The following is a 109,759-nucleotide window of genomic DNA, read 5'->3' as shown; positions in this document are numbered from 1 at the left end:
TGTTCGGCCGCGGCGGCATCATGGGCGCGCTGGGGAGGGCTGGCCGTGGCTGAACCCTTGCTCCGCGTCGAAAAGCTGGTGCGCCGCTTCGGCGGCATCATCGCCACCGACCACGTCTCGCTCGACGTCGCATCCGGCGAGCTGCACGCCATCATCGGCCCGAACGGCGCCGGCAAGACCACGCTGATTAGCCAGCTCACCGGGCACCTCGAACCGCATTCCGGCAGCGTCTCGCTGGCGGGGCGCGACATCACCTATCTGCCGGCCTATCGCCGCTGCGCGTTGGGCCTGGCGCGTTCGTTCCAGATCACCTCGCTGCTGCTCGACTTCACCGCCGCGGACAATGTCGCGCTGGCGGCGCAGGCGCATGCCGGCACCTCGTTCCGATTCTTCGCCAATGCGCGCAACGAGAAGGGCTTGCGCGATGCCGCCCATGCCGTGCTCGACCGGGTCGGCCTGTTGCATCGTGCCGATGTCGTGGTGTCGAGGCTCAGCCATGGTGAGCGTCGCGAGCTCGAGCTCGCGGTCGCGCTCGCCAGCAAGCCGAAATTGTTGCTGCTGGACGAGCCGATGGCGGGTCTCGGCGTCACCGAATCCCAGCGCATGGTGAAGCTGCTCCAGGAGCTGCGCAAAGAGGTCTCGATCGTGCTGGTCGAGCACGACATGCCGGCGGTGTTCGCGCTGGCCGACCGCATCACGGTGCTGGTCTATGGCCGCGTCATCGCCTCCGGCGATCCGGCCGCGATCCGCGCCAACGAGGACGTCAAGCGCGCCTATCTCGGCGATCAGCATGTGGTGACGCATCATGGCTGACACGCTGCTCGAGGTCGACGGCATCGAGACCTGTTACGGCCTGTCCCAGGTGCTGTTCGGCCTGTCGCTGTCGATCAAGCCGGGCGAGATGGTCTCGCTGATGGGCCGCAACGGCATGGGCAAGACCACCACCATCCGCTCCATCATGGGCCTGACGCCGGCGCGCGCAGGCACCATTCGCTTCGCGGGCGCGGAGGTGCGGCAGCTTCCGTCCTACAGAATCGCCAAGCTCGGCGTCGGTCTCGTTCCGGAGGGACGCCAGATCTTCCCGAACCTCACCGTGCGCGAAAACCTGGTCGCGGCCGCGGCCGATCGCTTCAACAGCGATAATCCCTGGACGCTCGCCGCAATCTACGTGCTGTTCCCGCGCCTTGCCGAGCGTGCGTCCAACATGGGCAACCAGCTCTCCGGCGGCGAGCAGCAGATGCTCGCGATCGGCCGCGCCTTGATGACGAATCCAAAGCTCCTGATCCTGGACGAGGCGACCGAGGGCCTCGCGCCGCTGATCCGCGAGGAGATCTGGAATTGCCTGTCGCTGCTCAAGAGCCGCGGACAGTCGATCCTGGTCGTCGACAAGAACGTCGACCATCTCGCCCGCATTTGCGATCGCCATTACATCATCGAGCGCGGCAAGACGGTGTGGAGCGGCACCTCCGACGAGCTGATGGCCGCGCCAGACCTGCAGCACAAATATCTGGGAATTTGACGCGTTCGTCGCCTTCGCCGCGGCAATGCGAGCTGTCTTCGAGCAAATCCAATTTCGAAATCCTCCAAACAGCGCGCTGAGCTCTTGAGCGCGCCGCCGTCAGCCGTCAAAGAAGACGCGGCGTTGTGGATTCGATGCGGGACCTTTACGAGCAAATTGTCGGGTTGCCTGAGGACGACGTCGGTTCCGCACAGCGAGGGGCAGCCCAATGGCTGGATTATCCGGGCTGCGTGGTCGTCCAAGGTGAGTTCCGAGCCGACGCCGAGGGGCCTGCAATCGCAGCGCCGGGCCTGTTCATCTCGGTGGCGTTCGATGAAGTCGGTGCTGGCCCCGGCACTCTGACGCGCTCGATCGGCGAGAGGCGGATGGGCGTGATCGCGGTGCGCGAGTCCCTCGCCGTGAAACGCTCAACGCGGTGCGCCATCGGCCTTGCGTTGCCCGGAGCTTCCATCGATCAGCTCGGACTCGGCGCCGCGTTTCGGGCGCTGTTCAAGGACGAAGGATCCGGCGCGGTCGTCCTCTCGCTGGCCGCATCAGCGCGCGTGCGGGCCGTCGCGGCGGAAATGTTCTCGCCGCCGGTCGCCGGAAACGCGGCGCGATTGCTGATGTCGGCGCATGCCGCCGAGATCGTCGTCCATGCCTTGTTCGGCGAGTGCGGCCGGATCGCGGTCGATCCGGCAACAGACCTCCAGCGCATGCGGCTGCAATCGGTCAAGGAGCGGATGGACGCCGACCTTGCCTATCCCTGGAGCATGGACGAGCTGGCGCGGAACGCAGGCCTCAGCCGGCGATCTTTCAATCAGAAATTCCAGATCGCCTATGGCGAGAGCGCCATCGACTATCTGAGGGCGCGCCGGCTCGATACTGCACGAGCTCTTCTGATTCACCAGCGCTTGTCGGTCACCGAGGCGGCCTATCGGGTCGGCTATACCCATCCGGCGAACTTCGCGACGGCCTTTCGCAGGCGCTTCGGTCATTCGCCCAGTCGCTGCCAGTAACGGCAGCGCGCGATGCGCTGCCTCACGCCTCAGTCTTGAAAGCCTCCACGTGGACTCAAAGGCGATTTGCGCGGTCGCAAAGGCGCCGTGCGTCGCGATCTGGTTACTCCCGGGTTGGACCAAAGACGGAGCTTGGGGAAGACGATGAGGCGTGGCGACGGGCAAACGTTCGGTTGGGAACGGGTGATGAAGGCTGGTCTGGGTGCAGCCGGTCTGGGCGTGGTTTTGCAGGTGACACCGACCCTTGCACAGGTCTCCGGGACCAATTCGGGATCGACGGCCGCGACATTGCCGCCCGTCACCGTGGAGGCGCCGAACCAGGTGCGCCCGCGCGCCGTGTCTGCCCACCGCAATTCACCGTCGCAGCGCGGCCGTGTCGCGGCGCAACGCAATGCCGCCTCCAGGCAAGCCGCAAGCCAGCAGGATGGGCGCGAGGCAGGTAGCGGTCGCGCCGCGACGTCGAGCGAGAACAGCTACGTCGCCAACAGCAGCTCCGCGGCCACCAAGACGAGCACCCCCCTGCTGGAGACGCCGCAGTCGATCTCGGTCGTGACGCGCAAGGAGCTCAACGATCGCGCCGTGCAGACGCTGACGGAAGCCGTCGGCTATGAGCCGGGCGTGCGCATCGATGCTTCCGGCTACGATCCGCGCTTCGACGCCATCTCGATCCGCGGCTTCGACATCACCTATAACGGCATCTATCTCGACGGCCTGCGTCTCGTCGGCGCCGGTCTCGGCGTGTTCAAGACGGAGCCCTATGGGGTCGACAGCATCACCGTGGTCCGCGGCCCGAGCTCGGCGCTGTACGGCCTCGGCTCGCCAGGCGGACTGATCGATCTGCAAAGCAAGTTGCCGACCAGCCAGCCCTTCCACGAGGTGCAGACGCTGTTCGGCGACCGCGATCGCGTTCAGGGCAATTTCGATTTTTCGGGGCCGATCGATCCCAACGGCCAATTCTCCTATCGGCTGACCGGCGTGGTGCGAGACGCCGACGTGTTCGTGCCTGGCGGCAAGGACAACCGCACCTATGTCGCTCCCGCCGTCACCTGGAGACCGGACCAATCGACAACCCTCACGCTTCTCGGCGCCTATCAGAAATCGAAGACGCCGGGGTCGATGTTCACCTATTCGACGGGGGTCGGCACCACCACGGACATCTTCACGGGCAGCCCGTCCTACAATTCGCTCGATCAGGAGCAGGGGCGCGTCGGCTACCTGTTCGAGCACGCGTTCGACAACGCCGTGACCGTCCGCCAGAAGTTCCGCTATGTCGATCTCGACGCGGTCACGCGCTATGTCGGCTTTCTCGGTGCTCCCGTCGGCAACGTCGTGTCGCGCTATACCGGCTACGTCCACGACACGCTGCAATCTGCCATCATGGACAACCAGGTCGAGGCGAAGCTCGCCACCGGCCCGGTGCAGCACACGCTTCTGGTCGGCACCGACTACACGTCGTCGAAGTTCACCGACAAGCAGGGGTTCGGCTTCGGCGTGTCCGATCTCAATTTGGCTGCGCCGGTCTATGCGCCGGAATCCATTCCGGATCCCGCGATCTCCTCGTCCACGGCGCAGCGGCAGACCCAGTCCGGCGTCTACATTCAGGACCAGGCCAAACTCGACCACTGGATCCTGACGCTGAGCGGCCGCAGCGACTGGGTCCGCACCACCGGCGAGGACCGGTTCGCGCTGACAAGACAGACGCAATCCGATCAGGCCTATAGCGGGCGGGCAGGCCTGACCTATGTGTTCGATTCCGGTGTGGCGCCCTACGTCGCCTATTCGACGTCGTTCTTTCCCAATCTCGGCGTCGATCCCTCAGGCGCCTTCTTCAAGCCGACCACCGGCAAGCAGACCGAGATCGGCGTGAAGTATCAGCCGCCGGGGACGCGGAGCCTCATCACCGCTGCCGTGTTCGACCTGACGCAGGATGGCGGGCTGGTGACGACGGGCACGGGCGTGACGGTCCAGCGTGGCGAGATTCAAAGCCGCGGCTTCGAATTGCAGGGGCTTGCAAGCCTCGGCAATGGTTTCGACATCACCTCGTCCTACACCTATCTCGACATGGTCACCAAGCAGGCCGGCGACAGCGCGCTGGTCGGCAAGTTTCCGTCGGGCAATCCTCCGCACACCGTGACGCTGTGGGGCAATTACGCCCTGCCGCTGGCTGGCCCCTTCGCGGGCCTGAGCGTCGGTGCCGGCGCGCGCTACATGTCTTGGAGCTATGGCGATGACCTGAACACGTTCAAGAACAGCTCCGTGACCCTGGTCGACGCCGCGCTGAAATACGATTTCGGCCAGGCGGCGAAGGATCTGAAAGGACTCCAGTTCCAGGTCAACGCCAAGAACCTGTTCAATGTGCACTACACGACCTGTCAGGTCGGTTACTGCTACCGGGGCGCGCCGCTGACCGTCATCGCCACGCTCGGCTATCGCTGGTGAGCGCAGCCGCCGGGCGGACGGGGCCGGACAGTTACCAATAGATCCCGTGGCGGTGCAGCTCGCGGATGACGCGGGCTTCGACGGACGGCTGCCGGCGTTTGGGCTTTGGCGTTTCGGTCGTCTTTGCCGGCGTCGTGGTTGATTGCACCGGCGCTGCGGTTGTCGGTGTCGTTGCGGCGGGTGCGGTCGGCGTCTGGACGTTGGCCGGTGACGCTTGCGTCGCCTGCGGCGGCCCGGCGGCCGGCGCGGCCTGCTGCTCGGTGGCCGGTTGCTTCGAATCGGCCGCCGCCAGGCTGAGGCTCCGCGAGCCTCCGGCATGGGCCTGGCTTGCGAGCAGCGACATCGCGGCGATCAGGATCAGCTTGCGCATGGCAATCCCCGTCATCTGGTCAATCGATCTTACCCAATTCCCTTGGGCTTCATGGACCTAACGCGCGAGGCGGTGCGTGCCGATCTCGATCAGGGTGGTCCGGCAGGACAGGCGATAGATCAGGCTGAAAAGTTGACCCCACATGACCGAACTCCGTTGTTGATCAATGCAGAGAATCTAGACCGCCTGCCTTTCCGGCGTTTTTCGCCGGGTGAGGAAAATGGCTTCGTCCGGGGGCGGCGCGATGTCGTCGCAACAGTCCGGAAGAAGTCGCCTCACGCGGGCGTGAAGCAGCGCGCCGAGCGGGGCCGATCGGATTCCGATCAAGGCCGGTAGTTCTCCCGGGATGAAGCGCCCGCAGCGCGGCAGTAACGTGCGGGCGCCTCAGCCCCGGTTCTTGTATGAGTTCCGATCGCCAAGACGATCCGCCGATCCTCATCTGCTCAAAATGCAGGCGGCCAATGAAGTTCCTGGCGACACTACCTGGAATAGTCACGCTGCCTGCGGAGCACGTTTATCATTGCGTCCAGTGCCGTCGCGTCGACACGATTCGGCTGAAGTGACGCTCTGGTGGCCGGGGCGGGCCGCTTACAGCAGTTGTAGCTGCTCCCGCCGCCGCGAAACCGGTGCTATAATATCGTGAACAGACGAGAACAGGGAGGACACCATGAACCACACCATGGTTCCCAGTGATCGCGTGGAGCACGTCGCCGTCTACGGACGCGACGGCACGAAGCTCGGCACGATCGAGCGGTTGATGCTCGACAAGATGAGCGGAACGGTTGCCTATGCCGTGATCAAGACCGGCGGGCTGCTCGGTACGCGTCACCATTATCCGCTGCAGTGGAGCGCGCTGAAATACGATCCAGCACGGCAGGCGTTCCAGACCGAGCAGACGCTGGACGAACTCAGCAGCGGCCCGTGCGAGTTCGATGGCGACGCGTTCGACTGGGGCGACCGCTCGCGGCCCTACCCGCATCCGCATTACTGGTCGGTCTAGCGAGCAAGACGGTTCGGCCGCGGAGCAGTATTTGACGCGAGCGCCCGCTATCCCGCGAGCGGCTGCTCGCCGACCTTGGGCCAATAGGTGCCGAAGCTCCAGAGCCCGCCCTCCGGATCGCGTGCGGCGAAATCGCGGCTGCCATAATCGGTCGTGTAGGGCTCCATCTCGATCTGCGCCCCGGCGGCTTTCACCTTTTGAAAGAGCGCGTCGGGATCCTCCACGGCCAGATAGACGGCATCCGTCCGCCGGCCGCCGATGTCGCCAACCAATTTGCCGTAGGCGTCGTCGCGATGCGCGCCCAGCATGAGGATCGACGATCCGAACGCCAGCTCGGCGTGAACGACTGTGCCCTCCTTGCGGTACACCACCCGTTCGGTGAAGCCGAGAACGTTCTTCAGCCAGGCGATCATCGCCTCGGCATCCTTGCAGCGCATGGTGTGGTAGAGGCGCGGCGCTTCGTAGCCGTTCGGCTGGTTCATGACACTCTCCAGGTTCGGTGCAAGCTTGTTGCGAAGCCGACCCTAGTTCGGATCATGGCGGCCGGCTTGAACAAATGGGACCTGACCGTGCCTTGCGCCGTCTTGCCGCTGTTTTGGCGCTAGCCCCCGCCGTCCCGCATCAGGCGTGAATCGACGACATCGAGCCGCGCGGCCCATCCGGTCGGCGTCTCTCCGCTGAACATCCGGAAATCGCGAGCAAGATGTGCCTGGTCGGCATAGCCGGCGTCCGCGGCAATGGCCGCCCAGCCGCCTGCGCCATCCGTCCGGGCCAGGACGCAAGCGCGATGAAAGCGCAGCATCTGGGCCAGCGTCTTTGGCGGAGCGCCGATCTCGCGGTGGAAGCGGCGTGTGAGATGCTTGCGGCTCCACCCGATGTCGGAGGCAATGTCGGCGATCCTGACCGCGCCCGCGCCTCGCCACAGCGTCTCCAGCGCGAAGGCGACCTCAGGCGAGGGCTCGTGTACGGCGCGGCGAAGCACGAAGTCTTCGACGATCTCGAATCGTCGCTGCCAGCCGGCCGCCTCGGCCACCCTGGCGCGGAGCTCCCTGCCGTGCCGTCCCAGAATGTCGTCGAGCCCGACGATCCGCGCGGTCAGATCGGGCACGGCGCCTCCGAAGAAGCGATACGCCCCGAGCGGCGTGAAATCGACCTGAACGCATTCGGCGCGCCCGTCGGATTCGATCACGACCGGCCCAGGAAACAGACCCGCTGCGAAACTCGGCCGCGCATCGGCGGTGTCCGGTCGGTGTCCGAGCGCAATGCGGAAGGGCGTTCCCAAATTCACCAGCAGAGGCAGTGCAAGCGGCGCGGCGTGGCGGAAGGCGGCCAAGCCGATCCCGCGCTCGCGGTAGAAGGAAATGCTGGAGATCAGCCGCGCAAGACGCGGCGAGGGCGGTCGACGGATGACATCGGGAGGTGCGTCCATCACGCGCTAACGCTCCGTCACTTCGCGCTCCATGCGTATGGTGTCGCAGAGCATGTCGGTCATGCCTGGAGCTTAGCAGGCGATCGCAGCGGAACTCAAATGACCCGGTGCGTGGCCGTCGAATTGCGCCGAAGCGCTGCCGCCCCGTCACGGCCGGTTGCGCATCCAGTCGGCCAGGCCCGCTATCGCCTTGTCGAGATCCTGGCGCGCGGCGGCGTCGGTGATCGTCTCCTCCAGCGCGCCGCGCATGCAGAGCATCCAGGCGTCGCGCTCGGCGTCCCCAATGGCGAAGCCGAAATGGCGCTGGCGCAGCCGCGGATGACCTTTCTCGGGTGTATAGAGCCGCGGGCCACCGGTCCATTCGGTGAGATAGCGCTTCAGCACGTCCCTGATCAGGCCAAGGTCGTCCGCATGCATGGCGCGGATGATCTTCGCCTCCGGCAGCGTGTCCATGCGGTCGTAGAAGCGGTCGACGAGGGCGTCGATCGTGGCGCTGCCGCCGATCCGCTCGAACATGGAGGTGGCGACGTCGGTGGACGTCATCGCTACAGCGCCACGCTGCGCAGGCCGAAGCTGCGGGCTTCGTTCTGCAGCACCGGCCGCACCGCATCGATCAGGCGTGCGGCGGCGGCATCGACGGAGAGGCCGGCGGTATCCACCACCGCGGTCGCGCGCGAATACAACGGCTCGCGGCTGAGCAGGATGTTGCGCAGCTCCGTCATCGCCGAGCGATCATCAGCCATCGGGCGTAGATCGCCCTGGCGACGCACGCGCGCCATGTGCTCCTCGGGCTCGGCCTTCAGCCAGATCGTGTAGAACGAGGAGAGGACCTGATCGAAGGTCAGGGGCTCGGAGACGATGCCGCCGCCGGTTGCCAGCACCATCAGCTCGTTGCGCGCGAGCAGCTGTTGCAGTGCCGCCTGCTCCATGCGGCGAAAGCCTTCCTGGCCGTACAGCGCGATGATCTCGGCGACCGAGAGCCCGTTCTGCTGCTCGACCTCCTTGTTGAGCTCGACGAAACTCCAGCCGATCTTCTTCGCCAGCATCCGCCCAAGTGTGGACTTGCCGGCGCCGCGCAGGCCGATCAGCGCGATCCCGCAGAACGGCGCGCGGCGGGGCGCGCTTGCGCTGCCGCCGGAGAGCAGATCCTTGGCCTGAGCAATCTGCGCGGGCGTCGCCTTGCGCAGGAGGTCGCGAAACATCTGCCAGTCCGGCGTCGGATCGGCGCTGGGCAGCAAATCTTCGAGATGGGCGCCCATCGCGTCGGAGACGCGGCGCAGCAGCACGATCGAGACATTGCCCTTGCCGCTCTCGAGCTGCGCGATGTAGCGCTCCGAGATCCCCGACACCTTGGCGAGCACTTTGCGCGACATGCCGCGCAGCGCGCGCATGGTGCGCACACGCTGGCCGAGTTGTTCGAGGAAGCGGGATTCGGCGTCGGGACTTTCGGTCATGAGTCTTCTTTACAGGGGTCCTGCGGCGCGTTTTAATGAAACATAGTGCCTGCTGGCATTGACAGCAAGCCGCCGTGGTGTCTTTCTATGAATTATAATTCTAAATTCCGGGGAGATGTCCGTGAGCGAGGGATCCTATAACGCGGTGACCTGGCTGCTCGACCGTAACGTCGACGAAGGCAGGGGCAGCAAGCTCGCCTTCGACGACACCGTCTCGCGGCTCACCTATGGCGAGCTCCAGCAACAGACCCGGCGCGCCGCCAACATGCTGCGCCGGCTCGGCGTCCGCCGCGAGGAGCGCGTGGCGATGATCATGCTGGATACAATCGATTTCCCGATCGTGTTCCTGGGCGCGATCCGCGCCGGCATCGTGCCGGTGCCGCTCAACACGCTGCTGACCGCGGACCAATACGCCTACATCCTCGCCGACTGCCGCGCGCGCGTGCTGTTCGTGTCCGAAGCGCTCTATCCCGTCATCAAGGACGTTGTCGGCCGCATGCCGGATCTCGAGCATGTCGTGGTCTCCGGCGCCAAGCAGAACGGCCACAAGCAGCTTGCCGAAGAGCTCGCTGGCGAGAACGATCAGTTCACCACCGCCGTGACGCATCCGGACGAGCCGGCGTTCTGGCTGTACTCGTCGGGCTCGACGGGCATGCCGAAGGGCGTGCGCCATTTGCATTCCAATTTGCAGGCCACTGCCGACACCTATGCCAAGCAGGTGCTCGGCATCCGTGAGAGCGATGTGTGTCTCTCCGCGGCGAAATTGTTCTTCGCCTATGGCCTCGGCAATGCGCTGACCTTTCCAATGTCTGTCGGTGCCAGCGTGATCCTCAACAGCGAGCGTCCGACGCCGGCGCGGATGTTCGACCTGATGAACCGCTACAATCCCTCGATCTTCTATGGCGTGCCGACCTTGTTCGCCGCGATGCTCAACGACGAGACCATGAAGAGCGAGCGCGGCGGCAAGGCTTTGCGCATCTGCACCTCCGCCGGCGAGGCGCTGCCGGAATCCGTCGGCCACAGCTGGAAGGCACGGTTCGGTGTCGACATTCTCGACGGCGTCGGCTCGACCGAGCTGTTGCACATTTTTCTGTCGAACGCGCCCGGCGACATCAAATACGGCTCGTCCGGCAAGCCGGTGCCCGGCTATGCGGTGCGGCTCGTCAACGAGGCGGGCCAGGACGTCGCCGACGGCGAGGTCGGCGAGCTCCTGGTCGATGCGCCCTCCGCCGGCGAGGGCTACTGGAACCAGCGTCACAAGAGCCGCCGCACCTTCGAGGGGCCGTGGACCCGCACCGGCGACAAATACATTCGTGACGCCGAGGGCCGCTATACCTTCTGCGGCCGCGCCGACGACATGTTCAAGGTCTCCGGCATCTGGGTCTCGCCGTTCGAGGTCGAAAGCGCGCTGATCACGCATCCGGCCGTGCTGGAAGCTGCCGTCGTGCCCGAGGCCGATCCAGAAGGACTCCTAAAGCCGAAAGCCTTCGTCGTGCTGCGCCCCGGCGCCAAGACGACGGATTTGCAAGAGATGCTCAAGGAGCACGTCAAGCAGAAGATCGGCCCCTGGAAATATCCGCGCTGGATCGATGTGGTGGAGTCCTTGCCGAAGACGGCGACGGGCAAGATCCAGCGGTTCAAGTTGCGCGAGGGCGCGCATTGATGGTGCAGGCGGCGAACGCGCTCGCTTACCCTCCCCTGGAGGGGGAGGGTCGCTTCGCATGGAGCGAAGCGCAATGCGAAGCGGGATGGGGTGATCTCTCCACACGGGCACCGCATCCGCGGAGAGACTGTCACCCCACCCCGTCTCACATCTCGCTGCGCTCGATGTGAGCCGACCCTCCCCCTCCAGGGGAGGGTGCAGACAGAGCGAACAGGAATTCGACCATGACCAATCTCACCCCCACCGGCTTCCTCGACATTGGTACCGCCAGCCTCGAATACAGATGGCTCGCGCCGCTAGTCCCCGACGCGCCCACCATCGTGATGCTGCATGAGGGCCTCGGCTGCGTCGGCCTCTGGGGTGATTTCCCCGAGAAGCTGCAGCAGGCCACGGGCGCGGGCATCTTCGCCTATTCGCGCGCAGGCTACGGCCAGTCCAGCCCGGTCGCACTGCCGCGGCCGCTCGACTACATGCATCGCGAGGCGCTGGACGTGTTGCCGAAGCTGCTCGACATGATCGGCTTCAAGCGCGGCCTCCTGCTCGGCCATTCCGATGGTGCCTCGATCGCCACCATCTATGCCGGGGCCCATCAGGATCATCGCCTCAATGGGCTCGTGCTGATCGCGCCGCATTTTGTCGTCGAGGACATCTCGATCAAATCCATCGCCGCGATCAAGACGACGTTCGAGACCACGGACCTCAAGACAAAGCTCGCGCGCTGGCACAAGGACGTCGACAACGCCTTCTACGGCTGGAACGGCGCCTGGCTCGATCCGGATTTCCGCGATTGGGATATCTCCGAATACCTCGCCTACATCCGCGTGCCCGTGATGATCGTGCAGGGCGCAGACGACCAATATGGGACCCTGCGCCAGGCGGAGATCGCGCAGGAAGAATGTTACTGCCCGGTTGACCTGAAAATCATTGCCGGCGCGGCGCATTCCCCACATCGCGAGGCCCCGGGGCCGACCCTTGATGCCATCGTGCAGTTTGCGCAGGCCGCCTTGCGGGAAGATCCGGGGCTTCAGGCCGCATGAAACCCATGAGCGCCTAGATGAAGCAAAGTGCATGTGAATCCGCGATTCGGGCTAGACTAACCTAACAAGATGCACTATTGTGCATCTAACGCTCCAAATGCATAACCAAGCTTAAGGGTGGCTCATGGCCGGGGAAGATCGGCGCCTCGCAGGCGGCGCGACATTCATCGATTTCCAGACCGAACCGTCCCGCTACAAGCATTGGAAGCTCGCGGTCGATGGCGACGTCGCGACGTTGACGATGGACGTCGACGAGAATGGCGGCCTGTTCGAGGGCTACCAGCTCAAGCTCAATTCCTACGATCTCGGCGTTGACATCGAGCTGGCCGATGCGATCCAGCGCCTGCGCTTCGAGCATCCGCAAGTGAAGGTCGTGGTGCTGCGCTCGGCCAAGAACCGCGTGTTCTGCGCCGGCGCCAACATCCGCATGCTCGCGGGCTCGACCCATGCCCACAAGGTGAACTTCTGCAAGTTCACCAACGAGACCCGCAACGGCATGGAGGATTCGTCGGAGAATTCCGGCCAGCGCTTCATCACGGTCGTGAACGGCTCCGCTGCCGGCGGCGGCTATGAGCTGGCGCTCGCGACCGATCACATCATCCTCGCCGACGACGGTTCGTCCGCCGTCGCGCTGCCCGAAGTGCCGCTGCTCGCGGTGCTGCCGGGCACCGGCGGTCTCACGCGGGTGGTCGACAAGCGCAAGGTGCGGCGCGACCACGCCGATGTCTTCTGCACCATCGAGGAAGGCGTGAAGGGCAAGCGCGCCGTGCAATGGCGCCTCGTCGACGAGATCGCGCCGAACTCCAAGCTGGAAGCAAAGATCGCCGAGCGCGCCAAGGAATTCGCAGGCCAATCGAAGCGCAAGGGCAGCGGCAAGGGCATCGCGCTGACGCCGCTCCGGCGCCTGATCGACGAAAACAGCATCCGCTACGGCTTCGTCACCGTCGACATCGATCGCACCGCTCGCATCGCCACCATCTCGATCAAGGCGCCGGAGACCGCGCCGCCCGCCGACATCGACGGCATGATGGCGCAAGGCGCCTCGTTCTGGCCGCTGCAAGTGGCGCGCGAGCTCGATGACGCCATCCTGCACTTGCGCATCAACGAGCTCGAGATCGCGATGCTCGTGTTCAAGAGCCATGGCGACCGCGCCCATGTGCTCGCCAGCGATGCGTTCCTCGAAGCCAACAAGGCGCACTGGCTGGTCAACGAGATCAGGCATTACTGGAAGCGCGTGCTCAAGCGCGTCGACGTCACTTCGCGTACGCTGGTGACGCTGGTCGAGCCCGGCTCCTGCTTTGCCGGCACGCTCGCCGAGCTCGTCTTTGCCGCCGACCGCTCCTACATGCTGATCGGCGCCCGCCAGGGCGACAATCGTCCGCCGCCGTCGATCGAGCTGTCCGCCATGAATTTCGGCCCCTATCCGATGAGCCACGGCCTGACACGGCTGGAATCGCGCTTCCAGGCCGATCCGTCCGATCTGGAGCGCGCGGAAGCAACGCTCGGCACCAGCCTCGATGCGGAGCAGGCCGAAGAGCTCGGCCTCGTTACCTTCGCGCTCGACGACATCGACTGGGACGACGAGGTCCGGGTGTTCCTCGAGGAGCGCGCCAGCTTCTCGCCCGACAGCCTCACCGGCATGGAAGCGAGCCTGCGCTTCGTCGGCCCCGAGACGATGGAATCGAAGATCTTCGCGCGCCTCACGGCGTGGCAGAACTGGATCTTCCAGCGCCCGAACGCCGTCGGCGAAGAAGGCGCGCTGCGCCGCTACGGCAGCGGCCAGAAACCGAAATTCGATATGACGAGAGTCTAGCGAGTAGGGAGTGGCGAATGGCGAATAGGGAATGCCCATTCGCTACTCGCCATTCGCCATTCGCCCCTTCAAACGAGCTAGTCCCACACGGGAGGTCCCCATGAACATGAACATCATGAACGTCGACTACTCGACCAAGATTCCGAACAACGTCAACCTCGCCGAAGACCGCCAGGTGCTCAAGGCGCTGGAGGGCTGGCATCCCGGTTACATGGACTGGTGGAGCGATATGGGCCCCGAGGGCTTCCAGGAATCCCTGGTCTATTTGCGCACCGCTTACTCCGTCGATCCGCGCGGCTGGGCCAAGTTCGACTATGTCCGCATGCCCGAATATCGCTGGGGCATTCTGCTTGCGCCGCAGGAAGAGAACCGCGTCGTGCCGTTCGGCGAGCATTATGGCGAGCCGGCCTGGCAGGAAGTGCCGGGCGAGCATCGCGCCATGCTGCGCCGCCTGATCGTGATCCAGGGCGACACCGAGCCGGCCTCGGTCGAGCAGCAGCGCCATCTCGGCAAGACCGCGCCCTCGCTGTACGACATGCGCAACCTGTTCCAGGTCAATGTCGAGGAAGGCCGTCACCTCTGGGCGATGGTCTACCTGCTGCAGAAATATTTCGGCCGCGACGGCCGTGAAGAAGCCGATGATTTGCTGCGCCGCCGCTCCGGCGACGCCGACGCGCCGCGCATGCTCGGCGCCTTCAACGAGGCGACGCCGGACTGGCTGTCCTTCTTCATGTTCACCTATTTCACCGACCGCGACGGCAAGATGCAGCTGCACTCACTGGCGCAGTCCGGCTTCGATCCCTTGTCGCGCACCTGCCGCTTCATGCTGACGGAGGAAGCGCACCACATGTTCGTCGGCGAGACCGGCATCACCCGCGTCGTGCAGCGCACCTGCGATGCGATGCGCGCGGCCGGCATCACCGACCCCACCGACATCGCGAAGGTTCGCGCGCTCGGCGTGATCGATCTTCCGACCATCCAGAAGAAGCTGAACCTGCACTACACGCTGTCGCTCGATCTGTTCGGCTCGGAAGTGTCGACCAACGCGGCCAACGCCTTCAACGCCGGCATCAAGGGCCGCTATCACGAGACCCAGATCGAGGACGATCACCAGCTCAAGAACTCCACCTATCCGGTGCTCAAGCTGATCAACGGCGAGATCAAGCTGGTCGACGAACCGGCGCTGACCGCGCTCAACATGCGCCTGCGCGACGATTACAGCCAGGATTGCGTCAAGGGCATGCTGCGCTGGAACAAGGTGATCTCGACCGCCGGCTACGACTTCAAGCTGACGCTGCCCAACGTCGCCTTCCACCGCCACATCGGCGAGTTCAAGGACGTTCACGCGACGCCCGACGGCATCCTGATCGACGATGCCACCTGGGCCAAGCGCAAGGACGAATGGCTGCCGTCGGCCAGCGACGGCGACTTCATCACCTCCCTGATGCAGCCCGTCACCGAGATCGGCCAGTTCGCCTCCTGGATCTCGCCGCCCAAGGTCGGCATCGACAACAAGCCGGGCGATTTCGAGTACGTGAAGATCGAGTCGTGAGGGCGCTTGCGACGCACCACGACTGTTCCACACCCACAGCGTCATCGCCCGGCTTGACCGGGCGATCCAGTATTCCAGAGGCGGCTGTGATAGACGCGAGGCGCCGCGGCGTACTCACGCGCCAGCCTGCCCACCGCCTGCTTGCCCCAAGAACAAAGCTATTCGGGTAGTCCCGCCTTGATCATCGCTTCCAAGAGTTCCGCTCTAAGCTTGGGCGAATAGTGCGGGGCAGCCACAGTTGATCGTCGAGAGCCAGAAGATCGGCGGAGAATTTCTGCCATCAGCCTTTGAGCGTCGTCCAATCGTCCAGCGCCCACGTAGCAGAGGATGGCCTGAGCCATTCCTACATTAAACGCCGGGGGGAAGGCTCGAACGGCTTTGTCAGCCCACTCACCGGCTTCGGCATGTCTGCCGGCGTTGTGATGCGCTAGGGCAAGTCCCAGCATTGCGTTGTAGTTGAAAGGATCGCGCGGACTTAGGTGCAGAGCCAGCTCAAGGTCCGCAACGGCGGCATCGGATTCGCCTTGCCAACCTCGAATGAGGCCCCGCGCGTGAAGTGCGGGTCCATAGGTTGGATTGAAATGGATGGCGCGCTCGACCAATTCAACCCCGCCATTGAGGTCGAGCGCGAACCAGAACAGGAGAAAGCCCACAACGGTTAAGGCCATTGCGTCGTCTGCCCCGAGCTCCTTTAAACGTTCGGCAATCTGCAAGACCTGAGCGTTGTCTTCGACAAAGTCTCCAGGCCAATTGTTAGCCCTTCGCCACGCTATGCAAGTTGCAGCGCCGCCATACGCAGGCGCAAAACTGGGATCAAGAGCAATCGCTTGCTCGAAATGCCTAGAGGCAGCTTCATTATTCTGTGGAGTGGTCGGGAAACGAATATGAGGCAAACCGCGATAATACGCTGTCACCGCATCGATGTTACCGGTCCTTTTTCGACTGGCTCTGTCGATCTCGGCACGATCGACTTCTGGAGCGATGGCCCCGACCACGTGTAGCGCGACCTGGTCCTGTAAATCGAAAACGTTTCCCAAAGCACCTTCAAACCGATCGGCCCAAAGGTGCGCGCCAGTTGCAACATCGATCAATTGTGCATTGATTCTTAGCTGCGACCCTCCCTTGCGCACACTGCCTTCGAGCACGTATCGCACGCCAAGCTCCTGTCCGACGCGCTTGATGTCGACAGCCTTACCTTTGTAGGTGAACGAGGAGTTGCGAGCGATGACAGAGAGCGTCCTGAAGCGCGAGAGAGCAGTAATGATATCGTCAACCAACCCATCGGCGAAGTATTCTTGTTCTGGACGGGCCGGCATGGATTGGAACGGCAACACGGCAATCGCGGGTTTGTCGGACGGCGCGGGAGCTAGTGTCGAGGGTTGAAGTGCGTCATTTGGGACCGCAGCGTCATCCTGTCCGCCGATTTCCTGCACGCTGCCAATGAAGCGAAAACCCTTCCTCTGTAGCGTCTTAATGAGGCGCTGCTGATCGCCGGCATCATGGATTGCGGCGCGCGCTGCATTGAGGCGGGTCGCAAGCGCGGCATCCGAGATGGCGCGGCCGCCCCAAATGGCGGAAATCAGATCGTCCTTGCTAACCACACGCTGGCGGTTGCGGATCAAGTAGAGAAGCACGTCGAAGGCCTGCGGCGTCACCGAAACCGCATCGATCCCCCTGCGCAGCTCCCGCTTGTCGGCGTCGAGCGCAAAGTCTTCAAACAGATAGCGCATCAGCTCGTCCGTTCCTCCAGCAGCGCGAGCGTAGCACAGCCCAGCAAGCGGGGGAGCGCGCGAAATCAGCCGTCGGTAATGAAAATGTAAGCGGTCTGTAAAGTGTTGCCGTCGCGCTTCGCGCATTCTTGCCAGGCGAAACCCTCAAGACCGGAGTGATGGCGATGAACGCAGCCTCAACAATGCTGCAGGATAGGCACGGCCACATCGACTATGGCGAGGAGGGCACGGGACCCACCATCGTGTTCGTGCCGGGATCGTGGGCGACCGCGTCAAGCTGGCGGGGCGTGATCGAGGCGCTCGGCGGTCGTTTCCGGACGGTGACGACGAGCCTTCCGGGTTATGGCGGCACGAGGGACCGACGGACGGCTGCCGATACATCGATCGATCGGCAGGCGGAGATCATCGAAGCCGTGATCCGCCGGGCCGGCAGTCCCGTGCATCTCGTCGGACATTCCCTCGGCGCGCTCGCGTGTCTGGACGTCGCGCTGTGCGGGATGCTGCCGCTCATGAGCCTGACCCTGATAGAGCCGGTGGCTTTCGGCCTGCTGCGCCGGGAGAGCCAGCTTGCGCTGTATGAGCAGTTCACGGCGATGCGCGATGCATACTTCCAGGCGTTCGAAAACGGCGAGAGGGAAGCCGCGCTCCGGGTGATCGATTATCTCGGCGGTGAGGGCAGCTTCGATGCCCTGCCGTCCCGGATGCGACAATACATCGTTAGGACGACCGCGACCCAGGTTCTGGACATGCGTTCGGCATTCGATCCACCATTATCGGCTTTCGCCAACATCCTGCTCCCAACCCGCCTCATCTGCGGTGAGCGTAGCCCGCAAGCGTTGCAGCGAAGCGCGGAAATCCTGACCCGTGCGTTGGCGAACGCGTCGCTATGCACGATAGCGGGCGCAACCCACTTTATGCCGGGCACGCACGCTGCGGAAGTAGCCCAGCGCATTGGTGACCATGTGTCTACGACCGAAGCGCTTGCTTGGGACAGCCTGTCCATCGCCTCTCCGTTCAGTTCACGATCGCTCGGCCATGCGGTCTAGATCACCATCTGCTTCCGCAGCGCCCTCGCCGGCTGCCTCGGTCATCGCAGGCGCGGAGCCAGCGCCCCGCGGCGCAATTTCGCGGGCGAACTGGTTGAGTGAAAGCAAGGTGGAACGCGCATGAGAGACTTGATTGGACAGACCGCATTCGTGACTGGCGCTGCCTCGGGCATCGGACTGGGGATCGCGACCGTGCTGTCGCGGGCGGGCGTGAGGGTCATGCTCTGCGATATCGAGGAGGAGGCGCTGAAAAAAGTGGTCGCGGACCTGAAGACACGAACCAAAGCCGATGTCGATGGCGTGAAAGCGGACGTTTCGCTCAAGGGCGAACTTCAGGCGGCAGCGGACGCGACCGTCGCGCGGTACGGCAGAATCCACATATTGGTCAACAATGCGGGCGTGGGTGGCGGCGGCACCTTTGGTGAGTGGACTGATTCAGGCTGGAACTGGGTCCTCGGCGTCAATCTGATGTCGGTGATCTGGGGCTTCGAGATATTCGGTCCGCTGATCGAAGCGCACGGCGAAGGAGGGCAGGTTGTTTCCACGGCGTCCGTCTCCGGACTGATTACGGGACCAAGTCCGGCATACGATGTAAGCAAATATGGAGTGGTGGCGCTCTCCGAGGGGATGCGTAACGTGCTCGCGCCGAGGAAGATTGGGGTCTCCGTTCTGTGTCCGGGCTTTATCCGCACGCAGATCATGAACTCTCGGCGCAACGTGCCGCACCGATTTGCCGGGGCTGTCGGCAACCCTCCGCCGACAGAAGGACCACGCGCGGAGATCATCAAGGCATTGCATGAACGGATCAACAACGGCGTTGATCCGCTCTACGTAGGCGAGCTGGTTCGCGAGGCCATCGAAAACGACTGGCCCTACATTTTCACCGATACTGAGCACGAACCATTCATCGAGCAGCGCTTCGCAGCGATCAAGCAAGGATTCGACCGGATACGCGGACGAACGCCGCGACGCTAGCTCTCGCATCCATACATTTTGAGTACACGCGCCAGCTCGACGCGTGTTTTGCCCGACGTGTCAACTGCATGGCGGCTGCAAATGTTGTCTCCAGGCCGCTCGAAAGATCCCTTATCGATCAAGGGGCCCGCTACTGTGCATGGGGTTGTTTTCGACGTTTTGGTTTTGAGTCCCGATGCACGTGACGGGAGATCGCCGCATCAATCGCTGTCCCACCCGCTGCCCTTGATCCCCGGGTTCGCATAGACGATGCCGCCATCCACCGCGATGGTCGCTCCCACCACGTAATCGCCGGCGCGGGAGGCGAGGTAGATCGCAGCGCCCGCCATGTCCTCGTCGGTGCCGATGCGGCCCACGGGGACGCGCGTTGCGACCTCGTCGGCGTGGTCGCGCGCGGCGCGGTTCATGTCTGACTTGAACGGGCCCGGCGCGATTGCGGTGACCACGATGTGGTCCGGGATGAGCTTCACCGCCATGCGCCGCGTCAGATGAATCAGCCCGGCCTTGCTCGCGGCATAGGAATAGGTCTCGCCGGGATTGACGAAGATGCCGTCGATCGAGGCGATGTTGATCACCTTCGCCGGCCGTTCCGCGCTCGCTGACGTGCGCAGCGTCGGCGCCAACGCCTTGGTCAGGAAGAACGGCGCCTTGACGTTGAGGTTCATCACCTTGTCCCAGCCGTTCTCCGGAAATTCGTCGAACTCCGCGCCCCAGGCGGCGCCCGCATTGTTGACGAGGATGTCGAGCCGGGACTCGCGTTTCCCGAACTCGCTGGCCAGCAGCTCGGCGCCGGCAACGGTCGAGATGTCGATCGGCAGCGCGATGCATTCCCCGTCATATTGCGCGCTGAGCTCCTTCGCGGTGGCCTCGCACGGTCCGGCCTTGCGCGCGGTGATGTAGACCTTTGCCGCGCCGGCGCTGAGAAATCCCGCCGCGATCATCTTGCCGATGCCGCGCGAGCCGCCGGTTACCAGCGCGATGCGGCCCTTGAGCGAGAACAGATCGTTGAACATGCGTTCCTCCCTTGGTTGCCGCCGGTTGTGGGCGGAGCGGGGAGGGGTGTCAAGGAAGGCACGCTTGTCCTCGACCAGTGCAGATTGAGGCCTACGCCGCCGCGATGCGGCGGAAGCCGTTCCACATCGCGGTCGCGGCGCCCGAGGTCAGCACCGGCAGGATCCGCGCGTCCTGATAATTGCCATTGAGCGAGACGCGGGGCAGCGCGGTCATGTGGTCGGCGTTCTCGGCGAACAGCATGCCGGGCCGCGTCGTCACCGCGGTCTTGAAACCGGCGGATGCGGCAAGGGCGAATTCGCGCGCGCCCGCGGCGTCGCGGTCGCCATAGGGATAGGCGAGGTGCAGCACGGGGCGCTCCAGCGCCTGCTCGATCCGCGCGCGGCTCGCGGCCATCTCCTGGGCGGCGATGCCTTCCGTCTGCTTGGCAAGGTTGCAATGGCTGACGCTGTGCGCGCCGATCGTGACCAGCGGATCGGCGGCAAAGGACTTGAGCTCGGCCCAGGACAGGCAGAGGCCGCGGCACAGCGCTTCCATGTCGACGCCGTGAGTCCTGCACAGCGCCCCGATCTCGCGCGCAAGATCGTGCTCGCCCGGCAGCGCGCGCAGCCAGTCGTGCAGGCGGTCGAATGCCGCCTGCTTCGCCGCGACACTGGTCGCATCGAGCCGCAGGGCGGAATTGCCGATCTGAATGTCGATCTGCTCGGCCTTGGCGATCACGGCCTCCAGCGCCGTCCACCACAATCGCCCGGTGCCGTCGGCAAAATCGCTCGTGACATAGACTGCCAGCGGCGCGTCAAATTCGCGCAGCACCGGCAGCGCGTAATCCAGATTGTCGCGGTAACCGTCGTCGAGGGTGAAGGCGGCGAAGCGACGGTCGAACCGGCCCTGCACCAGCCGCTCATGCAGCTCGTCCATGCTGACGATGTCGATGTCGCGCGAGCGCAAATGGCACAGCGTGGCGCGCAGGAAGTCGGGGGTGACCTCGAGATGCCGGTTCGGCTGGAACGCGGCCTCGCGCGCCGGCCGCACATGGTGCAGCATGAAAATGGCGCCGACGCCCGACAAGAGCGGGCGCAACAGGTGGTGCGCCCCGCTGAGATAGAGTGCTCCCAGCCCGGCGCGGATGACGTTGTTACGCAGTTGTTTCATGACCGGGTGGGGGACTTTGGCATTCCGGCCTCAACTTACGGAAGAACCCTTGAAGAAAAAGTTATTCCGATTGTCCCACCCGGGCCTTGGGACCAGGGCCATTTCCGGTTTGACAGCCTGCCAAGGGTTTGTTTTGTCTCCGTTTCCAGAGGTCGGGTCGTCGAATGCAGAAGCTTTTCTCGTGGGCCAGCAAATGGTGGCCGGGGTTGATCCCCCTTGCCGTCATGTGGGGATTTGCGGCCTGGAATAATACCTTACGGGTCGAGGCTGATCTGTCGGCCCGCAGCTCGGCTGCGCTCAAGGACACCGTTCTGGACAAGACCCGGATCGCGGTCGACGGCCGCGACGTCAGCCTGGCCGCGGACGCCTTCTCCGAGGAGGGGCGCCGCGACGCAGTGATGGCGGTCGAAACCGTGCCCGGCGTGCGGCTGGTCGACGACCGGACCCGCCTCGTTCCCGAGGCCAAGCCCTTCGTGTGGAATGCCGAGCGCGACGTGGTGCGGGTGACGCTGTCGGGCTCCGCGCCGCTGCCATCGATGAGGGCCCGGCTGACCGAGGCGGCCCGCAAGGAAGTCGGCGGCGTCGAGGTCGCCGACCAGATGGGACTGGCGCGCGGGGCGCCGCCTCGGTTCGAAGCCGCCGCGATGCTGCTGCTGGATCAGATCGGCAAGCTGAAGGACGGCAAGATCACGATCACCGACACCAAGGTCAATCTGTCGGGCATGGCGCGCGAGCTCGGCGGCCGTGAGGCGATCGCCGCTGCGCTGAAGAACCTGCCCGAGGGTTTTTCTATTGCGGCCAACGAGATCAAGGCGCCGCCCTACATCTTCCAGGCCTACAAGGATCCGGTGGCTGCGACAGTGACGCTGACCGGCTATGTTCCGGACAACAACGTCCACGCCGCGATCGGCACCAGCGCCTCGCGAAAGTTCTTCACCGAAAAGGTCGTCGACAATCTCAAGGCCAGCATCGGCGCCCCCGGCTCCTTCAGCACGGCTGTTATCGCTGCGCTCGGCGCGCTGTCGCGGCTGTCGACCGGCACGCTGGTCGTCTCCGACCGCGAGGTGAAGCTCTCGGGCGATGCGCTCTACGAGGGCGCCGCCAACGAGATCCGCGCAGGCCTCGGCAAGGACTTCCCGAAGAACTGGCAGTACAAGCCGGAGATTACGGTGAAGCCCGCCGCAGGCCCGGTCGACGGCACCGTGTGCCAGCAATTGTTCTCGGAGCTTCTGACCAAGGGCAAGATCCGTTTCGCGAACAGGCGCGCGGACATCGATCCTGACTCGGCCGGCATTCTCGATCGCCTCATCGAGACCGCGCTGCGCTGCCCCACCACCAATATCGAGGTCGTCGGACATACCGACGCCGATGGCGAGGATGTCTTCAACCAGGCCCTTTCGGAAAAGCGCGCGCAGGCGGTGATCGACTATCTGGTCAAGGCGGGCCTTCCTGCCAGCCGCTTCACCGCGGTCGGCCATGGCAGCACGCAGCCCGTCGCCGGCAACGACACCGATGAAGGCAGGGCGCAGAACCGCCGCATTGAATTTCTGGTGAGGTGACGATGCCCTATCTCGTCTCGTTCCATCTGGGCTGGCTGATCGGCTCGCTGCTGCTGGGCTTCTGCATGGGCTGGATCTCGGTGGTCCAGCGCGGCAACGGCACCTCGAAGGTGATTGCGCGGTGGCTCGCAGTGCTTGCCGCCGCCCTGGTCGCGGCCTCTCTCACCCATGTGGTCCCCGGTCGCTTCGGCTACTGGCTCGACCTCGGCCTGATCATGTTCGCCTGCTATCTCGTCGGCGGCACGATCGGAGCGTGGCTGCGCGATCGGGTGGTCTCGCGTACCGCGCCGCCAGCCGCTGTGTGATGTTGCTATGCACCCTCACGCGCGGGGCGGGGTGTGCTCCGCCGCGGCCTTTCGGCGCATTGGAAAACCGGGACCTGGCCGCTCCAGTCACCCCTCTTTCAACAGGCAGGCCGGCTCCATAGATTGACGTTGGCTTAAGGCGTGACGGAACATTGTGCGGCCGAAATCATCAAAACTTCATGGCCCCTGCGCAGGATCGCCTGGAGATTCGCGCCAAGCCTTGCCGACGAAAGCGCCAAATTCTGCACTGGGAGCTGCGACCCTGCCTAAAATATTGAAGGCACGTGTTTTTGTTCGAATTGGCGAATTCCACTTCGGCCGAAAACGCGCTAGTGGAGGGGCAGGGGGCATGCGCGATTCCGGCGCCGGCGGCGAGGGTTCGTTGAATGCCTGCGCGTCCGCCTGTCCGCCGGCCACCCTGGCCGCTGAAGCGTTGTTCGAGGTCTAGATGCTGGAAGCCATACGCAGGGCGACGACGTTTCTGCGCCAGAAGCAAGTCCTGCATAAGCTTGGAGTCGTGATCAGCATCGCGGTCATCGGCATCGCTTGCTACGTGCTCTACCACATGCTGCGCGGCATCGATTTCAACGAGGTCCTCGAAGCGATCAAGAGCACCGAGCCGAGCCAGATTGCGATGGCGGCGCTATTCGTCACTGCGGGCTATTTCACGCTGACCTTCTACGACCTCTTCGCCACGCGCGCGATCGGCCATGCCCACGTGCCCTATCGCATCAACGCGCTCGCGGCCTTCACCAGCTATTCGATCGGCCACAATGTCGGCGCCTCCGTCTTCACCGGCGGGGCGGTGCGCTACCGCATCTATTCGGCCTATGGGCTCAACGCGATCGACGTCGCAAAAATCTGCTTTCTCGCCGGCCTGACCTTCTGGCTGGGCAATGCCGCGGTGCTCGGCCTCGGCATCGCCTACCATCCGGAGGCGGCAGCCTCGATCGACCAGCTGCCGGTCTGGCTGAACCGGACACTGGCGCTGATGATCATCGTGGCGCTGATCGGTTACGTGATCTGGGTCTGGAGCCAGCCGCGGGTGGTCGGCCGCGGCCCTTGGACGGTGGTGCTGCCGGGCGGCCCGCTGACGCTGCTCCAGATCGCGATCGGCATCGTCGATCTCGGTTTCTGCGCGCTGGCGATGTATGTGCTGGTCCCCGACGAGCCCAATCTCGGCTTCGTAATGGTCGCGGTGATCTTCGTCTCGGCGACCCTGCTCGGCTTCGCCAGCCATTCGCCTGGAGGCCTGGGGGTGTTCGATGCCGCCATGCTGGTCGGGCTCTGGCAGATGGACCGCGAGGAGCTGCTGGGCGGCATGCTCCTGTTCCGCGTCCTCTATTATCTGTCTCCGTTCGTCTTATCTGTAATCTTGCTGACGTTTCGAGAGGTTATAATCGGCGCCCGATCGAAGCGCTTGCAACAGGCGGCGCTCAAGCTGGACCCCGGCCCGGCGCCTGAAGCCGCCTATGTGAGAGAGCGCAGCGACAGCGGCGCCTGACCGGTGTCAGGTCCTTAAGGACAGTCCCAGGAGAAGTCCGCCCCGATGGCGATCGACGCCCCCTCTTCTCCCTCCGCCCAGCCCTGGTCCGATCGGCTGCGGCACTCGACCATCATCCTGATCGCCGCGGCGCTGGCGCTGTCCGTCGTGGTCTCGCTCGGCGAATTGTCGGCGCTGCACGCTGCAATCGTGTTCCTCTGCATCGCGGCGGCTGCCTTGATCCCGTGGCGGCTGCACGATCCCGCCACCTCCCGCGACGACGTCAGACGCATCAACCCGGTCGAGAGCGCGGCGGTGGCCGCGGTGGTCGCCGGCATGCCGGACCCGGCGGTGCTGCTCGACCGGGCCGGCCGCGTCATCCACCTCAACGCCGCCGCCGCCCAGCTCGCGCCGGCGCTGCGCAAGAACGAGCTCGCCCAGTTCGCGCTGCGCTCGCCGGAGATCATCACCGCGCTGCGCGAGGCCATCGCAACCACCGAGCCGCGGCGCGCGACCTATCTCGATCATGTTCCGGTCGATCGCTGGATGGAGCTGATCATCACGCCGGTGCCGGTGCCGACCAGCTTCGGCGGCGCCGACAAATGCATGCTGATGACCTTCCACGACCAGACGCCGCTGCGCCGGGTCGAGGAGATGCGCGCCGACTTCGTCGCCAATGCCAGCCACGAGCTGCGCACGCCGCTGGCGGCGCTGTCGGGCTTCATCGATACGCTACAGGGCCAGGCCAAGGACGATCCCAAGGCGCGCGAGCGCTTTCTCGGCATCATGCACAACCAGGCCACGCGCATGGCGCGCCTGATCGACGATCTCTTGTCGCTGTCGCGGGTCGAGCTGTCGGCCCATGTCCGGCCCGACACCCTGGTCGATCTCGTCCCGATCATCCGCCAGGTCGCCGACGGGCTCGAGCCGCTGGCGCGCGAGCGTCAGGTCGAGGTGGACATCCACCTGCCGGAGCCGCCGGTGATGATCGCGGGGGACCGCGAGGAGCTGCTCCGCCTGTTCGAGAACCTGATCGAGAACGCGCTCAAATACGGCGCCTCCGGCGGGCGCGTCATCGTGTCGCTGACCTCGAGCGCCGCCGCTGACGGAACTCAGGAAATGCGGGTCATGGTCCGCGATTTCGGCCCGGGCATCGCGCCGGAGCACCTGCCGCGGCTGACCGAGCGCTTCTATCGGGTCGACGTCGGCGACAGCCGCTCGCAAGGCGGCACCGGGCTCGGGTTATCGTTGGTGAAACATATCCTTAACCGTCATCGCGGCCGCCTTTTGATCGAAAGCGTGCCCAGGCAGGGCGCCACCTTCACCGCCTGTTTTCCCCAGATCAAGACTCCGGCTTGATCGGAAACGCAAGCAATTTCAATTGCTTGGTGTCGTCATCCAACTGTCACGAAACCTTCGTAAAAGCACAGCCGACCGCCCCTAAAGCGGCGGCGCGGGGAGCGCGATCGGGCGCGGATGGCGCTTCGCTCCCCTGTATGGAGACCAGCATGAATTTCCTCAAAACCATGGTCGCTGCCGGCTTGGTCGCCGCATCGACGACGGTAGCCTTTGCGGCCGACATCACCGGTGCCGGCGCGACGTTCCCGTTCCCGATCTATTCGAAGTGGGCTGACGCCTACAAAAAGGAGACCGGCAACGGTCTGAACTACCAGTCGATCGGCTCGGGTGGTGGCATCAAGCAGATCCAGGCCAAGACCGTGACCTTCGGCGCCACCGACGCGCCGCTCAAGGCCGAGCAGCTCGAGAAGGACGGCCTCGTCCAGTGGCCGATGGTGATGGGTGCCATCGTCCCCGTCGTCAATATCGAGGGCGTGAAGCCGGGCGAGCTGGTTTTCGACGGCGAGACCCTGGCCAACATCTATCTCGGCAAGATCACCAAGTGGGACGATGCCGCGATCAAGAAGCTCAATCCCAACGCGAAGCTGCCGTCAGAGGCCATCACCGTGGTCCGTCGTTCGGACGGCTCGGGCACCACCTTCAACTTCACCAACTATCTCTCCAAGGCCAGCGCGGACTGGAAGAGCAAGGTCGGCGAGGGCACCGCGGTCGAGTGGCCGGTCGGCGTCGGCGCCAAGGGCAACGAAGGCGTGTCGGGCAACATCAGCCAGACCAAGAACTCGATCGGCTATGTCGAATACGCCTATGCCAAGCAGAACAAGCTCACCCACACCGGTCTCGTCAACAAGGCCGGCAAGCCGGTGCAGCCGACCGTCGAGGCCTTCCAGGCGGCCGCCTCCAACGCCGATTGGTCCAAGGCTCCCGGCTATTACGTCATCCTGACCGAGCAGCCCGGCGAGAAGTCCTGGCCGATCACGGCGGCGACCTTCATCCTGATGCACAAGTCCGCCACCGACAAGGCGGCCGCGCAGGAAGCGATCAAGTTCTTCCGCTGGGCCTTCAAGAACGGCGGCAAGATGGCCGAGGAGCTCGACTACATTCCGATGCCGGACAGCGTCGTCCAGCAGATCGAGAAGACCTGGGCTGCCGAGATCAAGAGCTAAGGCGCTATATGTGTCCCGGACACGGTTCCGGGACGCTGCAAGATCTCCGCTCCGGATCGGCCTCCTGCCGCATCCGGAGCGCGCCACCAACAACAAGCGTACATAAAACGAGTATAGGGGATCGGCGTGGCTGAGATGGCTGTTGAGAGCAATGTGATTGATGCTGCCGGTCCATATGATCGCGCCAAGGCCTTGAGCGCGTTCAAGCTCGGCGACGTCACCTTCTACTGGATCACGCGGTTGTCCGCGATCTCGGTGCTGCTGATCCTCGGCGGCATCATCATCTCGCTGATCGTCGGCGCCTTCCCGGCGATCCAGGAGTTCGGCATCTCCTTCCTGTGGACGCAGCGCTGGGCGCCCTCGGCCGATCCGCCGGTGCTCGGCGCGCTCGGGCCGATCTACGGCACGCTCGTCACCTCCTTCATCGCGATGCTGATCGCCATTCCCGTCGGTCTCGGCATTGCGATCTTCCTCACCGAGCTCTGCCCGCAATGGCTGCGGCGCCCGATCGGCATGGCGGTTGAGCTGCTCGCCGGCATCCCCTCGATCATCTACGGCATGTGGGGCTTCTTCGTGCTCGGCCCGTTCCTGGCCAACACCTTCCAGCCTTTCATGATCAGGGTGTTCGACGGCGTCCCCGTGCTGGGCGCGATCTTCGCAGGGCCCCCGTCCTATCTCAGCCTGTTCAACGCCGCGCTGATCCTCGCCATCATGGTGCTGCCCTTCATCACCTCGATTTCGGTCGACGTGTTCAAGACGGTGCCGCCGGTGCTGAAGGAAGCCGCCTACGGCGTCGGCTGCACCACCTGGGAGGTCGTCCGCAGCGTGGTGATCCCCTACACCCGCGTCGGCATCATCGGCGGCGTCATGCTGGCGCTGGGCCGGGCGCTCGGCGAGACCATGGCGGTGACCTTCATCATCGGCAACTCGTTCCGGATCTCCTCGTCGATCTTCGCGCCGGGCACGACGATTTCGGCGGCGATCGCCTCCGAATTTGCCGAGAGCGACGGCCTGCACCAGTCCGGCCTGATCCTGCTCGGCCTCCTGCTGTTCGTGCTGACGTTCTTCGTGCTCGCTGCCGCCCGTTTGATGCTGCTGCGCCTCGAAACCAAGGCCGGGAAGTGAAGCCATGAACCCGATCTATTCGCGCCGCCGCCGCTGGGACATCGTCATTCGCGGCCTCTGCATCGCAGCCGCCGCCTTCGGCGTCACCTGGCTCGCGCTGATCCTGGTCACGCTGCTCTACAACGGCCTGGCCGGGCTCAACCTCCAGGTCTTCACAGCTGACACGCCGCCGCCCGGATCGACCGAGGGCGGCCTGCGCAACGCCATCGTCGGCTCGTTGATCATGACCGTGATCGGCGTCGGCATCGGCGCGCCGCTCGGCCTGTTCGCCGGCACCTATCTCGCCGAGTACGGCCGCAACGACAAGCTGACCTCGGTGATCCGGTTCATCAACGACATTCTCCTGTCGGCACCCTCGATCATCATCGGCCTCTTCATCTATGGCGCGGTGGTGGTGCCGATGCGCGGCTTCTCGGCGATTGCGGGCGCGCTGGCGCTTGCCGTCATCGTGATCCCGGTCGTCGTGCGCACCACCGAAGACATGCTACTGCTGGTGCCGAATCCGTTGCGCGAAGCTGCCAGCGCGCTCGGCCTGCCGCGCTCGCTGGTGATCAAGCGTATCGCCTATCGTGCCGCGCGCTCCGGCCTCATCACCGGCGTGCTGCTGGCGACCGCCCGCGTCGCCGGCGAGACCGCGCCGCTGTTGTTCACGGCACTATCGAACCAGTTCTTCAGCCTCGGCCTGAACAAGACGATGGCGAACCTGCCTGTCACCATCAACAACTTCGTGCAGAGCCCCTACGAGTATTGGAAGCAACTCGCCTGGAGCGGCGCGCTGTTGATCACCCTGACCGTGCTTGCCCTTAACATTGGCGCGCGCATCCTTGGCGCCGAGAGGACTGCAAAATGAGTGAAATGTCTGTTTCCGTCAGCGCACCGACCGTTCATCCCGGCTCGCAGCCCCTGCCCGAGGCGCCCGCCAAGGTCACGGCGCGCAACCTCAACTTCTACTACGGCGACCACCACGCGCTGAAGAACATCAACCTGGCGCTCGGCACCAACCGCGTCACGGCGTTCATCGGCCCGTCCGGCTGCGGCAAGTCCACCCTGCTGCGCATCTTCAACCGGATGTACGACCTCTATCCGGGCCAGCGCGCCGACGGTCAGCTGTTGCTCGACCATACCAACATCCTCGACCCCAAGCTCGACCTCAACCTGCTCCGCGCCCGGGTCGGCATGGTGTTCCAGAAGCCGACGCCGTTCCCGATGACGATCTACGAGAACATCGCCTTCGGCATTCGTCTCTATGAGAAGATCTCCAAGTCCGAGATGGACGACCGCGTCGAGAAGGCGCTGCGCGGTGGCGCGCTGTGGAACGAGGTCAAGGACAAGCTCAATGCCTCCGGCCTGTCGCTCTCCGGCGGCCAGCAGCAGCGCCTCTGCATCGCCCGCACCGTCGCGGTGCGGCCCGAGGTGATCCTGTTTGACGAGCCCTGCTCGGCGCTCGACCCGATCTCGACCGCCAAGGTCGAGGAGCTGATCCAGGAATTGTCCGAGAACTACACGATCGCGATCGTCACCCACAACATGCAGCAGGCGGCGCGCGTTTCCGACAAGACCGCCTTCATGTATCTCGGCGAGTTGATTGAGTTCGACGACACCAGCAAGATCTTCACGTCGCCGAGCGATCGGCGCACGCAGGATTACATCACCGGCCGGTTCGGCTGAGGAGACGGAACATGGGTTCTGAACATACCGTAAAGGCTTTCGACAGCGACCTTCAGGAGCTCACCCGCCTGGTCGCCGAGATGGGCGGCATCGCCGAGCGCATGATCGTCGATTCCGTCGACGCGCTGATCCGCCGCGACGTCGCGCTCGGCCAGCGCGTCGTCGCCACCGACGTCGAGCTCGACGCGCTGCAGAAGCGCATCGAGGAGCGCGCCGTGCTCACCATCGCCCGCCGCCAGCCGATGGCCGTCGACCTGCGCGAGATCGTCGGCGCGATGCGCGTTGCGACCGATCTCGAGCGCATCGGCGATCTCGCCAAGAACATGGGCAAGCGCGTCGCGGCGCTGGAGACGGATTTCCATCCGCTCAAGCTGTTCCGCGGCCTGGAGCACATGACCGACCTCGTGCAGCAGCAGGTCAAGTCGGTGCTGGACGCCTATGCCGCGCACGACCTGCCGGCGGCGATGGCGGTGTGGAAGGGCGACGAAGAAGTCGACGCCATCTGCACCTCGCTGTTCCGCGAGCTCCTCACCTACATGATGGAGGATCCGCGCAACATCTCGTTCTGCATCCACCTGATGTTCTGTGCCAAGAACATCGAGCGGATCGGCGACCACGCCACCAACATCGCCGAGACCGTGTTCTACATGATCGAGGGCCAGGCGATCACCGACAAGCGGCCGAAGGGCGACATGACGACCTTCGCCACGACGGTGCCGAACACCTGACGACTTAAGGAGCTACGACCACATGGGCGCACGCATTATGGTGGTTGAGGACGAGGAAGCTCTCACCGAGCTTCTTCGCTACAACCTCGAAGGCGACGGCTATGACGTCGAGACGGTGATGCGCGGCGATGACGCCGACACCCGCCTCAAGGAGCACATTCCCGATCTGATCGTGCTCGACTGGATGCTGCCGGGCCTGTCAGGCATCGAGCTGTGCCGGCGGCTTCGGACCCGCCCCGAGACCAAGCAGCTGCCGATCATCATGCTCACCGCGCGCGGCGAGGAGAGCGAACGGGTGCGCGGGCTCGCGACCGGCGCGGATGATTATATCGTCAAGCCGTTCTCGGTGCCGGAGCTGCTTGCGCGCGTGAAGGGCCTGCTCAGGCGTGCGAGTCCCGAGCGCCTCGCCACCGTGCTCGCCTATGGCGATATCGAGCTCGACCGCGACAAGCGCCGCGTGGCGCGCTCGGGCCGGCCGATCGATCTCGGTCCGACCGAATATCGCCTGCTGGAGTTCTTCCTGGAGCATCCCGGCCGCGTGTTCTCGCGCGAGCAGCTGCTCGACAGCGTCTGGGGCCGCGACATCTACATCGACGAGCGCACCGTCGACGTCCATATCGGCCGCCTGCGCAAGCTGCTCAATCTTGGCCGCGAGCAGGACCCGATCCGCACCGTCCGCGGCGCCGGCTACGCGCTGGACGATCGCTTCGCGAAGGCTGAGCAGACGTAAGGCGCCAGCGACAGCTGGTTTGGCGAACTGCGGCGCCGATCTCGGCCGTCATCCCGGGGCGCGCGCAGCGTGAGCCCGGGATCTCAGCGCGAGCGCTTGCGCTCTTCGCGATTAGCCACAGGACGTGGTTTGGCGAAGACTCGGAGTGACCATCTCGCGCAACGATTGCGCCCCGCGGTTATGGATCCCGCATTCGCGGGGATGACACCGAGCGATTGGGAGCCGTCATCGTGTGACGGCTGCAGTCTTGGCGATCAAGCTTGGCGATCAAGCTTGGCGATCAAAGCTTGGCGATCAGGGAATTCCGCAAGCTCACCGCGTGCCCGGTTTCGGTGCTGCGCGACGGCGATCCGCTGCGGGCTGATAGGCCACGCGCGAATGCTGGGCACAATAGGGCAGGCCGGAGAGCGCCTTGCCGCCGCAGAAGAAGAAATCCGGGCTCGAGGGATCGCCGACCGGCCAGTGGCAGGTCGCCTCGTTCAATTCCAGCAGCGACAGCCGCTGGCTCATCGGCACCACGTTGTCGTAGGTAACCGGCTCGGCTTCCAACTCGACCTCGAAGGCCTGCGCCAACGCGGTGTTGCCGCGCGCGACGGGGCGGGTCACCCGCATCATATGCTGCGCGGGCCGTGCCTTGCGCGGCCGCGGCGCTGCCGATGAAGGGCTCTTGGCGCGGCCGGACAGGCCGAGCCGGTGCACCTTGCCGATCACGGCATTGCGGGTCACATTGCCGAGCTCCGCCGCGATCTGGCTGGCCGAAAGTCCGGCCTCCCAGAGCTTCTTCAGCTGCTCGACGCGATCATCGGACCAGGTCAAAACCGTCATTGCACCCTTTCCCTCGCTGCGCGCCTGCCATCCTGGGGCCTTCGCAGCGAATGCTTTAGCCTTGAAAAACCCGTGCCGTCAGAATCCCTTAAGGCTCGCCGGGCGCGCTCAAGACGCCCGAACGTTTACGCCGGTACATGAGGACTTCTGGGATCAGAACTGCTGCACGAGATGTCGTATCTGACAGTCCAAACGCTACAATATGGCGTGACTCCCGCGCAAGAGTCCGCCGACTCGCTTCCACATGTTCCGTGGTGAAAAACCCGCAAAATCGGCACCGCAAGACTACGGAATCAGCGTTTCGCGAGGCTTTCCGGGCGGCATTGACACCCGTCTTGCCAGGCATAAGATAGTGCCACGTGCCGCCCTTAAAAGGCGGCACGTTTCGTTTTCCGGGGCCGGTCGATGGTGCGTCGCGCAATGCATGCCTCACACCGTCCGCAACATTCAAGTGACGTCATGACTAACAGCGCAGCGCCGCATTTGCTCCCCGTTTTCGCCAGGGCCGACCTCGGTTTCGAGCGCGGCGAAGGCTGCTGGCTGATCGCGACCAACGGCGATCGCTATCTCGATTTCACCTCGGGTGTCGCGGTGAATGCGCTCGGCCATGTCCATCCCGCGCTGGTCAAGGCGTTGCAGGAGCAGGCGACCAAGCTCTGGCACATGTCGAACCTGTTCCAGAGCCCTGACGGCGAGAAGCTCGCAAGCCGCCTCTGCAATGAGAGCTTTGCGGACTTCGTGTTCTTCTGCAATTCCGGCGCCGAGGCGCTGGAAGGCGTGATCAAGCTGGTGCGCCACCATCACTTCTCCAAGGGGCATCCGGAACGTTACCGCATGATCACCTTCGAGGGTGCCTTCCATGGCCGCACGCTGGCGACGCTCGCCGCCACCGGCTCTGCGAAATATCTCGAGGGCTTCGGTCCGCCGATGGACGGCTTCGATCAGGTGCCGCACGGCGATCTCGACGCCGTGAAGAAGGCGATCGGTCCGCACACCGCCGGCATTCTCATCGAGCCGATCCAGGGCGAGGGTGGCGTTCGTTCTGCACCTCACGCCTTCCTGAGGGCGCTGCGCGAACTCTGTAACGAGCGCGGCCTGTTGCTCGCCTTCGACGAGGTGCAGACCGGCATGGGCCGCACTGGCGAGCTCTTTGCCTACAAGCGCACCGGCGTCACACCGGACGTGATGTCGCTCGCCAAGGCGCTCGGCGGCGGCTTTCCGATCGGCGCGGTGCTGGCGACCGCGGACGCGGCGGCCGGCATGGGGCCCGGCTCGCACGGCTCGACCTTCGGCGGCAATCCGCTCGCGATCTCGGCTGCCAATGCCATGCTCGACGTCATGCTCAAGCCCGGCTTCTTCGACCACGTGCAGAAGATGTCGCTGCTGCTCAAGCAGAAGCTCGCCTCCGTGATCGATCGTCATCCTGATGTCGTCAGCGAGGTGCGCGGCGAGGGCCTGCTGATCGGTATCAAGGCGGTGGTGCCCTCGGGCGATCTCGTCGCGGCGCTGCGCGCCGAAAAGCTGCTCACCGTCGGGGCCGGCGACAATGTCGTGCGCTTCCTGCCGCCCCTGATCGTCACGGAAGCGGAGATCGAGGACAGCGTCGGCCGGTTAGAGCGCGCCTGCGCTGCGATCTCCTCCAGCCAGACCAAGCGGGCGGCAAGCTGATGAGCACGACGCCCAACAAAGCTCCCAAGCACTTCCTGGACATCAACGAGCTGCCGCTCTCGGAGCTCAAGAGCATGCTCGCCGCCTCTTCGGCGATGAAGGCGAAGCAGAAGGCGCAGCAGCCGGTCAGGCCGCTCGAAGGCAAGACGCTGGCGATGATCTTCGAGCGTCCCTCGACCCGCACCCGCGTCTCGTTCGACGTCGGCATGCGCCAGCTCGGCGGCGAGGCGATCATGCTCACCGGCGCCGAGATGCAGCTCGGCCGCGGCGAGACCATCGCCGACACCGCGCGGGTTCTGTCGCGCTATGTCGACGCCATCATGATCCGCATCCTCAACCATGATGCGCTGCTGGAGCTTGCGGCCAACGCCACCGTGCCCGTCATCAACGGCCTGACGCGGCGTTCGCATCCCTGCCAGGTGATGGCCGACCTCATGACCTATGAGGAACATCGCGGCCCGATCGAGGGCAAGACGGTGGCCTGGACCGGCGACGACAACAACGTGCTGGCGTCCTGGGCCCATGCCGCCGAGCGCTTCAAATTCCAGCTCAATGTCGCAACGCCGCCGGAGCTCGCACCGAAAAAGGCCATGCGCGACTGGATCAAGGCGACGGGCGCGCCGATCGTGCTCGGCACCGATCCGGAAGCCGCCGTGCGCGGCGCCGATTGCGTCGTCACCGACACCTGGGTGTCGATGGGCGACAAGGAGGGCGAGCACCGCCACAACGTGCTCAAGCCCTACCAGGTCAATGCCAAGCTGATGTCGCTGGCGAAGCGAGATGCGCTGTTCATGCATTGCCTGCCGGCCCATCGCGGCGAGGAGGTCACCGACGAGGTGATCGACGGGCCGCAATCGGTCGTGTTCGATGAGGCCGAAAACCGCCTGCACGCGCAGAAGGGCATCTTGGCCTGGTGCTTCGACGCGGTGAAGTAGGCGCGCTGGAAGCCCGGCTGCGGCCTCACACGCAATTGTCGTCCCGGACAAGCGCGCCAAAAGCGCGCGCAGATCCGGGACCCATAACCACAGGAAGTCGTTTGGCGAAGACTCGGAGTTGCCATCTCGCTCGATGACGTGGTCCTGTGGTTATGGGTCCCGGGCTCGCGCGTTGCGCGCCCCGGGACGACACCGAGCTTGCTGTAGCGTTGTGCACCCTCATCGCAGCCGGAACGCGCCCCCTTCCATTTCCGCCCTCCGACCCCAGATAAAGCGCCATGGTTTCCCAGTCTCCTGACATGAACACCGGGCCTGAAGGCCCGGTTCGCGCGCCATCATCGGTTCCGATCGATGACGCCGTGCTGCCTTACGAGGTCGACGCGCTTGACGTGCGCGGGCGCCTGGTGCGGCTTGGCCCCGCGCTCGACGACATCCTCACCAAGCACGATTATCCCGCAGCCGTGGGCAAGCTGCTCGGCGAGGCCATCGTGCTGACGACGCTGCTCGGCTCGACGCTGAAATTCGAGGGCCGCTTCATTCTTCAGGCCCAGACCGACGGTCCGGTGTCGTTCCTGGTGGTCGACTACAAGGCCCCGGACCGCCTGCGCGCCTATGCGCGCTTTGACGCCTCGCGCCTGGGCACGGCCAAGGATTCCGGCACGCTGCTCGGCCGCGGCCATCTCGCCATGACCATCGACCAGGGCCCCGACATGAGCCGTTACCAGGGCCTGGTTGCGCTCGACGGCGGCAGCCTGGAAGACGCCGCCCACGAATATTTCCTGCGCTCCGAGCAGATCCCGACGCGCGTGCGCCTCGCGGTCGGCGAGGAGTGGCGCTCGAGCGACGGCGGCAAGCATCGCTGGCGCGCCGGCGGCATGCTGATGCAATTTCTGCCGAAGGCGCCGGAGCGCGCGCGGCAGGCGGACTTGCATCCCGGCGATGCGCCCGACGGCACCGAGGTGCACAGCGTCGCGGAAGACGATGCCTGGGTCGAGGCACGCTCGCTGATCGAGACGGTCGAAGACGTCGAGCTGATCGATCCCGAGCTCTCCGGCGAGCGGTTGCTCTACCGCCTCTTCCACGAGCGCGGTGTGCGCGTGTTCAATCCGCAGGTGCTCGAGGCGCGGTGCTCCTGCTCGCGCGATGCGGTCGCCGCGATGCTCAAGAGCTTCTCGCACGACGACCGCGCCGCCATGGTCAAGGACGACAAGGTCGTCGTCACCTGCGAGTTCTGCTCGTCGGTGTATCAGTTCACGCCGCACGAGGCGGGCGTCGAGGACGCCTGAGCCTACCCGCGTCGCTGCACTCGCAATGTCGAGTGGAGCAGTGCCACACGCGCGGTGTCATCGCCCGACTTGATCGGGCGATCCAGTACTCCGAGACGATGCTGATCGAAACGAGAGGCCGCGGCGTACTGGATGCCCGGTCCCGTCTCCGCCAAGGCTACGCCGCGGCCACGCGGGTGCTCGGCCCGCCGGAGCTTTAGCGAAGGCGGCAAGCCGGGGCATGACAGTTGTGAGTGTTACGGCGAACTCGCCTCTCTAATTCAACACGCGCTTGTTGTCGGGGCTGTCCAGCGAAAACGTCGGCACATCGATCTCGAAGCGTTCGCCGGTCTCGCTGACCATCTGGTAGCGGCCGGTCATGAAGCCCGAGGCGGTCGAGAGCGGCACGCCGGAGGTGTATTCGAAGCGCTCGCCGGGGGCGAGGATCGGCTGCTCGCCGACCACGCCTTCGCCCTTCACCTCCTGCTGGCGGCCGGAGGCATCGGTGATGATCCAGTGCCGCGTCTTGAGCTGCACGGTCTCCTCGCCCGAATTGGTGATGACGATGGTGTAGGACCAGAAGTAGCGCGAGCGGTCGGCCGACGATTGCTCCGGAACAAAGTTCGGCTCGACGGTCACTTCGATCTGGCGGGTCACGGCGCGGTACATGGCTGTCATCATACCGAAATCCGCCCCGGGAACCAAACCCCCGCGGGCGCCTTGGCGACATCGTCCCGCCAGAATTGGCGGGAAAGCACACCATCGAGGGAGACACCCTGATGTGATCCGGACGCTTTGCGAGACGACAGCCGGACCATTACACTGCTTCAACGTCGCGATTTGCGGAAGGGTTTCCAGGCCCCGATGACCATTGCCGACCAAGTGACGGGATCGACCATCGCAGGAACCGCGGGCGCCAAGCCCGCAGGGACCAAGGCGCGCGCCGCAGCGCCGGCCATCACGCTGCCCGCCATCGGCGAGCGCGAGCTCCGGCTCGATCTGTTCCGCGGCCTCGCGCTGTGGCTGATCTTCATCGACCATCTGCCGCCCAGTCTGCTGACCTGGTTCACGATCCGCAATTACGGCCTCAGCGACGCCACCGAGATCTTCATCTTCATCTCCGGCTACACCGCGGCCTTCGTCTATGGCCGGGCCATGCTGGAGAGCGGCGTTCTCATCGCCACCGCGCGCATCCTGCGCCGGGTCTGGCAGATCTACGTCGCCCACGTCTTCCTGTTCACGATCTTCCTCGCCGAGATCTCCTATGTCGCGACCAGGTTCGAGAACCCGCTCTACACCGAAGAGATGGGCATCATGGACTTCCTCAAGCAGCCCGACGTCGTCATCGTGCAGGCGCTGCTGCTGCGCTTCCGTCCCGTCAACATGGACGTGCTGCCGCTCTACATCGTGCTGATGCTGGCGCTGCCTCTGATCCTGTGGTCGATGAAATGGCGGCCGGACGTCACGCTCGGGCTGTCGGTCCTGCTCTACGCGGTGACCTGGGAGTACGACCTTTACCTGTCGGCCTATCCGAACGGCTTCTGGGCCTTCAATCCGTTCGCCTGGCAATTGCTGTTCGTGTTTGGTGCCTGGTGCGCGCTCGGAGGTGCGCGTCGCATGTCGGGCATCCTGGCCTCGCCCGTGACGATGTGGATCTCGATCGCCTATCTCATCGCGGCGTTCTACGTGACCTTGACCTGGTACGTGCCCCAGCTCTCCCAGTTCATGCCGAAGCAGATCGAACAATGGATGTATCCGATTGACAAGACCGACCTCGACGTGCTGCGCTTCGCGCACTTCCTGGCGCTGGCGGCGCTGACCGTACGCTTCCTGCCCCGCGATTGGCCGGGCTTGAAATCGCGCTGGCTACGACCATTGATTCTATGTGGTCAGCATTCGCTCGAGATCTTCTGCCTCGGCGTCTTCCTGGCCTTTGCCGGCCATTTCGTCCTCGCCGAAATCTCCGGCGGGCCGGTCATGCATGCGTTGATTAGCCTCTCCGGAGTCCTGATCATGTGGGGGGTGGCCTGGGTCATTTCGTGGTACAAGCGTGTGGCTGACAAGAGCGGTGCGAAAACCAAAAACGCCGTCGGCAACGCCGATCTGGCGGGAGGGGGCTGATGAAGGCGAAGGTTCTCCTGAGCCTGGTCCTGCTATGCGGTAACCTCGCCGCGCCCACGGCGCGCGCGGGCGATGCCGCGTCTGCCGCATCCCCTATGCCTGCGGCCTGCGAACTGCCGTCCTATCTGTTGACCAGCGAAAGCCAGCTGCCCAAGGTCGCCGAGGCGATCAAGGCCGGCAAACCGCTCGACATCCTGGTGATCGGCAGCCGCTCGACCACGATTCCCTCGTCGGAGAGCAGCTCCTATCCGGCGCGCATGGAGGCGATCCTCAAGGAGAAACTGCCGCCCTCCGAGCCGGTGCACGTCTCCGTAGAAATACAGAGCAAGAAAACGGCAGAGGAGACCGCGTCCACCTTCGTTAAGCTGATGGAAGCAAAAACGCCTACTTTGGTCATCTGGCAGACCGGGACCGTGGATGCTATCCGATCCATCGATCCCGACGAATTTCGTAGCGCGGTGACCGACGGGGTTGTTGCGTTGCAAAAGGCAGGGGCGGACGTCGTCTTGATGAATTTGCAATATAGCCCGCGCACCGAGACCATGATCTCGGCGCAGCCTTTTCTCGATAATATGCGCGTCGTGGCACAGGAGCACGACATCCCGCTGTTCGATCGTTTCGCGATCATGCGGCAGTGGAATGAACAGGGTCAGTTCGACCTGTTCAACCCGTCCCGCGGGCCTGAGCTGGCGAAGCAGGTCCATGATTGCCTTGGCCGGGCGTTGGCACAGTTCGTGATTGACGCTGCCCATCTGGAGCCGGCCCAGCAGCAAAATTGAGGTGTAGCGTTAATGAGTTCTCTCCGCCCTTTTTGCCTGACGTCATGGCTGGCCGTGCCTGCAACAGCAGTGCTGTTGTTGCTGACGCCCGCCGCGCATGCGCAGACGCCGGCCGCTCAGCCGGCGACCCCCGCACCCTCCCAGTCGCCTGATCCCGCGCCCGCTGCGCCGTCCCAGACCACCGTCGCCGCGAGGTCGCCCGAGCAGCGCGGCGTCACCTCGCGCGCCATCGACAAGGTGAAGGAGGTCGCGAAGTCCGCCGCCGACATCTTCAGCCGGGTGCCCTGCCTGCCGCCGAAGGGCGGCTCCAAGGCGATGGGCTCGCTGCCGCATGTCGCGAGCAAGCTGGCCGCCGGCCAGCCCGTCGTCATCGTCGCGTTCGGCTCCTCGTCGACTCAAGGGTTCGGCGCGAGCTCGCCGGAGTTCAATTACCCCAATCGTCTCGCCGCGCAGCTGCGCCGGCACTATCCGACTGCCGACATCAGCGTCATCAATGCCGGCGTCGGCGGCGAGGACGCCCCCGAGATGATGAAGCGTCTGCAGACGCAGGTGATCGACAGGCATCCGGATCTCGTGATCTGGCAGGTCGGCACCAACGCGGTGCTGCGCAATCTCGATCCTGCCGATACGGCCAAGCTGGTCGAGGACGGCATCAGCCGCATTCAGGCCGCCGGCGGCACCGACATCGTGCTGGTCGATCCGCAATATTCGCCGGCCGTCAACCAGCGCAAGGAGAGCGCCGGCAAGATGATCAAGCTGCTCGGCAACGTCGCCGAGCTCCGCAAGGTCGGCATTTTCCCGCGCTTCGAGGTGATGCGCGACTGGCACGAGAACCAGTCGATCCCGGTCGAGGGCTTCGTCATCGCCGACGGCCTGCACATGAACGATTGGGGCTATGCCTGCTTCGCCCAGTTGCTCGGCGACGACATCATCCGCTCCGTCGGCCAGATCAAGCTCGGTGTGAGCGTGCCCGCCGATGTGAGAACGTACCGGCCGATGTGAGAGGGTGCGTAGGGTGGGTTAGGCGAAGCCGTAACCCACCACTGTCTATCTCCGCGGATGCAGCAGAGGTGGATTACGCCTTCGGCTAATCCACCCTACGAGACCTCGCTTCCCTCACGCCTTCTCCAGCGCCGCGGTGAGATCCTCGATCAGGTCATCCGCGTGCTCCAGCCCTGCCGAGAAGCGGATGAAGCCCTCGCTGATGCCGAGCGCGGCGCGGTCTTCCGGCTTGAGGCGCTGATGCGTCGTGGTCGCCGGATGCGTGACGAGGCTTTTGGCGTCGCCGAGATTGTTGGAGATCTTGGCGAGCTTCAATTCGTTGAGCACACGGAAGGCCGCCGCCTTGCCGCCCTTCACCTCGAAGCCGACCAGCGTCGAGCCGCCGCGCATCTGCTTCTTCACCAGCGCCGCCTGCGGATGATCGGCGCGGCCGGGATAAACCAGCCGCGAGATCTTGGGATGGCTGGCCAGCACCTCGGCGACGCGCGCGGCATTGTCGGTCTGCGCGCGCACGCGCACGCCCAGCGTCTCCAGGCCCTTGAGCAGGACCCAGGCATTGAACGGCGAAATCGACGGGCCGGTCTGGCGCATGAAATTGTGGATGTGCTCGGCGATGAAGGCTTCCGAGGACAGGATGATGCCGCCGAGACAGCGGCCCTGGCCGTCGATGTGCTTGGTCGCAGAGTAGACGACGACGTCGGCGCCGAGCGCGAGCGGGCTCTGCCAGATCGGGGTTGCAAACACGTTGTCGACGACGAGCCGCGCGCCGCCCTTGTGCGCGATCTCGGCAATCGAGGGAATGTCGAGCACGTCCAGCGTCGGGTTGGTCGGGCTCTCCAGGAAGAACGTCTTGGTGTTGGGCCTCAGCGCGCGTTGCCACTGGTCGAGATCGAGCCCGTCGACCAGCGTGGCCTCGATGCCGTAGCGCGGCAACAGGTCCTGGATGACGTAGAGGCAGGAGCCGAACAGCGCACGGGAGGCGACCACGTGATCGCCGGCCTTGAGCGGCGCCAGGATCGCAGTCGTCACCGCCGCCATGCCGGTTGCCGCCGAGCGCGCGGCCTCGGCGCCTTCGAGCTCGATCATGCGGCGCTCGAACATTGCAATCGTCGGGTTGGAATAGCGCGAATAGATGAAGCCGGGATCTTCGCCCTTGAAGCGCGCCTCGCACTCCTCCGCGCTGGCGTAGACATAGCCTTGCGTCAGGAACAGCGCCTCCGAGGTCTCGCCATATTGCGAGCGCAGGGTGCCGGAATGGACCAGGCGGGTTTCGGGGCGATAAGTGGCAGACGACTTCGACATAGGACCCTCTCCGACATGACCGTCGAGGCGAAAACGGTCACAAAAAAACCGGCCTGGATATCTCCACGGGCCGGGATCACAGAGGTCCCCGGCCTGTTTAGCGACTTATTTAACGTGGCTGCAAGCCGGCCGGCTCAAATCACCACGGGATAAGTGATGCTCATATTCCGCAATGCCCTTTCCGTCAAGGCGTCCATCGGATAGCCGTAAAAGACTTGTATTTCCGGCATGTCCGGATGCACTCGACCCCTGATGAGGACCCCCGGTTGACGTTCACGGTCGCCGCCGACGCCAATGGTATCCTGCCCGACCGCATGATCGCGGCGATGGCGGAAGAAGGTCTCATCCTGCCCACCTACGACTTCGTCGAGAGCCAGATCCAGCCGGCGAGCCTCGATCTGCGCCTCGGCGACATCGCCTATCGGGTCCGCGCCAGCTTCCTCCCCGGGCCCGGTGCCACCGTGGCAGAGCGCATCGACGAGCTGAAGCTGCACGAGTTTAGCCTCGCCGACGGCGCGGTGCTCGAGACCAACTGCGTCTACATCGTGCCGCTGCTCGAGAGCCTCGCGCTGCCGCCGGAGATCGTCGCTGCCGCCAATCCGAAGAGCTCGACCGGCCGGCTCGACGTCTTCACCCGCGTCATCGCCGACGGCACCCGCCGCTTCGATATGATCGGCGCCGGCTATCACGGCCCGCTCTATGCCGAGATCAGCCCGAAGACGTTTCCGGTGCTGGTGCGCGAGGGCTCGCGTCTCAGCCAGGTGCGCTTCCGCACCGGCGATGCCATCCTCAATGCCGACGAGCTCGATGCGCTGCACGCCAGCGAGCGTCTCGTCGACATCGACGATGCCGATCTCTCGGGCGGCGTTGCCGTCTCGGTCGATCTCTCCGGCGAGAAGGCGAGCGGCTTCGTCGGCTATCGCGCCAAGCGCCACACCGGCGTCGTCGATGTCGACCGCCGCGCCGGCTACGCGGTGGAGGATTTCTGGGAGCCGATCTCGGCGCGCCCCGACGGCAGCCTGATCCTCGACCCCGGCGAGTTCTATATCCTCGCCTCCAAGGAAGCGGTGCAGGTGCCGCCCGACTACGCCGCTGAGATGGTGCCGTTCGACCCCCTGGTCGGCGAATTCCGCGTGCACTATGCCGGCTTTTTCGATCCCGGCTTCGGCTATGCCGGCGCTGGCGGGCTGGGATCGCGCGCCGTGCTGGAGGTGCGCTCGCGCGAGGTGCCGTTCATCCTCGAGCACGGCCAGATCGTCGGCCGCCTCGTCTACGAGAAGATGCTGGCCCGCCCCGACGCGATGTACGGCCAGCGCATCGGCTCGAATTACCAGGCGCAAGGCCTGAAGCTCAGCAAGCATTTCAGGGTGTAGTGCCAACCTCACCCACCGCTGTCATTCCCCGCGGAGGCGGGGAATCCAGTACGCCGCGGCCTCTCGATTCAAGCATGACCATCTCGGAGTACTGGATCGCCCGCCTTCGCGGGCGATAACACCGAGAGCGCGTCCGGTTGCGTCACCCGATCCGCGATGACACACTCCCGCAAAACAACAAGCCGGGAGCGAACATGACTATCGCACCAGACCTCGCGCAGCACGCGCAATGGAAGCGCTGGCGCGCCGTCGCCGATCTCTATCACGCTTACTTCACCGGGCTGATCCTCACCGTCGTCACGCGCCGCGGCACGGCGGATGCCGCAGAATTCGTCTTCCGCGTGTTTCGTCGCCAGCAGCAGGAGCGTTTCCTGCCGGGGCTCAGCAAGCTCGGGATCGACCATCTGCCGCCGGCGGTCGCGGCTGCGCAATACCACTATCTCTCCAACTGGATCGGCGGCGTTCATGTCGAATACATGTACGAGAGCGACACCAAGGCTTGGATCCGCTATCCGCCGCCGCGCTGGATCTGGAAGGGCACTGCGATCTGTGGCGTGCCGGGCGAAGTCTCACGCGCCATGCTGCGCGGCTGGCACGCCAACAATGGCGCAGCCCTCGGCGATCTCAGGCTCGGCTTCGTCTGCACCAAGCAGAGCGTCGACGGCCAGGACGGGCTCGAAGGCTATTATCATCAATACGACCATCCGCTCGAGCTCGACCAGCGCCTCGTATTCGCGCGGCACCTGGAAGCGCCTTTGTTCGATGCGAAGACGGCGCCCGCCTTGCCGGTCGCGAGCTGGCCAAGACCGCGGCTGGAAAAGGCCTATCGCAATTACGCGATGGAATATGTCCGCACCGCCGCGCCCGTGATGGTGCAGCTGTTCGGCCCGGAGGATGCCGGCTATCTGCTGCACCTCACCGGCAAGCTGATCGGCATGCAATATTTCGACGAGGTCGCCGCGGCGCTGGCGACGACCCGCGGCGGCGCGCGAGAATTCGCATCGTTCCTGAGCGCGTTGCTCGCCGCGCAGGATGATGCAGCCGAGACGGCTCAATCGGAAGACACCTTCGAGATCCGGCAGCAGAGCTGGAAGCTGATGGACGACGTCGCCGACACTCACCGCGCCTGCGCCAAGCTGCTGGAGGGATTGTTCGAGGGTCTCGCTGCAGGTTGCGGCCGGCATATCGGCGTGCAGATGCGCGCCGCTCCGGGCGGCCGTCCGCCGCTGGTCTGGACGATCGGTTAGGCGACGGCCGCAGCGGGCTTCACCTCGCCCCGCTTGCAGGGAGAGGTCGGATTGCATCGAAGATGCAATCCGGGGTGAGGGGGAGTCTCCGCGAGTCCAACTCTCGCCGTCTTCGCGGATAGAGCCCCTCACCCCGACGCTCTCAGCGCGAGCAAAGCTCGTCGCGGCCCCGTAAGAACGGAGAGAGGGAGAAGAACGAATTCCACCGCTTGAAATGCGCTGCCGCAGGGCACGCCTGCATCGGGCGCAGGCAGAATCGGAGCAAGCCGTGCTAACACGCCTCAGCCGCGCCATTCGCGCGAACGACGCCATTGGCACACCAAGTGATTGCTGCGCTGCAAACGGCGCCTGCGCCCGGGAGAGGACATGTCCGACATCGCCGAAATCCCGGTCGATGAGCAAGAGCGCCCGCTGCCGCCGCCTCCGGCGCCGATCAGAAGCGCTCTGACGGATGGGCCGATCCTGCGGACGCTGCTCTCGCTCGCTTGGCCGAACGCGATCGGTCTGTCGGCCGGCATTTGCGTGGTGATCGCCGAGACCTCCTATGTCGGCCGGCTCGGCGTCGAGGCGCTGGCGGCGATGGCGCTGGTGTTTCCGACGATCATTCTGACCATGACGATGTCCGGCGGCGCCATGGGCGGCGCGGTGGCCTCGGCCATCGCGCGTGCGCTCGGCGCCGGCAATCGCGAGCGCGCCGGCACATTGGCCGTGCACGCGATGCTCATCGGCATCAGCTTCGGATTCGTCTTCATGCTGGGCATGTTGATCTTCGGGCCGAGGCTGCTCGAGATGCTCGGCGGCCGCGGCGATGTGTTGACGCATGCGATCGCCTACACGCAGGTGTTCTTCGGCGGCGCCGTGCTGCCCTGGCTGCTTAACACCATGGCGGGCATCTTGCGCGGTACCGGCAACATGAAGCTGCCGTCGTTCCTGATCCTCAACTCCGCGGCCTGGCAGATCGTGCTCGGCGGCACGCTCGGTCTCGGGCTCGGGCCAGTGCCGCAGTTCGGCATGCGCGGCGTCGCCGCTGGCGCGCTGATCGCCTACACTATGAACATCTGCATCATGAGCTGGTACCTGTTCTCCGGCCGCGCGCGGATCACGCTGAAGCTGCGCGGCCTGCGCATCCAATGGGCGATGTTCTTCGACATCCTCAAGGTCGGCGCCATCGCCTGCTTCTCGCCGCTGCAATCGGTGCTGACGATCTCGATCTTCACGCACATGCTGGCGCAGTTCGGCACTGCGATCCTCGCCGGCTACGGCGTCGGCGCGCGGCTCGAATTCCTGCTGACCTCGATCGCATTCTCGTTCGGCATCGCCTGCGTGCCGATGGTCGGGATGGCGATCGGCGCCGGCCGCATCGCGCGGGCCCGGCGCATCGCCTGGACCGCCAGCGTTGCTGCTTTCGTGGCGGTCGGCGTGCCGGCGTGCCTCGTTGCGATCTTCCCCGATCTCTGGGTCAACATGTTCACCGACAGTGTGGCGGTGCGCGCGGCGAGCCATCAATATCTTTCGACGGTCGGGCCGTTCTACGCCTTCTTCGGCCTGGCAACGACGATGTATTTCTCCTCGCAAGGCGCGGCCAAGGTGATCGGGCCCGTGCTGGCGCAGACCGCGCGGCTGATCTACATCGCCGGAATCGGCTGGTGGCTGTCGAGGCACGGCGCCAGCGCGCAGAGCTTCTTCTGGCTCGCCGCGAGCTCGATGGTCGTGCTCGGCCTCTTGTCGTGCTCCAGCGTCGTGCTGACACGCTGGGGACCGCGCGAGACGAAGCCTGCGATCAAGCCGGCGCTTTCGGCTGCGGACTAGCGACGCTTGTGGCGGCGATGGCCGCCGCCGGTATTGGCGAGACGCATCAATTGCGGGATCATCGCCATCATGTTGCTGCCACCGGTGCCGCCGAGCATGCCCATGATGTCGCCGCCGCCCATGCTGCCGATCCCGACCGGCATGGTGCCGCCGCCCATCGGGGTGTAGCCGCCATAGCTCGGTGCACCGAATCCGCCGCCGAAATTGCCGCCGCCCATCAAGCCGCCGAGCCCGCCGCCGTTCTCCATCATGCGGCTCATCATCGGGCCCATGGTCTGCATCAGCATGGCGAAGCGGCGCTTGCCCATCTTCGCCTTCATCATCTCCAGCATCGGCGCCATCTGGGTCATCATGTCCTCGCCGCCGGCTCCTCCGCCGCCGAGGAATTGCGCCTTTGCCGGCACGCTCGAGATTGAAAACAGCAGCAGCACCGCGGCCGCCTGGCAGATCACCTTGTCCGCACCTCTCATTGCATGCTCCTCGCGTGCGTGGCGCCGCCGGGAGAGCGGAGCCGACCGGACGCACGAGGGCATGGTTAGGGCGGTCGAGGACGGGCTTCTGTGAGACAACTCACAGTGAATGATCAGGCCGAAGCGGGCGGAAACGCCTTGTGCATGGCGGCCACCGCCTCCTTGGTTTGCCCCTGAACGTAAGGCGCGAGCTCGTTCGGCAGCATGTCGATGATCCAGACGAGGCGGCAGCTCGCCTCGCCCTCGGCGATGACCTGAACCGAGGCGCTGTAATGCCTCAGCCGCTCGTTGCTGATGGCATAGACCAGGCGCCGCCGCGCATCGTCGCAATCGATCAGCACCTCGCGCGCCACCGAGCCGTTTGCGAAGGTGACGATGCGCGCATCACCGTCGAGCGTGCACGCCGTGACGAAGCCCGGCACCAGCCGCCGATGCAGCGCGCCGAAATCGCGCACGGCGTCCCAGACGTCGCGCGCGGAGGCGGGGAGGGAGACGTCGTTGTGGATGGAGGCCATGATCTCTCCTGGAATGCGTAGGGTGGGCAAAGGCGCGCTCTTCGCGCGCCGTGCCCACCATTCATCGGGCGTTGTCGCGAGCAATTGGTGGGCACGGTACGCTTTGCCCACCCTACGCGATCTCGCAATGACGGAGCGAGTGGCTAGCGCTCACGCGCAAACCGCCTCGACATTGTTACCATCAGGATCGATCAGGAACGCCGCGTAATAGGTCGGGCTGTAATCCCTGCGCGGGCCGGCGCCGCCATTGTCGCGGCCGCCGCTCCTGAGGCCTTCGCTGTGAAATGCCTTGACCGCATCATGATCCCCGGCGCGGAAGGCGATGTGGACGCCATCTGCCTTGCGGCCCTTGTTCAGGTGCAGCCACAGCGCCGGCTCGCCCTTCGGCCCGAAACCGGCATAACCGTCGCCGCTCGAGCACAGGACAAAACCGAGCGGCGCCAGCACCGCGCTGTAGAAGCGCGTGGCGGCGTCGAGGTCGGCAACGCGCAATCCGATGTGGTCGTACATGTTCGTCTCCATTGCGAAGAAGCGTGCCGCGAAGGGCACGCGCCGGAGACGACCCTAGTCAGTTGAGGGCAAGCTGCTCTTGGAGAATCTTGCGCTCCCCCTTCGACGCCTGCCGGAACTTGGTCGGCGACACGCCGGCGGCGCGATGGAAGGTGCGGACGAAATTGGAGAGATCGCCGAAGCCGACGTCATAGGCGATATCGGTGACGGCGATGTCCTCGTCAGCGAGCAGCCGTGCCGCGTGGCGCAGCCGGGAGCGCACCAGATATTGATGCGGGGTGACACCGAGCACGGCCGAGAACAGCCGCAGGAAATGAAACGGGCTCAATCCCGCCTGCTTGGCTGCTTGCTCGAGGTCGAGCTCGGCATGCGAGTTATCGTCGATCCACAGCGCCGCCTCCACCGCGCGGCGGCGGTCGCGTGCGGTGGGAGTGGCCGGCTTGCGCGCTTTGCCCGAGACGGCGTCGACAAAACGGCCGGCCAGGATCTGGCCGATCTCGTCGAGGCCGAGATCGCTGTTGCCTTCTGCTGCCGTCTGGGCCAGCTCGCCCAGCACCATCAGCTCGGGCAGCGGCGGCGTTGCGCCGATCTGCCAGACCTCGCGCCGCCCGCCGAGGGCGTCGACCAGGTCCTCGCTGAAGAAGAAGCCGAGGCAGACGTCGCCGGACACGTGCTCATGCGTGCAGGTGTATTCCTCGGCGGGGGCGCCGATCAGCATCGAGCCCGCCACCAGCTCGAAGAAGCCGGCGCGGCAATGGCAGCCGAAGCTGCCGGAGCGCACATAGGCGATGGAATGGCCGGTGCGGCATTCCGCAAACGGCCTGTCGTCCGGTCCCGCATCGCAGCGAAACTCGGAAGCCGTGATCGAGGGCGTCGTCAGCAACGTGGTGGCGTGCATGCCGCCTATTTAGGTAGGGGCACGGGGCGGAGCAACCGGCAGCAGCACTTCGAACAAGGTCTTGCTGGCGACGGGATGGGCGCCTTCAAGCGCCAGCAGCCGCCGCTTCGAGATCACGCCGCCGTAAGGCGAGAGCCGGTCGGTGTAATTGCCAGCCTCCAGCACCCTGTGGCAGGGCACGATCAGCATGAAGGGATTCTTCGCGATCGCCTGCGCCACGGAATAGGACGCGTCGGAGGCGCCGAGCGCTCGGGCGACCTCGTGATAGGTGCGTGTCTCCCCGCGCGGAATGCTGCAGGTGTACTCGTAGACGCGCCGGTTGAAGCCGGGCACCCCGCCGGCGTCCAGGCTGACCTCGGAAAAATCGGGATCGTGACCCTGCAGCAGGCCCGTGATGCCCTCGATCGCAAGCTCGGCATTCTCGGACGGGCGCTGCTCCCGCGCCTCGGGATGGACCTGGAAAATCTGGCGGCGGGTGTCGATCTCCCGCGCCTCCGGCAATTGCACGGCGACCACGCCGGTGCCGCTCCAGATGATGCCGCAACGGCCGATGGCCGTATCGAATATCGCGTAAGCCCGCCCCACCATGCACACGCCCCACTCAGTGCACGTTTCTCCCCGGAGAAGCGATCATAACACCGCCACAATCCGGCGCACCTGGAATCTTATCAGGACGTTAACAACCGCCCCGCTGGTCGCGCCAAACCGCTTGGCGGCAGGCGCCGTCTCGGCTAATCAAGAGGGGCGCAAAGCGCGCATCGCGGGCGTAGTTCAATGGTAGAACGGCAGCTTCCCAAGCTGCATACGAGGGTTCGATTCCCTTCGCCCGCTCCAGCCCTTAGTTAGGCAGGCTTCTCAGAAACTGGACGATCGCCGCGTTCACCTCCGCCGGCCGCTCCTGCTGCGTCCAATGTCCGCAGCCGGGCAGCATCTTGATGTCGCGCAGCTGCGGCACCCATTGCTTCATGTTGGCGAGATGTTCGGCGGCACCGGGGAAGGCGATGACCATGTCATGGTCGCCGGCGATGAAGAGCGAGGGCACCACCACCTGCATGCCCTCGAATGCTGCCATCAGCTCCCAATTGCGATCGATGTTTCGGTAGTAATTGAGCGGCCCGCGAAAGCCGCTGCGCGCAAATTCGGCAGCGTAGTGGTCGAGCTCGGCGGCACTCAGCCACGACGGAAGCGGCACCGGCACCTTCGGCAGCATGCCGTCCTTTCGGGAGACCATGCCGGCGGCGACCGTCCGCCCTTGACGCTCGGCATTGGCGCGGATCGCGGTCGCCCCTTCGCCGGAGCCGCCGAAGAGCATGGCGCCGAGCGTTGCGCGAGGATCCCGCTCGAACTCCGCTTCGGCGATACCTGGCTCCTGGAAGTACAGCTGATAGAACTGCGCATCCGCCGTCTGCGGCATGACGCTCGTCGGCCGCACGGGACTGCGCGGCCGATACGGTACGCTGAGGATCGCGGCGGCCCGGAAGCGATCGGGCCGCAGGCGCGCCGTGTGCCAAGCGATTGTCGCGCCCCAGTCATGTCCAACGATGACGGCGTCCTTTGCCTCGAACGCGTCGAGCACGCCGACGAGATCGCCGACCATATGGAGGATCGTGTATTGATCGATCGCTCCGGGCCGGTCGCTCTTTCCGTAGCCGCGCATATCCGGTGCGACCGCGTGGTAGCCAGCCGCCGCCAGCGCCTCGAGTTGATGCCGCCAGGAGTACCAGCCTTCCGGAAAGCCATGGCAGAGCAGCACCATAGGCCCGTCGCCCTGCTCGGCGACATTGAGGCTGATGCCGTTGGCTTTGATCCTCCGCTGCGTCGGGCCATCCATTCGTCGCCTCCGATTTTTTGTGGTTGGGGCGCATCCTAATCGGGCGTACGGCCTGCGCAAAATTTCTAATATATTGGACTGCCGCTCCCGGCGTGTGCCTCCGCGCGCGCTAAGCTTCTCTCACCCCGGGGGATGCGGTCCTCGTATCGGGCGATGTTCGGATGAAACCCATGGACCAGCAAAAACTCGATCGCGCCATCGGTCGGCGCCTGAAGACGCTGCGGACGCAGGCCGGAATGACGTTGAACGAGCTTGCAGGCCGCTCCGGCGTCAGCCGGGCCATGATCGGGCGGGTGGAGCGGGCACAGAGCAGTGCGACGGCGGCGCTGCTCAACAAGCTCTGCGCGGCGCTCGACGTCACGCTCAGCGATGTCGTCGCGCTCACCGAGAAGCCGCCGGAGCGCCTGGTGCGGCTGGCGGACCAGCCGCTCTGGCGCGACCCCGACAGCGGCTATCGCCGGCGGCACGCCTCGCCGCCGGATGCGGCCAGCGGCATCGAGATCATCGTGGTCGACCTTCCCGCCGGCGCGCGCGTCTCCTACAGCCCCTGGGGCCGCAACGCCTTCACCCAGCAGCTCCTGATGCTGGAGGGCGCCATCGCCGTGCATATCGACGCCAAGGCGGTGCGGCTGCGCGAGGGCGATTGTCTGGATTTCGACGTGATGCGCGCGGTGATCTTCGAGAACGAAACCAAGCAGGACGCGCGCTACGTCATCATCGTCAGGCGCGGCGCGTCCTACGGCAAGATGTGAGGGCAAAGCGTGGAGGCGAGCACGATGCAGATCCGGACCGGCGACACCTATGATCCGCGCGTCGTCGCGCTGCTCGATCACCACGTTGCTGCTGCGCGGGCGCAGACGGCGCCGGGCAGTGCCCATGCGCTCGATCTCGCGGGCCTGCGTGCACCCGACGTCGCATTCTGGACCGGCTGGGACGGCGAGACGCTGGTCGCGACCGGCGCGCTGAAGACGCTTTCGGCTGGCCATGGCGAGGTCAAGTCGATGCACACGCTGCAGACCGCGCGCCGGCGCGGCTATGGCGGCCAGATGCTGCGCCACATCATCGCGGAAGCCCGCGCGCGCGACATGACGCGGCTCAGCCTCGAGACCGGCTCGTGGGACTATTTCAAGCCGGCACACGCACTCTATCTGGCGCACGGTTTCGTCGCATGCGGCCCGTTCGAAGGTTATGTCGAGGATCCCAACAGCCTGTACCTGACGCTCGACTTGTCGGCGCCAGAGCGCGAATAGCTCAAGAGCGCGTCTCCTCGATCTTGTCGAGCACGCGCTCGGGGGCGATGTCCCGGGCCGCCTCCTGCAGGTCGCGCTCCGCGTCCGGCTTGACGTCGAGCCGCTCGGCGACCTGAGTGAGCAGGCGGGCCACCTTGGTCAGCTCGTGCTCGGCGAGCAGGCTGATCTGGAGATCGAGATCGGCGCGCTTGTCGGCCGCCGCGGTCATGCGGTTCTGCGAGATCAGCACGAAGGTGGAGAGGAAGATCGCCTCCACCGAGGCGATCATCGCCAGCATGACGAAGCTCTCGTCCCAGGCCGGAATTCCCGGAATCCAATGCAGGTTGGCGATGATCCAGAACCCGAACAAGGCGAGGTGCAGGTAGACGAAGATCATGCTGCCGGTGAAGGCCGTGATCGCGTCCGCGACCTTGTCCTGCCCGCTTGCCGCCTGCTGCTCGCGGCGGCGCCGCGCCACCAGCGCCTGGATGTTGCGCTCGAGCGTCGGGCTCAGCCCCTCGCCGGAATCATGGGTGATGTCGTTATGCACGCCCCGGCAACGGTCCGCTCGCGGAGCCGTTCCTGTAAGGGGAAGCAAAAAGACCGATCCCCTCATCAAATGAGTTGCGTACCTCAAAACACCTCTGCTAGCCTTCAGCCATGGCCGAGACCTTGACCCCGACTGTGCTGACGCTGAAGGACATCGCCCGCGAGGCCGGTGTCAGCCTCGCCACGGTCGATCGCGTGCTGCACAACCGGCCGGGGGTCCGCCCGGATACGATCCGGCGCGTCAAGGACGCCATCGCCCGCAATTCGTTCCAGCCGCATGTGGCGGCCGCCGAGCTCGCGCGCGGCCGGGCCCGCCGCTTCGCCTTCGTGATGCCGTCGGGCTCGAACCCGTTCATGCAGCAGATCGAGGCCTATCTCGGCGAGATGGCGGGCTGGCTGTCGGCCCGCCGCCTCAATGTCGAGATGATCGCAACCGACGTGTTCGAGCCCGCCGCGCTCGCGGCCTCGCTCGAGGCGCTGTCCGGCGACTATGACGGCGTCGCCGTGGTGGCGCTGGACCATCCGAGCGTCCGCGCCGCCATCAATGACCTCGTCGATGCCGGCGCCAAGGTCGTGACGCTGGTCTCGGATGTGCCGTCCTCGCGCCGCCACCATTATGTCGGCATCGACAACATCGCCGCGGGCCGCACCGCCGGCGCGCTGGTCGGGCGCCTGGTCGGCCAGAGGTCCGGCAAGGTCGCGATCATCGCGGGCTCGCAGGGCCTGCGCGACCATGCCGAGCGCATCTTCGGCTTCAACCAGGTGATGGCGACGGAATTCCCCGATCTCAGCGTGCTGCCGGTGCTGGAAGGGCGCGATGAAGATGATCGTTCGGAGCAGCTGCTGGCGCGGCTGCTCGGCAAGCATGGCGACATCGTCGGTCTCTACAACGTCGGCGCCGGCACGCAGGGCGTCGCCAAAGCGCTGAACAGCAAGGCGTTGAACGACAAGGCCTCTGGCGCGGCCGGGCGTGACAAGCAGGTGGTGTTCGTCGGACACGACGTCACCGCGCTGACGCGCCGCTTGCTACTGCAGGGCGTGATGGATGCCGCGATCTCGCAGAACCCCGGACATGAAGCGCGCGCGGCCGTCCGCGTGCTGCTCGCGCTCGCCCGCAGCGAGCCGATCTTGAGTGAACAGGAGAAGATCCGGATCGACATCGTGATGCGGGACAATCTGCCCTAGCGGCAGGTGAACTTGGAAACGGGACCGCCAGCGGGGAAAAGCGACGCAAGATCGCTCTCCCGCGGCAGGCGAAAGGGAGGACGATTTGTATCTCGGGATCGACATCGGCACATCCGGTGTGAAAGCGGTGCTCGTGAGCGAAGCCGGCGCGGTGACCGCGACGGCGGCGCGCGAGCTTGCGCTGTCGCACCCGGCGCCGCTGTGGTCCGAGCAGGATCCCGACGCCTGGGTCGATGCGGCCGTCGGCGCCGTCGACGATCTCGCCGCGCGCCATCCGCGCGAGGTTGCGCAGGTGCGCGGCATCGGGCTGTCGGGTCAGATGCACGGCGCGACGCTGCTTGGCGAGGACGGCCGGCCGCTGCGTCCGGCCATCCTCTGGAACGACGGCCGCTCGCAGGCCGAATGCGCCGCGCTGGAGCGGCGCTGTCCCTCGCTGCACGCGATTGCCGGCAATCTCGCGATGCCCGGCTTCACCGCGCCGAAGCTGCTCTGGGTGGCACGGCACGAGCCGAAGATCTTCGACGGCGTGGCAAAGGTGCTGCTGCCGAAAGCCTATGTCCGCTATCGCCTCACCGGCGAGATGGTCGAGGACATGTCGGACGCGTCAGGCACGCTGTGGCTCGACGTCGGCCTGCGCCGCTGGTCCGCGCTGCTGCTGCATGCCACCGGGCTCGATCTGCACCACATGCCGCGCCTCGTCGAGGGCAGTGCGGTGAGCGCGGTGCTCGCGCCTGAATACGCGCAGCGCTGGGGCATGGCGAAAAATGTCGTGATCGCGGGCGGCGCCGGCGACAATGCGGCCAGCGCGATCGGGCTCGGCGCCATCGCGCCCGGCGATGCCTTCCTGTCGCTGGGAACGTCGGGCGTCCTGTTCCGCGTCACCGATCGCTTCGCTCCGGCGCCGGCTTCGGCCGTGCATGCCTTCTGCCACGCGCTGCCCGGCCTCTGGCACCAGATGGGCGTGATGCTGTCGGCCGCAGCCTCGCTCGCCTGGCTCGCCGGGGTGATGGAGACACCCGCCGCAGCGCTCCTGGCGCCGCTCGGCGAGCGCGTCGATGCACCTGGCACGGTCCAGTTCCTGCCTTATCTCGACGGCGAGCGCACGCCGCACAACGATGCCGCCGCCAGCGGCGCCTTCGTCGGCCTGCGCGGCGCGATCGGACGTTCCCAGATCGTGCAGGCCGTGCTCGAAGGCGTCGCCTTTGCCGCGCGCGACAATCTGGCGGCGCTGAGCACAGCCAGCGGGCCGATCGCCGAGGTCGATCTCGTCGGCGGCGGCTCGCGCTCGCCGCTATGGGCGCAGATCTGCGCCGACGTGCTCGGCATGCCCGTCCACCGCGTCGAGGAAGGCGAGGTCGGCGCCGCGCTCGGCGCTGCGCGGCTCGGCCGGCTCGCCGCGACCGGCGAGAACCCCGCGGACGTCTGCACGCGCCCGCGCAGGCTCGCAAGCTTCACACCCCGCCCGTCCGTCGCTGCGGCCTATGACGAGGCCTATCGGCGATGGCGCGCGCTTTATCCCGCATTGAAGGAGCCTTAAGTGAACGCGCCAGCCGAATTCTTCGATGCAAGTGCACCCGTCGCCTTCGGCGGCAAGGAGGCCGAAGGCGCGCCCGCCTTCCGCTGGTACGACAAGGACCGCCTGGTGCATGGCCGCCGGCTCGAGGATCACTTGCGCTTTGCGGTTTGCTATTGGCATTCGTTCTGCTGGCCGGGCGGCGATCCCTTCGGCGGCGAGACCTTCCTGCGGCCTTGGCACCACGGCACCGACGCGATGGCGATGGCGCGCGCCAAGGCCGATGCCGCCTTCGAGCTGTTCCGCCTGCTGGACGTCCCCTTCTTCACCTTCCACGACGTCGATGCGGCGCCGGAGGGCGCTTCGCTCGCCGAGTCCGTCGCCAACCTCAACGCCATCGCCGATCTGTTCGAGCAGAAGATGGCATCGAGCAAGGTCCGCCTGCTCTGGGGCACTGCGAACCTGTTCACGCACCGCCGCTACATGGCGGGCGCCGCGACCAATCCGGATCCCGACATCTTCACCTATGCCGCCGGCCAGGTCCGTGCCGCACTGGAGGTGACGCACCGGCTCGGTGGGCAGAACTACGTGCTGTGGGGCGGACGCGAGGGCTACGAGACGCTGCTCAACACCGATCTCAAGCGCGAGCTCGACCAGCTCGGCCGCTTCGTCTCGCTCGTCGTCGAGCACAAGCACAAGATAGGCTTCAAGGGCCCGCTGCTGATCGAGCCGAAGCCGAAGGAGCCGACCAAGCACCAATATGATTTCGACGTCGCCACCTGCTACGGCTTCCTCGAACGCTACGACCTGCTCAAGGACGTCAAGCTCAACATCGAGCAGAACCACGCCATCCTCGCCGGTCACTCCTTCCATCACGAGGTCGCGCTGGCCGAGGCGCTCGGCGTGTTCGGCTCGCTCGACATCAACCGGGGCGACGATCTGCTCGGCTGGGACACCGACCAGTTCGCGATGAACGTGCCGGAGCTGGCGCTGGTGTTCCACGAGATCCTGAACCGTGGCGGCTTCACCACGGGTGGACTCAATTTCGATGCCAAGATCCGCCGCCAGTCGATCGATCCCGATGATCTCATCCATGCCCATGTCGGCTCGATGGATGCCTGTGCGCGGGCCTTCCTCGCCGCCGCCGACATGCTCGACGCCGGCACGCTGAGTGCGCCGCTCGCAAAGCGCTACGAGGGCTGGGCCAGCCCGGAGGGCCGCGCCATTCTCGGCGGCCAGCGTTCGCTCGCCGATCTCGCCGACCGTGCGATGTGTCCCGGCTTCGATCCGCAGCCGCGCTCGGGCCGGCAGGAATATCTGGAATCCCTGGTCAACCGCTATGTCTGAGGAAACGCCGCTGATGACGAAGACTGACGCGACGCCGGTGCTCGAGCTCACCGGCATCGGCAAGGAGTTCGGCGCGATCCGCGCGCTGCACGACGTCGATATGCAGGTCTGGCCCGGCGAGGTGGTCGGCCTGATGGGCGACAACGGCGCCGGCAAGTCGACGCTGGTGAAGATCATCGCCGGCAATTTCCGTCCCACGCATGGCGAGATGCGCTTTGCCGGCAGCGCGGTGCATTTCAACCGGCCGGTCGATGCCCGCGCCGTAGGCATCGAGGTCGTCTACCAGGACCTCGCGCTGGCGGATAATCTCACGGCCGCCGCCAACGTCTTCCTCGGCCGCGAGTTGAAGCGCAGGTTCGGACCGATTGCCTTGCTCGACCACAAGGCGATGGCATCGCGCGCGCTGGAGCTGTTCGGCGAGCTGCGTTCGGAGACGCGCCCGGACGATCTCGTCAGACAGATGTCGGGCGGCCAGCGCCAGGCGGTCGCGATCGCGCGTACCCGGCTCTCCAATGCGCGGCTGGTAATGATGGATGAGCCGACCGCCGCGATCTCGGTGCGCCAGGTCGAGCAGGTGCTCGGCCTGATCCACCGGCTCAAGGAGCAGGGCGTCGCCGTGATGCTGATCTCGCACCGCATGCCCGACGTGTTCGCCGTATGCGACCGCGTCGTCGTCATGCGACGCGGCGAGAAGCGCGCCGACAAGTCGATTCACCAGACCTCCCCCGAGGAGGTCACCGCCCTCATCACCGGTGCGAAGGAGGCGGCGTGATGGCCATGCCCTTGGAATCCCCGATCAGCTTCACCAATGTCGGCAAGATCAGGTGGTGGCAGCGCGGCATCTTCGCCTCGCAGACCGGCTACGTCCTGCTCGCGCTGGCGGTGCTGCTGGTGATCATGCATTTCGCCAGCCCCTACTTCTTCACCCAGGGCAACATGCAGAACGTGGCGAAGAACTTTTCCTTCATCGCCATCGCGACGCTCGGCGTCACCTTCGTGATCATCACCGGCGGCATCGACCTGTCGGTGGGATCGATGATGTGCTTTTCCGCCATGATCACATCGATGGTGATGACCGAGCTGTCGGCGCCCGGATCGCCGCTGGTGCACATGGCGGCCGACGGCAAGACCGTGCTCGCCAATGTTCCGGGGCTGATCCTGCTCATCTCGATCCTCGCCGGCCTCGGCGCCGCGCTGATTGCCGGCCTCGTCAACGGCTTCTGCATCGCCGTGCTCGGCCTGTCACCCTTCGTCACCACGCTCGGCATGCTCTCGATCGTGCGCGGGCTCGGCTATGTCGTCTCCAACGGACGCGGCAGCTTCCCGGGTGGGCCCGACGCCGATTATTTCTATGCGCTCACGTCCGGTGACGTGCTCGGCGTGCCGGCGCCGTTCATCTATCTCGTGATCCTGGCGCTGACCATGGCGGTGGTGCTGCACCACACCTCGTTCGGCCGCCACGTCTTTGCGCTCGGCGGCAACGAGAAGGCGGCCGAGCTCACCGGCATTCCGGTGGTGCGGGTGAAGATCGAGGTCTACGTGATCTGCGCGCTCGCCGCCGGCCTGCAGGGCATCATCATCTCCGGCTGGCTCGGATCGGCGCCGGCCAACATGGCGATGTCCTACGAGCTCAACGTGATCGCGGCGGCCGTGATCGGCGGTGCCAATCTCGCCGGCGGCATCGGCGGTCCGCTCGGGGCCATCGTCGGCTGCGTGCTGCTGGAGGTGATCCGCAACGGCCTCGTGCTGGCCCAGGTCAGCTCGTACTGGCAGCAGACGTTGGTCGGCGTGATCATCATTCTGGCTGTGCTGGTCGACCGCGTCCGCTCGCGGATGACCTGAAATGACGACATCTCGGGAAGGCAAGGAAAACGTCGCCTATCCGCTTCCCGGGGGCTTTCGAGGGGATAGGCACCAACAAGAGTGGAGGAGACAATGAGGAAACTGCTTCTTGCCGGTATCGCGGTTGCGATGATGGCGACGCCGGCATTTGCTGCGAACTACCGCTTCGTCATCGTGCCGAAGGCGATGAACAATCCGTTCTTCGATTTTTCGCGCGACGGCTGCCTGAAGCGCGCCAAGGAGCTCGGCAACATCGAGTGCATCTACAAGGGGCCGGTCGAGCATGAGCCGGCGAACCAGGCCCAGATCATCCAGGACTTCATCACGCAGAAGGTCGACGGTCTCGCCATCTCGGTCGCGGACGTCGCGGCCATGACCAAGTCGATCGAGGCGGCGACCGCCGCCGGCATTCCGGTCATCACCTTCGATGCCGACGCGCCGGGCTCCAAGCGCATCGCCTATATCGGCACCAACAACAAGGAGTTCGGCCTGGCCCTCGGCAAGGAATTGCTGAAATTGCGGCCTGACGGCGGCAAATACGCGATGGTCTCCGGCGGTCCCGGCGCAAAGAACCTGGCCGAGCGTGTCGACGGCGTGCGCGAGGCGCTGAAGGGCTCGAAATGGACCGAGGTCGCGGGTTCGCCGAGCTTCTGCAACGACGATCCCGCGCTCGCGGTCCAGCAGATGACGGACATGCGCACCGCAACGCCGGATCTCGCCGCCATCGTTCCGATCGGCGGCTGGCCGATGTTCGCGCCCGAAGGTTTCAAGGCCTTCGCCAGCAGGAACAAGAAGGACATCGATTCCGGCAAGTTCACGCTGGTCGTCGCCGATACGCTGAAGATGCAGCTCGAGCTGCTGCGTGACGGCTATGCCAATGCGCTGGTCGGCCAGCGTCCGTTCGAGATGGGCGAGAAGGCGATGGACACGCTGCTCGCCATCAAGAAGGGCGAGAAGGTGCCGGAGATCGTCTACACCGGCCTCGATCTCGTCACCAAGGACAACGTCGCGAAGATGTTGAAGTAGGAGCGCTGCCCAGCCCCGCGCTTCTGCATGCCTCTCCCGCTTGCGGTTTCCGCAAGCGGGAGAGATGATTTGGAATGGACGACGACTGCTGGAAGGCGATGGGAATGAAAAGGTCGCGGCTCGGCGCTCTCGATGTCACCTCGATCGGCCTCGGTTCAGCCCCGCTCGGCGGATTGTTCTCGCCCGTCAGCGATGCCGATGCGCAAGCGACGATTGAACGCGCCTGGTCGCTCGGTGTCCGATTCTTCGACACCGCCCCGCTTTACGGCTTCGGCCTCGCGGAGCGGCGGCTGGGCGCCTTCCTGCGGCAACAGAGGCGCGATTCCTACGCCATCTCGACCAAGGTCGGCCGCCTGCTGCGCGCACCGGACAATGCTGCGCCGGAGGACGAGCACTACAAGGGCACGCCGCGCGAGCGGCCGGTGTTCGATTTCAGCTATGACGGCGTGATGCGGTCGGTGGAGGAGAGCCTGCAGCGCCTCGGCCTCGACCGCGTCGACGTCCTGCTCGTGCATGATCCCGACGATCACTATGACGATGCCGTCACCGGCGCCTTCCGCGCGCTCCAGCGCCTGCGCGAGGACGGCACGGTGAAGGCGATCGGCGCCGGCATGAACCAGTCGGGGATGCTGGCTCGCTTCGCCGAGGCCGTGCCGGTCGACTGCTTCTTGCTCGCCGGCCGTTACACGCTGCTCGACCAGGGCGCACTGGATGCGCTGTTGCCGCTGTGCCAGGCCAGCAATATCGGCATCTTGCTCGGCGGCATCTACAACAGCGGCATCCTGGCCAATCCGCGGGCCAGCGCGAAATTCAACTATCAGGATGCTGATGCTGCGCTCGTGGCACGCGCGCTGGAGCTCGACGAACTTTGCCGCGGGCACGGCACCGAGCTGAAAGCCGCCGCGCTGCAATTCTGCATGGCCCATCCGGCGGTGACGGTCGCCGTGATGGGCGCGCGCAATGCCGCCGAGGTCGCCGACAACATCGCGATGTCCGAGAAGGCGGTGCCGCCGGCATTCTGGCAGGAGCTGCGGGCACGAAAGCTGGTCGATACGCGCGCGCCGCTTCCTGGCGGAGGTTGAGGCATGATCGTCGATGCACACCAGCATTTCTGGGATCCGGCGCGCGCCGATTATCCCTGGATGGAAGGGGACGAGCTGGCGCCGATCCGCCGTGCCTTCGGCCCGGCCGATCTCGCGCCGCTGCTACAGGCGAACGGCATCGAGGCCAGTATCGTGGTGCAATGCCGCTCCGCGCTGGAGGAGACCGAGGAGTTTCTGCGTATCGCGGCTGCGACGCCCTCGGTGGTCGGCGTGGTCGGCTGGGCCGATCTCACCGATGCGGCGCTCGGCGAGACGCTCGACCGGCTGCGCGCTCTGCCTGGTGGCGACAAGCTGGTCGGCATCCGCCACCAGGTCCACGACGAGCTCGATGCGGATTGGCTGCTGCGCGACGACGTCCAGCGCGGACTCACGGCCGTGTTCGCCCACGATCTCGCTTACGATTTCCTTGTCCGCAGCCGCGAGCTGCCCGCGGCGGTCGCAACCGCGCAGGCCTTTCCGCACGCGCGTTTCGTGCTGGATCACGCCGCCAAGCCGCCGATTGCCGCCGGCGGGAGCGCGGAATGGACCGAGCGCATCGCAGCGCTGGCTGCCTGCGGCAATGTCTGGTGCAAGATCTCGGGATTGGCGACCGAGGCGGTCTGGGACGACTGGAATGCAGAACGGCTGTTTCCGTTCGTGGAGCACGCCGCGAAATGTTTCGGCGAAGACCGGCTGATCTTCGGATCGGATTGGCCCGTATGCCTGCTCGCGGGAAGCTACGGCGAGATCAAGACCGCGCTGGAGACCTGCCTGGCGAGGCTCGGCCCGCGCGTGCGGGGCAAGGCTTTCGGCGTGAATGCCAAGGCTGTGTATCGCTTGGGTTAATCTGCAGTGGATGTGCGCTCTTACCCTCTCCCCTTGTGGGAGAGGGTGGCTCGCCGCGAAGCGGCGAGACGGGTGAGGGGTCTCTCTCCGCGAGCTCGCGTGTGGATAGATACCCCTCATCCGGCGCTTCGCGCCACCTTCTCCCACAAGGGGAGAAGGAAAAGGCGACGGGGCCCGCCTCGCTACTCCGACATCGGCTTGTCGGAGATGTCCCAGTCTTTCCCGGTGAAGGTGGAGATGAACAGCGTCTTCATCGGTGTGTAGTCCTCGGGCGTGTAGCTGTAGGTGACGCCATCGAGGAAATACGGCGAGTGGAAACCTTGCAGGTTCGATGCCTGCTTCAGCACGTTGGCGCGGGTGAGCTCGTTGCCGCAGCGGCGCAGGATCTCGGCCATCGTGGCGGCCTGCCCGTAGCCGGCGAAAGCGATGGTGTTGTCGGGATCGATCGCCGGCGTGTACTTCTTGCGCAGCTCCTCGAACGCCGTCACGTCCGGGTCCTTCTCCCATTTGGGCAGGCCGACCTCCTTGTTGTAGCGGATCGCGACGATGCCGGTGGCGTTCTCGAGCCCCGCGGCATTGAGGATCGAGCGGCCGGTGGAGCCGGCGGACAGGAGGTGCAGCGGCTTCCAGCCGAGCTCGGCCACTTTCCGGATCGACTGCGACGAGGCCTTGCCGGTCGAGATGTTGTAGAAGACGTCGGCTCCGGACTTCGAGAGATTGATGAGCTGGGAATCGACGGTCGGCTCGGTGAGATCGTAGGTCTGCTCCATGATCACTTGCGCGGTGCCGCCGGAGTCCGCCAGTACTTTCTTGAACGGACCGAGGAAGTCGCGGCCGAAATCGTCGTTCTGGTAGAGGATGCCGATCTTCGCGTTCGGCTTCACGCTGACGACGTGCCGCGCGAGGATGCGCGCCTCGGTCGGATAGAGCGGCAGGCCCGCCATCGTCCACTTGAACTCTTTCGGATTATTCCACTTCGACGCGCCGGTGTTGAGCAGGAGCTGCGGCACGCCCTTGGAGTTCAGGTATTTGTGCACGGCGGTCTGCGGCGCGGTGCCGAGCGAGCCGTACAATGCGAGCACTTCCTCCTGCTCGACCAGCCGGCGCGTGGCCTCGACGCATTTCGGCGCGCTGTAGGCGTCGTCCATGGTGAGGAACTTGACCTTGCGCCCGTTGATGCCGCCCTTCTCGTTCAGCATCTGGAAATAGGCTTCGCCGACGCGGCCGAGCACGCCGTAGAGCGAGCCGGGGCCGGAATGCGGCACGGTCTGACCGATCTTGATCTCGGTGTCGCTGGCACCCGCATCGTATTTCTTCTCCGCGGCCCAGACGTAGGGCGCGGGCAATGTCGATGCGGCGATGGTGGCGAGCGCGCCGGCGCTGAAATCGCGCCGCGATGGATTCTTGGTCATTGTTGTTTTCTCCCTGATGCGCGCATTGTGCTGACATCGCAGCTCGGCTCGCAAGTGGGAAGTCGCAGCTTTGCGACGCAATGACGCTCAAATCATGAGACGTTAGCGCCTAGACTCAAGTTTTCTCGGCGACGACGACGAGGCCACGCACCGGCTCATTGTTCTCGTTGCGCGGCGAGGCCGGCTCCAGAGTCAGCAGCTTCATCCCCGCCTTCGCGATGGCGCTGCGCACATATTCCGCGGAATGGGCATAACGCAGGCCATCGCCGAGCACGATGCCGTCGCTCGCATGCGTCTCCACCGTGAAGGCGAGCACGCCGCCTGAGACGAGCACGCGCCTTACTTCGCTCAGCACCGGCGCGAGATCGGAGAGATAGACGAACGCATCCGCGGCCACGACGAGGTTCGCGCTCGCGTCGGCCTTGCCGCGCAGGCCCTCGATCATGTCGGCGACTTCGAGTTCGGCATAGAGGTTCGTCGCCCGCGCCTCCTTGATCATGCCGGATGACAAATCGATGCCGGTGAAATGGTCGACCTGCTTGGCGAAGGCAGCGGCCGCGAGCCCGGTGCCGCAGCCGAGATCGATGGCGCGCTTGAAGTAGGCGGGCTTCTTGGCGGCGACGCGCGCCGCCAGCACCGCCTTGAAGATCAGCGCGGGGGCGCGATAGCCGAGATCGTTGATCAATGTGTGCTCGAACCGCGGGGCGTATTGGTCGAACAGCGCCTGCACGTAGGCCTTGGGCATCTCCGCCATCTCGGTATCGCCGAGCCGCATCAGGCGCAGGCCGGCGCCGTGCTGATCCCCGGGGTCGCATCGCCGCGCTTCACGAAAGGCCGCGATGGCCTTGTCGCGCTCGCCGAGCTGCTGACGAATCTCGCCGAGCGTGAACCAGGCCGAGGTGAAATCAGGTGCAAGCTCGATCGCCTGCTCCAGGAGGTCGGCCGCGGCGGGAAGGTCGCCCTTGAGCTGGAGATCGCGCGCGAACTCGAAACGGCGGTCGGCCATGAGATCGCCGGAGGTCAGGAACAGGCGGAGCGGCATTGAGGAACCAGGAAACGAAATGGGTAAGTGACTCGAAGATGTGATGGCTCGACTTATATAACAGGCATGCGTCCGCAAGACATCCTGCTGCCAAATGCTGCCGGCCTGTGCTGCAAGCCCGGCGGCTTCCATATCGACCCCGTCCGCCCCGTGGAGCGGGCCGTGATCACCCACGGCCATTCCGACCATGCCCGTGCGGGCCATGGCGCGGTGCTGGCGACGCAGGAAACGCTGGACATGATGCGGCTGCGTTACGGCGAGAACTTCGCCGGTTCGACCCAGGCCATCCGCTATGGCGAGGAGATCCGGCTCGGCGACGTCAAGATCAAGTTTCACCCGGCCGGCCACGTGCTGGGCTCCGCGCAGATCGCCGTCTCGTGCAAGGACACCTGCATCGTCGCCTCCGGCGACTACAAGGACGCGCCGGACCCGACCTGCGCGCCGTTCGAGCTGGTGCCCTGCGACGTCTTCATCACCGAGGCGACGTTCGGCCTGCCGGTCTTCAGGCATGGCGATGCGAGCGACGAGGTCAAGAAGCTGCTCGCTTCCGTCGCACTGTTTCCGGAGCGCGCGCATCTCGTCGGCGCCTATTCGCTCGGCAAGGCGCAGCGCGTGATCAAGCTGCTGCGTCAGGCCGGCTATGATGCGCCGATTTACCTGCATGGCGCGATGGAGACGATCACGCATTACTATCAGAGCCGCGGGATCGACCTCGGCGAGCTCAAGCCAGTAAAGGGCATGAAGAAGGCGGCGCTCGCCGGCACCATCACGCTGGCACCGCCCTCAGCCACCTCCGATCTCTGGACGCGGCGCTTTCCCGATCCGGTCACCGCCTTCGCCTCCGGCTGGATGCGCGTGCGCGCCCGGGCGCGGCAGCGCGGCGTCGAGCTGCCGCTGGTGATCTCCGATCACGCCGATTGGGATGGCCTCACCGCGACCATCGCGGCGACCGGCGCCGGAGAGATCTGGGTCACTCACGGCCAGGAAGATGCGCTGGTGCATTGGTGCCGGAGCAAAGGCCTGAAGGCACGGCCGCTCGACCTCGTCGGCTATGGCGACGAGGAGGAGAGCGAGACGCCGATTCAAGCCGAGGCCGAAGCATGAACCGCTTCGCCGAGCTGCTCGACCGCCTCGCCTATGAGCCCGGCCGCAACAACAAGCTGCGGCTGATCACCGGTTATTTCCGCGAGGTCGGCGATCCCGACCGCGGCTATGCGCTGGCTGCGCTGACCGGCGCGCTCAGCTTCAAGCACGCCAAGCCGGCGCTGATCCGCGACCTCATCGCGGCACGCACCGATGAGGTGCTGTTCGGGCTGAGCTACGACTATGTCGGCGATCTCTCGGAGACGGTTGCGCTGATGTGGCCGAAAGCCGCGCTCGCCGCCCACAACAACCCGCCGCCACCGAGCCTCACCGAGGTCGTCACCACGCTGCGCACGCTGGGCAAGACCGAGCTGCCCAAGCAGCTCGAGCGCTGGCTCGACGAGTTAGATGAGACCGGGCGCTGGGCGCTGCTGAAGCTCGTCACCGGGAGCTTGCGCATCGGCATCTCCGCGCGTCTTGCCAAGACTGCGGCGGCAGCGCTCGGCGACAAGGACCCGCACGAGATCGAGCTGATCTGGCCGGGGCTCGTCCCGCCCTATCTCGACCTGTTCGCCTGGCTGGAAGGCCGCGGCGACAAGCCCGTCAACCGCGATCCCGCGCCGTTCCGGCCGGTGATGCTGGCGCATGCGATCGAGGACAACGATTTCGCCGCGCTCGATCCCGCCGACTACATCGCCGAATGGAAATGGGACGGCATCCGCGTGCAGGCGGTGGCGGGGCGCGACGAGCGCGGCCATATCACCGCGCGGCTCTATTCGCGCACCGGCGAGGACATCACGGGAAGCTTTCCGGATCTCGTGCCGTCGCTGCGCCTGCCGGGCGCGATCGACGGCGAGCTCTTGATCCTGCGCGAGGGCCGGGTGCAGAGCTTCAACGTGTTGCAGCAGCGCCTCAACCGCAAGGTCGTCTCGCCGAAGCTGATTAAGGAGTTTCCGATTCACTTGCGTGCCTACGATCTGCTCGGCGACGACGAGAACGATCTGCGCGAGCTGCCTTTTGCCGAGCGGCGCGAGCGGCTGGAGCGATTCATCGTCAAGCTCGACGATCCCCGCATCGATCTCTCCCCCACCGTGCCCTTCGATAGCTGGGAGGCACTCACCGCCGCGCGGGCCGATCCCGCCAGCGCCGGCGCCGGCGAGGATGCGGACGCCGTCGAAGGCGTCATGCTGAAGCGGCGCGATGCGCCTTATCTGCCGGGCCGGCCGAAGGGGCAATGGTGGAAGTGGAAGCGCGATCCGCACATCATCGATGCCGTGTTGATGTATGCGCAGCGCGGCCACGGCAAGCGCTCGTCCTATTATTCCGACTACACCTTCGGCGTCTGGACCCAGACCGAGAATGGCGAGGAGCTGGTGCCGGTCGGAAAGGCCTATTTCGGCTTCACCGACGAGGAGCTCTTGCAGATCGACCGCTTCGTCCGCCGCAACACCACGGAAAAATTCGGCCCCGTCCGCCACGTCGTGCACGAAGCGGACAAGGGGCTGGTGCTGGAGGTCGCTTTCGAAGGATTGCAGCGCTCGCCCCGGCACAAATCCGGCGTCGCCATGCGTTTCCCCCGCATCAGCCGCCTGCGCTGGGACAAGCCGCCGCGAGAGGCCGACCGGCTGGAGACGCTGGAGAAGATGTTGAAAGCCGAGGCGGCGGAGATCGAGGTGTGAGGCATCTTCCCGGTGGTTCACCCGAATTAAACTCCCGTAACCCGATTGACGGCCCCTTGCGGGTTCCCCATGTCCCCCGCCGTGCCCTATAATGGGTTCGAATCCGCTTCAGGAGTTTGCGATGGTCCAAGACGTCAGAGATTTGCCGGCCGGCCGCAGCGACGGCCTGCACCGCTTTCTCGGCGGCTCGCCGCTGGCGGTCGCGTTCCGCCTGGTGCTGCTCTCGATCCTGGTCGGCGTCGTGCTGGCGACGATCGGCTTCGATCCCTGGAACATCATCCACAGCATTCGCCTGTTGTTCCAGCGGCTGTGGGACCTCGGCTTCGATGCGGTGAACTGGCTGTGGCGCTACTTCCTGCTCGGTGCGGTCATCGTGATTCCGATCTGGCTGCTGTCGCGCGTGTTCGGCGCGCCGCGCGGCAGGTAAGGATCGGATTGAGGGAGTGCGCAGCCGATGCAATTGCGATTCGTCGGCTGCGGTGATGCTTTCGGCTCCGGCGGCAGGCTCAACACCTGCTTCCACGTCTCGGGGCGCAAAGCGAACTTCCTGATCGACTGCGGTGCGTCGGCGCTGCCGGCGCTGAAGCGGCTCGAGATCGATCGGGGCGACATCGACCTGATCCTGATCACGCATTTCCATGGTGACCATTTTGCCGGCCTGCCGTTCTTTCTGCTCGACGCGCAATTTTCCCGGCGAACGCGGCCGCTGACGATCGCGGGCCCGCAAGGCATCGAGAGGCGGCTGCGCGAGGTGATGGAGGCGCTGTTCGAGCATTCCTCGAACACCAAGCAGCGCTTCGAGCTGAACGTGGTCGAGCTCGCGCCCGGGCAAAGCCAAAGCTTCGGTGCGGTGAATGTGACGCCCTATCCGGTCGTGCACGGCGAATCAGGCGGACCGTTCCTGGCCTATCGCGTCGCGGCCGAGGGCCGCACGCTCGCCTACAGCGCCGATACCGAATGGACGGAGACGCTCATTCCGCTGGCGCATGGCGCGGACCTTTTCATCGCCGAAGCCTATATGTACGAGAAGGTGGTCAAGAACCATCTCAGCCTGAAGACCTTGGAACAGCATCTGCCCGACATCGGCGCCAAGCGGCTCGTCCTCACCCATATGAGCGACGACATGCTGTCGCGCCTGGGCGAGGTCGAGCACCTCGCCGCCGAAGACGGCATGGTGCTCGTGTTCTGAACGATGCACGCACCCGTCCATCACCGCGTCGGTAGCCGGCAGGTCTTCGCCATTGCAGGTCCCGCGATGGTCGCGAACCTCACGACGCCGCTGATCGGCGTGGTCTCGACCACCGCGATCGGGCGGCTCGACGATGCCGCGCTGCTCGGCGGCGTCGCGATGGCCTCCGTCATCTTCGACTGCCTGTTCTGGTTGTTCGGCTTCCTGCGCATGAGCACGCTCGCCTTCACCGCGCAGGCGCTCGGCGCGGGCGAGACGCGCGAGCAGACCGTGATCCTGGTGCGCGGTTTCATCGTCGCCGGCCTGATCGGTGCGGCGCTGATCGTGCTGCAGCTGCCGCTGGCAGGCGCACTGTTCGACCTGATGGGCGGCAGCGAGGGCGTGACGCAGGCCGCAAAGACCTATTTCATGATCAGGATCTGGTCCTCGCCCTTCGCCTTCGCCAATTACGTCATCCTGGGCTGGCTGGTCGGGCAGGCCCGCGCCAATCCGGCCCTTGCGCTCCAGGTCGTCATCAACCTCATCAACATGGTGGCGACGATCCTGCTGGTGCTGGTCTACGACACCGGCATTGCCGGCGCGGCGATCGCCGCGCTTCTGTCCGAGACGATCGGCTTCATGCTCGGCGTGATCGTGTGCAGGCGCCATGCGCTCGGCGGTTTTGCCATACCTCGCGCAACGCTGTTCGATCGCGACAAGCTGATGCGGCTCCTGGTGGTGAATACCGACATCCTGATCCGCACCGCGGCGCTGATCGCCGTGTTCCTGTTCTTCACCGCCAAGGGCGCGCGGGCCGGCGACGTCACGCTGGCCGCGAACTCCGTGCTCAACAATTTCCTCCTGGTCAGCGCCTTCTTCCTCGACGGCCTTGCCAATGCGGCCCAGCAGCTTTGCGGCCGCGCCTTTGGCGGCCGCGACGCCAAGGGATTTGCGGATTCGACCAGGCTGGTGCTGCTCTGGGGGGTCGGCTTCGCAATTGTCGTCGCCGTGCTGTTCGCCGCGTTCGGCCCTCACATTATCGACGTCATGACGGCGAGCGAGGACGTCCGCCGCGCGGCGCGCGAGTTCCTGCCCTTCATCGTGCTGGCGCCGCTCCCCGGCGTGTTCGCCTTCGGTTTCGACGGCATCTATGTCGGCGCGACCTGGGCGCGGGAGATGCGCAATCTGATGCTGCTCTCGCTCGCGATCTTCTTCGCCGCCTGGCTGGCGCTGCAATCGTTCGGCAATACCGGCCTGTGGAGTGCGCTGATCGCGTTCTACGTCGCGCGCGGCGGCTTGCAGGGCGCGAGGTATCCGGCGCTGTATCGCGCGACGTTCGTGAAGCCGTAGAAGAACCGTAGCCCGGATGGGGCGCAGCGTAATCCGGGGGCTTTGTCCATGCCGATAGCTTCCCGGATTGCGCTGCGCTCCATCCGGGCTACGAAGTCTGCGCAGGCGGGGAGAGGCGAAGAGCTACATCCCCGGCCAGTCTTCCGCCGTCAGCGTCGCCGCATCGGCGCCGACGATCTCCGACAGCGAATCCCGCCCTGTCCGCAGCAATGTCGAGGTCAGGTCGCGCTTGATCTCGTCGACGAGGCCGAGGCCCTTGTAGACCAGCGAGGAATAGAGCTGGATCAAACTGGCTCCGGCGCGGATCTTGGTCAGCGCGGCGCCGCCCGAATCCACGCCGCCGACGCCGATCAGCGGGAATGCGCCCTCGACGCGCACATAGGTTTCCGCGACCATGCGCGTCGACAGGCGGAACAGCGGCCGGCCGGACAGGCCGCCTTGCTCCTTCGCCCGCGTCTCTTCACGCAACGTGCTCGGCCGCGCGACCGTGGTGTTCGACACGATCATGCCGTCGACCCGGCGCGAGCGCGCGACCTGCACGACGTCGTCGAGCTGGGCGAGGCTTAAATCCGGCGCGATCTTGAGCAGCACCGGCGTGTCGCCGGCCTTCTGCCTGACACGCTCGCGGGCCTCGATCACGCGCGCGAGCAGATCGTCGAGCAGCGCGCCTTCCTGAAGGTTGCGCAGGCCCGGCGTGTTCGGCGAGGAGACGTTGACGGTGAAATAGCTCGCCACCGGCGCGAAGGTCTCGATCAGCTTGACGTAGTCGCCGACGCGGTCCGGCGAATCCTTGTTGGCGCCGACATTGACGCCGACGATGCCGCCGTGCTGCGCGCGCGCGGCAAGCCGGCGCAGAGCCGCCTCCGCGCCGTCATTGTTGAAGCCCATGCGGTTGATGATCGCCTCGTCGCGCTCGAGACGGAAGAGCCGCGGCCGCGGATTGCCGGCTTGCGGCTTCGGTGTCACCGAGCCGATCTCGACGAAACCGAAGCCGAGCCGCAGCAGCGCGTCCGGCACCTCGGCGCTCTTGTCGAAGCCCGCAGCCATGCCGATCGGATTGGTAAAGTTCAGCCCGAAGGCGCGCACCGCGAGCTTGGGATCATCGACGCGCGGCTTGACCGGCGGCAGGAAGCGCAGGCCCTGGATCGCGAGGCGATGCGCGTCCTCGGGATCGAGCCAGCGCAGCACCGGCAGCGAAAAGGCGTCGAACGCGCGGATCACGGCAACAGCTCCGGAACATCGTGACTGCCGTCGGAGCGCATGTTGAGATTCATCACCGCAAGGACCGCGCCGAGATCGAGCTCACCATAGAGATGCGGGAAGAGCTCGTCATTGCGCGAGCGTTCCCAGCGCAACTCGCTGCCGAGCGCGTCGCCGTCGACCTCGACCAGGAACAGCGCGCGCTGCCCGAAATAGTGCTTGCGCAGGGTCTCGGGAACCTGGGCCGCGGTCGAGAAATGGATGAACCCGTCGCGCGCGTCATCTGCGCTGCCCCGGTAGACACCCTGCCGTTCCGCCTCGCGCCAGGCCGAGGCCGGACAGATTTTGTAGATCTTGACCACCGCTACCGCAGCCTTGTTTGTTCTTTGAGTCTCTTGAGTTTTTTCGCTTTTCGCGGGTCCTCGAAACCCGGGCGCGACCGTAAAGGCCGCCCCTTCCGAACTCAAGGCTTAGAGCCTTTTCCGCGCCGATGAAATCGGCACGGGGCTCAAGATTCCCGTTTTGCGCGCTTTCCTGACGCGAACGGCTGCCCGTTTCGTTGGCGAACGCCGCCTCGGTCGCCTCTTGCGCGAAAAACGGAAAACCGGTTGATTTGAGGACAGTTTTCCTGAGTTGCGACGGGCTGGACCTTCCATGGTCAGACAGGCCAAAGCGCAGAGGATGCTGACTCACGACCAGATCTGGGCCGCGCTGGACCGGCTGGCGGCGCGCGCCGGATTGTCGCCGTCCGGCCTTGCCAAGCGTGCCGGGCTCGACCCTACCACCTTCAACAGGTCCAAGCGCGTCACCGCCGACGGCCGCGAGCGCTGGCCCTCGACCGAATCGATCGCAAAAGCGCTGGCGGCGGCCGACGCCTCGATCGACAGCTTTGCGAAGCTGATTGATGACGACGGTGGAAGCGGCCGCGGCTCGGTGCCGCTGCTCGGCTTTGCACAGGCCGGAATGAGCGGCGCCTTCGATGAGGCCGGTCTTCCAACCGGCAGGGGCTGGACCGAGATCGCGCTTCCGATCGGAGAGGACGGTCAAGTCTTTGCGCTGGAGATTTCCGGCGCTGCGCTACTGCCTGCCTATCGCGACGGTGACATCATCCTGGTCTCGCCTGCGGCGCCGATCCGCAAGGGTGATCGCGTGGTGGTCAAGATCAAGACGGACGAGATCACGATTGCGACCCTGAAGCGCCGCACGGCAAAGACCCTGGAGTTGGCGCCCCTCGATGCGTCACAGGCGGCGCGAACGGTCGCGGCGAGCGATGTCGCCTGGGTTGCGCGCATCATCTGGGCGAGCCAGTGATGGCGTCGCTCACGCACTCCTCGCCAGCGCGCCGTCGATCATGTTGACCGCGTTCTGCACGCCGTAGACCGCGACGAAGGAGCCGAAGCGCGGGCCCTTCTCCTGGCCGAGCAGGACCTGGTAGAGCATGTTGAACCAGTCCAGCGTGACGCCGGGGCGGCCGTCCTTGCCCTTCTTGACCTGGTCGAGGAACGGCTCGCGGCGGCCGATCTCGTAGACGACGTTCTGGATGTCCTCGGCGGATGCGTCCTGCGCAAGCTGCGACAGCGCATCGCGCAAATCCTGCAGCGCGGCGCGCTCGCTGTCCGTGGGTACGCGGAACTGCTTCGTCGGCGCGACGAAGTCGCGATAATAGTTGATGGCATAGCCCACCATCGCATCCAGCTTCGGATGGGTCTGCGGGCTCACGCCGGGCCGGTAGCGGCCGATGAAGCCCCACAGCGTCTCGTCGTTCTCCGCGTTCGACGATGACACCAGCGTCAGGAGCAGCTGGAAGGTGACGGGCATGTCGCCCGTCGGCGGCTTGCCGTTGTGGATGTGCCAGACCGGATTGCCGAGCTGCTGCTTGCCGTCCTGCTTCGGAAAGCCGTCGAGGAATTGCTGGTAGTCGTCGACATTGCGCGGGATGACGTCGAAATACAGCCGCTTGGCCGCCTTCGGCTCGCGGTACATGAACAACGAGAGCGATTCCGGTGAGGCGTAGCGCAGCCATTCGTCGATGGTCAGGCCGTTGCCCTTCGACTTCGAGATCTTCTGGCCCTTCTCGTCGAGGAAGAGCTCGTAGTTGAAGCCTTCGGGCGGCGTGCTGCCGAGCGCTCTGGCGATCGCGCCGGACAGCTTCACGGAATCGATCAGGTCCTTGCCCGCCATCTCGTAGTCGACGCCGAGCGCGACCCAGCGCATCGCCCAGTCGGCCTTCCACTGGCACTTGACGTTGCCGCCGGTGACGGGCGTTTCAACTTCCTGGTTGGTATCGGGATCGACATAGGTCACCGTGCCCGCCGCGACGTCGCGGCGGATCATCGGCACCTGCAGCACGACGCCCGTGGTCTTGCTGATGGGCAGGAACGGCGAATAGGTCGCGCGGCGATCCGGGCCCAGCGTCGGCAGGATGATCGCCATGATCTTGTCGTAAGCGGCGAGCATCTTCAGCAGCGTCGCGTCGAAGCGGCCCGACGTGTAGTAGTCGGTCGAGCTCGCGAACTCGTAGTCGAAGCCGAAATGATCCAGAAACGCGCGCAAGCGCGCGTTATTGTGCGCGCCGAACGACGGATATTCGTTCGAAAACGGATCCGGCACCCGCGTCAGCGGCTTGCCGATATGAGCGGCCAGCATCTCCTTGTTCGGAACGTTGTCGGGCACCTTGCGGAAGCCGTCCATATCGTCGGAGAACGCCAAAAGGCGCGTCTTGACCTTGTCCTGGGTGAGCACGCGGAAGGCGTGGCGCACCATCGAGGTGCGCGCCACCTCGCCGAACGTGCCGATATGCGGCAGGCCGGACGGACCATAGCCGGTCTCGAACAGCACCTCGTCCTTCGGGCTTTTCTTCAGCCGCGCGACAATGGCCTTCGCCTGCTCGAACGGCCAGGCGTTGGATTGTTCGGCGAGCGCACGCAACTCGCTCGGGTTTGCGGCTAGATCAATAACGGACATCAGGGGCCTCCGGGCCGCGGAAAATAGCGATTTCCCGGCAGAATGCAAAAGCTGCGAGCTAATACCCCCAGCCGTCTCCCGGTTGCGCAGGGCTATCGCATTTGGGAGCTTTTTCCTGCGGCCATCCTTCGAGACGCCCGCTTTGGGCGGGCTCCTCAGGATGAGGGCGGAGTGCGCGGCAGCGGTTTCAACGAGCACTGATGCTGATTAGCCTCATCCTGAGGAGGCGCGTTAGCGCCGTCTCGAAGGACGAGGCGTGCGCGCAGCCCGCTGCCACAAGTCATATGCGCTAGCCATGCGCTTGCGGGGGAGGGTTGGGAGTGTCTCCGCGTCGGATCGAATGCGATGCGGCTCAATGCGCCGCTGAGGCCGAGCGTTTCGTCGCCACTTGCTTGGGGGCCGGCTTCGCGCTGGCCTGCGGTGCGCTGTCCCAGCCGCCGTTCGGGGTCGCAACGTTGACGGCATCGTCGGGCTGCGGCTCGGCGCTGAAGGTCTGGATCGCGAGCTTGGCGGCCGCCAGCGATTGCGGGTCGAGGCGCTTGGCGACATCGTCGCGCTTGCCGGCGGCATCCGCATCGCCCTGGGCGGCAGCTAAGCTGAACCATTTGTAGGATTCGGCGAGGTTCTGCTCGACGCCGATGCCGCGGGCATAGAGGATGCCGAGGTTGAACTGGCTGTCGGCGACGCCGCGATCGGCCGCTTTCCGGAACCACTGCGCCGCGCTCTTGTAATTGGCGCCGCGACCGCCGCCGTCGGCATCGAGCACGGCGAGATTGTGCATCGCCTTGGCGTTGCCGCGCTCGGCGGCCTGGGTGTAGTAGCGGCGCGCGATGTCCGCGTCCTTCTTCACCCCTAGGCCCTTTTCGTAGAGCGTGCCGAGGCGGAAGATTGCAGGGACGACCCCGGCCTGCGCCGCGCGGTCGTACCACTTCGCCGCTTCGTCGTAATTCGTGGCGACGCCCTTGCCTTCGGCAAAGCGCACGCCGATCTCGTAGGCCGCGGTCGCATCGCCCTTCATCGCGGCGCTGCGCAAGGCTGGGCCGCCGATGCCGTCAGGCAGCTTCTCGCTCGGCGGCACCTGGACGACGCCGAGCTTGGCGCGACTCGTGCCCGACAGCGCGCCGGTGACGTCGCTTGAGGCCGGCGGCATCGCCGCGGCAGGCGCTTGCGGGATTTCAACCGAGGCCGAGCTGCCGGAACCGGGAAGAGGCGCCGGCGCGGCATTGTTCTGCGATTGCCGTCCGATCGGTGTCGGCGACGTCATCGACGGGGTGATCTGCTCGGGCGCGGCTGGCTTGGTCTCGACCGGCGGCGGCGCCGGCTGCGGCGCCGGCTCGCTCGGGATGTTTTGCATCGCCTGCGGCGTCGGTGACGAGCTGCCGCCTTCGAGCAGGTTCATCGCCATCTTGAAGGTGCCGAGCACGATCACGACCACGCTCGCGCCGACCAGCAGCGAGCGGATTTTTGAGGTGATGGTCGAGCCGCCTTCCTGGCCCTTCTCCTTGGCGCGGGCGATCGCGGCCTTGGCGCCGCGGGCCGGCTTCTCGGGCGGCTGTGCGGCGGCAGCTTGCGCCGCGCGGCGGGCGGCCGCGATGAAGCTCGACGACGACACCGGCTCCTTGGGTGCGGCGGCAATTCCGCTGATCGCGCTTTCGGAGGCGGCGATGCGCTCCGACGGCGTGGCGACGCGCCCGCCCGGCCGTGTGCCCGGCTCGAGCGGGTGATCCGGCGGCAGTTCCGGCGCGAGTGCAGCGCGCGCCGTGTGCGGCTCCAGGATCTCGCTGACCGCGCGCGGCGGGACCGGCGGCGCCGCCGGCACGGGCGGCGGCGCGGCGGGGGTGGCGGCGTGGAACTCGCGCGGTGCGGCGACGAAGGCAGCCGGCGGCGCCTGCGCGGCAGCCGGATTGGGCAGCTCGGGCTTCGGATCGTATTTCGGCGGCTGTGCTGGCGGTTGCGGCCGCGGCTCGCGCGCCATCGGCGCCGGCTCCATCGCCGCCGCCATCGGCGTCGACATCGGCTGTGGGGCGGGGGGAGGCGGCGCGGTGCGCACCGCGCGCAGATCGCCCTCGATCATCGAGAGGCGATCGACGACGTGACCGAGCGCGCTGTGGACGGCCTCGAGCGAGTCCTGGGTGTGCCGGTTGGTCTCGGCCTGACTGAAGCGGATGTCGGAGAGCTCGCGCTTGACGAGGTCGACCATACCGGAATCGGGCGGCGGAGCGGAGCTGCGGCTCTCGGCGAGGGCCGCATAGGTCGCCTGCTGCCGTTCCAGGTGCCTGAGGATGTCGTGCAGTCCGTCCTCGACGCGGCTCAAATTGCCGTTGCGCGGATCGGCGGCGGCCTCGATCCGCTCCAGGAGATAGGAAACGCGCTGCTCGAGATGGGCGAAGGTCGAGGCGGAATCGTTGCCGACCTGCATGCGGTCGAAACGGTCCGACAGCGCGCGGATCGCAGCTTCGAGATGCTCGGTGCTCTCGGACGGCTGCGGCCGCTCGCGCGTTTCCAGCGCCGCCGTGAGCGCCGCGATGCGCTGCTCCAGCGCCGCAAAGCTGTCGCCGTGGCCGGAGGCGCGGGTGATCTGGTCGACCTTGGACGACAGCAGCTGCACGTCTTCGGATAGCCGTGCCAGCGCCTCGTTGGAGGCCACGTTGGAGACGATGGCGCGCAGCGCGGAGATCGCGCCTTCGAGCTGCTGCACGGTCGAGGGATCGTCATTGGCGCGCAGGATCAGGTCGAGCTTGGCGCCGAGATTGCGGATCGCCTCGTCGTAGCCGGTGAGCTGCTCGGCCGGCGTCAGCGTGCGCAGTACCTGCTTGATGTCGGACAGTGCGCGCTCGATGCCGGCAAGAACCTGCCCGTCGGTGCCGTTGGAGCGGGTCTCGTCGATCCGGCGGTGCAGCGAGCGGATCTCGTTCTCGATCGATTCGATCGCGCGCCGCGGCATCGCCTCGGTGATGGCGGCGCGGATTTCGGCCAGCTCGCTGCGGAAGGCGGCGATCGCCTGCTCGGTATTGTCGGGCCGCTGCAGCGATTCGATCTGGCTCGTGATCTTGAGCAGATGGCGCTCGAGCGCGGAGAAATCCGGCCCCGGCGGCGGTGGCGGCGCATAGGCAGGGGTGTCCGGTGCCATCGGCGGCGCGTTAGGAGCCGTTGGCGCAAGCGGCGGGGCGGCACGCGGCGGCATTTGCCGCGGCGTAAAGCCGTCGAGCTCGCTCTGGCGCGCAGTGATCTCGGCGACCGCGACGTCGAACGAAGCCGGGCTCAGGGGTGGCGAGCCGCGATAGACCTGCGCGGCGGCGCGCTCGACGGCATCGGCCTGGCGCTGGCGCGTCTCGGCCGGGGTGGGGCGAGGGGCCTGCGGCTGCGGCGGTTGCCGCTGTGGGCGGGAGATCTGCGACAGGCGCGCGTCGAGCCGCGAGATCGCATCGTTGAGCTGGCGCGCGACGCCCTGCTCGCGCGAGACGTCTGGTCTTGAGGCGTCTTGTCTTGAGGCTTCTTGGCGCGGGGCGGGTTTTGATATCCGCTCGATCTGCTGGGTGATCGCGTCGAGCCGCTGGTGGATGTCGGCGACTTCGCGGCTCTCCTGACTCGGTCCTTGGCTCGGCACGTGCTGCGGACGCTGATCGTAGGATCCGCGGAAATTAGGCGGGGCAGTTTCGCCGAGCGTGGAGTTCAGCCAATCGTTGAGCGACATGCCGGCACGGCGCGCAGCAGCCTCGGCCCGCTCCCGGACGGATGGATCGATGCCGTCGACACTCCACGATACGCGCGAATTCATGACTCTGTCCGGTTCCGACTTCGGCACCCCACCCCGGCGCCTCCAGCTTCCCCACGCGTGCCGGTTGCAAAGACAATCGAATTTGGCGCGGGTCGTCTGCCTCGAAAACCGACTTTTTCCTGTTACGGTAAATAACGAGTTAAGGAATGCGGCGTGGCTGTCTTAAAGTTGGGCGGCGGGAACTGGGGGCGGTGTTGTGTCGCGCATCCGGTCCCGAAACAAACCGGTGTCATGCCCCGCGAAGGCGGGGCATCCAGTACGCCGCGGCTCCTCGGCTCTAGCCGCGCCGTCTCTGGAATACTGGATCGCCAGCCTTCGCGGGCGATGACAGCGAGGAGGCGGAAAGGGCTCGCGTAACGTCGGCGCCCTCAGCCCTTCTCGCGCTTGCCATCCTCCAGCGGTACCACCGTCGCCTTGCCGCTCATCGCCGACAGCGCTTCCAGCGCCTCCTCGCAGAAGTCGGCCACCATCTGCTCGTGGCGGGCGCCGAGCTGGAGCAGCAGCAGATTGCCGAGATCGAGCCGGCCTTCCGCCGTGCCGTCGGGAAAGCGCTTTTTCAGGATGCGCTCGTAATTGGCGTGGCGGTCGCGGTGGTGCTCCAGGCGGGCCATCAGGTCGGTGCGCATGGGCTCGATGTCGATGCTGTCGAGCGCATGCAGCCGCACCAGGAGGTCGTCCTTGATCGAGGGCGGCGTGCTTGGCCGCGCGGCCCAGTGCCGCAGTGCTGTTCGGCCCTCGGGAGTCAGCGTATAGATCAGTTTATTGGGCTTGCCCGACTGCACGACCTCGCGGCCCTGGATGTAGCCGCGGTCCCGCAGCTTGGAGAGCTCGCGGTAGATCTGCTGATGGTCGGCCTTCCAGAAGAAGCCGATCGAGGAATCGAACGTCTTGGCGAGTTCGTAGCCCGTCATCGGGCGTTCCGTCAGGCATGCGAGGATTGCGTCGCCCAGTGCCATGACTGGCCCCCTTCTTTAGGTTTGACCAAGCTGCTTGACTTTATGCGCATCGGCGCATATGCGTCAATGTGCATATGAGGCAGCGTGCAGGCGGGCCACAGGCCCGACTGAATAATCAAGTGAAAATCAATCTCCTCGCTACTGTGCATGGGGTTGTTTTCGCACTTTTTGCCCTGGCCTTGAGGGAGGCACCCGACAATGACCGGCCTCGATTCCTGGTACGCCTACATGAAGTCTCACGACCGCGCCGCGCTCTGGGACCTCCTGCATCCCGACGCCGTGTTCGAAAGCCCGGTCGTGCATACGCCGCAACGCGGCCGCGACATCACCTTCAAATACCTCTCCAGCGCCGAGAAGGTGCTCGGCGGCCCCGGCTTCACCTATGTCGGCGAGTGGCGCAGCGACAACGGCGCGGTGCTCGAATTCAAGAATGTCATCGACGGCATCGAGATCAACGGCGTCGACATCATCAGCTTCGATAGCGAGGGGCGCATCACCCACTTCAAGGTGATGGTGCGTCCGCTCAAGGCGATCAACATGCTGCACCGCCTGATGGCGGAGCAGCTTGCCGCCGCCCAATCATAAGCCCAACATCCTCCTCAAGCCCCATGCCGGGAGACCACTATGCCGATCTATAAAGCCCCCGTCGAAGACGTGAACTTCCTGCTCAACGACGTCTTCCAGATCGATCGCTACGACAATCTCGCGGGCTTCTCCGATGCGTCGAGCGACGTGCGCGAGGCCATCCTCGGCGAAGCCGCCAAGCTCGCCGAAGAGGTGCTGCAGCCGCTCAACCGCGTCGGCGATCTCGAAGGCTGCAAGCGTGCGGATGACGGCAGCGTCACCACGCCGAAGGGGTTCAAGGAGGCGTTCAAGCAGGTCGCCGAGGGCGGCTGGCTCGGCCTGTCGGCGCCGACCGAATATGGCGGGCAGGGCCTGCCGGTGACCCTGAGCCAGGCGGTCAATGAATTCCAGATCTCCGCCAACATGGCGTTCTCGATGTATGGCGGCCTCACCATGGGCGCGACCGCGGCGCTCTTGGTGCACGGCACGCCCGAGCAGAAGAAGACCTACGTTCCGAAGATGGTGGCCGGCGAATGGACCGGCACCATGAACCTCACCGAGCCGCATTGCGGCACCGATCTCGGCATGCTCCGCACCAAGGCAGTGCGGCAGGCGGACGGCAGCTTCAAGATCACGGGCACTAAGATCTTCATCTCGGCCGGTGAGCACGACTTGGCCTCCAACATCATCCATCTCGTGCTCGCCCGCATCGAGGGCGCGCCGGCCGGCATCAAGGGCGTGTCGCTGTTCGTGGTGCCGAAGTTCCTGGTCAATGCCGACGGTTCGGTGGGCGCGCGCAACGGCGTCGTCTGTGGCTCGATCGAGCACAAGATGGGCATCCACGGCAATTCGACCTGCGTGATGAACTACGACAACGCCACCGGCTGGCTGATCGGCGAAGAGAACAAGGGCATGCAGGGCATGTTCGTGATGATGAACGAGGCCCGGCTCGGCGTCGCCGTGCAGGGCCTCGCGCAGTCCGAGGTCGCCTACCAGAACGCGGTCGCCTATGCCCGCGAGCGCATCCAGGGCCGCGCGCTGTCAGGCGTCAAGGCGCCGGACAAGCCGGCCGACCCGATCATCGTGCATCCCGACGTGCGCCGCACGCTGCTCTCGATCCGCGCGTTCAACGAGGCCGCGCGAGCCTTCGTGATGTGGACCGCGCTGAAGAGCGACGTCGCCCACCGCTCCGAAGACCCCAAGGACCGCCAGGCCGCCGACGACCACATGGGTCTGATGACGCCGGTGTTGAAGGGCTTCCTCACTGACTATGGTTTCGCCAACGCGGTGCAGGCGCAGCAGATGTATGGCGGCCACGGCTACATCGCCGAGCAGGGCATGGAGCAGTTCGTGCGCGATGCGCGCATCGCCATGATCTATGAAGGCGCCAACGGCATCCAGGCGCTCGACCTCGTCGGCCGCAAGCTGCCGCGCGACGGCGGCCGCGCCATCATGGCCTTCTTCGGCGAGGTCATGGCGTTCGCCAAGGAGAACGGCGGCGACGAGGCGCTGAAGCCCTTCATCACGCCGCTCTCGACCTCGCTCGGCCATCTGCAGCAGGCGACGACTTGGCTGATGCAGAACGCGATGGCAAAGCCCGACAATGCCGGTGCCGCCGCAACCGATTACCTGCATCTCTTCGGCTTCGTCGCGCTCGGCTACATGTGGGCGCGGATGGCCAAGGTGACGAATGCCAAGATTGCCGAGAGCGGGGCGACGCCCTATCTCTCCACAAAACTCGTCACCGGCCGCTTCTTCATGGAGCGGATGCTGCCGGAGACCGCCGCCAATCTCGCGCGCATCCAGGCCGGCTGCGCCACCATCATGGAACTGCCGGCGGAAGCTTTCTGAGCCTGCTTCCGCTGCCTGCTCCCAATCGTACCGAACATCACATCAGGAGGGCGTCATGCCTGAGGCATTCATCTACGACCACGTTCGCACCCCGCGCGGCCGCGGCAAGCCGGACGGCGCGCTGCACGAAGTCACCGCGCTCGCGCTTGCGACCGTGCCGCTGAAGGCGCTGAAGGACCGCAACAACCTGCCCGAGGATTCGGTCGATGACGTCGTGCTCGGCGTGGTCGATCCGGTTGGCGAAGCCGGCTCCGACATCGCGCGCTTCGCGGCGCTGAAGGCCGGCCTCGGCGAGGCCGTCCCGGGCGTGCAGATCAGCCGCTTCTGCGCCTCCGGCCTCGATGCCGTGAACTTCGCCGCAGCGCAGATCATGAGCGGCCAGCATGAGCTCGTGATCGGCGGCGGCGCCGAATCCATGAGCCGCGTCGGCATCGGCGCCTCCGGCGGGGCCTGGCCAATGGATCCCTCGATGGCGGTGCCTGCCTACTTCATGCCGCAGGGCGTGTCGGCCGACCTGATCGCCACCAAGTACGGCTTCTCGCGCGACGACGTCGACGCCTACGCCGTGCAGAGCCAGCAGCGCGCCGGCAAGGCCTGGGACGAAGGCCGCTTCAACAAATCCGTGGTGCCGGTGAAGGACATCAACGGCCTCACCATCCTCGCCAAGGACGAGCACATGCGCCCCTCGACGACGATGCAGTCGCTGGCGCAGCTGCAGCCGTCGTTCACGATGATGGCGCAGATGGGCGGCTTCGACGGCGTCGCGGTGCAGTCGCATCCGGAGATCGAGCGCGTCAATTACGTGCACCATGCCGGCAATTCCTCGGGCATCGTCGACGGCGCCGGCGCCGTGCTGCTCGGCAGCAAGGAAGCTGGCAGCAAGTACGGCCTGAAGCCGCGCGCCAAGATCCGCGCATTCGCCAACATCGGCTCGGAGCCGGCGATGATGCTGACCGGTCCGGTCGACGTCACCGAGAAGCTGTTCGCGCGCTCCGGCATGAAGAAGTCGGACATCGACCTGTTCGAGCTCAACGAGGCTTTCGCCTCGGTCGTGCTGCGCTACATCCAGGCCTTCGACATCGACAATGCCAAGATCAACGTCAATGGCGGCGCGATCGCGCTCGGTCACCCGCTGGGGGCCACCGGCGCAATGATCCTCGGCACCGTGCTCGACGAGCTCGAGCGCACCAACAAGTCCACCGCCCTGGTCACGCTGTGCATTGGCGGCGGCATGGGCACCGCGACCATCATCGAGCGCGTCTAAGGGTTGAGGAGCAACCAACATGTCGTACAAGAACTTTAAGGTTGAGACCGATTCCGACGGTATTGCGCTCGTCACCTGGGACATCCCAGGCCGCTCCATGAACGTGCTCGACGAGACCTCGACCAACGAGCTCGAGGCGATCGTCAAGGCGACCACGGCGGATGCCGCGGTGAAGGGCGTCGTCATCACCTCGGCCAAGGAAGCGTTCTGCGCCGGCGCCGACCTGTCCATGCTCGAAGGCATGAACCAGGCCTATGCGAAGGTTTTCAAGGAGCAGGGCGAGACCGCGGCGAACCAGATGCTGTTCGACCAGAGCCGGCGCTTCTCGCAGGTGCTGCGCGGAATCGAAACCTCAGGCAAGCCGTGGGCGGCGGCGATCAACGGGCTCGCGCTCGGCGGCGGCTTCGAGATCACGCTGTGCTGCCATTATCGCGTCGCGGCGGAGAATCCCAAGACGCGCCTCGGCCTGCCCGAGGTCAAGGTCGGCCTATTCCCCGGCGCCGGCGGCACGCAGCGCGTGCCGCGCCTGGCGCCGCCGCAGGACGCCATGACCATCCTGCTCAAGGGCGACCCCGTCACGGTCGACAAGGCCAAGGCGCTGAACCTGATCCACGCCATCGTTCCCGCCGCCGACCTCATCAAGGCGGCGAAGGACTGGATCAAGGGCGGCGGCAAGGCCGTCGCGCCGTGGGACGAGAAGGGCTTCAAGCTGCCCGGCGGTCCGGTGTTCTCCAAGGCCGGCATGATGATGTTCCCGGCCGGCAACGCGATCTATCGCCGCGAAACCTACGACAATTACCCGGCCGCGCGGGCGATCATGAGCTGCGTCTATGAAGGCCTGCAGCTGCCGATCGATGCGGCGCTGCGCGTGGAGTCGCGCTACTTCACCTCGGTGCTGCGCTCGAAGGAAGCGGCTGCGATGATCCGCAGCCTGTTCCTGTCGATGCAGGAGCTCAACAAGGGCGCGCGTCGTCCGAAGGATGTGCCCGCCACCAAGGTGAAGAAGATCGCCGTGATCGGCGCCGGCTTCATGGGCGCGAGCGTCGGCTATGTCTCGGCCCGCGCCGGCCTCGACGTCGTCCTGATCGATCGCGACCAGGAGAGCGCGGACAAGGGCAAGGCGCATGCCCAGAAGGTGATCGAGGAGCAGATCAAGAAGGGCCGCGCCAAGCCTGCGGACGCCGAAGCGCTGCTCGCGCGCATCACGCCGACCGCGGACTACGCCGCGCTGAAGGACGTCGACCTCGTCATCGAGGCCGTGTTCGAGGACCGCAAGGTCAAGGCGGAGACCTTTGCCAAGGCGCAGCAATATCTGAAGCCTGATGTGATCTTCGCCTCCAACACTTCGACGCTGCCGATCACCTCGCTGGCCGAGAGTTTTAAGGATCAGGGGAAGTTCATCGGCATTCACTTCTTCTCGCCGGTCGAGAAGATGATGCTGGTCGAGATCATCCTCGGCAAGAACACCGGCGACGTCGCGCTCGCGACCGCGCTCGACTACGTCCGCCAGATCGGCAAGACGCCGATCGTGGTCAACGACTCCAGAGGCTTCTTCGCCAATCGCTGCGTCGGCCGCTACGTCGCCGAAGGCAACGAGATGTTCCTGGAGGGCGTGCCGCCCGCGATGATCGAGAACTGCGCCAAGATGGCCGGCATGCCGGTCGGCCCGCTCTCGCTCTCGGACGAGGTCGCGCTCGATCTCGGTCTCAAGATCATGAAGGCGACCGAAGCCGATCTCGGCCCCAACGCGATCAATCCCGAGCAGAAGAAGCTGATGGTGGAGATGGTCGAGAAGCAGGGCCGGCTCGGCCGCAAGAACAGCAAGGGCTTCTACGACTATCCCGAGAAGGGCAAGGGCCAGAAGAGCCTGTGGCCGGGCCTCTCGGCCTTGCAGCCGAAGCAGCTCGATCCCGATACGCTCGATATCGAGGAGCTGAAGCAGCGCTTCCTGGTGGTGCAGGCGGTGGAAGCTGCGCGCACCGTTGAGGACCACGTCATCACCGATCCGCGCGAGGCCGATGTCGGCTCGATACTCGGCTTCGGCTTCGCGCCGTTCACCGGCGGCACGCTGTCTTACATCGACTTCATGGGCACGAAGAAGTTCGTCGAGCTCTGCCACAAGCTGGAGGCGAAGTACGGCTCGCGCTTCAGCCCGCCCAAGCTGCTGGAGGAGATGGCGGCGAAAGGCGAGACCTTCTACGGCCGCTTCGCGCCGAAGAAGGCGGCGGCCTGACGGAAGAGGTTACGCAGAGACAAAGGCCGGATCGTCGATCCGGCCTTTTTCATTTTCCGTCGCCGAACGGCGAGAAGGCGCGCCCTCCGACGACATCGTCGTCGAGACGGGCCTTCCAGCTGCCTTCGTCGCCGCGGCCGATGCGCACCTCGAAACGCCAGCCATTCTGGTTGGTGAAGGCGACGTCCGCGCCGCTCTTCGTCCTGGCGTAGCGGCAGGGATATTCGGTCGGCCGGTTCGGAAAGACGATCTTTCCTTCTCTGCTCTCGAACACGGCCGAGGTGATCTGCGGAGGGATCGTGAAGATGCAATTGCGTTCCGGCGCGACCGGCGTCGAGAGCCCGAGCATCGCCAGCGGCGCGCCCGCGGCGGTCATGAGGACGATCATGTTCATGGAGGCAATTGTCTCCTGGAGATGCTCCTTCGACGTCGCCGCGGATCAGATGGTTCACAAAAGGAAGGGCTGGATCATCGCTTGGGCGCTCTGCCTTGAGCCTTGTCACATCGATTGATGCGCTTTCGTCTCACCCCAGCACCCAATCCCTCCACCCCGGCCACGCTCGCTTCGCCCTGGCACCGCTCTTGCTGATGATCCACCGGATGGCCCATCGACATTGAAGGTGTCCCGCAATGATCCCCACGGTGTCTCAAGACAGCGCAGCCGGCGTTGCGGTAAGATACGCCCCCTTGTTGCTGCTGGATCGGCCGTGGCGCCGCCGCAGGCTCCTCCGGTGGCGCAGAAAAATTCCTTCGTGGTTTGGCCTGGTCTTACTCGTCCTCGTCTTTGATGTTGCGCTGGCCGTGCTTGCCTGGTTCGCCGTCGATCTCGTCCTGCACTGAAAGCTCACCTCTGTGCACGTAGAACGTCGCCGCCAAATAGGCGACCTGGCCGGCAATCAGGCAGCCGACGACGATTGGAACGCCCGTCCAGAATCCAAAGCCCGAGGTCTGAAGCACCGTCGCGGCAAGGATCGCAGTCGCCGGCGAGACCAGCAATAGAGTCCAGACCCGGAAGAATAGACCCGTCGCCAAGCCGGTGATTGCGCTCGCGAGCAGGAGGAGGATTACAGTCGTCACAATAGCTTTCCGGTCCGACGGTTAGCGTCCTGTCCCGCGCTGAAGTTGAGGCACAGGAGGATTGCTCTCACAAGGATGGCGACGTCCGCGGAGCGCAAAAGGCGGAGTTATTGTTAACCCGGACAATGCTCGTAAAATCCCCGTCAGCGCATCGCGAATCATCGGATTAGCGAATGACGCAAGCAAAGAGCCGAATCATCGGTCCGGCTCTTCGTCGACCCCGCCCGTTACGCTTCGCGAACGGCGGACCAGAGCTGATCGGCGATCATCTGGACAATCACTTGGCCTTCCGTCACGATCTGATTGCCGTCGAGGCCCAGCGCAGGGACTTGGCCCGAAGGAGGCCCCAACTTCAGATAATCCTCACCATTTCGGGCTTCTTTGCGCCGCTATCGACCTCGACCAGGCCACAGAGCGGGCTGGCCTCCAGGAGCACGAGGCGGGGACGGCGGGCACACACCGGGGAAACCATCCGGTTTCGAGGAATTTCCTTCCCCTGACGCTTGGCTCGGCCGAAAGAACGACTACATGCACCTGCTTGAAATAGTCAAGATTGATGCAGGTGCATCGAATGGAGTAAGAGACGGGCGACGAGCTTGAGCGGGACCATGAAACGCAAACCATCGACCGAGGCAACCGCCGCCTGGATCCGCCTGATGCGGGTGCAGAGCCGCGTGCTCGATTGCGTCGAGCAGGACTTGAAGAAGGCCGGCTTCCCACCGCTGGCCTGGTATGACGCGCTGCTCGAACTGTCGCGGGCGCCCTCGGGCGAGCTGCGGCCGGTCGAGCTCGAGCGGCAGATGCTGATCCCGCAATATTCGACCTCGCGCCTGATCGATCGCCTGGTCGACGAGGGCCTCGCCTCGCGGCGCGAATGCAAGATCGACAAGCGCGGCCAGTTCGTCGAGATCACCGAAGCCGGCCGCGAGCTGCAGAAGCGGATGTGGGGCGCCTATTCGGCCGCGATCGAGAAATATGTCGGTTCGAAACTGTCGGACGCCGACGCCGTCAAGCTCAGCAATCTGCTCGATCGCCTGGGCTGCTCGTGCGGCGAGATGAAACTGCCGCCCGCGGCCGCCAACGAAACCATGCCGTCGCGATGATCGCGCGGCAATCCCGCTCGCCCGTGCAACCGGTGGGTTCGCGGGCCGTCCCTGTCACCCGCGCGCGTTCGGTCGAAGCGCTTTTGATTAGAGTTTGATATGGCGCGAGACCAGATCGACATGACGCCGCTGCAATCACGCGACGAGCTCGTCGCGTGGTTCGAGGCAGGCTGCAAGGACCCGTCCGAGTTCCGCATGGGCACCGAGCACGAGAAAACGCCGTTCACGCTCGACGACCATCGTCCGGTGCCTTACGAGGGCGCGCGCGGCATCGGCGCGCTGCTCGAAGGCATGAAGCTCCTGCTCGGCTGGGAGCCGATCATGGAGCAGGGCAACATCATCGGCCTCTACGACGTCACCGGCGGCGGCGCCATCTCGCTCGAGCCCGGCGGACAGTTCGAGCTGTCCGGCGCGCCGGTCGAGAACGTGCACCAGACCCAGAGCGAGCTGATGGCGCACTTGGCGCAGGTGCGCGAGATCGCAACGCCGCTCGGCATCGGCTTCCTCGGCCTCGGCATGACGCCGTCCTGGTCGCGCGCCGATATCCCGGTGATGCCCAAGGGCCGCTACAAGATCATGACCAATTACATGCCGAAGGTCGGTCAATACGGCCTCGACATGATGTACCGGACCTGCACGGTGCAGACCAATCTCGACTTCTCCTCCGAAGCCGACATGGTCAAGAAGCTGCGCGTCTCGCTCGCGCTTCAGCCGGTCGCGACCGCGCTGTTCGCCAATTCGCCGTTCACCGAGGGCAAGCCGAACGGCTTCCTGTCATTCCGGTCCGAAATCTGGCGCGACACCGACAATGCCCGTTCGGGCATGATGCCGTGGGCGTTCGAGGACGGCATGGGGTTCGAGCGCTATGTCGATTATGCGCTGGACGTGCCCATGTATTTCGTCAAGCGCGGCGAGGAGTACATTGACGTCTCGGGCTCCTCGTTCCGCGCCTTCTTCGACGGCCGCAACAACAACCTTCCCGGCGAGCGTCCGACCTTGTCGGACTGGGCCAACCACCTCTCGACGATCTTCCCGGAAGTGCGGCTCAAGCGCTATCTCGAGATGCGCGGCTCGGACGGCGGCCCGTGGGGCCGCTTGCCGGCGCTGCCGGCGTTCTGGGTCGGGCTGCTCTACGACGATGCCTCGCTCGATGCCGCCTGGGAGATCGTCAAGCACTGGAGCGCGCATGAACGCCAGGCCCTGCGCGACGACGTGCCGCGCATGGGCTTCAAGGCGCGGATCAAGGACCGCTATCTGTTCGAGATCGCCAAGGAATGCCTCGTTCTTGCCCATGCCGGCCTGCGCCGGCGCGGCCGGATCGACCAGCTCGGCCGCGACGAAACCCGGCATCTCGAGCCGCTCGATCGCATCATCGATTCCGGCCGGACGCCGGCCGAGGAGATGCTGGATAAATTCAACGGACCCTGGAAGGGTTCGGTGGAACCGGCCTACGCGGAATACGCATTCTAGACCTCTGAAGCCGGGCACCCAGGATTCAGTCGTTCATCGCCCATACAGGTTTGCGGCGATCAAATGACCGGCTGAAAAACCTGAGCGTCATCAATAACTCGAAAGCTGTTCCGATGTGGAAGGGCCGCCTGTCCGGGGCCATCATGGCCAGCGCCGCGGCATGTGTCACGCTGCTTTCGCTTGCGTTTGCGAGCGCGCCGGCGCTTGCCCAGACGGCGTTCGACCGGCCCGGCGGCGACTATTTCAGTACGCCCGTCACCTCCGGCGATCCCGAGGATTGCGCGCTGCTGTGCGAGCGCGATCGCCGTTGCCGCTCCTGGAGCTTCAACTATCCCGATGTCGAAGGCGGCTCGGCCGTGTGCTGGCTGAAGAACACCGTGCCGGCCCGCGTGCCGGGTAGCTGCTGTATCTCCGGGGTGCGCGGCGCCGGCGTGATCGAGCCGCGCGTCGAAGGCGTCGAGACGTCGATCGACCGTCCCGGCGGCGACTTGCGCAATTTCGAGCTCAAGGACGGCGAAAGCGTCGAGGCCTGCAAGGCCGCCTGCACCGCCGACAACAAATGCCGCGCCTTCACCTATGCCCGCCCCGGCTACACCGGGCGCGAGGCGCGCTGCTTCCTGAAGAAGGAAATCAAGCCGCCGCGAAGGAAGGCGGGGTTCACGTCGGGCGTGGTGCGGTAGCATCCATACTCGTGCCCCGGACGCCATCAGCGCGTTTACGCGCGTCTTCGACGCGCTATGGCGGCGCTTCTTCAGCGCCGCACTGCAGAGACGGGACACGTGAGGCACCTCACTCCGCCGCGATCACCGTGATCTCCGGCCACAGCGCTTTCCAGCGCTTAGCCTTCGCTTCGTAGTTCGCCGCGGAAAAATTCGGTCCTGGATTTGGCCGCGCGATCAGTGCCGCAATGTCGTCAAACCCGCGCGGTGCGTAGACTTCGTGGCCATCGCTTGCGCGCCTGACGCCGACCTGCGTGTTCTGCGTGAGGAAGCGGTCGATGCCTTCCCTCGAGCTTCTCAGCGGCGGATACGGCAGGCCGTGCTTGGCCGGGTACCACATGTGCACGCGGGCCTGGTTGCGGACCTCGATCTTGGCGCCGAGATGCGCGAGGCGCGCATGGAGGGTGCGGATCACCGCGTCCTCGGCCTCCCACGATGTGTCGGCGCCGAAATAGAACACGTCGTAATCGGCGATGCCGTGGTCGATCGGGCGCCCCGTGAGCACGTTCCATACCGTCTGCACCAGGCATCCCGACACCAGCCATGCATCCGGTAATGCAAGTCGATGCAGCTCGTCGGCGATCGCGGCGTTGACCGGATTGCGTAAGGCGAGCGCGAGGAATTCGTCCTTGCTCACCTGCGACCGGTCAGTGCACGGCGGTGAAGAACCGCGACAGCCTGAATCCGGACAGCCAGGTCCATACCGGCTGGCTGCGCATGCCGAGGTCCCAGGAGCCGACCACGGCGTCCGCACGGCCGATCAGATTGTCGATCGGCAGCAGGCCGACGCCGCCGGAGCGCAGCGGCACGCGGCTATCGGCGGAATTGTCGCGGTTGTCGCCGAGCACGAACAGATGCCCGGCCGGGACCGTCACCTCGGGCGTGTTGTCGAGCGGACCGCTGTCGCGCATTTTGAAGATCAGATGCGAGACGCCGTTCGGCAGCGTCTCGACATAGCGATAGGCGGGCTCGCTGCCGCCACGGTCGTTCTCGGCGGCACCGATGCCGTCGGGCTTCAGCTCGGCCGGACGGTCGTTGATGAAGAGCTGGCCCTGCCGCATCTGGATGCGGTCGCCGGGCAGACCCACGACACGCTTGACCCAGGCCTGCGAGCGATCGCCGGGCCAGCGGAAGACGACGACGTCGCCGAGCTTCGGCGTCTCCGCGAACACGCGGCCGCTCTCCGGCAGGCTGATCTGGATCGGCAGCGACGAGGTGCCGTAGCCATAGGGGAATTTCGAGGCGAGCAGCGCATCACCGATCAGGAGCGTCGGCTCCATCGAGCCCGAAGGCACGTAGAACGGCTCGGCGAGCGCGCCCTTGGCGATGAAGACCGCGGCGACGATGCCGGCGAGCTGAGCGATCTGTCCGCCCCAGCCGCTGCTTTTGCGCTTGGGGCTGACCGTGACCTTGTCTTCAACGCTCATGCGCCGGTTCCACCCACGGTGATGCGTTCCATCAGCAGCGACGGCTGGCCGACGCCGACAGGCACGCCCTGGCCGTTCTTGCCGCAGGTGCCGATGCCGGTGTCGAGCGCGAGGTCGTTGCCGATCATGCGGATGCGATGCAGGTCGGTCGGTCCGTTGCCGATCAGCATGGCGCCTTTCAGGGGCGCCCCGATCTTGCCGTTCTCGATCTTGTAGGCCTCGGTGCACTGGAACACGTATTTGCCCGAGGTGATGTCGACCTGTCCGCCGCCGAAATTCGCGGCGAACACGCCGTTCTTAACCGAGGCGATGATCTCGGCCGGATCGCGGTCGCCGGCGAGCATGTAGGTGTTGGTCATGCGCGGCATCGGCACATGGGCATAACCCTGGCGACGGCCGTTGCCGGTCGGCTTCATGTTCATCAGCCGTGCGTTCTGGCGGTCCTGCATGTAGCCGACCAGGATGCCGTCCTCGATCAGCACGGTGCGATTGGTCGGCGTGCCCTCGTCGTCGATCGACAGCGAGCCGCGGCGCGAGGCGATGGTGCCGTCGTCGACCACGGTGACGCCCTTGGCCGCGACCTGCTGGCCCATCAGGCCCGCAAAAGCAGATGTCTTCTTGCGATTGAAGTCGCCCTCGAGGCCGTGGCCGACCGCTTCATGCAGCATCACGCCGGGCCAGCCGGCGCCGAGCACGACGTCCATCTCGCCGGCGGGCGCCGGAATCGACTCCAGATTGACCAGCGCCTCGCGCAGCGCGCCGTCGGCGGCCTCGCGCCAATTCCTGCTCTCGATGAACTCGGCATAGCCGGCGCGGCCGCCATAGCCCTTGCTGCCGCTCTCCTGGCGGTCGCCCTGGCCGGCGACGACGGAGATGTTGACGCGCACCAGCGGACGGATGTCGCGATAGCTCTCACCGTCGGGCCGCAGGATCTCGACGACCTGCCAGGTCGCGCCGAGACTGACGCTGACCTGCCGCACCCGTGGATCCTTGTCGCGCAGGTAAGCGTCGATCTCGGCGAGCAGTTTTACTTTTGTCTCGAAGCCTGGGGCATCCAGGGGATTGTCGTCGCCATAGAGGCGGACATTGGTATGCGGCGGCGGCGCCGAGAAGCTGCCGGAGTAGCCGCCGCGCACGGCGGCAACCGCATCGGCAGCGCGGATCAGCGCCGGCAGCGAGACGTCGGAGGAATGCGCGTAGCCGACCGCATCGTCCTTGACGGCGCGCAGGCCAAAACCCTGCGAGGTGTCGTAGGTCGCCTGCTTCAGCCGCCCATTGTCGAACATCAGCGCTTCGGTCTGGCTGTATTCCAGGAACAGCTCGCCGTCGTCGGCGCCGGAAAGCCCACGCGCGACCTCGCTGCGAACCTGGTCGCGGTCGAGATTGGCACGGTCGAGCAGGGAGGTCGTGGCAGGATTGGTCATGCGTCCGTCCATTAGCCGGGGATGTGGGGCAAGATAATGGTTTCGGATCGGTTCCGCGAGAGCGCGAAGCCTCACATTACGGAAACAAAAGGATTGTCAAGGTTAGCCGCTGCTACGGCAGCTTGTCATAGCCCTCACCCAGTCCGTTCAGGCTGAGCGGGAAGCCGATGCCTTCTTCCGGCGTCTCGAAGATGATGAAGGTCGCGGTCTTGGCGCTGCGGAGCTGGCCGAGCAGCTTGTCTTCCAGCACGACCTCGGCGACGCAGCCATTGGGCAGGCAGCGGACGAAGCCGGCGCGGCCGACGTCCTGGTTGTCGAGCTTGAGCCCGAGGCCGGAGGGCAAGAGGACCCCGAGCGGAGCGACCACGCGCATCAGCCGGCTCTTCTGGTCGGCGGTCTTGAGCACGATCACGGTCAGGCCGGCATTGGAGCGGTCTTCGGCCACCACGCTCTGGATCAGGGCGCATTGCTCGGTCTGGGCGCCGGGCGGGGTGTCGCAGCGGATCTGCCAGTCGCCATGGACGGAGCGCACCGCGCCCTGCGCATGGGCGAGCCCCGGCAGCGCCAGCAGGACCATCGCAGCCACGAGGCCGGCGAGCGCCGGGAGGCCGTTCGCCGGCCTTGCCATCGATCTCGAAAGCCCCATCGGGTCGGTCCCTCTGCTCGCCTGGGTTGCTCGCGCTTGGCGGACTGATCTGGCGGACTGATACGGAATGACGGCGTCTTGACGGCGATTCCCAAGCAAATTCCGCGCCGCCCACACCGCCATTGCCCGCACGAATCAGGCTGCCGCGTGGCAGTCTTCCAGTGCCTACCGCGGGCAATTCCGCTGTCAAGCCGCAGCGTCCCGGGAAACGGTATTTTTGTCTGATCTTGCTGGGAAATATCTTGCCGGTGATGGCTGGCAGGCGGGGCTCAAGACTGCATTGCGATAGATCAAGAATTATGGTTTGAGAGGCTTGATTTCGCGTTCTAGCGATCTGGCCCCAATTCCTCTTAGAGGTATTCTTGCGTGGCGGTTTGTCGGACTGGCGGATCGAATAAGCGTTTCCCGCAAGCAGGGGAATGCACGTGGGGTGATCTCGGAAGGGGAGCGCGAACGACATGAGGATGTCGATGGGTCGGGTGGGCCGGCAATTGCTGGGATTGGCCACCATCGCCTTGGTGGCGACTGGAGTCACGCTGGCGACGGGTGGTGCGGCCTTGGCCGAGCTCGGGCAGCCGGCGCCGTGGGAGTGGACGCTTCAGCAGTCCGGTTCCCCGGTGATGGACAACATCGTCTGGTTCCATAACTTCCTCTTCGTGCTGATCACTCTGATCACGCTGTTCGTCCTGGCGCTGCTCGTGATCGTGGTCGTCAAGTTCAACGCGAAGGCCAATCCGGTGCCGTCGCGGACCACCCACAACACGCTGATCGAGGTGGCTTGGACGCTCGTCCCGGTGCTGATCCTGGTCGGCATTTCGGTGCCGTCGTTCCGGCTGCTGTTCCTGGAGCTCGACATTCCGAAAGCGGACTTGACCGTGAAGGCGACCGGCAAGCAGTGGTACTGGTCCTATGCCTATCCGGATAACGGCAAGTTCGAATTCGATTCGCTGATGGCGCAGGACAAGCAGCCCCGTCTGCTCGGCGTCGACAACGAGATGGTGGTGCCGGTCAACAAGGTGATTCGCGTCCAGACCACGGGTGCGGACGTCATCCATGCGTTCGCGCTGCCGGCTTTCGGCGTCAAGATCGACGCCATTCCCGGCCGTCTGAACGAGACCTGGTTCAAGGCTACCAAGACCGGCATGTACTACGGTCAGTGCTCGGAACTGTGCGGCAAGGATCACGCCTTCATGCCGATTGCGATCCGCGTGGTGAGCGACCAGGAGTTCGCCTCCTGGGTCGAGACGGCGAAGAAGAAATTTGCGAGCGGCGGCACCAGCACCTACGCCTCCGCGGCCGGCCCGACGCAGTAAGCGCCGGGGGCGGCCTGAGGGACTGAAAGCGATAAGGGTGGGACCTCCAAAGGTCCGAATGGGACGCAAGGCAGGATTTGAAAATGGCAACGAGCGCAGCGGCACAGGGCGATCACGCGCATCATGACGAGCATGCCCATCCGACCGGATGGCGGCGCTACGTCTATTCGACCAATCACAAGGACATCGGCACGATGTACCTGATCTTCGCGGTCGTCGCCGGCATCATCGGTGCGGCGATGTCGATCGCGATCCGGGCCGAGTTGATGTATCCGGGCGTGCAGGTCTTCCACGAGGCCCATACCTACAACGTGTTCGTGACCTCGCATGGCTTGATCATGATCTTCTTCATGGTCATGCCCGCGATGATCGGCGGCTTCGGCAACTGGTTCGTGCCGCTGATGATCGGCGCGCCAGACATGGCGTTCCCGCGCATGAACAACATCTCGTTCTGGCTGCTGCCGGCATCGTTCGCGCTGCTCTTGATGTCGACCTTCGTCGAGGGCGAGCCGGGCTCCAACGGCGTCGGGGCGGGTTGGACCATCTACGCGCCGCTGTCGACCTCGGGCCATCCCGGCCCGGCGGTTGACTTCGCGATCCTGTCGCTGCACCTCGCCGGTGCTTCCTCGATCCTGGGCGCGATCAACTTCATCACCACCATCTTCAACATGCGCGCGCCGGGCATGACCCTGCACAAGATGCCGCTGTTCGTGTGGTCGATCCTGGTGACGGTGTTCCTGCTGCTGTTGTCACTGCCGGTGCTCGCCGGTGCGATCACCATGCTGCTCACCGACCGCAATTTCGGCACGACGTTCTTCGCCCCCGACGGCGGCGGCGACCCCGTGCTGTTCCAGCATCTGTTCTGGTTCTTCGGTCACCCCGAGGTCTACATCCTGATCCTGCCCGGCTTCGGCATGATCAGCCAGATCGTCTCGACCTTCTCGCGCAAGCCCGTGTTCGGCTATCTCGGCATGGCCTATGCCATGGTCGCGATCGGCGGCATCGGCTTCGTGGTGTGGGCGCACCACATGTACACGGTCGGCATGTCCTCGGCGACGCAGGCCTATTTCGTCGCCGCCACGATGGTCATCGCGGTTCCGACCGGCGTGAAGATCTTCTCCTGGATAGCCACGATGTGGGGCGGCTCGATCGAATTCCGCGCGCCGATGATCTGGGCGGTGGGCTTCATCTTCCTGTTCACGGTCGGCGGCGTGACCGGCGTCGTGCTGGCGAACGCGGGTGTCGATCGGGTGCTCCAGGAGACGTACTACGTCGTCGCCCACTTCCACTACGTGCTGTCGCTCGGCGCGGTATTCGCAATCTTCGCCGGCTGGTACTACTGGTTCCCGAAGATGTCGGGCTACATGTACAATGAGGGCCTTGCCAAGCTGCACTTCTGGGTCACCTTCGTCGGCGTCAACCTGGTGTTCTTCCCGCAGCACTTCCTCGGCCTGTCCGGCATGCCGCGCCGCTACATCGACTATCCCGATGCGTTCGCGGGCTGGAACCTGGTCTCGTCGGTCGGCTCATACATCTCCGGCTTCGGCGTGCTGATCTTCCTCTACTGCGTGCTGGACGCCTTCATGAAGAGGGTGCCGGCAGGCGACAATCCCTGGGGTGCCGGCGCGACCACGCTGGAGTGGACGCTGTCCTCGCCGCCGCCCTTCCACCAGTTCGAAGTGCTGCCCCGCGTGCAGTAACCAATCCCCCGCGGCGCCCGTGACGGGCGCCGCGGCGCTGTAACGAAGCGAGTAGATCTAAGTGTCCGTCCTCGACCACAACGCCATCGACATCAATCCCCACATCTCCGAAGCGGAGGTTGGCGATTATCTCGCATTGCTCAAGCCGCGGGTGATGTCGTTGGTGATCTTCACTGCGCTGGTCGGGATGGCGATGGCCCCGGGGCATTTCCACCCGGTGCTGGCGATCACCTCGCTGCTCTGCATTGCCGTCGGCGCCGGTGCCTCCGGGGCGCTCAACATGGCGCTCGAAGGCGACATCGACGCCAAGATGTCGCGCACGGCGAACCGGCCGATCCCGCGCGGCCGCATCACCCGCCCCGAGGCGATGGCGTTCGGCATGACGCTCGCCTTCTTCTCGGTGATGACGCTCGGCATCCTCGTCAACTGGATCGCGGGTGCGCTGCTCGCCTTCACCATCTTCTTCTACGTCGTGATCTACACGATGTGGCTGAAGCGCTGGACCGCGCAGAACATCGTGATCGGCGGCGCCGCCGGTGCGCTGCCGCCGGTGGTGGCCTGGGCCTCGGTGACGGGCACGGTCGATGTCGAGCCGCTGCTGCTGTTCGCCATCATCTTCTTCTGGACCCCGCCGCATTTCTGGGCGCTGGCGCTGTTCCGCTCCGACGACTACGCGCGCGCCGGCATTCCGATGCTGCCGAACGTCGCCGGTCCCGACGCCACGCGTCTGCAGATCCTGCTCTACACCATCGTGCTGATCGCGGTCGCCGCCGCGCCCTGGGCGCTCGGCTATTTCGATGCCGTCTACGGCGTGGTCTCGCTGATTCTCGGTGCCGGCATGCTGGTGCTCGCCATCAACGTCTATCTGCGCCGCGAGCGCAGCCAGTCGCTGCGCGCGACCCGCAAGCTGTTTGCCTTCTCGATCCTGTACCTGTTCGCGCTGTTTGCGACCCTGCTGGCCGAGGTCGTGTACCGGGCGCTTGCTCCGATGGTTGGGGGCGCATGATCACCGCGATGGCCGACAAACCCGAGCCGGAAGGAATCGTCCTCACCGAGGCGCAGCGGAAGAGCCGTCGTCAGCGCTCCATCGCGATCGCTTTGGCGCTCGGCGTGCTCGTGGTGCTGTTCTTCGCCGTCACCATGGTCAAGGGGCCGGCCGTGCTCGTGCGGCCGATGTAGGAAATATGGATCACGAGCCCACCATATCGCAGGACGTCAGCGCCAAGCCGGGCCATCGCAACGTGGGCAAGGGCCGCGGGCTGGGGCGCGATGTGGTGGTCGCGTCCATCTGCGGCGGCGTGGTCGCGCTGATGGTCGGCGCCTCCTACGCGGCGGTGCCGTTCTACAATTGGTTCTGCCGCGCCACCGGATTCAACGGCACGACGCAGGTGGCGACCTCTGCGCCGGCCACGGGCCCGATCGCGCGGAAGATCTCGGTGCGCTTCGATTCCAACGTCGCGCCCGGCCTGCCCTGGAAGTTCGAGCCGGAGCAGAGCGAGATCGAGGTCAATATCGGCCAGGTCGTGACCGTCTTCTACACCGTGACCAACCAGGCGGCGCGCGCCACCGCGGGCCAGGCCGCCTATAACGTCGCGCCCCTGACGGTCGGCGCCTATTTCCAGAAGATCAACTGCTTCTGCTTCACCGAGCAGACCATGGCACCCGGTGAGAAGCGCGAGATGCCGGTCGTGTTCTACGTCGACCCGTCGATCGCCGCCGACCACGAGAACGACGGGCTGAGCACGATCACGCTGTCCTACACGTTCTATCCGGTGCGCGATCCCGTGGTGAAACCGCTGGCATCGGGCGAAGCCGACAAGCGCAAGGGAAATCTTTGACCGCAGGGCTCACGCGCAGGCGGTTGGACGCAAGGGGATAAGTGCCGGACAGGCACGGGATTGAGGAGAGAGACGGAAATGGCCACGGCGCACACCAAGCATCACGACTATCACCTGGTCGATCCCTCTCCCTGGCCGGCGGTCGGCTCGCTCTCGGCCTTCATCATGGCGGTCGGCGCGGTCGCCTGGATGCACCACATGTTCTCGGCGGCGCCGATCGTATTCGGCGTCGGCACCGTGGGCGTGCTCTACACCATGGCGAGCTGGTGGGCCGACGTGATCAAGGAGGCCCAGTACAAGGGCGATCACACCCGGGTCGTGCAGCTGCATCACCGCTACGGCATGATCCTGTTCATCGCCTCCGAGGTGATGTTCTTCGTCGCCTGGTTCTGGGCCTATTTCAACGCGGCGCTGTTTCCGGCCGATGCCGTCCACGCCACCCGCGATGCGGTGTTCGGTTGCGGCCTCGGCACGCAGCCCGGCGCCTGCGCGGTCCCGGGCACCTGGCCGCCGAAGGGCATCGAGACCTTCGATCCCTGGCATCTGCCGCTGCTGAACACGCTGATCCTGCTCACGTCAGGCACCACCGTCACCTGGGCGCACCATGCGCTGCTCGAGAACGACCGCCAGGGCCTGAAGTATGGCCTGATCCTCACCGTCGTGCTCGGCGCGCTCTTCACCTGCGTGCAGGCCTATGAGTACGCCCACGCGGCGTTCTCCTTCGGCGGCAACGTCTATGGCGCGACGTTCTTCATGGCGACCGGATTCCACGGCTTCCATGTGCTGGTCGGCACCATCTTCCTGCTGGTGTGCCTGTTCCGCGCCTATGCCGGCCACTTCACGCCGAAGCAGCATCTCGGCTTCGAGTTCGCGGCCTGGTACTGGCACTTCGTCGACGTGGTCTGGCTGTTCCTGTTCCTCTGCATCTACGTCTGGGGACGCGGCGCCGAGACCATGGCCAGCGCCGCGCACTGAGCCCGATCGAACCGATCAGGAAGGGCGGCCGCAGGGCCGCCCTTTCGCTTTCCGGCCGCCCGAAGTTTCGTCGGAAACTGTGATAGAGTCCGCCATCATGAACGACAGTGCCGGCACACCCCCGTCCGAAACCACCGTCCTGCAAAGCGCGCTGCGTGGGCTTGCCTGCAAATGCCCGCGCTGCGGCCAAGGCAAGCTTTATGCGGGCTTTCTGACGCTCGCGCCCGCATGCGACCGTTGCGGGCTCGACTATGCCTTCATCGATACCGGCGACGGCCCGGCGATCTTCATCATCATGCTGGCCGGCGGCATCGTCGTCGCGTGCGCCCTCATCGTCGAAGTCAAATACCAGCCGCCATATTGGCTGCATGCGGTGCTCTGGCTGCCGCTCATCCTCGCCACCACGCTGTTGCCGCTGCGCTCGATGAAGTCGTTGCTGATCGCGCTGCAATTCCACCACAAGGCGGCGCCGGGCCGGTTGGTCGATCGCGCGAAATGAACGAGCCTGCGTCGCGCAAGGCCCCCGTGGCCGGCTTCGCGCTGTTCACGCTGTTCCTCACGGCTGTGTTCGTGGCGCTCGGTGTCTGGCAGCTGCAGCGCCGCACCGCCAAGCACGAGTTGATTGCGGCGCTCACCGAGCGGCTTGCGGCCGCGCCGGTTGCGCTGCCGCCGTCCGCGCAATGGGCCGCGCTCAATCCCGCCCGCGACGAATTCCGCCGCGTCAGCTTCACCGCGACCTACGCAGCCCTCCCCGATGCAATGGTCTATTCCTCCGGCTCGGCGGTGCGCAAGGACGCCTCCGGCCCCGGCACCTGGGCGTTCCTGCCGGCGCGGCTTCCCGGCGGCGAGATGGTCGTGATCGACGCGGGTTTCGTCGAGAACACGATGCAGGACCGCGGCGTCGAGGATCGCGCGGTGAACAAGCTCGTCACGGGCCAACCGGTTGAGCTCACCGGCTATCTGCGCTTTCCCGAGGCGCCAAGCTGGCTGACTCCGGCGGAGAATCGCGGCAAGCGGCTCTGGTTCGTGCGCGATCATCTGGCAATCGCAAGCGTGCTGGGCTGGGGCACGGTTGCGCCGTTCTATATCGATCTCGAACGGCCCGCGCCGGCGAACGGCATCCCGCGTCCGGGACCGCTCCAGGTGAATCTCAAGGACGACCATCTGCAATATGCAATCACCTGGTTCACGCTTGCAGGCGCCGTGCTCATCGCCTTCGGCGTGTGGGCAGGAGGCCGGCGGCAGAGCTGAGCTCATTGGCAGGTCCATCGAGGGAACCCGGTATCGCCCGGGGTTTATTATTCAGCGCATATTCACGAGGGTGGTTCTAAGCCGCCAATATTGTCCGCGGCAGATTGGGTGCGGCGTGAGTGATTTCGACCAGATGGGAATTATCGTCGACTGGGTGGATGCCTGCCGTAAGGGCGACCTCACAGCCCTGCTCGACCTCTATGCCGACGACGCGCAGCTCGAATGCACCTGCGACGGCGCGCGGCGCTTTCGTGGCCGGAGCGAGATCGAGGCCTATTGGCAGCCGCGGCTCAGCGCCTTCTCCTCGGCGGGGTTCGGGCTGGAAGAGATCAATCCCGCGCCCCACGGCGTCCACCTCGAATATTCCGTCGCCGGCGCGCTGCGCATTCAGGCCTCGTTCCGCTTCAGCCCGGATGGCAAGATCCGCAGCACGCTGTGCGAACCGGCGCGACAGAATGCGCATGATGGTTGCGCCTGCTGAATTAGCCTGGTGACGGAACGTCCCGCATCGTCTCCGCCGGAAGGCGGCAGCGCACGTAGGTTCGGTCATCCACGCGCAACAGCGATAGCGATCCGCTGAGCGCGCGCACGCGCTCATGCATGCCGGTCAGGCCCCGGCCGAAGACGTTGTCCGCAGGGAAACCGCCGCCATCGTCGGAGATCTCGACGACGAGCGTCTTGTCGGCAACCGTCGCCTGCACATGTGCGTTGCCCGCGTTGGCATGTCGCAGCACGTTGGTCAGTGCCTCCTGGATCACTCGATAGACGGTCTGCGCCAGCGGTCCGCCGATTGCGCTGAGATCGCGATCGATCGCATCCGTCAGCACGATATGAGGTGCCTGCTTGCGAAAATTCCGGAGCAGCGTTTGCACGCTGCTCGAAAGGCCGAGCTCTTCGATATAGAGCGGCCGCAGCCGGTCCAGGATGCGGCGGTTGGTCTGCTGCAGGGCCTCGACCGATTGCAGCAGGTCCTGTGCCGAATTGCCGAGATGTCCCGTTGGCTCGGAGGCATCGGTCAGCGCGATCGTGCCGGCGCGGATGCTGAAGAGGAGGGGCCCGAGCTCGTCGTGCAGTTCGCGGGCGAGATCGCGCCGCTCGTCATCCTGCAGCGACACCAGGCGGTGCATCAGATCGCGATTGTCCTGGCTGAGTTGCGCCAGTGTCGCTGCCAGCGCATTGGCTTCCTCGCAGCTCTGCCGAATCTCCGGCGGTCCTCCGACCGGGATCGGCCTTGCGTAGTCGCCGCGCCGAATCCGCGTAAGACCGTCGCCGAGATGTTGCAGGGGGCGCAGGGCCGAACCGGCGAAGACATAGGCGACGGTGCCGGTGAGCACCATCAGGACAGCGACCAGGCTGGTCAGCGCAAGGAAGCCGATCCACTTCTCGAACAAGTCGGCCGATATGTCCGGGAAGAACACGATATCGCCGACATGTCTGCCGTCTATGACGATCGGAAACGCCGCTTCCATCTCTGGTATGGTGATGAGGTTGACGAACCATTGCGGAACCTTCTTCAGGTTGCGCAAGTCTTTCGGAGAAGGCGGGGGACCTCCGTCCATGCGGCGGAATTGAATATCCGTGGAGGCGTCCAAGGACTGAACAAATGCATCGAGGGTCTTTTGCGGATTGTCCGATGCGCGCAGGGTGCTGTTGAGCGCGGCGGCGATGGTCTGGATCGAGCGTCGAGCCGGCTCGTGTTCATCAGCTACCTGACCTGGTGCAAATATCTGCAGTAATATGCCGCCCAGGATCAGGGCTGCGAGAAGGCTCGCGCCGAGCGGGAGAAACAATTGCGTTCGGAACGAAAGTCGTCGCCACATTAGGTCAATTCTAACGCGTATCGGCCGGATTTGCTCTTTCCATTTATTCCCGGCGGGCTATGAGTCGAAAAACAAGAGAGTGCGCGATGCAAGATACCGCCAAGCTGGCGACGAGGGTCCTGATCGTCGACGACCATCCCGTGGTGCTGTCCGGCTGCCGCACCCTGTTCGCATCCGACCATTCAATCCGCATTGACGAGGCGAGTGATGCCAAATCCGGGCATCGCGCCTATGTCAGCAAGCGGCCCGACGTCACCGTGATTGACATCAGCCTGCCCGACGTCTCCGGGTTCGAGCTGATGCGGCGCATCCGCAAGGACGACCCCGACGCCAAGATCATCATGTTCAGCATGAACGACGATCCGGCGTTCGTCGTGCGGGCCGTCGAGCTCGGGGCGCAGGGCTATGTCTCCAAAGGCGACGATCCCAGGATCCTGCTCAAAGCGGTGCGCAAGGTGGTCGCGGGTGACAACTTCATCTCGCCGCAGCTTGCGGAAGCCGTGACGTTTTCCGGCGCGGCGATCAAGGCCAACCCCGCGTCACAGATGACGCCGCGGGAGCTCGAAATTCTTCGCTTGCTCGGACGCGGCGACAAGATCGTCGAGGTCGCCGAGGCGCTCGGCATCTCCTACAAGACGGTCGCCAACACCACGTCCCTGCTCAAGCAGAAGCTTGGCGCCAAGAACCATTCCGACCTGATCCGGATCGCAGTGGAAATCGGAATGAACTGACTTTCGCCATCGACCGAACCGGCTGCTCCGGGATGCAGCGGTTCGGCCGACGGATCGACGCCGCCGTTGGCCGGGCAATGCATTGGACAACGGGCTGACACCCATCCGCCGACACAATGGGCCGAGGCTGTATTCGTTCCCGCGACTGATTCGGGAAAAAGCGGAATTCAGGGTCAGGATCACGGCCGGGACTTGGCTGCAACTGCCAAAAGCGAACCAGAGCCGGATCGGGAAGAATAGGAACATTTTCGATACGCGCGGGGTTTTGGACTTGACGATTTCGTGACAGGCGACGAAAGCTTGCCGGAACAGTTTTGAGGGTTCGGCGACCCCGACGAGGCAACTGGTCTGCACACAACGACAGGCCTTCCAAGAGAAGGGCTGCGGCAATGCCGCAGCCCTTTTTCATTGGGCGAGGGGGTACGCCGGAAGCGGTTTCCCGATGCCGCAAAACACTCTATGGTGGTTCAAAGCCACCGGCTGTTGACAAGTAATTACGTAAAATCAAAGGCTTAAGGGTCGAGCTCCGGCCCGGCCGCCTTTGGAGGGCAGTTTGACTCGCTATATCTCGACCCGGGGCGAAGCCCCCGAACTCGGCTTTTGTGACGTGATGCTGACCGGGCTTGCCCGCGACGGCGGCCTGTATGTGCCGGCGGTGTGGCCACAGTTTCCGAGCGAGACGATCGCCGGCTTCTTCGGCCGCCCCTATTGGGAGGTCGCGGTCGACGTGATTCGTCCCTTCGCCGGTGGCGAGATTTCCGACGCCGAGCTCGGGCGGATGGCGAACGAGGCCTATGCCACCTTCCGCCATCCTGCGGTGGTGCCGCTGCGCCAGATGTCCCCGCACCAGTTCGTGCTGGAGCTGTTCCACGGTCCGACGCTCGCCTTCAAGGACGTAGCGATGCAGCTGATCTCGCGGCTGATGGACCATGTGCTCGAAAAGCGCGGCCAGCGCACCACCATCGTGGTCGCGACGTCAGGCGATACCGGCGGCGCCGCGGTCGAAGCCTTTGCGGGCCTCGAGAACGTCGATCTCGTCGTGCTGTTTCCGCACGGCCGCATCTCCGAGGTGCAGCGGCGGATGATGACCACGACGGGCGCGGCCAACGTCCATGCGCTCGCCATCGAAGGCACCTTCGACGACTGCCAGGCGCTCGTGAAGGGGATGTTCAACAACCATCGCTTCCGCGATGCGACCTCGCTCTCCGGCGTCAATTCCATCAACTGGGCGCGCATCGTCGCGCAGGTGGTCTACTATTTCACCTCTGCCGTCGCGGTCGGTGCTCCGGCGCGCGCGGTCGATTTCGTCGTTCCGACGGGCAATTTCGGCGACATCTTCGCCGGCTACGTCGCCAAGCGCATGGGGCTGCCGGTGCGCACCCTGCGCATCGCCGCCAACGTCAACGACATCCTGGCGCGCACGCTGAAGACCGGCATCTACGAGGTGCGTGAGGTGCACGCGACGGCATCGCCGTCGATGGACATCCAGATCTCCTCGAACTTCGAACGGCTGCTGTTCGAGGCCGGCCGGCGCGATGGCGCCGGCGTGCGTCGCCTGATGGAACAGCTGAAGCAGTCCGGCCGCTTCGTGCTACCCGATGCGACACTCGCCGCGATCCGCGAGGAGTTCGATGCCGGGCGCGCTGACGAGACCGAGACTGCGGCTGCGATCCGCGCCGCCTGGCGCGAAGCAGGCGAGCTGGTCGATCCTCATACCGCCGTGGCGCTCGCCGTCGCGGACCGCGACACCACCGATACGAAGGTGCCGAGCATCGTGCTCTCCACCGCCCATCCGGCCAAGTTCCCAGACGCCGTCGAGGCGGCTTGCGGCCAGCGGCCGCAACTGCCGGCCTGGCTCGACGGCCTGATGACCAAATCCGAACACATGAGGGTGATGAAGAACGATCAGGTCGAGCTCGAGCGGTTCGTGCTGTCCGCCAGCCGCGCCGCAAAGCAGGGAGTTGCCGGATGAGCGTCGAGATGTCCAAGCTTGCCTCCGGCCTCACCGTCGTCACCGACGAGATGCCCCACCTCGAGACGGCGGCGCTCGGTGTCTGGGCCGGCGTCGGCGGACGCGACGAGAAGCCGAACGAGCACGGCATCTCGCATCTGTTGGAACACATGGCGTTCAAGGGCACGACCAGGCGCTCCTCGCGCGAGATCGTCGAGGAGATCGAGGCGGTCGGCGGCGACCTCAATGCCGGCACCTCGACCGAGACCACGTCCTATTACGCGCGGGTGCTGAAGGCCGACGTGCCGCTCGCGCTCGACGTGCTCGCCGACATCCTTGCCAATCCCGCCTTCGAGCCCGACGAGCTGGAGCGCGAGAAGAACGTCATCGTGCAGGAGATCGGTGCCGCGCAGGACACGCCCGATGACGTCGTGTTCGAGCATCTGAACGAGCTCTGCTATCCCGACCAGCCGATGGGCCGTTCGCTGCTCGGCACCGCCAAGACGCTGCGCGCCTTCAACCGCGACATGCTGCGTGGCTATCTGTCGACGCATTATCGCGGGCCCGACATGGTGGTGGCCGCGGCCGGGGCGGTCGACCACGGTCAGGTCGTCGCCGAGGTCGAAAAGCGTTTTGCGAGCTTCGAGGGGACGCCCGGGCCGAAGCCGCAGGCCGCTCGGTTCGGCCAGGGCGGCGCCAAGGTGGTGCATCGCGAGCTCGAGCAGGCGCATCTGACGCTGGCGCTCGAGGGGGTGCCGCAGACCGATCCTTCGCTGTTCTCGCTGCAGGTCTTCACCAATGTCCTTGGCGGCGGAATGTCGTCGCGCCTGTTCCAGGAGGTGCGCGAGAAGCGCGGCCTCTGCTACTCCATCTACACCTTCCACGCCCCCTACACCGATACCGGCTTTTTCGGCCTCTATACCGGCACCGATCCCGCCGATGCGCCGGAGATGATGGAGGTCGTGGTCGACATCATGAACGAATCGGTGGAGACGCTGACTGAGGCCGAGATCGCCCGAGCCAAGGCACAGATGAAGGCGGGGTTGCTGATGGCGCTGGAGAGCTGCTCCTCCCGCGCCGAGCAGCTCGCCCGGCATGTGCTGGCCTACGGGCGGCCGCAGACAGTGCAGGAACTGGTTGCCCGGATCGACGCCGTCAGCATCGAATCGACGCGGGACGCGGCCCGTGCGCTCCTGTCGCGCAGCCGGCCTGCGGTCGTCGCATTGGGCAGCGGCAGGGGTCTGGACACGGCGGTGTCTTTTGCGGAAGGATTGACACGGGCGCGCGCCAAGGCGCGGCTGCATTAGGAGCCGCGCGCGGGCCTCGCCCCGGGAAGCATCACATGGCCCTCTTTCGCCTGCCATCCAGTGGACCCGCCGCCCTGGCGCCGCGCGGCAACGGGCTGCTCCTGCGCGCGCCGCAAATGTCCGACTTCCTGCAATGGGCTCATTTGCGCGAGACCAGCCGCGACTATCTGACGCCTTGGGAGCCGATCTGGCCGTCCGACGATCTCACCCGCTCCGGCTTCCGCCGCCGCCTGCGCCGCTATGCCGAGGACATTGCCGCGGACCGCTCCTATCCCTTTCTGATCTTCCGCGAGCTCGACGGTGCCCTGGTCGGCGGCATCACGCTCGCCAATGTCCGGCGCGGCATCGTGCAGGCCGGCACCATCGGCTATTGGGTCGGCCAGCCTTATGCCCATCGCGGCTACATGACGGCCGCACTCCGGGTGCTGCTGCCGACGCTGTTCGGCGAGCTCAATCTGCACCGGGTCGAGGCCGCCTGCATCCCGACCAATGCGCCGTCGATCCGGGTGCTGGAGAAGTGCGGCTTCTCGCGCGAGGGCCTGGCGCGCCGCTATCTCTGCATCAACGGGGTCTGGCAGGATCACCTGCTGTTCGGCCTGCTGCACGAGGACTTCCGCGGCTGAGCAGCCTGATGGATGCGGCCAAATCCCTTCTTGCCGCCTTGGGTTCGCCGATATTGGCGATATAACCCGGCCGGAACATTGTCATGGAGTACGGGTGTTGATGGTGCAGGAGCTTCGGTCATCGCGGACGAGGTTGCGGCGGGGCGCAGCGGTCGTGCTGGCATTATCGGTCGGGCTCGCCTCCGTCTCGCCGGTGGCGGCACAGTCGTTGACCGACCGCTTCAAGAGCCTGTTCGGCGGCAAGTCCGACGAGCCGGCGGAGCCGAAGCCGGCGCCTGCGCCCGGGCAGCCGGCCGAAGACGACCTCGATTGCCCGCAGGTCACGGTGCGCGCGGGCGCCTCGACCTACGCGGTCGGCGCCAGCGGCAAGCCGGCGGTCGGCAATGACATCCGCTTCCAGGCCTCGATCACCAAGATGGCGCGCGAATGCTTGCGCAGCAGTGCCGGCATCACCGCCCGGATCGGCATCCAGGGCCGCGTCATCGCCGGCCCCGCCGGGGCGCCTGCCTCCGTCGAGGTGCCGCTGCGCATCGCCGTCGTGCAGGGCGGCGTCGGCGAGAAGGTGATCGCCTCGAAGGCCTACCGGACCACGGTGGCCATGTCGGAAGGCGGCAGCGTGCCCTTCACCTTCGTCGCCGAGGATCTGGCCTATCCGGTGCCGGCGCCCGCGGTCGCCGATACCTACATCTTCTATGTCGGCTTCGACCCGCAGGCGCTCTCGCCGGAGCCGAGAGGGAAGAAGAAGAAGTAGGGGAGATCTTGCGGCAATGTCAGCTGTCATTGCCCGCGAAGGCGGGCAATCCAGTATTCCAGAGGCCGCGGTGCTTGAACTGAGAAGCCTCGGCGCACTGGATCACCCGCCCCAGTGCGCAAGTGCGCACAAGGTGGGTGATGATACCGCACTTGTGGATGCTGTTACCCGACAGACAAAAAAGCCGGCGCTCGTCGCGCCGGCTTTTTGATTGGGTAAGGCAAATCCCTCAGTTCAGCTTCTGCCTGACTTCGTTGATGCCCTTGGCGAGCAGGTTGTCGGCGATCTGGCCCTTGACTGACTGCGACAGGATCGTGGAGGCAGCCTGCACGGCGGCTTCCGCGGCGGCTGCCCGGACGTCCGCGAGAGCCTGAGCCTCGGCGAGTGCGATCTTGCCCTCGGCGGTCTTGGTGCGGCGGGTGACGAAATCTTCCAATTTCGCCTTGGCCTCTGCTGCGATGCGCTCCGCTTCGGCGTTCGCGTTGGCGATGATGTCGGCGGCCTCGCGCTCGGCACCGGCAGTGCGCGCCTTGTAGTCGGCGAGCACCTTGGTGGCCTCCTGCTTGAGGCGCGCCGCCTCGTCCAGCTCGGCCTTGATACGAGCGGCGCGATGATCGAGCGCCGACATCGCCGTCTTGAACACCCCCACATAGGCGAAGATCACCATCAGGATCACGAAGGCGACGGCGACCCAAAACTCAGGTGTGAAGAACATCGAGACTAACCCTTCAAGGTCGCATCAACGGCGGCATTGACCGACGCTGCATCCGGAACGACGCCCGTGAGCTGCTGAACGATGGTGCCGGCTGCATCGGCCGCGATGCCGCGGACGTTGCTCATGGCGGTCGCGCGGGTCGAGGCAATGGTCTTCTCCGCCTCGGCGAGCTTGGCGGACAGTTGCTCTTCCAGCGCCTTGCGTTCGGCTTCCGCCTGCGCATTCGCCTTCTCGCGGGATTCGTTGCCGATCGCCTGTGCGCGTGCGCGCGCCGACGCGAGCTCGCCTTCATAGGCCTTGAGCGCCGCCTCGGACTGGTCCTTCAGCTTCTGCGCTTCGGCGAGATCGCCCTCGATCTTGTTCTGACGCGCCTCGATCGCACCCCCGACACGCGGCAGCGCGAACCGGGAGACGATCAGATACAGCGCGACGAAGGCGATCGCGAGCGACACCAGTTGCGAAGCAAAGGTGCTGCTCTCGAAAGGCGGAAAGCCACCGCCGTGGTGACCGCCATCGGCCTCCGTGTGAGCGCCGGTACCTTTGGCGCCGCCATGACTTTCAGCCATGGAGTTCTCCTGTTGCTGTCAGACGCGCCGCCTCCCACCTGGAAGCGGCGCGAAACGCGTTCAGAGCGGGACGAACAGCAGCAGCAGAGCGATCAGCAGCGAGAAGATGCCGAGCGCTTCGGTCACGGCGAAGCCGAAGATCAGGTTGCCGAACTGACCCTGAGCAGCTGCCGGGTTGCGCATGGCTGCGGACAGATAATTGCCGAAGATGAAGGCCACGCCGATGCCGGCGCCGCCCATGCCGATGCACGCGATGCCCGCGCCGAGAAACTTAGCTGCTTGCGGATCCATTTTTGACTCCTTGGAAGAAAGACAGGTGTGGGTGGAAAAGCACCCGGATCACTCAGTGTCCAGGGTGAATGGCGTCGTTGAGGTAGATACAGGTCAAGATCGCAAACACATAGGCTTGCAGGAACGCGACCAGCAGTTCGAGCGCGGTGAGCGCGACGGCGAGCGCCAGCGGCATGACACCGCCGATCCAGCCGACCACGCCAAGAGACGCGCCGAGCATGGCAACGAAGCCGGCGAACACCTTCAGCGCGATGTGGCCCGCGAGCATGTTCGCGAACAGTCGAACGCTGTGCGAGACCGGCCGCAGGAAGAACGACAGCACCTCGATCGCCATGACCAGCGGCAGGATGTAGCCGGGAACGCCCGAGGGCACGAACACTTTCAGGAACTTCAGGCCGTTCTTGTAGAGGCCGTAGATCAGGACCGTGAAGAACACCAGCAGCGCCAGCGCCGCAGTGACGATGAGATGGCTCGTCACGGTGAACGTGTACGGAACGATGCCTACGAGGTTCGAGACGCAGATGAACATGAACAGCGAGAAGATCAGCGGGAAGAACCGCATGCCATCCGCTCCGGCAGTGCTGCGGATCATGCTGGCCACGAACTCATAGGAGAGCTCGGCCACCGACTGCAGACGCCCCGGAACCAGCTGCTTGCCGCTGGTGAGCAGAAGCAGCGCGATGATCCCCACCGCGACGAACATGTAGAGAGAGGCATTGGTGAAGGCGATCGTGTGATCGCCGATACGGCCGATCGTGAAGAGCGGTTCGACGTTGAACTGATGGATCGGGTCGATTTTCATCCGCGCGGCATCTCTCGTCTGCTGGACAAGCCGACCAGTGAAGATTGGTCGGCCGGCTGTGCCGGCGAGCGGCACGACAGTTAACCCGGCTAGGCCAATTACGAACCACCGCGCCTGTTCGGACCCGCGCCTGCCGTTCTCACCACATTCACCACGCCGGCGATGAAGCCCAGCAGCAGGAACGCGATGAATCCGAAAGGCGACGTCGACAGCAAGTGGTCGAACCCCCAGCCAATCCCCGCTCCGACAGCGACGCCGGCGATCAACTCCGAGGATAGTCGGAAACCAAGCGCCATCGCCGAGGCTCTGGCCGCTTTGTCTCCATCGTCACCTGCGGGTTGCTCGGTCTTGGCCCGGCGGTCGCGAAATTCGGACAACCGCTGATCAAGATTTCCGAGCCGATCGGAAAGCGCGGCTTCCTCGGGCGATCTATCGCGATCTCCATCCTCGCCGTGTCCCGTGCCCTGTGTCATGCAACGAAGACCCGAAACGCTGCGGCTGAATGGAAATTGCGCCCGTCACCCTCAAAAGCCGCGCGGACCATACTGATGGCCTATAATCAAGTCAAGCCAAGTCACGATTGCGTCGCTTCCGATTATGTATTTGATTTACTTGATGATATTGACGCGCACGGCAGCGCTGCACACAGCGTGACGCCGCACCGCAGCAGGTCTGCTTGCGAACGGCGGACGCAGCCGTGCTTTCGCCGCGCTCGCGGGATCAAAGAAGCCGCCGCGTTCGTTGATTTCGGGGGCGGCTTTTTGGCGGCGGATTGCCGGCTGGGGGTGTAGAATTGCAACCGCAGCCGCAGCAGTGCCGGGCGGAGACAATGATGAGACCTGCGACGTCATCCACGACATCATGGCTCGCGGCGGCGGCCGCGGTGATGGTAGTCAGCGGCGGCCTCGCGGCCGCGCAATCTACGCCCGACGGCGAAAATGGCCGCTACAGCATGACGCCCATCCCCGAGGGCGTGCTGCGGCTCGACACGCGCACCGGCACGGTGTCGACCTGCACCAGGAACGGCGCCGGTTGGGCCTGCTACGCGGTGCCCGACGAGCGGACCGCACTCGACGCCGAGATCGGCAGGCTCCAGGCCGAGGTCGAGCGGCTGAAGGCACAGCTCGCGGCGGGGCCAACGGTATCGGGCAAGATCGACGAGGCGCTGCCGAAATCCGATCCACTCAGGAAGCCCGAGCCCAAGGTCGCCGAGGGCGAGCGCAAGATCGAGATCCCGCTGCCGAGCGAGCAGGACGTCGACCGCATGATGTCGTTCCTGGAAAAGGCCTGGCGGCGGCTGATCGACATGGCCAACCGCGTGCAGAAAGACGTGTCGGGGAAGATCTGATGCGGGCCCCTCCATGACATCAGCCAGATCCGTCACCCGCTCCGCACCATCGTCCGTACAGGCCACGACCGTCACATCGGCACTGCTCACCGTGCAGACGCCTGGCCGCGGCTTCACCGATCTGACCAGCGAGGCCGCGAGATTCATCGCCGAGGCGCACCCGGGTGAGGGCGCGTTGACGCTGTTCATCCGCCACACCTCGGCCTCGCTGACGATCCAGGAGAACGCCGATCCCTCCGTGCTGGTCGATCTTACGACGGCGCTGTCACGGCTCGCGCCGGAGAACGCGGGGTGGACCCATGATACCGAGGGGCCGGACGACATGCCGGCCCATATCAAGACCATGCTGACGCAGACTTCGCTTCAGGTCCCGGTCCTGAGCGGCAAGCTCGCGCTCGGCACCTGGCAGGCGATCTACCTGATCGAGCATCGCAGCCGCCCGCACCGCCGTGAGATCGTGCTGCAATTCATCGGCAGCGATCGATAACCACACAAAGCAAAACCGGCCGCGGAGACCGCGGCCGGTTGGTGTCGTCGATTGTTCTGCGATCAGGTCGCCTTGATGTCGACGTCCTTGGTTTCCGGCAGGAACAGGAAGCCGATCACCACGGTAATCGAGGCGAAGATGATCGGGTACCACAGACCGGCATAGATGTCGCCTGTCGAGGCCACGATGGCGAAGGCGGTGGCAGGCAGGAGGCCGCCGAACCAGCCGTTGCCGATGTGGTAGGGCAGCGACATCGAGGTGTAGCGGATGCGGGTTGGGAACAATTCGACCAGCATCGCCGCGATCGGGCCGTACACCATGGTCACGAACAGGACCAGGACGAACAGCAGGCCGATGATCGCCGCCGGCTGCGGACGGAAGACGTCGAACGGATGCGACATCT

General features: G+C 65.3%; 111 protein-coding genes, 1 tRNA gene and 1 riboswitch (2 of these 113 only partly in view). Of the genes, 73 read left to right on the top strand and 39 right to left on the bottom strand.

Going from position 1 to position 109,759, the window contains the following annotated elements; genetic code table 11:
- The 5 genes from I6F31_RS10420 to I6F31_RS10400 all read left to right on the top strand — a co-directional run.
- On the top strand, window positions 1-53 hold the 3' end of the coding sequence (locus tag I6F31_RS10420; protein ID WP_225185349.1) for a branched-chain amino acid ABC transporter permease. Its footprint begins 892 nt before the window's first position; the window shows 53 of its 945 coding nt (coding positions 893-945); its start codon lies beyond the left edge, outside the window; the stop codon is at window positions 51-53.
- Entirely contained in the window at window positions 46-813 is a 768-nt protein-coding gene (locus I6F31_RS10415) for an ABC transporter ATP-binding protein (RefSeq protein ID WP_225185348.1), read from the top strand. The genes I6F31_RS10420 and I6F31_RS10415 overlap by 8 nt, the downstream gene beginning before the upstream one ends.
- Complete coding sequence (locus I6F31_RS10410; protein WP_197949127.1) at window positions 806-1,519, top strand: ABC transporter ATP-binding protein; 714 nt, start codon at window positions 806-808, stop codon at window positions 1,517-1,519. The genes I6F31_RS10415 and I6F31_RS10410 overlap by 8 nt, the downstream gene beginning before the upstream one ends.
- Window positions 1,520-1,749: 230 nt before the next feature.
- Complete coding sequence (locus tag I6F31_RS10405; protein ID WP_225185347.1) at window positions 1,750-2,517, top strand: helix-turn-helix transcriptional regulator; 768 nt, start codon at window positions 1,750-1,752, stop codon at window positions 2,515-2,517.
- 186 nt (window positions 2,518-2,703) lie between these two features.
- Window positions 2,704-4,956, top strand: a complete 2,253-nt coding sequence (locus tag I6F31_RS10400) for a TonB-dependent siderophore receptor (RefSeq protein ID WP_225185346.1) — start codon at window positions 2,704-2,706, stop codon at window positions 4,954-4,956.
- A gap of 31 nt (window positions 4,957-4,987) precedes the next feature.
- Here I6F31_RS10400 and I6F31_RS10395 read toward each other — a convergent pair whose 3' ends face one another.
- A complete protein-coding gene (locus I6F31_RS10395) occupies window positions 4,988-5,326 on the bottom strand; it encodes a hypothetical protein (RefSeq protein WP_225185371.1) in 339 nt (112 codons plus the stop codon).
- Between the two features lie 667 nt (window positions 5,327-5,993).
- Between I6F31_RS10395 and I6F31_RS10390 the strand changes: the two genes are divergently transcribed.
- Window positions 5,994-6,326, top strand: a complete 333-nt coding sequence (locus I6F31_RS10390; protein ID WP_036001758.1) for a PRC-barrel domain-containing protein — start codon at window positions 5,994-5,996, stop codon at window positions 6,324-6,326.
- Between the two features lie 47 nt (window positions 6,327-6,373).
- Here the strand turns inward: I6F31_RS10390 and I6F31_RS10385 are convergent, their stop codons facing one another.
- The 4 genes from I6F31_RS10385 to I6F31_RS10370 all read right to left on the bottom strand — a co-directional run bounded on the left by I6F31_RS10385 (window position 6,374) and on the right by I6F31_RS10370 (window position 9,209).
- The gene (locus I6F31_RS10385; RefSeq protein WP_036042786.1) at window positions 6,374-6,808 is read right to left on the bottom strand and encodes a VOC family protein; all 435 of its coding nucleotides are present in this window, start codon (window positions 6,806-6,808) and stop codon (window positions 6,374-6,376) included.
- Window positions 6,809-6,927: 119 nt separating this feature from the next.
- On the bottom strand, window positions 6,928-7,659 hold the full coding sequence (locus tag I6F31_RS10380) for a helix-turn-helix domain-containing protein (RefSeq protein ID WP_225113437.1): 732 nt from the start codon (window positions 7,657-7,659) through the stop codon (window positions 6,928-6,930).
- Window positions 7,660-7,902: 243 nt separating this feature from the next.
- Window positions 7,903-8,298 (bottom strand): group II truncated hemoglobin, encoded by a 396-nt coding sequence (locus I6F31_RS10375; protein ID WP_057028463.1) that lies wholly within the window; start codon window positions 8,296-8,298, stop codon window positions 7,903-7,905.
- Window positions 8,299-8,300: 2 nt separating this feature from the next.
- Window positions 8,301-9,209: a helix-turn-helix transcriptional regulator gene (locus I6F31_RS10370; protein ID WP_225134355.1), complete on the bottom strand. Its 909-nt coding sequence runs from the start codon at window positions 9,207-9,209 to the stop codon at window positions 8,301-8,303.
- Between the two features lie 121 nt (window positions 9,210-9,330).
- Here I6F31_RS10370 and I6F31_RS10365 point away from each other — a divergent pair, with 121 nt between their 5' ends.
- The 4 genes from I6F31_RS10365 (at window position 9,331) to boxB (ending at window position 15,274) form a co-directional block, all read left to right on the top strand.
- Window positions 9,331-10,872 carry a benzoate-CoA ligase family protein gene (locus tag I6F31_RS10365; protein WP_225185345.1) on the top strand — a complete coding sequence of 514 codons (1,542 nt, stop codon included), beginning with the start codon at window positions 9,331-9,333 and terminating at the stop codon, window positions 10,870-10,872.
- 224 nt (window positions 10,873-11,096) lie between these two features.
- Window positions 11,097-11,909 carry an alpha/beta hydrolase gene (locus I6F31_RS10360; protein WP_225185344.1) on the top strand — a complete coding sequence of 271 codons (813 nt, stop codon included), beginning with the start codon at window positions 11,097-11,099 and terminating at the stop codon, window positions 11,907-11,909.
- 124 nt (window positions 11,910-12,033) lie between these two features.
- On the top strand, window positions 12,034-13,722 hold the full coding sequence (gene boxC / locus I6F31_RS10355) for a 2,3-epoxybenzoyl-CoA dihydrolase (RefSeq protein WP_225185343.1): 1,689 nt from the start codon (window positions 12,034-12,036) through the stop codon (window positions 13,720-13,722).
- A 100-nt stretch (window positions 13,723-13,822) separates the two neighbouring features.
- On the top strand, window positions 13,823-15,274 hold the full coding sequence (gene boxB, locus I6F31_RS10350; protein WP_225134351.1) for a benzoyl-CoA 2,3-epoxidase subunit BoxB: 1,452 nt from the start codon (window positions 13,823-13,825) through the stop codon (window positions 15,272-15,274).
- A 158-nt stretch (window positions 15,275-15,432) separates the two neighbouring features.
- Here boxB and I6F31_RS10345 read toward each other — a convergent pair whose 3' ends face one another.
- Window positions 15,433-17,004, bottom strand: a complete 1,572-nt coding sequence (locus I6F31_RS10345; protein ID WP_158284332.1) for a winged helix-turn-helix domain-containing protein — start codon at window positions 17,002-17,004, stop codon at window positions 15,433-15,435.
- A 164-nt stretch (window positions 17,005-17,168) separates the two neighbouring features.
- Here I6F31_RS10345 and I6F31_RS10340 point away from each other — a divergent pair, with 164 nt between their 5' ends.
- A complete protein-coding gene (locus tag I6F31_RS10340) occupies window positions 17,169-18,050 on the top strand; it encodes an alpha/beta hydrolase (protein ID WP_225185342.1) in 882 nt (293 codons plus the stop codon).
- Between the two features lie 120 nt (window positions 18,051-18,170).
- On the top strand, window positions 18,171-19,025 hold the full coding sequence (locus I6F31_RS10335; RefSeq protein ID WP_036042753.1) for an SDR family NAD(P)-dependent oxidoreductase: 855 nt from the start codon (window positions 18,171-18,173) through the stop codon (window positions 19,023-19,025).
- A 200-nt stretch (window positions 19,026-19,225) separates the two neighbouring features.
- Here I6F31_RS10335 and I6F31_RS10330 read toward each other — a convergent pair whose 3' ends face one another.
- A complete protein-coding gene (locus I6F31_RS10330) occupies window positions 19,226-20,038 on the bottom strand; it encodes an SDR family oxidoreductase (protein WP_036001696.1) in 813 nt (270 codons plus the stop codon).
- A gap of 91 nt (window positions 20,039-20,129) precedes the next feature.
- Window positions 20,130-21,188, bottom strand: coding sequence for a polysaccharide deacetylase family protein (locus I6F31_RS10325; protein ID WP_225185341.1), 1,059 nt, complete (start codon window positions 21,186-21,188; stop codon window positions 20,130-20,132).
- A 164-nt stretch (window positions 21,189-21,352) separates the two neighbouring features.
- Here I6F31_RS10325 and I6F31_RS10320 point away from each other — a divergent pair, with 164 nt between their 5' ends.
- The 10 genes from I6F31_RS10320 to phoB all read left to right on the top strand — a co-directional run bounded on the left by I6F31_RS10320 (window position 21,353) and on the right by phoB (window position 31,308).
- Window positions 21,353-22,747 (top strand): OmpA family protein, encoded by a 1,395-nt coding sequence (locus I6F31_RS10320; RefSeq protein ID WP_225185340.1) that lies wholly within the window; start codon window positions 21,353-21,355, stop codon window positions 22,745-22,747.
- 2 nt (window positions 22,748-22,749) lie between these two features.
- Entirely contained in the window at window positions 22,750-23,052 is a 303-nt protein-coding gene (locus tag I6F31_RS10315) for a hypothetical protein (protein WP_036001688.1), read from the top strand.
- Window positions 23,053-23,500: 448 nt separating this feature from the next.
- Complete coding sequence (locus I6F31_RS10310; protein WP_036001683.1) at window positions 23,501-24,556, top strand: lysylphosphatidylglycerol synthase domain-containing protein; 1,056 nt, start codon at window positions 23,501-23,503, stop codon at window positions 24,554-24,556.
- A gap of 45 nt (window positions 24,557-24,601) precedes the next feature.
- The gene (locus tag I6F31_RS10305; RefSeq protein ID WP_057028454.1) at window positions 24,602-25,894 is read left to right on the top strand and encodes an ATP-binding protein; all 1,293 of its coding nucleotides are present in this window, start codon (window positions 24,602-24,604) and stop codon (window positions 25,892-25,894) included.
- A gap of 149 nt (window positions 25,895-26,043) precedes the next feature.
- Entirely contained in the window at window positions 26,044-27,057 is a 1,014-nt protein-coding gene (pstS, locus tag I6F31_RS10300) for a phosphate ABC transporter substrate-binding protein PstS (RefSeq protein WP_036001732.1), read from the top strand.
- 135 nt (window positions 27,058-27,192) lie between these two features.
- A complete protein-coding gene (pstC, locus tag I6F31_RS10295) occupies window positions 27,193-28,182 on the top strand; it encodes a phosphate ABC transporter permease subunit PstC (protein ID WP_036001678.1) in 990 nt (329 codons plus the stop codon).
- Window positions 28,183-28,186: 4 nt separating this feature from the next.
- Window positions 28,187-29,032: a phosphate ABC transporter permease PstA gene (pstA, locus tag I6F31_RS10290; RefSeq protein WP_036001676.1), complete on the top strand. Its 846-nt coding sequence runs from the start codon at window positions 28,187-28,189 to the stop codon at window positions 29,030-29,032.
- A complete protein-coding gene (gene pstB / locus I6F31_RS10285; protein WP_036001673.1) occupies window positions 29,029-29,850 on the top strand; it encodes a phosphate ABC transporter ATP-binding protein PstB in 822 nt (273 codons plus the stop codon). The genes pstA and pstB overlap by 4 nt, the downstream gene beginning before the upstream one ends.
- 11 nt (window positions 29,851-29,861) lie before the next feature.
- Window positions 29,862-30,578: a phosphate signaling complex protein PhoU gene (gene phoU, locus I6F31_RS10280; protein ID WP_036001670.1), complete on the top strand. Its 717-nt coding sequence runs from the start codon at window positions 29,862-29,864 to the stop codon at window positions 30,576-30,578.
- A gap of 22 nt (window positions 30,579-30,600) precedes the next feature.
- The gene (gene phoB / locus I6F31_RS10275; protein WP_008143479.1) at window positions 30,601-31,308 is read left to right on the top strand and encodes a phosphate regulon transcriptional regulator PhoB; all 708 of its coding nucleotides are present in this window, start codon (window positions 30,601-30,603) and stop codon (window positions 31,306-31,308) included.
- A gap of 312 nt (window positions 31,309-31,620) precedes the next feature.
- On the opposite strand, the gene I6F31_RS10270 is transcribed toward phoB, so the two are convergent.
- A complete protein-coding gene (locus I6F31_RS10270) occupies window positions 31,621-32,133 on the bottom strand; it encodes a GcrA family cell cycle regulator (RefSeq protein ID WP_036001664.1) in 513 nt (170 codons plus the stop codon).
- A 459-nt stretch (window positions 32,134-32,592) separates the two neighbouring features.
- Here I6F31_RS10270 and I6F31_RS10265 point away from each other — a divergent pair, with 459 nt between their 5' ends.
- The 3 genes from I6F31_RS10265 to I6F31_RS10255 all read left to right on the top strand — a co-directional run bounded on the left by I6F31_RS10265 (window position 32,593) and on the right by I6F31_RS10255 (window position 36,022).
- The gene (locus I6F31_RS10265) at window positions 32,593-33,801 is read left to right on the top strand and encodes an aspartate aminotransferase family protein (RefSeq protein WP_225128474.1); all 1,209 of its coding nucleotides are present in this window, start codon (window positions 32,593-32,595) and stop codon (window positions 33,799-33,801) included.
- Window positions 33,801-34,736, top strand: coding sequence for an ornithine carbamoyltransferase (gene argF, locus I6F31_RS10260; protein ID WP_036001658.1), 936 nt, complete (start codon window positions 33,801-33,803; stop codon window positions 34,734-34,736). Before I6F31_RS10265 ends, argF begins: the two co-directional genes overlap by 1 nt.
- A gap of 278 nt (window positions 34,737-35,014) precedes the next feature.
- Window positions 35,015-36,022 (top strand): Hsp33 family molecular chaperone, encoded by a 1,008-nt coding sequence (locus I6F31_RS10255; RefSeq protein WP_109142180.1) that lies wholly within the window; start codon window positions 35,015-35,017, stop codon window positions 36,020-36,022.
- Between the two features lie 255 nt (window positions 36,023-36,277).
- Here I6F31_RS10255 and apaG read toward each other — a convergent pair whose 3' ends face one another.
- Window positions 36,278-36,670 carry a Co2+/Mg2+ efflux protein ApaG gene (apaG, locus tag I6F31_RS10250; RefSeq protein WP_024337101.1) on the bottom strand — a complete coding sequence of 131 codons (393 nt, stop codon included), beginning with the start codon at window positions 36,668-36,670 and terminating at the stop codon, window positions 36,278-36,280.
- Between the two features lie 195 nt (window positions 36,671-36,865).
- On the opposite strand from apaG, the gene I6F31_RS10245 reads away from it, so the two are divergent.
- From I6F31_RS10245 to I6F31_RS10235, 3 genes are read left to right on the top strand one after another with little or no spacing between them, the layout of a single operon-like run.
- Complete coding sequence (locus tag I6F31_RS10245) at window positions 36,866-38,122, top strand: OpgC domain-containing protein (protein WP_035996371.1); 1,257 nt, start codon at window positions 36,866-36,868, stop codon at window positions 38,120-38,122.
- Window positions 38,122-38,901 carry a lipolytic enzyme gene (locus I6F31_RS10240; RefSeq protein ID WP_036020422.1) on the top strand — a complete coding sequence of 260 codons (780 nt, stop codon included), beginning with the start codon at window positions 38,122-38,124 and terminating at the stop codon, window positions 38,899-38,901. The genes I6F31_RS10245 and I6F31_RS10240 overlap by 1 nt, the downstream gene beginning before the upstream one ends.
- Before the next feature lie 12 nt (window positions 38,902-38,913).
- On the top strand, window positions 38,914-39,903 hold the full coding sequence (locus tag I6F31_RS10235) for an SGNH/GDSL hydrolase family protein (protein ID WP_225128477.1): 990 nt from the start codon (window positions 38,914-38,916) through the stop codon (window positions 39,901-39,903).
- Between the two features lie 114 nt (window positions 39,904-40,017).
- Here the strand turns inward: I6F31_RS10235 and I6F31_RS10230 are convergent, their stop codons facing one another.
- Window positions 40,018-41,205: an O-succinylhomoserine sulfhydrylase gene (locus I6F31_RS10230; protein ID WP_035996376.1), complete on the bottom strand. Its 1,188-nt coding sequence runs from the start codon at window positions 41,203-41,205 to the stop codon at window positions 40,018-40,020.
- Window positions 41,206-41,281: 76 nt separating this feature from the next.
- Window positions 41,282-41,361, bottom strand: a riboswitch (SAM riboswitch).
- Between the two features lie 110 nt (window positions 41,362-41,471).
- Between I6F31_RS10230 and I6F31_RS10225 the strand changes: the two genes are divergently transcribed.
- The 3 genes from I6F31_RS10225 to I6F31_RS10215 all read left to right on the top strand — a co-directional run bounded on the left by I6F31_RS10225 (window position 41,472) and on the right by I6F31_RS10215 (window position 45,634).
- Entirely contained in the window at window positions 41,472-42,578 is a 1,107-nt protein-coding gene (locus I6F31_RS10225) for a 2'-deoxycytidine 5'-triphosphate deaminase (RefSeq protein ID WP_225128481.1), read from the top strand.
- Between the two features lie 194 nt (window positions 42,579-42,772).
- Window positions 42,773-43,825 carry a hypothetical protein gene (locus I6F31_RS10220; protein ID WP_225175115.1) on the top strand — a complete coding sequence of 351 codons (1,053 nt, stop codon included), beginning with the start codon at window positions 42,773-42,775 and terminating at the stop codon, window positions 43,823-43,825.
- 366 nt (window positions 43,826-44,191) lie between these two features.
- Window positions 44,192-45,634 (top strand): MATE family efflux transporter, encoded by a 1,443-nt coding sequence (locus I6F31_RS10215; RefSeq protein ID WP_225175114.1) that lies wholly within the window; start codon window positions 44,192-44,194, stop codon window positions 45,632-45,634.
- Here the strand turns inward: I6F31_RS10215 and I6F31_RS10210 are convergent.
- From I6F31_RS10210 to I6F31_RS10190, 5 genes are all read right to left on the bottom strand, one after another.
- Complete coding sequence (locus I6F31_RS10210) at window positions 45,631-46,104, bottom strand: hypothetical protein (protein WP_225175113.1); 474 nt, start codon at window positions 46,102-46,104, stop codon at window positions 45,631-45,633. The two genes, I6F31_RS10215 and I6F31_RS10210, sit on opposite strands and share 4 nt — an antisense overlap.
- A 113-nt stretch (window positions 46,105-46,217) precedes the next feature.
- Window positions 46,218-46,619 carry an SRPBCC family protein gene (locus tag I6F31_RS10205; protein WP_225147445.1) on the bottom strand — a complete coding sequence of 134 codons (402 nt, stop codon included), beginning with the start codon at window positions 46,617-46,619 and terminating at the stop codon, window positions 46,218-46,220.
- A gap of 150 nt (window positions 46,620-46,769) precedes the next feature.
- Window positions 46,770-47,129 carry a VOC family protein gene (locus tag I6F31_RS10200; RefSeq protein WP_225140686.1) on the bottom strand — a complete coding sequence of 120 codons (360 nt, stop codon included), beginning with the start codon at window positions 47,127-47,129 and terminating at the stop codon, window positions 46,770-46,772.
- Window positions 47,130-47,187: 58 nt separating this feature from the next.
- Window positions 47,188-48,027, bottom strand: a complete 840-nt coding sequence (locus I6F31_RS10195) for a helix-turn-helix domain-containing protein (RefSeq protein ID WP_225185339.1) — start codon at window positions 48,025-48,027, stop codon at window positions 47,188-47,190.
- Window positions 48,028-48,036: 9 nt separating this feature from the next.
- Window positions 48,037-48,615: a methylated-DNA--[protein]-cysteine S-methyltransferase gene (locus I6F31_RS10190; RefSeq protein WP_225147444.1), complete on the bottom strand. Its 579-nt coding sequence runs from the start codon at window positions 48,613-48,615 to the stop codon at window positions 48,037-48,039.
- A gap of 172 nt (window positions 48,616-48,787) precedes the next feature.
- On the opposite strand from I6F31_RS10190, the gene I6F31_RS10185 reads away from it, so the two are divergent.
- Window positions 48,788-48,861: transfer RNA gene (locus tag I6F31_RS10185), tRNA-Gly, on the top strand.
- Window positions 48,862-48,865: 4 nt separating this feature from the next.
- Here I6F31_RS10185 and I6F31_RS10180 read toward each other — a convergent pair.
- Window positions 48,866-49,858: an alpha/beta hydrolase gene (locus I6F31_RS10180; protein ID WP_225147443.1), complete on the bottom strand. Its 993-nt coding sequence runs from the start codon at window positions 49,856-49,858 to the stop codon at window positions 48,866-48,868.
- A 170-nt stretch (window positions 49,859-50,028) separates the two neighbouring features.
- Between I6F31_RS10180 and I6F31_RS10175 the strand changes: the two genes are divergently transcribed.
- A complete protein-coding gene (locus I6F31_RS10175) occupies window positions 50,029-50,610 on the top strand; it encodes an XRE family transcriptional regulator (protein WP_225153239.1) in 582 nt (193 codons plus the stop codon).
- A 24-nt stretch (window positions 50,611-50,634) separates the two neighbouring features.
- On the top strand, window positions 50,635-51,108 hold the full coding sequence (locus I6F31_RS10170; RefSeq protein WP_225128494.1) for a GNAT family N-acetyltransferase: 474 nt from the start codon (window positions 50,635-50,637) through the stop codon (window positions 51,106-51,108).
- Between the two features lies 1 nt (window position 51,109).
- Here I6F31_RS10170 and I6F31_RS10165 read toward each other — a convergent pair whose 3' ends face one another.
- On the bottom strand, window positions 51,110-51,637 hold the full coding sequence (locus tag I6F31_RS10165; RefSeq protein WP_225185338.1) for a DUF1003 domain-containing protein: 528 nt from the start codon (window positions 51,635-51,637) through the stop codon (window positions 51,110-51,112).
- 110 nt (window positions 51,638-51,747) lie between these two features.
- On the opposite strand from I6F31_RS10165, the gene I6F31_RS10160 reads away from it, so the two are divergent.
- The 8 genes from I6F31_RS10160 to I6F31_RS10125 all read left to right on the top strand — a co-directional run bounded on the left by I6F31_RS10160 (window position 51,748) and on the right by I6F31_RS10125 (window position 60,477).
- Window positions 51,748-52,821 (top strand): LacI family DNA-binding transcriptional regulator, encoded by a 1,074-nt coding sequence (locus I6F31_RS10160; protein ID WP_225185337.1) that lies wholly within the window; start codon window positions 51,748-51,750, stop codon window positions 52,819-52,821.
- 85 nt (window positions 52,822-52,906) lie between these two features.
- Window positions 52,907-54,358 (top strand): xylulokinase, encoded by a 1,452-nt coding sequence (gene xylB, locus I6F31_RS10155; protein ID WP_225185336.1) that lies wholly within the window; start codon window positions 52,907-52,909, stop codon window positions 54,356-54,358.
- Window positions 54,359-55,681, top strand: coding sequence for a xylose isomerase (gene xylA / locus I6F31_RS10150; RefSeq protein WP_225185335.1), 1,323 nt, complete (start codon window positions 54,359-54,361; stop codon window positions 55,679-55,681).
- A gap of 13 nt (window positions 55,682-55,694) precedes the next feature.
- Complete coding sequence (locus I6F31_RS10145; RefSeq protein ID WP_109145592.1) at window positions 55,695-56,453, top strand: ATP-binding cassette domain-containing protein; 759 nt, start codon at window positions 55,695-55,697, stop codon at window positions 56,451-56,453.
- A complete protein-coding gene (locus I6F31_RS10140; protein WP_157285690.1) occupies window positions 56,453-57,523 on the top strand; it encodes an ABC transporter permease in 1,071 nt (356 codons plus the stop codon). The genes I6F31_RS10145 and I6F31_RS10140 overlap by 1 nt, the downstream gene beginning before the upstream one ends.
- A 93-nt stretch (window positions 57,524-57,616) precedes the next feature.
- A complete protein-coding gene (locus I6F31_RS10135; RefSeq protein WP_057028437.1) occupies window positions 57,617-58,549 on the top strand; it encodes a sugar-binding protein in 933 nt (310 codons plus the stop codon).
- A 104-nt stretch (window positions 58,550-58,653) separates the two neighbouring features.
- Window positions 58,654-59,631 carry an aldo/keto reductase gene (locus tag I6F31_RS10130; RefSeq protein WP_225185370.1) on the top strand — a complete coding sequence of 326 codons (978 nt, stop codon included), beginning with the start codon at window positions 58,654-58,656 and terminating at the stop codon, window positions 59,629-59,631.
- A 3-nt stretch (window positions 59,632-59,634) separates the two neighbouring features.
- Window positions 59,635-60,477 (top strand): amidohydrolase family protein, encoded by an 843-nt coding sequence (locus I6F31_RS10125; RefSeq protein WP_225185334.1) that lies wholly within the window; start codon window positions 59,635-59,637, stop codon window positions 60,475-60,477.
- 182 nt (window positions 60,478-60,659) lie between these two features.
- Here I6F31_RS10125 and I6F31_RS10120 read toward each other — a convergent pair whose 3' ends face one another.
- Window positions 60,660-61,889: an ABC transporter substrate-binding protein gene (locus I6F31_RS10120; protein WP_225185333.1), complete on the bottom strand. Its 1,230-nt coding sequence runs from the start codon at window positions 61,887-61,889 to the stop codon at window positions 60,660-60,662.
- A 115-nt stretch (window positions 61,890-62,004) separates the two neighbouring features.
- Window positions 62,005-62,931 (bottom strand): methyltransferase domain-containing protein, encoded by a 927-nt coding sequence (locus I6F31_RS10115; RefSeq protein ID WP_225185332.1) that lies wholly within the window; start codon window positions 62,929-62,931, stop codon window positions 62,005-62,007.
- A 66-nt stretch (window positions 62,932-62,997) separates the two neighbouring features.
- Here I6F31_RS10115 and I6F31_RS10110 point away from each other — a divergent pair, with 66 nt between their 5' ends.
- The 5 genes from I6F31_RS10110 (at window position 62,998) to I6F31_RS10090 (ending at window position 68,211) form a co-directional block, all read left to right on the top strand.
- Window positions 62,998-64,035 (top strand): ligase-associated DNA damage response exonuclease, encoded by a 1,038-nt coding sequence (locus I6F31_RS10110; protein WP_225185331.1) that lies wholly within the window; start codon window positions 62,998-63,000, stop codon window positions 64,033-64,035.
- Entirely contained in the window at window positions 64,032-65,693 is a 1,662-nt protein-coding gene (locus I6F31_RS10105; protein WP_225185330.1) for an ATP-dependent DNA ligase, read from the top strand. The genes I6F31_RS10110 and I6F31_RS10105 overlap by 4 nt, the downstream gene beginning before the upstream one ends.
- Before the next feature lie 121 nt (window positions 65,694-65,814).
- Entirely contained in the window at window positions 65,815-66,120 is a 306-nt protein-coding gene (locus tag I6F31_RS10100; RefSeq protein WP_035996474.1) for a DUF6460 domain-containing protein, read from the top strand.
- A gap of 27 nt (window positions 66,121-66,147) precedes the next feature.
- A complete protein-coding gene (locus tag I6F31_RS10095) occupies window positions 66,148-66,882 on the top strand; it encodes an MBL fold metallo-hydrolase (RefSeq protein WP_128265966.1) in 735 nt (244 codons plus the stop codon).
- 3 nt (window positions 66,883-66,885) lie between these two features.
- Window positions 66,886-68,211: an MATE family efflux transporter gene (locus tag I6F31_RS10090; RefSeq protein WP_225185329.1), complete on the top strand. Its 1,326-nt coding sequence runs from the start codon at window positions 66,886-66,888 to the stop codon at window positions 68,209-68,211.
- Window positions 68,212-68,334: 123 nt separating this feature from the next.
- Here I6F31_RS10090 and I6F31_RS10085 read toward each other — a convergent pair whose 3' ends face one another.
- A complete protein-coding gene (locus I6F31_RS10085) occupies window positions 68,335-69,432 on the bottom strand; it encodes a quinone-dependent dihydroorotate dehydrogenase (RefSeq protein ID WP_225185328.1) in 1,098 nt (365 codons plus the stop codon).
- A complete protein-coding gene (locus tag I6F31_RS10080) occupies window positions 69,429-69,773 on the bottom strand; it encodes a DUF952 domain-containing protein (RefSeq protein ID WP_035996479.1) in 345 nt (114 codons plus the stop codon). Before I6F31_RS10080 ends, I6F31_RS10085 begins: the two co-directional genes overlap by 4 nt.
- Before the next feature lie 292 nt (window positions 69,774-70,065).
- On the opposite strand from I6F31_RS10080, the gene I6F31_RS10075 reads away from it, so the two are divergent.
- Window positions 70,066-70,722 (top strand): helix-turn-helix transcriptional regulator, encoded by a 657-nt coding sequence (locus I6F31_RS10075; protein WP_225147432.1) that lies wholly within the window; start codon window positions 70,066-70,068, stop codon window positions 70,720-70,722.
- 9 nt (window positions 70,723-70,731) lie between these two features.
- On the opposite strand, the gene I6F31_RS10070 is transcribed toward I6F31_RS10075, so the two are convergent.
- The 3 genes from I6F31_RS10070 to I6F31_RS10060 form a co-directional block, all read right to left on the bottom strand.
- Window positions 70,732-72,375 (bottom strand): lysine--tRNA ligase, encoded by a 1,644-nt coding sequence (locus tag I6F31_RS10070; RefSeq protein ID WP_225185327.1) that lies wholly within the window; start codon window positions 72,373-72,375, stop codon window positions 70,732-70,734.
- A 352-nt stretch (window positions 72,376-72,727) separates the two neighbouring features.
- Window positions 72,728-76,153 carry a tetratricopeptide repeat protein gene (locus I6F31_RS10065; protein ID WP_225185326.1) on the bottom strand — a complete coding sequence of 1,142 codons (3,426 nt, stop codon included), beginning with the start codon at window positions 76,151-76,153 and terminating at the stop codon, window positions 72,728-72,730.
- Between the two features lie 368 nt (window positions 76,154-76,521).
- The gene (locus tag I6F31_RS10060; RefSeq protein ID WP_035996500.1) at window positions 76,522-77,109 is read right to left on the bottom strand and encodes a PadR family transcriptional regulator; all 588 of its coding nucleotides are present in this window, start codon (window positions 77,107-77,109) and stop codon (window positions 76,522-76,524) included.
- A gap of 198 nt (window positions 77,110-77,307) precedes the next feature.
- Between I6F31_RS10060 and I6F31_RS10055 the strand changes: the two genes are divergently transcribed.
- The 4 genes from I6F31_RS10055 to I6F31_RS10040 are packed head-to-tail and all read left to right on the top strand — an operon-like array spanning window position 77,308 to window position 83,021.
- Window positions 77,308-77,694, top strand: coding sequence for a nuclear transport factor 2 family protein (locus tag I6F31_RS10055; RefSeq protein ID WP_035996505.1), 387 nt, complete (start codon window positions 77,308-77,310; stop codon window positions 77,692-77,694).
- Between the two features lie 39 nt (window positions 77,695-77,733).
- Entirely contained in the window at window positions 77,734-79,524 is a 1,791-nt protein-coding gene (locus I6F31_RS10050) for an acyl-CoA dehydrogenase C-terminal domain-containing protein (protein ID WP_225140705.1), read from the top strand.
- A 55-nt stretch (window positions 79,525-79,579) separates the two neighbouring features.
- A complete protein-coding gene (locus I6F31_RS10045; protein ID WP_036020547.1) occupies window positions 79,580-80,788 on the top strand; it encodes an acetyl-CoA C-acetyltransferase in 1,209 nt (402 codons plus the stop codon).
- A gap of 19 nt (window positions 80,789-80,807) precedes the next feature.
- The gene (locus tag I6F31_RS10040) at window positions 80,808-83,021 is read left to right on the top strand and encodes an FAD-dependent oxidoreductase (RefSeq protein WP_225147428.1); all 2,214 of its coding nucleotides are present in this window, start codon (window positions 80,808-80,810) and stop codon (window positions 83,019-83,021) included.
- Window positions 83,022-83,070: 49 nt separating this feature from the next.
- Here I6F31_RS10040 and I6F31_RS10035 read toward each other — a convergent pair whose 3' ends face one another.
- The 3 genes from I6F31_RS10035 to I6F31_RS36680 all read right to left on the bottom strand — a co-directional run bounded on the left by I6F31_RS10035 (window position 83,071) and on the right by I6F31_RS36680 (window position 84,448).
- Window positions 83,071-83,415 (bottom strand): hypothetical protein, encoded by a 345-nt coding sequence (locus I6F31_RS10035; protein WP_036020551.1) that lies wholly within the window; start codon window positions 83,413-83,415, stop codon window positions 83,071-83,073.
- Window positions 83,416-83,789: 374 nt separating this feature from the next.
- On the bottom strand, window positions 83,790-84,098 hold the full coding sequence (locus I6F31_RS10030; protein ID WP_225113003.1) for a hypothetical protein: 309 nt from the start codon (window positions 84,096-84,098) through the stop codon (window positions 83,790-83,792).
- 227 nt (window positions 84,099-84,325) lie between these two features.
- Window positions 84,326-84,448 (bottom strand): hypothetical protein, encoded by a 123-nt coding sequence (locus I6F31_RS36680; RefSeq protein WP_338060675.1) that lies wholly within the window; start codon window positions 84,446-84,448, stop codon window positions 84,326-84,328.
- A 258-nt stretch (window positions 84,449-84,706) separates the two neighbouring features.
- Here I6F31_RS36680 and I6F31_RS10025 point away from each other — a divergent pair, with 258 nt between their 5' ends.
- The 3 genes from I6F31_RS10025 to I6F31_RS10015 all read left to right on the top strand — a co-directional run bounded on the left by I6F31_RS10025 (window position 84,707) and on the right by I6F31_RS10015 (window position 87,351).
- On the top strand, window positions 84,707-85,201 hold the full coding sequence (locus I6F31_RS10025) for a MarR family winged helix-turn-helix transcriptional regulator (protein ID WP_035996519.1): 495 nt from the start codon (window positions 84,707-84,709) through the stop codon (window positions 85,199-85,201).
- A gap of 99 nt (window positions 85,202-85,300) precedes the next feature.
- The gene (locus I6F31_RS10020) at window positions 85,301-86,671 is read left to right on the top strand and encodes a glutamate--cysteine ligase (RefSeq protein ID WP_225140710.1); all 1,371 of its coding nucleotides are present in this window, start codon (window positions 85,301-85,303) and stop codon (window positions 86,669-86,671) included.
- A 113-nt stretch (window positions 86,672-86,784) separates the two neighbouring features.
- Entirely contained in the window at window positions 86,785-87,351 is a 567-nt protein-coding gene (locus tag I6F31_RS10015) for a PAN domain-containing protein (RefSeq protein WP_035996547.1), read from the top strand.
- Between the two features lie 109 nt (window positions 87,352-87,460).
- On the opposite strand, the gene I6F31_RS10010 is transcribed toward I6F31_RS10015, so the two are convergent.
- The 4 genes from I6F31_RS10010 to I6F31_RS09995 all read right to left on the bottom strand — a co-directional run bounded on the left by I6F31_RS10010 (window position 87,461) and on the right by I6F31_RS09995 (window position 90,887).
- Window positions 87,461-88,027 (bottom strand): nucleotidyltransferase family protein, encoded by a 567-nt coding sequence (locus I6F31_RS10010; protein ID WP_035996550.1) that lies wholly within the window; start codon window positions 88,025-88,027, stop codon window positions 87,461-87,463.
- Window positions 88,028-88,037: 10 nt separating this feature from the next.
- Window positions 88,038-88,817 carry a signal peptidase I gene (lepB, locus tag I6F31_RS10005; RefSeq protein WP_109142209.1) on the bottom strand — a complete coding sequence of 260 codons (780 nt, stop codon included), beginning with the start codon at window positions 88,815-88,817 and terminating at the stop codon, window positions 88,038-88,040.
- Complete coding sequence (gene tldD, locus I6F31_RS10000; protein ID WP_109145594.1) at window positions 88,814-90,241, bottom strand: metalloprotease TldD; 1,428 nt, start codon at window positions 90,239-90,241, stop codon at window positions 88,814-88,816. Before tldD ends, lepB begins: the two co-directional genes overlap by 4 nt.
- A 112-nt stretch (window positions 90,242-90,353) precedes the next feature.
- Window positions 90,354-90,887, bottom strand: coding sequence for an invasion associated locus B family protein (locus I6F31_RS09995; RefSeq protein ID WP_035996576.1), 534 nt, complete (start codon window positions 90,885-90,887; stop codon window positions 90,354-90,356).
- Between the two features lie 458 nt (window positions 90,888-91,345).
- Here I6F31_RS09995 and coxB point away from each other — a divergent pair, with 458 nt between their 5' ends.
- From coxB to I6F31_RS09950, 9 genes are all read left to right on the top strand, one after another.
- The gene (coxB, locus tag I6F31_RS09990) at window positions 91,346-92,200 is read left to right on the top strand and encodes a cytochrome c oxidase subunit II (protein ID WP_035996579.1); all 855 of its coding nucleotides are present in this window, start codon (window positions 91,346-91,348) and stop codon (window positions 92,198-92,200) included.
- 83 nt (window positions 92,201-92,283) lie between these two features.
- Complete coding sequence (ctaD, locus tag I6F31_RS09985) at window positions 92,284-93,900, top strand: cytochrome c oxidase subunit I (RefSeq protein WP_225185325.1); 1,617 nt, start codon at window positions 92,284-92,286, stop codon at window positions 93,898-93,900.
- Window positions 93,901-93,961: 61 nt separating this feature from the next.
- Complete coding sequence (locus tag I6F31_RS09980; RefSeq protein ID WP_035996584.1) at window positions 93,962-94,906, top strand: heme o synthase; 945 nt, start codon at window positions 93,962-93,964, stop codon at window positions 94,904-94,906.
- The gene (locus I6F31_RS09975; RefSeq protein ID WP_035996586.1) at window positions 94,903-95,079 is read left to right on the top strand and encodes a hypothetical protein; all 177 of its coding nucleotides are present in this window, start codon (window positions 94,903-94,905) and stop codon (window positions 95,077-95,079) included. Before I6F31_RS09980 ends, I6F31_RS09975 begins: the two co-directional genes overlap by 4 nt.
- Before the next feature lie 5 nt (window positions 95,080-95,084).
- Complete coding sequence (locus I6F31_RS09970; protein ID WP_225113005.1) at window positions 95,085-95,738, top strand: cytochrome c oxidase assembly protein; 654 nt, start codon at window positions 95,085-95,087, stop codon at window positions 95,736-95,738.
- 78 nt (window positions 95,739-95,816) lie between these two features.
- Window positions 95,817-96,713 (top strand): cytochrome c oxidase subunit 3, encoded by an 897-nt coding sequence (locus I6F31_RS09965; RefSeq protein ID WP_035996590.1) that lies wholly within the window; start codon window positions 95,817-95,819, stop codon window positions 96,711-96,713.
- Between the two features lie 97 nt (window positions 96,714-96,810).
- Window positions 96,811-97,212 carry a DUF983 domain-containing protein gene (locus tag I6F31_RS09960; RefSeq protein ID WP_035996593.1) on the top strand — a complete coding sequence of 134 codons (402 nt, stop codon included), beginning with the start codon at window positions 96,811-96,813 and terminating at the stop codon, window positions 97,210-97,212.
- Window positions 97,209-97,964 (top strand): SURF1 family cytochrome oxidase biogenesis protein, encoded by a 756-nt coding sequence (locus I6F31_RS09955; protein WP_225157539.1) that lies wholly within the window; start codon window positions 97,209-97,211, stop codon window positions 97,962-97,964. Before I6F31_RS09960 ends, I6F31_RS09955 begins: the two co-directional genes overlap by 4 nt.
- 115 nt (window positions 97,965-98,079) lie before the next feature.
- Window positions 98,080-98,445 (top strand): nuclear transport factor 2 family protein, encoded by a 366-nt coding sequence (locus tag I6F31_RS09950; protein WP_035996598.1) that lies wholly within the window; start codon window positions 98,080-98,082, stop codon window positions 98,443-98,445.
- A gap of 1 nt (window position 98,446) precedes the next feature.
- On the opposite strand, the gene I6F31_RS09945 is transcribed toward I6F31_RS09950, so the two are convergent.
- A complete protein-coding gene (locus tag I6F31_RS09945) occupies window positions 98,447-99,784 on the bottom strand; it encodes a histidine kinase (protein ID WP_225128518.1) in 1,338 nt (445 codons plus the stop codon).
- Between the two features lie 86 nt (window positions 99,785-99,870).
- Between I6F31_RS09945 and I6F31_RS09940 the strand changes: the two genes are divergently transcribed.
- The 6 genes from I6F31_RS09940 (at window position 99,871) to I6F31_RS09915 (ending at window position 105,358) form a co-directional block, all read left to right on the top strand.
- Window positions 99,871-100,515: a response regulator transcription factor gene (locus tag I6F31_RS09940; RefSeq protein WP_028178165.1), complete on the top strand. Its 645-nt coding sequence runs from the start codon at window positions 99,871-99,873 to the stop codon at window positions 100,513-100,515.
- Window positions 100,516-101,068: 553 nt separating this feature from the next.
- The gene (thrC, locus tag I6F31_RS09935) at window positions 101,069-102,487 is read left to right on the top strand and encodes a threonine synthase (protein ID WP_035996607.1); all 1,419 of its coding nucleotides are present in this window, start codon (window positions 101,069-101,071) and stop codon (window positions 102,485-102,487) included.
- Window positions 102,484-103,773 carry a pitrilysin family protein gene (locus tag I6F31_RS09930; protein WP_036020577.1) on the top strand — a complete coding sequence of 430 codons (1,290 nt, stop codon included), beginning with the start codon at window positions 102,484-102,486 and terminating at the stop codon, window positions 103,771-103,773. The genes thrC and I6F31_RS09930 overlap by 4 nt, the downstream gene beginning before the upstream one ends.
- A 35-nt stretch (window positions 103,774-103,808) precedes the next feature.
- Complete coding sequence (locus I6F31_RS09925; RefSeq protein ID WP_035996611.1) at window positions 103,809-104,396, top strand: GNAT family protein; 588 nt, start codon at window positions 103,809-103,811, stop codon at window positions 104,394-104,396.
- A gap of 100 nt (window positions 104,397-104,496) precedes the next feature.
- The gene (locus I6F31_RS09920; protein ID WP_035996613.1) at window positions 104,497-105,147 is read left to right on the top strand and encodes a hypothetical protein; all 651 of its coding nucleotides are present in this window, start codon (window positions 104,497-104,499) and stop codon (window positions 105,145-105,147) included.
- A 16-nt stretch (window positions 105,148-105,163) separates the two neighbouring features.
- Complete coding sequence (locus I6F31_RS09915; protein ID WP_225157537.1) at window positions 105,164-105,358, top strand: hypothetical protein; 195 nt, start codon at window positions 105,164-105,166, stop codon at window positions 105,356-105,358.
- An 18-nt stretch (window positions 105,359-105,376) separates the two neighbouring features.
- On the opposite strand, the gene I6F31_RS09910 is transcribed toward I6F31_RS09915, so the two are convergent.
- From I6F31_RS09910 to I6F31_RS09890, 5 genes are all read right to left on the bottom strand, one after another.
- On the bottom strand, window positions 105,377-105,862 hold the full coding sequence (locus I6F31_RS09910) for an ATP F0F1 synthase subunit B (RefSeq protein WP_225185324.1): 486 nt from the start codon (window positions 105,860-105,862) through the stop codon (window positions 105,377-105,379).
- A 5-nt stretch (window positions 105,863-105,867) separates the two neighbouring features.
- Window positions 105,868-106,428 (bottom strand): F0F1 ATP synthase subunit B, encoded by a 561-nt coding sequence (locus I6F31_RS09905; protein ID WP_036040220.1) that lies wholly within the window; start codon window positions 106,426-106,428, stop codon window positions 105,868-105,870.
- Window positions 106,429-106,488: 60 nt separating this feature from the next.
- Window positions 106,489-106,719, bottom strand: a complete 231-nt coding sequence (locus I6F31_RS09900) for a F0F1 ATP synthase subunit C (protein ID WP_008541273.1) — start codon at window positions 106,717-106,719, stop codon at window positions 106,489-106,491.
- Between the two features lie 52 nt (window positions 106,720-106,771).
- Entirely contained in the window at window positions 106,772-107,521 is a 750-nt protein-coding gene (locus I6F31_RS09895; protein WP_035996621.1) for a F0F1 ATP synthase subunit A, read from the bottom strand.
- 98 nt (window positions 107,522-107,619) lie between these two features.
- On the bottom strand, window positions 107,620-107,994 hold the full coding sequence (locus I6F31_RS09890) for an AtpZ/AtpI family protein (protein ID WP_035996624.1): 375 nt from the start codon (window positions 107,992-107,994) through the stop codon (window positions 107,620-107,622).
- 75 nt (window positions 107,995-108,069) lie between these two features.
- On the opposite strand from I6F31_RS09890, the gene I6F31_RS09885 reads away from it, so the two are divergent.
- Genes I6F31_RS09885 through I6F31_RS09875 form a run of 3 tightly spaced genes read left to right on the top strand, consistent with a single transcriptional unit; the run spans window position 108,070 to window position 109,356 of the window.
- Complete coding sequence (locus tag I6F31_RS09885; protein ID WP_162130829.1) at window positions 108,070-108,312, top strand: hypothetical protein; 243 nt, start codon at window positions 108,070-108,072, stop codon at window positions 108,310-108,312.
- Window positions 108,313-108,353: 41 nt separating this feature from the next.
- Window positions 108,354-108,869 carry a hypothetical protein gene (locus I6F31_RS09880; RefSeq protein WP_036040226.1) on the top strand — a complete coding sequence of 172 codons (516 nt, stop codon included), beginning with the start codon at window positions 108,354-108,356 and terminating at the stop codon, window positions 108,867-108,869.
- Window positions 108,870-108,882: 13 nt separating this feature from the next.
- Window positions 108,883-109,356 carry a secondary thiamine-phosphate synthase enzyme YjbQ gene (locus I6F31_RS09875; RefSeq protein ID WP_225185323.1) on the top strand — a complete coding sequence of 158 codons (474 nt, stop codon included), beginning with the start codon at window positions 108,883-108,885 and terminating at the stop codon, window positions 109,354-109,356.
- A 62-nt stretch (window positions 109,357-109,418) separates the two neighbouring features.
- On the opposite strand, the gene I6F31_RS09870 is transcribed toward I6F31_RS09875, so the two are convergent.
- A protein-coding gene (locus I6F31_RS09870) for an MFS transporter (protein ID WP_193375171.1) crosses the window boundary here: on the bottom strand, window positions 109,419-109,759 show its 3' end. The gene runs 1,285 nt beyond the window's last position; only the last 341 of its 1,626 coding nucleotides appear in the window; its start codon lies beyond the right edge, outside the window; it ends in the stop codon at window positions 109,419-109,421.

It is taken from the genome of Bradyrhizobium sp. NBAIM01 (assembly GCF_020194115.1).
Classification (GTDB): domain Bacteria; phylum Pseudomonadota; class Alphaproteobacteria; order Rhizobiales; family Xanthobacteraceae; genus Bradyrhizobium; species Bradyrhizobium yuanmingense.
This window is presented reverse-complemented; position numbering and strand designations above follow the sequence as displayed.

What these genes read in the sequence shown, in the direction of transcription:
- I6F31_RS10105 (WP_225185330.1), top strand. Translation starts at nt 64,032, where the DNA reads ATGAACCGCTTCGCCGAGCTGCTCGACCGCCTCGCCTATGAGCCCGGC.
- I6F31_RS10050 (WP_225140705.1), top strand. Translation starts at nt 77,734, where the DNA reads ATGCCGATCTATAAAGCCCCCGTCGAAGACGTGAACTTCCTGCTCAAC.
- I6F31_RS10100 (WP_035996474.1), top strand. Translation starts at nt 65,815, where the DNA reads ATGGTCCAAGACGTCAGAGATTTGCCGGCCGGCCGCAGCGACGGCCTG.
- I6F31_RS10390 (WP_036001758.1), top strand. Translation starts at nt 5,994, where the DNA reads ATGAACCACACCATGGTTCCCAGTGATCGCGTGGAGCACGTCGCCGTC.
- I6F31_RS10140 (WP_157285690.1), top strand. Translation starts at nt 56,453, where the DNA reads ATGGCCATGCCCTTGGAATCCCCGATCAGCTTCACCAATGTCGGCAAG.
- I6F31_RS10370 (WP_225134355.1), bottom strand. Translation starts at nt 9,209, where the DNA reads ATGACCGAAAGTCCCGACGCCGAATCCCGCTTCCTCGAACAACTCGGC.
- I6F31_RS10060 (WP_035996500.1), bottom strand. Translation starts at nt 77,109, where the DNA reads ATGGCACTGGGCGACGCAATCCTCGCATGCCTGACGGAACGCCCGATG.
- I6F31_RS10240 (WP_036020422.1), top strand. Translation starts at nt 38,122, where the DNA reads ATGAAGGCGAAGGTTCTCCTGAGCCTGGTCCTGCTATGCGGTAACCTC.
- I6F31_RS10090 (WP_225185329.1), top strand. Translation starts at nt 66,886, where the DNA reads ATGCACGCACCCGTCCATCACCGCGTCGGTAGCCGGCAGGTCTTCGCC.
- I6F31_RS10145 (WP_109145592.1), top strand. Translation starts at nt 55,695, where the DNA reads ATGACGAAGACTGACGCGACGCCGGTGCTCGAGCTCACCGGCATCGGC.
- I6F31_RS10235 (WP_225128477.1), top strand. Translation starts at nt 38,914, where the DNA reads ATGAGTTCTCTCCGCCCTTTTTGCCTGACGTCATGGCTGGCCGTGCCT.
- I6F31_RS10035 (WP_036020551.1), bottom strand. Translation starts at nt 83,415, where the DNA reads ATGAACATGATCGTCCTCATGACCGCCGCGGGCGCGCCGCTGGCGATG.
- I6F31_RS10385 (WP_036042786.1), bottom strand. Translation starts at nt 6,808, where the DNA reads ATGAACCAGCCGAACGGCTACGAAGCGCCGCGCCTCTACCACACCATG.
- I6F31_RS10130 (WP_225185370.1), top strand. Translation starts at nt 58,654, where the DNA reads ATGAAAAGGTCGCGGCTCGGCGCTCTCGATGTCACCTCGATCGGCCTC.
- I6F31_RS10255 (WP_109142180.1), top strand. Translation starts at nt 35,015, where the DNA reads ATGGTTTCCCAGTCTCCTGACATGAACACCGGGCCTGAAGGCCCGGTT.
- I6F31_RS09875 (WP_225185323.1), top strand. Translation starts at nt 108,883, where the DNA reads ATGACATCAGCCAGATCCGTCACCCGCTCCGCACCATCGTCCGTACAG.
- I6F31_RS10410 (WP_197949127.1), top strand. Translation starts at nt 806, where the DNA reads ATGGCTGACACGCTGCTCGAGGTCGACGGCATCGAGACCTGTTACGGC.
- I6F31_RS09885 (WP_162130829.1), top strand. Translation starts at nt 108,070, where the DNA reads ATGGCCTATAATCAAGTCAAGCCAAGTCACGATTGCGTCGCTTCCGAT.
- I6F31_RS09920 (WP_035996613.1), top strand. Translation starts at nt 104,497, where the DNA reads ATGGTGCAGGAGCTTCGGTCATCGCGGACGAGGTTGCGGCGGGGCGCA.
- I6F31_RS10340 (WP_225185342.1), top strand. Translation starts at nt 17,169, where the DNA reads ATGAACGCAGCCTCAACAATGCTGCAGGATAGGCACGGCCACATCGAC.
- I6F31_RS10020 (WP_225140710.1), top strand. Translation starts at nt 85,301, where the DNA reads ATGGCGCGAGACCAGATCGACATGACGCCGCTGCAATCACGCGACGAG.
- I6F31_RS10125 (WP_225185334.1), top strand. Translation starts at nt 59,635, where the DNA reads ATGATCGTCGATGCACACCAGCATTTCTGGGATCCGGCGCGCGCCGAT.
- I6F31_RS09910 (WP_225185324.1), bottom strand. Translation starts at nt 105,862, where the DNA reads ATGTTCTTCACACCTGAGTTTTGGGTCGCCGTCGCCTTCGTGATCCTG.
- I6F31_RS10040 (WP_225147428.1), top strand. Translation starts at nt 80,808, where the DNA reads ATGTCGTACAAGAACTTTAAGGTTGAGACCGATTCCGACGGTATTGCG.
- I6F31_RS10190 (WP_225147444.1), bottom strand. Translation starts at nt 48,615, where the DNA reads ATGGTGGGGCGGGCTTACGCGATATTCGATACGGCCATCGGCCGTTGC.
- I6F31_RS10180 (WP_225147443.1), bottom strand. Translation starts at nt 49,858, where the DNA reads ATGGATGGCCCGACGCAGCGGAGGATCAAAGCCAACGGCATCAGCCTC.
- argF (WP_036001658.1), top strand. Translation starts at nt 33,801, where the DNA reads ATGAGCACGACGCCCAACAAAGCTCCCAAGCACTTCCTGGACATCAAC.
- ctaD (WP_225185325.1), top strand. Translation starts at nt 92,284, where the DNA reads ATGGCAACGAGCGCAGCGGCACAGGGCGATCACGCGCATCATGACGAG.
- I6F31_RS10335 (WP_036042753.1), top strand. Translation starts at nt 18,171, where the DNA reads ATGAGAGACTTGATTGGACAGACCGCATTCGTGACTGGCGCTGCCTCG.
- I6F31_RS10205 (WP_225147445.1), bottom strand. Translation starts at nt 46,619, where the DNA reads ATGGCCTCCATCCACAACGACGTCTCCCTCCCCGCCTCCGCGCGCGAC.
- I6F31_RS10070 (WP_225185327.1), bottom strand. Translation starts at nt 72,375, where the DNA reads ATGTCCGTTATTGATCTAGCCGCAAACCCGAGCGAGTTGCGTGCGCTC.
- I6F31_RS09970 (WP_225113005.1), top strand. Translation starts at nt 95,085, where the DNA reads ATGGATCACGAGCCCACCATATCGCAGGACGTCAGCGCCAAGCCGGGC.
- I6F31_RS10065 (WP_225185326.1), bottom strand. Translation starts at nt 76,153, where the DNA reads ATGAATTCGCGCGTATCGTGGAGTGTCGACGGCATCGATCCATCCGTC.
- coxB (WP_035996579.1), top strand. Translation starts at nt 91,346, where the DNA reads ATGAGGATGTCGATGGGTCGGGTGGGCCGGCAATTGCTGGGATTGGCC.
- I6F31_RS10110 (WP_225185331.1), top strand. Translation starts at nt 62,998, where the DNA reads ATGCGTCCGCAAGACATCCTGCTGCCAAATGCTGCCGGCCTGTGCTGC.
- I6F31_RS10170 (WP_225128494.1), top strand. Translation starts at nt 50,635, where the DNA reads ATGCAGATCCGGACCGGCGACACCTATGATCCGCGCGTCGTCGCGCTG.
- I6F31_RS10400 (WP_225185346.1), top strand. Translation starts at nt 2,704, where the DNA reads ATGAAGGCTGGTCTGGGTGCAGCCGGTCTGGGCGTGGTTTTGCAGGTG.
- I6F31_RS09995 (WP_035996576.1), bottom strand. Translation starts at nt 90,887, where the DNA reads ATGGGGCTTTCGAGATCGATGGCAAGGCCGGCGAACGGCCTCCCGGCG.
- I6F31_RS10315 (WP_036001688.1), top strand. Translation starts at nt 22,750, where the DNA reads ATGCCCTATCTCGTCTCGTTCCATCTGGGCTGGCTGATCGGCTCGCTG.
- I6F31_RS10310 (WP_036001683.1), top strand. Translation starts at nt 23,501, where the DNA reads ATGCTGGAAGCCATACGCAGGGCGACGACGTTTCTGCGCCAGAAGCAA.
- I6F31_RS10305 (WP_057028454.1), top strand. Translation starts at nt 24,602, where the DNA reads ATGGCGATCGACGCCCCCTCTTCTCCCTCCGCCCAGCCCTGGTCCGAT.
- I6F31_RS09900 (WP_008541273.1), bottom strand. Translation starts at nt 106,719, where the DNA reads ATGGATCCGCAAGCAGCTAAGTTTCTCGGCGCGGGCATCGCGTGCATC.
- I6F31_RS09975 (WP_035996586.1), top strand. Translation starts at nt 94,903, where the DNA reads ATGATCACCGCGATGGCCGACAAACCCGAGCCGGAAGGAATCGTCCTC.
- I6F31_RS10135 (WP_057028437.1), top strand. Translation starts at nt 57,617, where the DNA reads ATGAGGAAACTGCTTCTTGCCGGTATCGCGGTTGCGATGATGGCGACG.
- I6F31_RS10245 (WP_035996371.1), top strand. Translation starts at nt 36,866, where the DNA reads ATGACCATTGCCGACCAAGTGACGGGATCGACCATCGCAGGAACCGCG.
- pstS (WP_036001732.1), top strand. Translation starts at nt 26,044, where the DNA reads ATGAATTTCCTCAAAACCATGGTCGCTGCCGGCTTGGTCGCCGCATCG.
- I6F31_RS09890 (WP_035996624.1), bottom strand. Translation starts at nt 107,994, where the DNA reads ATGACACAGGGCACGGGACACGGCGAGGATGGAGATCGCGATAGATCG.
- I6F31_RS10200 (WP_225140686.1), bottom strand. Translation starts at nt 47,129, where the DNA reads ATGTACGACCACATCGGATTGCGCGTTGCCGACCTCGACGCCGCCACG.
- I6F31_RS09925 (WP_035996611.1), top strand. Translation starts at nt 103,809, where the DNA reads ATGGCCCTCTTTCGCCTGCCATCCAGTGGACCCGCCGCCCTGGCGCCG.
- pstC (WP_036001678.1), top strand. Translation starts at nt 27,193, where the DNA reads ATGGCTGTTGAGAGCAATGTGATTGATGCTGCCGGTCCATATGATCGC.
- I6F31_RS10220 (WP_225175115.1), top strand. Translation starts at nt 42,773, where the DNA reads ATGACTATCGCACCAGACCTCGCGCAGCACGCGCAATGGAAGCGCTGG.
- I6F31_RS09940 (WP_028178165.1), top strand. Translation starts at nt 99,871, where the DNA reads ATGCAAGATACCGCCAAGCTGGCGACGAGGGTCCTGATCGTCGACGAC.
- I6F31_RS10115 (WP_225185332.1), bottom strand. Translation starts at nt 62,931, where the DNA reads ATGCCGCTCCGCCTGTTCCTGACCTCCGGCGATCTCATGGCCGACCGC.
- apaG (WP_024337101.1), bottom strand. Translation starts at nt 36,670, where the DNA reads ATGTACCGCGCCGTGACCCGCCAGATCGAAGTGACCGTCGAGCCGAAC.
- I6F31_RS09930 (WP_036020577.1), top strand. Translation starts at nt 102,484, where the DNA reads ATGAGCGTCGAGATGTCCAAGCTTGCCTCCGGCCTCACCGTCGTCACC.
- I6F31_RS09965 (WP_035996590.1), top strand. Translation starts at nt 95,817, where the DNA reads ATGGCCACGGCGCACACCAAGCATCACGACTATCACCTGGTCGATCCC.
- I6F31_RS10175 (WP_225153239.1), top strand. Translation starts at nt 50,029, where the DNA reads ATGGACCAGCAAAAACTCGATCGCGCCATCGGTCGGCGCCTGAAGACG.
- pstB (WP_036001673.1), top strand. Translation starts at nt 29,029, where the DNA reads ATGAGTGAAATGTCTGTTTCCGTCAGCGCACCGACCGTTCATCCCGGC.
- pstA (WP_036001676.1), top strand. Translation starts at nt 28,187, where the DNA reads ATGAACCCGATCTATTCGCGCCGCCGCCGCTGGGACATCGTCATTCGC.
- I6F31_RS10025 (WP_035996519.1), top strand. Translation starts at nt 84,707, where the DNA reads ATGAAACGCAAACCATCGACCGAGGCAACCGCCGCCTGGATCCGCCTG.
- I6F31_RS10270 (WP_036001664.1), bottom strand. Translation starts at nt 32,133, where the DNA reads ATGACGGTTTTGACCTGGTCCGATGATCGCGTCGAGCAGCTGAAGAAG.
- I6F31_RS10230 (WP_035996376.1), bottom strand. Translation starts at nt 41,205, where the DNA reads ATGTCGAAGTCGTCTGCCACTTATCGCCCCGAAACCCGCCTGGTCCAT.
- phoU (WP_036001670.1), top strand. Translation starts at nt 29,862, where the DNA reads ATGGGTTCTGAACATACCGTAAAGGCTTTCGACAGCGACCTTCAGGAG.
- I6F31_RS09905 (WP_036040220.1), bottom strand. Translation starts at nt 106,428, where the DNA reads ATGGCTGAAAGTCATGGCGGCGCCAAAGGTACCGGCGCTCACACGGAG.
- I6F31_RS10055 (WP_035996505.1), top strand. Translation starts at nt 77,308, where the DNA reads ATGACCGGCCTCGATTCCTGGTACGCCTACATGAAGTCTCACGACCGC.
- I6F31_RS10160 (WP_225185337.1), top strand. Translation starts at nt 51,748, where the DNA reads ATGGCCGAGACCTTGACCCCGACTGTGCTGACGCTGAAGGACATCGCC.
- I6F31_RS10265 (WP_225128474.1), top strand. Translation starts at nt 32,593, where the DNA reads ATGACTAACAGCGCAGCGCCGCATTTGCTCCCCGTTTTCGCCAGGGCC.
- I6F31_RS10215 (WP_225175114.1), top strand. Translation starts at nt 44,192, where the DNA reads ATGTCCGACATCGCCGAAATCCCGGTCGATGAGCAAGAGCGCCCGCTG.
- I6F31_RS09915 (WP_225157537.1), top strand. Translation starts at nt 105,164, where the DNA reads ATGTCAGCTGTCATTGCCCGCGAAGGCGGGCAATCCAGTATTCCAGAG.
- I6F31_RS10325 (WP_225185341.1), bottom strand. Translation starts at nt 21,188, where the DNA reads ATGAAACAACTGCGTAACAACGTCATCCGCGCCGGGCTGGGAGCACTC.
- I6F31_RS10015 (WP_035996547.1), top strand. Translation starts at nt 86,785, where the DNA reads ATGTGGAAGGGCCGCCTGTCCGGGGCCATCATGGCCAGCGCCGCGGCA.
- I6F31_RS09895 (WP_035996621.1), bottom strand. Translation starts at nt 107,521, where the DNA reads ATGAAAATCGACCCGATCCATCAGTTCAACGTCGAACCGCTCTTCACG.
- I6F31_RS10095 (WP_128265966.1), top strand. Translation starts at nt 66,148, where the DNA reads ATGCAATTGCGATTCGTCGGCTGCGGTGATGCTTTCGGCTCCGGCGGC.
- I6F31_RS10045 (WP_036020547.1), top strand. Translation starts at nt 79,580, where the DNA reads ATGCCTGAGGCATTCATCTACGACCACGTTCGCACCCCGCGCGGCCGC.
- I6F31_RS10395 (WP_225185371.1), bottom strand. Translation starts at nt 5,326, where the DNA reads ATGCGCAAGCTGATCCTGATCGCCGCGATGTCGCTGCTCGCAAGCCAG.
- I6F31_RS09955 (WP_225157539.1), top strand. Translation starts at nt 97,209, where the DNA reads ATGAACGAGCCTGCGTCGCGCAAGGCCCCCGTGGCCGGCTTCGCGCTG.
- I6F31_RS10360 (WP_225185344.1), top strand. Translation starts at nt 11,097, where the DNA reads ATGACCAATCTCACCCCCACCGGCTTCCTCGACATTGGTACCGCCAGC.
- I6F31_RS10330 (WP_036001696.1), bottom strand. Translation starts at nt 20,038, where the DNA reads ATGTTCAACGATCTGTTCTCGCTCAAGGGCCGCATCGCGCTGGTAACC.
- tldD (WP_109145594.1), bottom strand. Translation starts at nt 90,241, where the DNA reads ATGACCAATCCTGCCACGACCTCCCTGCTCGACCGTGCCAATCTCGAC.
- I6F31_RS10210 (WP_225175113.1), bottom strand. Translation starts at nt 46,104, where the DNA reads ATGAGAGGTGCGGACAAGGTGATCTGCCAGGCGGCCGCGGTGCTGCTG.
- lepB (WP_109142209.1), bottom strand. Translation starts at nt 88,817, where the DNA reads ATGAGCGTTGAAGACAAGGTCACGGTCAGCCCCAAGCGCAAAAGCAGC.
- I6F31_RS10120 (WP_225185333.1), bottom strand. Translation starts at nt 61,889, where the DNA reads ATGACCAAGAATCCATCGCGGCGCGATTTCAGCGCCGGCGCGCTCGCC.
- I6F31_RS09960 (WP_035996593.1), top strand. Translation starts at nt 96,811, where the DNA reads ATGAACGACAGTGCCGGCACACCCCCGTCCGAAACCACCGTCCTGCAA.
- I6F31_RS10195 (WP_225185339.1), bottom strand. Translation starts at nt 48,027, where the DNA reads ATGCACGCCACCACGTTGCTGACGACGCCCTCGATCACGGCTTCCGAG.
- I6F31_RS10375 (WP_057028463.1), bottom strand. Translation starts at nt 8,298, where the DNA reads ATGACGTCCACCGACGTCGCCACCTCCATGTTCGAGCGGATCGGCGGC.
- I6F31_RS10345 (WP_158284332.1), bottom strand. Translation starts at nt 17,004, where the DNA reads ATGCGCTATCTGTTTGAAGACTTTGCGCTCGACGCCGACAAGCGGGAG.
- I6F31_RS09945 (WP_225128518.1), bottom strand. Translation starts at nt 99,784, where the DNA reads ATGTGGCGACGACTTTCGTTCCGAACGCAATTGTTTCTCCCGCTCGGC.
- boxB (WP_225134351.1), top strand. Translation starts at nt 13,823, where the DNA reads ATGAACATGAACATCATGAACGTCGACTACTCGACCAAGATTCCGAAC.
- I6F31_RS10075 (WP_225147432.1), top strand. Translation starts at nt 70,066, where the DNA reads ATGGTCAGACAGGCCAAAGCGCAGAGGATGCTGACTCACGACCAGATC.
- I6F31_RS10320 (WP_225185340.1), top strand. Translation starts at nt 21,353, where the DNA reads ATGCAGAAGCTTTTCTCGTGGGCCAGCAAATGGTGGCCGGGGTTGATC.
- phoB (WP_008143479.1), top strand. Translation starts at nt 30,601, where the DNA reads ATGGGCGCACGCATTATGGTGGTTGAGGACGAGGAAGCTCTCACCGAG.
- I6F31_RS09880 (WP_036040226.1), top strand. Translation starts at nt 108,354, where the DNA reads ATGAGACCTGCGACGTCATCCACGACATCATGGCTCGCGGCGGCGGCC.
- boxC (WP_225185343.1), top strand. Translation starts at nt 12,034, where the DNA reads ATGGCCGGGGAAGATCGGCGCCTCGCAGGCGGCGCGACATTCATCGAT.